Origin of the sequence: Candidatus Manganitrophus noduliformans (assembly GCF_012184425.1) — a bacterium.
Lineage (GTDB): Bacteria > Nitrospirota > Nitrospiria > SBBL01 > Manganitrophaceae > Manganitrophus > Manganitrophus noduliformans.
The window spans coordinates 627,315-740,236 of sequence record NZ_VTOW01000001.1 but is presented as its reverse complement, the minus strand read 5'-3'; the positions used below and the strand labels follow the sequence as shown (position 1 = coordinate 740,236).

Below are 112,922 nucleotides of genomic sequence, written 5' to 3'. Positions count from 1 at the left end.
GGACCAGATCGAACCGCCTCCCGAGCGTCGGGACATCATAAATCGAGAGCCGTCTGAAATCAATATCAACGCCGCAGACCTCGGCCGCGAAGCGCGCCTGCGACAGATAAGCCTCATCGCTGTCGATCCCCACGACGAGGTCGGCCCCCCGCCGCTTCATCTCGATGGCGTAAAAACCGGCGTTGCAGCCGATGTCGAGGACCGACCGTCCGGTAAGATCGGCGGGGATCGCATGGGCGAACCGGCGCCACTTGATCATCGGATAATCGCCGAGGAAATGACCGGGGGCGGTCTGGACCCCCTGCAAATTGAGATTATGAAACCACTCACCGAGATCGCGGACCCGCTGCCGGATCTGATCGGGGGTGAACCTTCCGTCGAGCGTCAAACGGGAATGACTCATTGCGCTTTCTCACCTCAACAAAGAGAAACCTTCAAGCGACCCGCCGCGAATCGGTCTCCGTCGGATCGCTCTTTTGCGGCCGCTGCCGAAGACCGGGCCGCATCCGCTCCGCGCCCCGCGCGCTGAGGAGCTTGATCGCCTCGCGGTAGCCGTGGATCGTTCCGACGTCGACATACGCTTCGCCCGCCGGGACCCCACGGACCGCCCCGCCGCGCTCGATGTAGGCGTTCACGAGGGTTCCGATATACTCGTCCCGGCGGTCCCGCGCGCACCAAAGCTCGAAGAGATCGCGCAGCACCCCGCCGGGAAGCCGGAACGCCCCCCAGATCCAGTGGGTCGACGGCTTCGGCTGCTTGACCTCGATCTTCAAAACCGCTCCCGCCCCGTCGGTCACCACCGCGTCGAAGAACTCGGGCCGCGCCACCGGGAAGAGGAGAAACGAGAGCCCCTCCGCCGGCAGCCGCGCCAGCCCCGTCTCCGGAAACCAGATGGTATCGGGAAGCCCGACGAGCACCGGCTCCTCCGGGTGGATCAGCGGCAGCGCGGAGAAGATCGCGTCGCAGAGACCGGCGGGCCGGGGCTGAACGGTGTAGCAGAGGTGCGCCGAGGAGACACGGCCGCCGTAATATTCCAGAATGTCCGACTTGCCGGGGGAGATGATCAGACAAATCTTGTCGGCCCCGGCCAGGATCATCCGCTCGATCAGATACTCGCTCACCGCGCGGGGCCGCTCGACCTCGCCGTCGAGCCGGCTCCCGACCGGTAACAGCTCTTTGGAAAAGGCGAGCGGTTGAATGCGGCTTCCGACCCCCGCCGCCGGGATAATTCCCCACATCGGTCTCCTCTCCTTCACTATAACGTCACATCTTGGACCGAGGGACGGCACGCCCCTTCCAGCGCCTGATGCAGATCGTCGGCGCGGCGCTCCCCGGTATGCGCCGACAGCGCCCGCTCGCGGGCCGATCGGGCGATCTTCGAGAGGCACTCCTCCGGCGATTCGATCGCCGCGATCGCCTCCTCGGCGCTTCGGGCGATCAGGATCTCCGTGCCCGGCTCGAAAAACTGGTCGAGCCCTTCCCAGAGGTCGCTTAAGAGCGGGACGCCGCAGGCGGCCGCTTCAAAGAGGCGTCCCGAAGGGCAATAGCCGCTCTCCACCATCGGCCGGCGGGTCACGTTGAGCGTCAACCGCGACGAGCAGTAAAAAACCGGATGATCGGGCGGGGGGATATGCCGAACATAGAAAAGATTGGGGGTCCAGGGAAAATCGTTCGGATATTGCGACCCCCCCAAAACAAATCGCCGGCGCGGGAGCCGCCGCGCCGGCGCGATAAACAGCTGCTCGAGCGCCTCCTGCCGGTCGGCGGCATAGGTGCCGAGGTACGAGAGATCGGCCCGATAAAATTCGACCGGCGGAACCGGACGGTGCGCCGATGGATCGACGCAGCCGTAAAGCGGCGCCACCTGCCGCGCCCCCAGCCGCTTCTGAAGCTCGGTGAGGGCGGCCCCTCCGGCGTAACTTAAAACCAGATCGAAATCGCCGAGCCCTTGGGAGGGGATGTAGACGACCCGCTCGCCCGCCCGGATCCGCTCCAGCGTCACCGGGGTGTCGAGATCGTAAAAGACGCGGAGCCGCGCCGGCGAGGAGAGAACCAGGTCCGACGCGGCGACCGCATCGGGACAGTAGGAGGTCACCATCGCCACATCGGCGTCGCTCAACGCCGTCTGCGCCCGCCGCCAGGCTTCTTCCCAATGGGAATAGAGAACTAGATCGATGCCGGGCGAGCCGGTAAAATCGCGATGCGCGGCGTAGTAAGGAACATCCCGTTCGAAGAAGAGAATCCGGTCCCCGCGCCGCGCCATGGCGCCGCCGAGGGCGCGCCAGAAGGTGGCGTGCCCGTTTCCCCAGGAAGAGCTGATCGTCAGACCGAAGATCACCAGCATCATTTCGTTTTCCCCGTCGATTGCATCCCGTTCCCTTTGCCCGCAAAAGCCGTCGGCCGGAGGGCGCTCCGCTGATGGACCGTCTCATACCGCTGCCGGACATAATCGATCAGGACCCCGAGCTGGTAGACGCTCGGATCGCTTCCCGGATGTCGCTCGACCACCCGCGCAATCGCGTGGGCAATGTGGAATCCCCGCGCCAGGATCAGATAGGCGATCGCGACCGTCGGCGCCCGGCCGATCCCCTGGCGGCAGTGAAGGTAGACGCGGCGTCCCTCCTGGTGCCAGGCTCGGATCTGTGCCACCGCCGCCGCCAATGCCTCGACGGTCGGAACCCCGTCCCACCCCCCATCCCCGCCGTCCTGAATCGGCACGTTGGCCCAGGCGAGGCGGCGCACCCCGTGAAGACACATCATGGCCGGCTCCCCCTCAATCAGGTGTTCCTGAAGGCTGAGGACGGCATTGATCCCCTCCCGGAACAACACCCGAAGATCGGCATCGGTCGGATAACACCCCAGCGCCAACGTCTTCTCATCATCGACCCAACAGAAGTGAAATTCCATTCTTCTTGCCTTCCATTCCTAATTCGTAATCCCTCATTCCTAATTGCCCTCAAGCCGCTTCCTCATAATAATCGAGCCCCGAATGATGCAGCACCTCTTCGCCGGCCAGAATCCGCAGCGTGTTGGTCAGCTTGAGATGTTGGACGAAGAGGTCATGCATCGGGGCGAGATCGGGCCGCGCCATCGGCGCTTTGAAATAAAACGAGAGCCACTCCTGCGTCCCTTTGAGCTTCGCCCGCCGGGCGAGATCCATGAAAAGAATCAGATCGAGGACCACCGGCGCCGCCAGGATCGAATCGCGGCAGAGGAAGTTGATCTTGATCTGCATCGGTTGCCCCATCCAGCCGAAGATGTCGATGTTGTCCCATCCCTCCTTGGCGTCGCCGCGCGGGGGATAATATTCGATCCGCACCTTGTGGTAGAGCGCGTTGTAGAGCTCGGGGTAGAGGCCGGAATCGAGGATCGAGCTGAGAACCGACGATTTCGTCACCTCCTTGGCATGGAAAGAGCCGGGATCGTCGAGGACCTCGCCGTCCCGGTTGCCGAGGATGTTCGTCGAAAACCACCCGCGCACCCCGAGCATCCGCGCCCGCAGGCCCGGCGCCAGAATCGTCTTCATCAAGGTCTGGCCGGTCTTGAAATCTTTCCCCGCGATCGGGACCATCCGCGCCCTGGCCGTCTCGGCGAGCGCCGGAATCTCAACAGACGTGTTCGGCGCCCCGTTCACATAAGGGATGCCGAGCCGGATCGCCGCATAGGCGTAGATCATCGAGGGGGAAATGTCGGGATCGTTCTCTTTCAATCCCTTCTCGAACGCTTCGATCGTCCGGTGGACTTCTTTCTGTTCCTGATAAACCTCGGTCGATCCGCACCAGACCATGACGAGACGGGAGAGGTCGTTCGCCGTCTTGAACTCCTCCATCTCTTTCATCAACGCCTCGGCGAGATCGATTTTCCGCCGCCCCTGTTTGACATGAGGGCCGCGCAAATTCCGGAGGAACTTCGGATCGAAGACGGCGGGAAGGGGCCGGACCGACCGGAGTTCTTCCCGCACCTCCTTTAACTGCTCCGCAGGGAGGACCCCCGCCTTGATCGCCGCTTCATGGCCGTCGTCGGGGAAGATATCCCATCCGCCGAAGACCAGATCGGTCAGGGGGGCGAGCGGGACGAGCTCCTTGATCCCTTTCCAGCGGGGCCGGGAGCGCTTCCCCAGCCGGACCCGCTCCATCTGCGTCAGCGAGCCGACCGGTTTCGCCAGCCCTTTGTTGATCAGGTGAACCCCCGCGATCAGCGTCGTCGAGACCGCGCCGCCGACCCCCGGAATCAAAACACCGAGTTTTCCGGAGGCGGGGGCGATGGCGCGACCCCCTCCTTTTTCTTCCCGTTTCACACGCTTCATGATGCAACCCTACCCAAAGTGGTCGGCTCCGGCTCCGGCCGGCGGCGATTTAAAATCTCGCAGGCATACCGTTCCAATTCCGCCGCCCGCTGAACGGCGGTATGCTCCGCCAGCACCCGGTCGCAGGCCCGCAATCCGATGGCGCGCCGCGTCTCTTCGGGAATCTCGCGCAGAGTGCGGAGGGTCTCTTCGGGGGAGCGGGAGAGAAGGATCTCCTCCCCCGGCTTGAAAAATGTCTCCAGCCCCGGCCAGAGATCGCTGATGATCGGGGTCGCGCAGGCGGCCGCCTCGAAGAGACGGACGCTCGGCGAATAACCGGCCCGGATCATATCGGCCCGGGTCACATTCAGCGTAAACCGCTGCGCGTTGTAGAAGGCGCGGTGCCTTGACGGCGGCAGATGCTCGATCCGGTCGACATTAGCAGGCCAGGAGAGGCTTTCGGGATATTTGGAGCCGGCGACGACGAACGATCCCTCGCCCCATCGCCGCGCCGGCTCGATCAATAGACGATCGAGCGTCTCCTGCCGGTCGAGGCTGTAGGTCCCCATGTAGCCGAGCGACCAGGTCGGCTCGGCCTCCTCCGGGTAGTAAAGATCGGGATCAACCGAGCAGTACAACGGCCGGGCCATCGGCGATCGGTACTCCCGCTCCAGACGTTTTAAAATCGGACCGCCGGTGAAGGAAAGATAGAGGTGATACCGGGGGATCAGCGCCTTGGAGAGGTAGTCGATTTCGCCGCGATCGAGCTTCGCGAGGGTCACCGGGGTGTCGATATCGTAAAACGCCGTCACCCCCCGCGCGGTGGAGGTCACCCACTCCCCGATCGCAATCCCCTGCGGAACGTACGATCCGACGATCACCAGATCGGCCTCTTCGACCTGTTCGGTGAAACGCTCTTTCAGCTCCTCCAGATTCTCATACAGTTCGAACCTCCCATGGCGCGGACGCGGGAGATCGCGGTTTTCGGCATACCAGGGAACATTTCGTTCGAAGAAAGTGAAATCATGGCCCCGCGCGCGGAGTCCCCGGACCAGACTTCGGTAAGTGGTGGCATGTCCGTTCCCCCAGGAGGAGGTAATCGACAGGCCGAAGATCACGATCGACATCCTTGATCCGCTCATGGCATCCCCCCCGTCTGGACCGTTTCTCTCCCTTCGAGCAGCGCCTCCAGCTGCGCCGCCCGATGGGCGTAGGTATGCTCCGCCAAAATTCGCCGCCGCGCCGCTTCTCCGATGGCGCGGGCGCGCTCGGGCGTCAGCGACCGAAGCTGCTCGGCGACATCGGCCCCGTCCCGCGCGACGAGAACTTCCTCTCCCGGATTGAGGAAGAGTTCAATCCCTTCCCAGGCATCGGTGATCAGACAGGCCGCCGCCCCCGCCGCCTCGAAGACCCGGGTCGCCGGAGAGAAACCGTTGCGCGCCATGCTCTCCCGGGTGATGTTCAGGACCGCCCGCGGGGTGCAGTTAAAAGCGTTGTGATCCCGCGTGTAGAGATGGCCGACGGCGTAAACGTTCGGCGGCATTCCTTTGTCCCCCCACCCGCTCCCCGCCAGGAGAAACCGGGCGGCCGGAAGGGCTTCGGCCGCTTTGAAGAAAAACGCTTCAACCCGCGCCTCCCGGTCGGGAAGGCGGTTTCCGAGAAAGGCGAGCTCCCCTTCGAACCTCGGATCGGGGGGGACCGGATGATGCGTCTGCGGATCGAGCGCATTGTAGATCGGCACACAGGCCCGCGCCCCGAGCGACCGATAGGCCCGCACCACCGGATCGCCGCCGCCGTAGGTCAAGATCAGATCATAACGGGGGATGAGCGATCGGAACGGATCGGCGGGATCTTTCCCGACCCGATCGAGGGTGGCGGCGGCATCGACGTCCCAGAAGATCACCTCCGTATCGGGCCCGCGCATTTCAAGCACGGCCGACTCCAGAAGTTCATCGAAGACCCCGACGCCGCTCGCCTTGACGATCAGATCGGCGCCGCGCGCCTGCGCCAGCGCCTTCGCCACGGCCGCCTCCTGGTTGGGATAGACGACCACCTCGGCCCACGGCGGATCGGGGATATCCCGATGCGCCTGCCGGCCGTAGGCGTCCGGCTCATAAAAAGCGATCTGGTAGCCCCGCCGGTGCAGGGCGCGGATGATGCCGCGATAGTAGGTCGCCGCCCCGTTCCAATACGCGGAGACGAGGCTCGATCCGAAAAAGGCGATCCGGGGCCGCCGGTTCATGCGGAAACCTCCTTTTCTTCTGGTAGATTCAGACCCGCAAAAATCGTAAGGAGCTGATCGACCCGGTGGGCGCAGGTATGCCGCGCCAGGATCGTCACCCGGCCGTGGGCGGCCAGCGCTTCCGCAGAGGAGCGATCGTTGAGGAGCATTTTCAAATGCCGCTTCATCTCCTCCCCTGTCCGGGCGACGAGGAAGTCGGCGCCGGGGGTAAACAGCGCCTCACTGTCGTCCCAGGGGGTCGAGATCAGCGGGATACCGCAGGCGAGCGCCTCGAAGGGGCGGATGGTCGGGATGCCGGGAAGAGCCCGAACATACGGCCGCCGCGGGATATGGACCGTCACCCGGAAGCGGGCGAAGACCTCCGGCACTTCATCGTTCGGAAGCCATCCGGCATAGCCGATCCCGGCCTCGGTGAGGGCGCGGCGGCCTTCTTCGGGGTAGCGGACCCCGTGAACACGGGCATTGAGACCGAGCGCTTTGACCGGCTCCAAAAGGAAGGTGTGCAGCTCCTCGGTCCGCTCGTTGTCCCCCCAGTTGCCGATCCAGACAAGATCCCCCTCCCGCTTCCCCTTAATCGGGCGAAAGAGGCGGGTGTCGGCCGCTTCATGCCAGGTCCAGGCGGCGGCCGCCCAACCGCGGGAAAGATAGAGATCGCGGATCACCCGCCCGTAGGCGAGGACGCCGTCGTAATGGGCGAGATCGTACCGGGCCACCTCTTCCGGCGCGGTGACGCTTCGATGATGGGTGTCGTGGAAGAGAAGCCGGTAGCCCCTGCTGCGGGCGCGATGTTGTCCGATCCGCCCGACCAGTTCGGGGGGATTCCATTCGTGGACCACGACGAGGTCGGCCCCGTCGAGCGCTTCATCGAGATCGATCGCGGCCGGATCGTAAAAAGCGCTTCGCAGCCCCGGGTAGGCCCGCTGAAAGCGGTCAATCGCCGCGGGCCCCTGCTCCGCGAGGAGGCTGCGGAGGCTCCACCCGTCGCGCGGCTCGAAGATGCGAAGTTCGTGGCCGCGCGCGATGAGCTCGCCCGCCACACCGCGCAAGAAATGGGCGTTCCCGTGGTTCCAATCCGAGATCAATGAGTGATAGAAGAGGACGATCCGCACGTAAATGCCTCCTGTTCGTTGATCATCTTTTGATACAGCATGAGATACCCCGCCGCCATCCGGTCGGACGTATAACGGTCGGCCTGAGCGCGGGCCCGGCAGGCGATCGACTCCCGCAGAAGAGGATCGTCGATCAATCGCCGGAGGACGGCCCGGAGCGCTTCCGGATCATCGGGAGGGACGAACAGCGCCGCCTCTCCCCATACCTCCCGAAGACTCGGCGGATCGCCGAGAACGAGCGCGCAGCCCGATAACGCCGCTTCGAGAGGGGCGAGACCGAACGGTTCATACCGGGCCGGGAGAACATAAATCGCCGCCCGCGAAAGCCAGCCGGCGAGCGCGGCCGCGGAGAGCCGGCCGAGCGGCCGGAGGGCGTTGAACGCAACTTCCTTCCCGTCGGGATGACGCGACTCTCCCGCGACAAAAACCGGCCACGGGAGATCGTGTGCGATCCGGTCGAGCAGGGCGACATTCTTCGCCTCGTCCCAGAGCCGCCCCGCGGTGAAGATCAAAGGCTCCTTCGGATGCGCCGTAAAGAACGAGGCCTCTCGTCCGTTGGGGATCACGCGGTCTCTCCGCAGCGGACCGTAATATTTCCGGAGCTCTGCGAGCATCGCCCCGGTCGGCGCCACGACACAATCGGCCTTCTGCAGCCCTCGCGAAACCGCTTCACGGTAGCGGTCCCAGGCGGCGGGCGCCTCCTCTCCCTTCACACTCCGCCACCAGGAGAGGACACAGGAATGCCCGGTGACCAGGACCGGCGCTTTCCAAGGGAGCGCCCCGTGCGCGTAGCCGTTGAGATGGATCAGATCGGGTTGAATTTGCCCCTCCAAATCGAGCAGCCATTCGCCCGCCCGGGCGACCTCCTCCCACGGCGACTCCATCCACTCCAGCTTGAACGCGCTCGGATAAAGGGTGAGATTCGGCATCGCTTCGGCTTCGGCCCGTTGCTCCGGTCGAATCGGCGCCCCCATTGTCGCAAGGGATACCGCCACGCCGTGCCGGCCGAGGGCGCGAGCCAGCTCCAGCGCATAGGTCCAGACCCCGCCGACGGTGTCGGCCGTCATCAAAATGCGGCGGGGCGCTTTTTCATGATGAATCGCCATAAAGATCAAAAGACGGAAGGCGGGGAGTCAAGCCGACCGCCTTTCGTGTTCTCCGGTATTCGATTCCAGCATCTGTAACGGAATGGGCCGTTGGTCCTGAATATCGCTGAATGCTTCGTACTCTCGAAGATAGTGCGCGTGCGCCCGCTCCCACGCCTGCTCGTCGGGTAGGCCCCATTTGCGGACATAGTCGGGGGAACCGGGGTAGGGAAAGAGCGGAACCGGCTTGTTTGCCCAGATCCCCTCTTTCGCCAGGCGCTCCCGCCACGCTTCGATCGCCGCCGGATCGTCCATGTGGGCTTCGAGGAGGTTCGCCTGAACGAAGGGGACCTGCCGCTTGGCATCGATCAGACGCGCGACGATTTCGTCGGTGGAGAGCCGGCTCGGCTTATCGAGCCACTTCCTCCCCTCCGGGCTGATGCTCTCGACCCCCGCTTCGATCGACACGCAGCCGGCCCGGCCCAGGAGCGCCAGCATCGGCGGGCTCCAGAGATCGATCCGGGTCTGGACGCCGAAGCGAATCCCCCGCTCCGCGATCCCTTCCAGGAGCGGCTTGCTCGGGAGGAAGATCTCATCGATGAAGTAGAGATAGGTCGCCCCCGCTTCGATGAGGCCGTCGAGCTCTTCCAAGATGACCGGCAGGGGGCGCTTGCGATAGTCGTCCCGGAAGTTCTCCTTCGCGCAGAAGGTGCAATGATAGGGGCAGCCGCGCGAGGTCTCCATCTCGGCGCCGGGGCCGTCGGGAGGGGCCTCGAACCGGTGGTGATGGTGCGGATGACGGGCGAGGCTCTCGCGCGACCAGCGGAGCGGCGGCAGGGCCGCCATGTCGCAGGCATGCGGCCCCCCCTGGACGCGGATCTGGTCTCCCGCGCGGTAGCAGACCGACGGGACCTCGCCCCACTCCCCGATCGGTTTCCGGATGAGAATCGACAAGATCTCCTCCGCTTCGCCGAGGATCACGGCGTCGACCCCGAGCTTCTTCAAGGTGATCGTCGGGGTCGTCGAGCCGTGCGGGCCGATGGCGATCAACGCTCCGCCGACCGGCCGCAGATCGGAAACTGTTTCGATCGGAACCCGCAGCTCCGGCGGCGCGCAGCGCCAGAAGAGATAGCTCGGCGCGGTGGTGATCACGGTCACATCGGGGGCGAAGGCTGCCGCGCGGGCGCGGATCTCTTCCCGCGAAAGCCCCTCCGCCAAGCCGTCGATGATGAGGACCTCCGCCCCCTCTCGCTCCAGCAAGGCCTTGGCGTAGCCGTATTCCAACGGGAGATGGACCTCGCGGCAGCCGAAGTAGATGCTTCCGTCGAAGGTCCAATGGGGATTGACCAGCGCGACCTTCATGCCGCCCCCTTTCCGGCGGCGCGTCCGCTTCGTATTTGCGACGCGCTGCGCGCGCGGGCCCCGCGAAGCGAAGGCTTTTCGGAGCGGGCCTCCCGCAGCCACGCATAGAGCGACCGGACCCCTTTTTCAACGCCGACCCGGGGCGACCAGCCGGTCGCCGATTGGAATCGGCGGGTGTCCGAGACATAGTAGCGCTGATCGGCGAGCCGCCACGGCTCGAAATGCGTCGTCAGCGGCCTCTCTCCGATGGCTTCGATCAGATGGATCAACTCCAAGAGACTGGTCGTGTTCGACGGCCCGCCGCCGATGTTGAACGCCTTCCCCGAGAGGAAGTCGATCCGCTCCTGAGCGAGGAGGAATGCGTCGATCAGATCTTCGACATAAAGAACGTCCCGAACCTGCCGGCCGTCGCCGAAGAGGGTGATCGGCCGGCTCTCCATCGCGCGGATCATGAAATGGGCGACCCATCCCTGATCTTCGGTCCCGAACTGATGCGGGCCGTAGATGCAGCTCATCCGGAAGACGGCCGCGGGGATGCCGTACGTGCGCGCGTAGTCGAGGACGTATTGATCGGCCGCCCCTTTCGAACAGCCGTAAGGGCTGTGAAATTCGAGCGGCCGGGATTCGCCGATGCCGTAGGTCCGGATCTCCGGCGCTTCCGGCTCGTAACGCTTGATCCCCTGCCGGAGGGGGAGCTCCTCCAGCTCGCCGTAGACTTTATTTGTCGATGTGAAGAGGAGGGGGGGAGGGCTCTCCAAAACGCGGATCGCTTCGAGCAGATTCAGCGTCCCGCGCGCGTTGACCTCGAAATCGTCGATCGGCTCGGCAAGGCTCGTCGTGACCGCCACCTGCGCGGCGAAATGAAAAACGGAGGCGGCCTGCCGGACGGCCCGCTGCAGCGCAAATGCGTTGCGCACGTCGGCCACCGTCACCTGCAGGCGGCTTCCGTGCCGCTCGCGCAGCCAGCGAAGATTCTGCTCCACCCCGGCCCGAGAGAGATTGTCGAAAATCAACACCGGGTGTCCCGCCTGAAGAAGGCGGTGCGCAAGGTTCGTCCCGATGAAGCCGGCCCCTCCCGTAATCAATACGGGTCGTTCCTTTTTTCCGTTGATCATCGCGTCAATCCCCGGGCAGCGAGTTCCGCGCGGGCATCCGAAACACGATCGATCGCCACCTGCCCCTTCAACCATGACGCCAACTCGACCAACCCTTCCTCCAATGTGACGCGAGGCTCGTACCCGAGGACCTTTCGGGCACGGGTGATATCGGCGAAGCAGTGCCGGATGTCCCCGGCCCGGTATTGTCCGGTGATTTCAGGCTGAATCCCCTCTTTTCCGAGCGCCGCCGCCATCCGGTCGGCCACCTCCCGAATCGTATAAGAGCGGCCGCTTCCGATGTTCAACGCCTCCCCGGCCGCCTCCGGCACTTCCAACGCCAGCCGGCAGGCGCGCGCCACATCATAGACGCTGACGAAATCGCGCCGCTGAAGGCCGTCTTCAAAGATCAGCGGCCGATTGCCGTTCAACAATCGGCTGGCGAAAATCGCCAGAACGCCGGTATAAGGATTGGAGAGGGCCTGCCGGGTCCCGAAGACATTGAAGAAGCGCAGCGCGACGGCCGGGAAACGATAGGCGCGCCCGATCATCAGACAGATCCGCTCTTGATCGTATTTGGAGAGGGCATAAACCGAAGAGAGACAAGGCGGCTTCGTCTCCGGCGTGGCGATCGGCTCGAGGATTTTACCTTCGGCATCCCGGACCTCCCATTCGGAGGCCTTGAGCTGCGGGAGACTCCGCTCCGACTCGGAGATCAGGCGGCCGTCGGCCGCCCGGTAGAGCCCCTCGCCGTACAAGCTCATGCTCGACGCCACGATCAGCCGCTCCACCGGCCGCTCGATCAACGCTTCCAGGAGGACGGCGGTGCCGAGGTTGTTCACCTCGGTGTAACGCGCGATCTCGTACATGCTTTGGCCGACGCCGACCGCCGCCGCAAAATGGTAGACCGCATCGACCCCTTCCAAGGCGCGCCGGACCGCCGCCCGATCGCGAACGTCTCCCACGATCAATTCCACATCGGGATGTAGATAATCGGGCCGCCCCGCGCGGGGGCCGTGGACCTGCTCCGAAAGATTGTCGAGGGCGCGGACGCGATAGCCGTGCGCGAGGAGTTCATCGGCCAGATGAGAGCCGATGAAACCCGCGCCGCCGCTGATGAGGATCTGCTTCTTCATGTAGGACTCCTTACCTTCTTAAAAATGGGTTCATCCAAATTGTGAGTTGCTCGAAAATAAAAGCAAGAGACATGCCCCGAACCTTCATGTCGACACCACGGCATGGGACAGAGAAAGACCGAAAAGGTTATCAACAGAAAGATGAACAGGATGTCCACAAGAAGGATGTGAGCCCCACTACACGAAGAAGCGCCGCAACGCGAAATCGATCCCTCCGTAATCAAAGATGAAGTTCAAAACGCCTCTTCCTCTACCGAGAATCGAACGGGTCTCCTCACAATTTATTTTGTCATGGCGCGAGGTCATGTATCGCCTCCCCGCTTCCACCGTCTCTGCAATCCCGCTTACATCGCCGCAATATTCGAAAAAGATTTGCAGAGAGTTCAACAAACCATTCACCTCGGAAAATTCTTTCAGCGGAAAAATAGCGCTCCTTCCGTATGGAAGAGGAGCGGCGTCGGATTTGCATTCTCCCCCGCAGCAGGGCAAGCGTGAGCGAAACGATGATCGAAGCGATCAAGTTCTGGAACGAGCCGAACAATCTTTCTCATTGGGATTTTACGATCGACCCGGAGTGGAAGGAGTATGTGCGGATGACCCGGTCGGCGGCGGAGCGGGTGCGCGCCCTCTGCCCTTCCTTGCGCCGGGTGTTGGGAGGGATCTCGCCGATCGATCCGAGTTTCATCGCCCTTCTCGGCCGTCACGGCTTGCTGGCGTCGGTCGATGTCGTGGCGGTCCACGGCTTTCCGCTCGACTGGAATCACTGGCAACTCGAAGAGTGGCCGAAGAAGATCGAAGCGATCGAGAAGGTGACCGACCTTCCGGTTTGGGTCACCGAGGTGGGGGTCTCCACCTTCGGGGCGGATGAAGTTCAACGCTTTGGATTGCAGCGGACGGCGGCGCTTTTATTAGGTCGAGTCGAGCGGCTCTTCTGGTACAGCCTTCTCGATCTCCCCCCGGCCTGGGAGGCGACGACCCGCCACAAAGAGAGCGAGGGAAGTTCATATTATCGGCATTTCTATATGGGATTGGTTCGGGACAACGGCACGCCGAAACCGGCGCTCGATTGTTTCAACCCCGAGATGGGGATCTGCCAGTGGTTTCACTTTCAGGATCACCGCCTTGAATCGGCGGTCGCCTGGCTGCGGCGGATGGGGGTGAAAAAACTCCGGACCGGGTTGAGCTGGGCCGATTGGCACCGGCCCGGCGCCATCGCATGGTTCGATCATCAAATGGCGCAACTCGCCGAATTCGAGCTGACGATCACTCTCTGCTTCACCCCCCCCTCGCGGGGGCGCCTCCCGCATCACACAAGCCCTCCCTTGGTGCCGGAGGAGTTTGCCGAATTCGCCGAGTGGGTGGTCCGGCGGTATGTCCTCGGTGAGAAAAAGGAGACCGACATGCCTCGGCGGATTCTCGAGCCGATGCGACCCGAAGGGGACGGCGTCGCGCCGGTCAGATCGGATCGTTGAGGGAGGCCAGCGGGGTGGAAGAGGCGCTTGCGAGAAGCCCCTGCGTCTGCCGCCGGACGAGAGAGGCGTAATAGCCGTCGGCCTTCATCAGGGCTTCGTGATCGCCGCTCTCGATGATCTCCCCCCCCTTGAGGACCAAGATTCGATCGGCGCCGACAACGGTAGAGAGGCGGTGGGCAATGACGAAGGTGGTCCGTCCTTTGACCAGCCGCGCCAGCGCTTCTTGAACCAGCGCCTCCGACTCCGCGTCGAGCGCCGAGGTCGCTTCATCCAAAATGAGGATCGGCGGATTCTTCAGCAGCGCGCGCGCGATCGCGATCCGCTGCCGCTCTCCCGCCGAGAACCGGCCTCCCCGCTCCCCCACCAGGGTCTCATATCCTTCCGGAAGACGCTCGATGAATTCGTGCGCATGGGCCGCCTGGGCCGCTTCGATGATCTCACGCTGTGAGGCGCCCGGTTTGCCGTAGGCGATGTTGTTTCGGACCGAATCGTTGAAGAGCAGCGCCTCCTGAAGGACCACGCCGATCTGCCGCCGGAGCGATCGCTGCTTGAGGGTCCGCAGATCGGCCCCGTCGACGAGGATCGCGCCGGCGGTCGGGTCGTAGAGCCGCTGGAGCAGCGCCATGAGGGTCGTCTTGCCGGCGCCGCTCGGGCCGACGAGGGCGATCATCTCCCCCGGCCGGACATAGAGGTCGATCCGCCGAACGATCGGTTTTTTTTCATGGTAGGCAAAGCCGACGCCGGCGAAGAGGACCTCCCCGCGGAGCGATTCGACTTCCCGCGCGTTCGGCGGATCGGCCAGCCGGTCCTGCGCGTCGAGAATCGCGTAGATTGTCTGGAGAGAGACCGAAGCGCGCCGGAGGGTTTGGTAAATCCCGGTGAGACCCTGGACCGGTCCGAAGAGGCCGCCGACGTAGCCGAGAAAGGCGACGAGTGTACCGACGGTCATCTCGCCTCGGAGAATCAAAACGCCGCCGAAGGCGATCGCCGCGATCCGGGCCAGCATGACGATCCCGTTCTTCGCCGCGCCGACGCCGGAATCAAAACCGACCCCGCGCACCACCACCTCGTTCGCTTCATGGACGCCGCTCAGGAAACGGCGCTTCTCCTCATCTTCCATCGCAAAGCTCTTCACGGTCATGATGCCGGAGAGGACTTCATTGAAGCGCGAGTAGATCTTGGCCCAGCGGTCGAGCAGCGTCCGCTCCCGCCGGGTCTGCGGCTCGGCCGCCCAGGCGCCGATCAACGCCGGGAGCGGGGTGAAGGCGAGCACGACCCACGAAAGCCGCCCGTCGAGCCGGAGCATCAGAACAAAAGAGAGGGCGAGGTAGACCAGCGCCGGCAGGACATTAAAAGCGATTTCGCTGAGCGCTTGGAGAAACCCCTGAATTCCCCGATCGAGCTTGGTCATGATCCCGCCGACGCTTTCTTCTTTGTGGAAGGTCAGGGGGAGCGAATGGAGGCGGTCGACCGTCGCTTCTAGCAGCCCGTAGTGGACCCCGAGCCGGACCCGCCAGGTGAGCCAGCTGGAGAGGGCGAGGATCGCCTCACGGCCGAGCCCCAGCGCCAGCAGCCCGCCGACGGCGAGCCCCACCGTCTGGAGGGTCCCCCCGCCGCCGAGTTCGTCAAAGAGATATTTGAGAACAAGCGGCTCCACCGCGCTCAGCGCCGCCCCCCCCAGCGTCAATCCGAGGATCACGAATACAACGCCGCGGAAAGGGCGGATAAAGACCAGCGCCCGCCGTCCTTGCGAAAGCCACTCCGGATTTGTTGTTTGATCTATCATGAAATCGATCCTCTACTCCCTTAAAATCATCCGTCTCCCGGAAGTTCAAAGGGAATAGGCTACCAGATCGACCGGCGGCTGCAATTGGGAATCGGCCTTAGTTTCGGCGGGGAAAAGGAGATAAAAAGGGACCTTTGCACCCGAAGGGCGATGCAAAGGTCACCGGATGTGAGGGGTTAGATGTCTTTGACGAGGGAGGAAATCAGGAGGCGCTTAGCCGGCCCGGCGCAGCGCGCCGGTCGGCAGGCGTGAGGCCGCGTTGCCGTTTTGTTTCGTTCGGGCCGCTCGGACGGGAAGGGCCTTCGTTGCAAGACCATATTGTTCAAAATAAGCGATTGTCTTTTTGAGCCCCTCTTCGAGCCGGATCTTCGGCTCCCAGGAAAGCGATTCTCTCGCCGAGGTAATATCGGGACGGCGCTGTGTCGGATCGTCCTGAGGGAGGGGCTTATGAACGATCTTGGAGCGGGACCCGGTGAGGGAGATGACCTTCTCGGCCAGCTCCAGCACGGTAAACTCCTCCGGATTCCCCAGATTCACCGGCCCGGTCAAACCGGGCGCCTCCATCATCCGGATGATCCCTTCGATCAGATCATCGACGTAGCAGAAGGAGCGGGTCTGGCTGCCGTCGCCGTAGACCGTGATCTCATTTCCTTGAAGCGCTTGAAGGATGAAGTTGCTCACCACCCGTCCGTCATTGGGGGCCATGGCGGGTCCGTAGGTGTTGAAGATCCGGACGATCCGGATATCGATCCGGTACTGCCGGTGGTAATCCATCATCAGGGTCTCTGCCACCCGCTTTCCCTCGTCATAACAGCTTCGAGGGCCGATCGGGTTGACGTTTCCCCAATAAGACTCCGGCTGGGGGTGGACTTCGGGGTCTCCATAAACCTCCGAGGTGGAGGCTTGGAGGATGCGGGCTTTGGTCCGTCGCGCCAATTCCAGCATATGGGTGACGCCGAGCACGTTCGCCTGAACGGTGCGGACCGGGTCGAACTGATAATGGACCGGCGAGGCGGGGCAGGCAAGATTGTAAATCCGATCGACCTCCAGATCGATCGGATGAACGATGTCGTGCCGGATCGCTTCAAACCGGGGATGATCGAGGAAAGAACGGATGTTCTCCTTTGACCCTGTGAAGTAATTGTCCAGGCAGAGGATCTGATGTCCCTGCGCAAGGAGCCGCCCGCAAAGATGCGAGCCGAGAAAACCGGCGCCGCCCGTGACCAAAATTTTCTTTCGCTCTGGATCAAAGCTTGAATGCATACGACTCTCCTCTACTCGTTCTCATCCGGTTCTTCATCACGGCAGTGCAGAAAAAGTGCAGCCCCTTTCCATCAGGATCGATCGGTTGCAACTGTATAAACACTGCCACCCTTTCATGAGCGCCTGTTTTTTTAAAATTGATATGGGTAGGACCCCCTTTTGAGTCGCCTCCGCTCAAGGCGACGATCATGCAGGCACTAAAGAAGCAAAAGAAGTGCCGATCAGAAAGAGGCCGCCACGAAAGGTATTCCCCGTCACATCGGTTGCAAGGAGATGGCGTCGAGTTCGCCGAGAAGCGCGGCCCGGTAACGCAGAGAAAGAGATTTGAACCGCCCTGCATCCGGGGCGGGACCGAGCGCCTCCGCGGCCAGGGTCGCGTACCCGAGGCGGTAGGCCAGGTAGGCCACTTTATAAAAGCGCAGCCGGTCGAGGAGACGCGGGTCGTTTGCGAGCGCCTGATACCGGCCGAGAAATCGTTCCTCGTCGCGGACACTGAAGCCGAACTCGACACAACAGCCGGCGAGGTCCCAGGCGATCTCCTGACCGCCGGGGAAAAAATGATCGTCGTGGTGATCCACGCCGTCGGTTTTCAGATATCCCGCGGAAGTTTGAAGCCACTCGTGCGGGAACATCCTTCCGTCGATCGCCGCCGGCCGCTCCTTTTCAAAGAGGGATCGAAATCGCCCGAGCCGATCCAGCGGCCCCTCCCATCCTTTTCCCAGCCCTTCGCTGAGATTGATCCGCATCATTTCGATCATCTCATCGAAGGACCGGCGGCGGGAGACCGGGAACGTCTCCCTAAGAAACGCGAGATAACGCGCCATCGTCTCGATCAACGAGGAATCGGCTTCCCCTCCGGAAACCGGAGCGCCTTCTACATACTCCGTCACGAGAAAGCCGCGCACGAGACCGACCACCGGCGGGCCCCACCCGGCGCCGGCCAATCGCTCCGCGCGTTCGCGTTTCGACCGGCCGTAACGTCCGAGGCCGGCGAACTTGAGCAGGCGCGGTTTCTCTTTTGATTCGAGCGACAGATACTTCCGCCGCTCATGTTGAGGCTGAACCGGAGGATAGCTCAATTCACTCTGATAAACGTGAGAGCGCCATCGGCCGCCGGAAAAATCAACAAACGGGCCTTGCGGCAGGGAGGAGAAATATTTCTCTCGATTCAGAAAAATCTCCTCGAAGGAGGTGGCGATCTTCCGGTGTCTCGGCCAGCACCCCCGCGCCGCCTCGGAGCGGAAGCGGGTTCCGTCCGGCTCCCAGCTTGGAAAGAGGAGAATCCGATCATCGGCAATCCCGATCTCGGAGAGCTTTTCCGCGACGGAGGTCATCGAGGAACCGCTCAGGCCGGGCCCTTCATCGATGATGAGGAAGTAAGCGCCCTTTTTCCCGGCAAGCTCTTTTTCAAGGGAGGAAGAGAGGCGGAGGAATCGGTCGAACGGATGGCCGCGCGGCCGGACCGTATAGGAGCAGATCGAAGAACCATTGGCTTCGAGGGGGGCGGCCACCACCGCGGAGAGGCTGGTGCCGATGCTCCGGATGCCGATGCAGACCGCCGGCTGCGGACCGACTTCCCGAACCAATCGAAGCGCCGACTCCAGATAGGTTTCTGGATAGAGGCCGTAATAGGCATATCCTTCCGGAACACGCAGGGCGATTTTTGGAGGAAGATTGGAGAAAAGCGGGTCTTTAAGCGCGCGGCCGAGCCGGGACGGTATGTCATCGGTCTGAAATTGCGCGCTCCGCGCGCTTCGATAGAAGAGATGTCCGATCAGAAGGCTCGCCTGCCGAAGCCGCCGTAAGAGGGGACCGTCCGAATCGAAATCGGGAGAGAGGGCGTCGGCGACGGCCGACTCGAAGACCCCCCACTCGATCAAAAGCTCCACGATCCGATCATGATCGCGGAAGCCTTCTTTTTCCAAAGAGAAGAAAAGCGCTTGAAGTTGAGCAAGTTGTTCGGAGGCATCCACCACCTCTTCTTGTCCGCCGTAGACGATCATCTCGATCCCCACGCCTCCCTTGGGGATCATTCTACAATGATCTCGGCGGACGATGGAACGGTTCCCGTTGCAAAGCCGCTTGACAGAGCGGACACCGGCCCCCCTTATCCGCTTCGGGCATCGACTTCGGCGGCCAGCCGCTGGAGCCCCTCGGAAATCTTCACCCGATACGGGGGCGCTTCTTCCAGCCGACGCAGCGGCTCCGGAAGGCGGGCCAGTTCGGCGGCGGCGCGCCGGCGCGATTCGGTGAGGGAGGGAGACGGGGCGAGACGCCGGCCTGCGCGCATCACCGGCTGCAGAAGCGCTTCCCCCTCCTGCGGATCGCTCTCCAGCGTGAGGAGATCCTCGGCGATTCGTCCGTCCGGGCCGCTCCGGCGATAAACCTGTTTCCGTCCCGGCCAGGTGGCTTTTCCCTCCGACCGCTTCCGGCGCGCCCGCCCCGCATACTCCTGAAGCTTGTAGGCGCAGTCGAGGTAGGGGACGTCGGCCGAGGTGTCGAGGCGGGAGCCGATGCCGAAGCCGTCGATCGGGGCTCCCGACCCCAGCAGATCGCGCACGACCTGTTCATCCAGACTGCCGCTCGCCCAGATCTTCACCCCCGGCAATCCCCCCTCGTCCAAGATCCGCCGCACCTTTTTCGCATGATCGGCGAGATCGCCGCTGTCGAGACGGACCCCTTTGATCTCGATCCCCTCCGATTTCAGTCGCGGCGCGATCGAGACCACCTTCGCCGCCCCCTCCTCCGTGTCGTAGGTGTCGATCAGGAGGACGACATTGTCCGGTTGCGCATGGGCGAATCGGAGGAAGGCTTCCGTCTCCTCCTCGTGGGCTTGAATGAAAGAGTGCGCCATCGTTCCATAGGAGGGGATCCCATAGTCAAATTCGGCCAAGACGTTGGACGAGCCGGCGAAGCCGGCCAGATAAGAGGCGCGCGCCGCCGTCAGACCGGCCTCCGCCCCGTGCGCCCGGCGCAGTCCGAAGTCGATCAACAACTTTCCCGGCGCGACCAGGACCGACCGGGCCGCCTTCGAAGCGATCAGGATTTGTAAGTGAAGCAGGTTGATCAGGCGGGTCTCGATCAGCTGCGCTTGCGGGAGCGGCGCGGTCACCCGGACGATCGGCTCGTTCGGAAAGAAGACCGTCCCCTCCGGCATCGCATCGACATCACCGGCGAACCGAAGCCGGGACAAATCATCGATGAACCCCCTGCTGAACCGGCCGGTCTCTGCGAGCCACGCCAATTCTTCCGGGCTGAATTGAAGCGACTCCAGGTAGGCGAGCAGCGGCTCCAGACCGGCGGCGATGAAAAAGTTGCGCTCCGGCGGTTTTTTTCGAACAAAGAATTCGAAGACCGCCGTCTCCGCCATCCCCTCCTCGAAATACCCTTGGAGCATGGTGAGCTGATAAAGATCGGTTAAGAGAACGCTCGACGACATTGGATATCACTCCTGCTTGAAGACGGTGACCGTAGGGGTTCAACATGTTGAACCCCTACAACAACAGCGAGAATGCCTCACACCTTGTATCCGACACGGCGGAGCAATTCTTTACGGGACCGCAGATCGGCATCGGTCTCGACCCCTCTCGGTCTAAATCCGTCGATCACCCCCATCACCCCCCTCCCTTGCTCGGTTTCGGCCACGATCACCTCCACCGGGTTGGCGCTGGCGCAGTAAATCGTGCAGACCTCTTGAACCGACTTGACCGCATTCAAGACATTGATCGGATAGACCCCGCGCAGCAGGATGAGGAAAACATGTCCCGCGGAAAGGGTAAAGGCATTCTTCGTCGCCAGATCGATCAGGGAGGCGTCGGTCCCGCTCGTCCGAATCAGGCAGGGGCCGGAAGCCTCGCAGAACGCGAGGCCGAACTGGATCCCCGGCACCGCCGTCGCCAACGCCTCGTGAAGGTCGTCCACCGTTTTAATGAAGTGCGCCTGTCCGAGAATCAGATTAATCTCTTCCGGTTTGTCGATCTTGATCGATTTAAATTCCATCCTCTCCTCCTCCGTTGCAGCCACCTGTTTCGGAATATCAACGATCGGCCGTCACCCGCCGGTTCCGTGGCGGATTCGCACCTCGTATGGTATATTTTGGATCGACTTCATCGTATTGATGATCAGCATTTTTTGCAAGTGTAGGGGTTCTTGATGGACTTCAAAAAAACGGCCGCTCTCCTTTTTTTTAGCCTTTTCTTTACATGCACTGCAACCGCTTATGCTTTCCCCCCCCAGTCGATTGAACTTCTGCCGGGGTACACGGCGCCCGATTCGGCGTCGGACGGAGGTCCCGCCGTCGATCTGCGCTACCTCCTCCACTTCCCCTCCCTCTATCTCGTCGCCGGAATCGGGGTTGGACAGATCAACGCCCCGGCGAATCATCGGAATCTGGCGATCGGAAGCGATCTGGAGATGACCCCGGTCGGCTTCACCCTCCGGCTCTCCCCGCCCCTCCTCGAATCGTTCGTGACCTTTTTCGAAATCGGGGCCGATCGGCTCTTCGGCCTTCACTATGAACTCGATCCCTCCGTAAATACCGGTGAGAACGATATCTGTATTGTCGAACCCGGGATCGGCCCCACCCCCTGCCGGAAAACAACGATCAAGGAGAGTTCGGTCGCTTATCGGCTCGGCGCCGGGATCGAAAAGGTCTTCCGATCGGGTTTCGGGGTCGGTCTTCATTATACTTATCGAAGAGCGGAGCCCATCGAACGAATCGTCAGCGAGACGCCGGAGCTCGGTGTAACGGCCACCCGGACGACTCGGGAGGACCTCTTTAAAGTCAGACAGTCGATCTTTTCACTCTTGATCAGTTACCGGTTTCGGTAGAGACGACCCGCCGGGGCGTCTCTCACCGGCTCGCCCGTTCGGGTGACGCGTGCATTGCCCTCCATACGACATTTTAGGACAGATCTGCTTGCCTGCGGGGAGGGAGTCATGTTATGATCGGCCTCCTATCAGAGGTTGATCGATGTCAAACCGCGTGCAACAATTCTTGATCGGATCGGGTCTCATCCTATTGGCGGTGGGGCTTGGCCGGATCTATACCCTCTTCGCCGCCCGTTCCGCAGACCCTTTCTTCGCCCCCCACCTTTTGGTGACCCTTCTCTCCCTTTGGATCGCCACGTCGATCCTCCGGGTCGGCTTGCGGAAAACGGAGATCACCCCGCGCGGCGCCTTGTCGTTGATCCGATCCGGGTCGATCCTGCTGATGATCTGGAGTTACCGTCTCTATCTGGTCCTCAAGACCGTCCGCTCTCCGCTCGATCTGAAGGCCCATTTCTACCTGGCCTTCATCTATATGGTGATGGGCGCCCTGGTCATGCTCTTCGGATTGAGGACCAGCCGCGCCCTTCGGAAGAAGGCGGCGCAGGTCCCCTCTCCCGCTCCGATCCCCCTGACCGGCGCCCTCTCGAAAGATTCCGCAGAAAAATAGCCTTTTTTCCGCCTCGCGATGATGTTAAAATCTCCTTAAAGAAGGAAATGAACATCGGGTATTGCGATGGCGGTGAAATATCGAGACTACTATGAGGTCCTGGGCGTTCCCCGGACCGCTTCCGCGGAGGAGATCAAGAAGGCCTATCGAAAGCTCGCGCGGAAGTACCATCCCGACCTCCAGACCGGTCCAGGCAAGGAAGAGGCCGAGCGGAAATTCAAAGAGCTCAATGAGGCCAACGAGGTGCTCGGCGATCCGAAGAAGCGGGAGAAATACGACCGCCTCGGACCGCAGTGGCAGGAGGGGATGGACTTTACCCCGCCGCCCGGCGCGGGCCCCCGGGAGGGGACCTTCCGGTACGAGGGGGGATTCGAGGGCTTTGAGGAGTTCGGCGGTTTTTCCGATTTCTTCGAATCGCTCTTCGGCGACACGATGGGAGGTCGCCGGAGAGGGAGTGGGTTCGGCCGCGGCGGCGTCCCCCGCCCGAGGCGCGGCAGCGACGTCGAATCGGAGATGGAGCTCACCCTGGAAGAGGTGGTCCACGGGGCGAAGCGGCGGGTCCGGCTTCAGGGACAGGCCCTCTGTCCCGTCTGCAACGGCCGCGGGACGGTCGGGCAGCAGACCTGCCCCCGCTGCGGCGGGACCGGCCGGGTGATCGAAGCGCGGGAGCTGACGGTCAACATCCCTCCGGGGGCGCGGGAGGGGGATCGGGTCCGTCTCGCCGGGCAAGGGGAGCCGGGAGAGAGCGGCGGTCCTCCGGGCGACCTCTTCATCCGCATCCGGCTTCTCCCCCATCCTCGTTTTAAAATCGTGAATGAAAACGATCTTGAGACGGAAATCGAAGTGATGCCGTGGGAAGCCGTTTTGGGAACCGAGGTTCGGATTCAGACCCTCGACGGCGAAGGAACCCTGAAGATCCCGGCGGGAAGTCGCAGGGGGAAGCGGTTCCGGCTCCGCGGGAAAGGGCTCCCCATTCGGGGGAAGGGACGGGGGGATCTCTATGTTCCGCTCGAAATCAATGTCCCCCCGCAGGTGACGTCGGAAGAGAGACGCCTGTACGAGGAACTCGCGCGTCTGGCAAAGGAGCGGCGGTCGTAATGCGAAGAATGGGATCGATCCAAAAATGGATCACCTACCGGAAGGATGATTCGGGAGAAGAGATCTGCTACGTGACCCTGGAGGGGCTGGCCCGGTTGGCCCATGTTCCGGTGACCTCGGTGCGACGGATGCAGGAAGAAGGTTTGATTGCGCCGATTCGGGGCGAGGAGCGGTTGTTTCCGCAGGAGACCCTTCGCCGCATCGCCAAGATCGAGCGGCTTCGCGCCCAGCTTCAGATCGATCTCGGCGGCATCGACATTATTCTCGGTCTGATGGAGCGGATGGAGGAGATGGAGCGGGAGATCGCCGCGTTGCGGCGGGAGGCGCGGCGGTGAAAAAGCTCTGGCGGCGCTACCGGATGAAATATTACTTCGTTTTTTCCCTCGTCCTTTTTGTCGCGCTGATCCTCGTCAATTTCTTTTTTCTTCGCCGTTTTTTTGCAGGGGCGGGATAAAAATATCCGAATCGCACATCCCCAGACCTGTAGGGGCGTATTGCAATACGCCCCTACGATACCGATTCAACGATCAAAAACGAAGAGCCCGTCCCGGATCATCCGGCTCACCGTTTCGATCTCTTTTTGAAGGGAGCGGTCTTCCTCCAGCGGCGAAACCTTTGTCCGAAGCCGTTTGAGCGCTTCTGCCACCCCTTCCCCCGGCTTCAACGGCGCATGAAAGTCGATCCCCTGCGCCGCCGCAATCAATTCGATCGCGAGGATTGCTTCCACGTTCAAGACGATCTGGTCGAGCTTCAACGCCGATCCCATCGCCATGCTGACATAATCTTCTTGATTCGCCGAGGTCGGAATGGAATCGACCGAGGCGGGATGCGCCAGCAGTTTGCACTCCGAAGCCAATGCCGCGGCGGCGACCTGCGGCATCATCAATCCGGAGTGGAGGCCCGGGCGCCGGGTGAGAAAACGGGGAAGGTCGATCAGATCGGGATCGACCAGCTGCGCGATCCGCCGCTCCGAGATCACCCCCAAATGGGTCAGGGCGATGGCAAGCAGATCGAGGACCAGGGCGATCGGGTGACCATGAAAATTCCCTCCCGCCAAGATCGATTCCGATTCCGGGAAGACAAGCGGGTTATCGGTGATGCTGTTGGTCTCGATCGTCAGCACCCCCCGGACATGATCGATCGCGTCCCGGACGGCGCCGTGGACCTGCGGCATGCAGCGAAGAGAGTAGGGATCTTGGACGCGGCTGCAAGCAATGTGGGAGGCGCGGATTTCACTTCGCGCGAGCAGCGCGCGGATCTTTCGGGCGACATTTTTTTGACCGGGGTAGGGGCGCAGGCGCTGAATCCGCTCGTCGAAGGCGGTCGGCGTTCCCATCAGCGCTTCGAGCGACATCGCCCCGGCCACATCGGCGCTCTCCGCCAGCCGCTCCGCCCCCTGCAACGAGAGAAGTCCGAGCGATAGAGCCGCCTGGGTCCCATTGACCAGCGCCAGCCCTTCTTTCGCCTCCAGAATGATCGGCGCGATGCCGGCTTGCCGCAGCGCGCGGCGGCCCGGAAGGCGCTTCCCGTTTACGAGAGCCTCTCCCTCCCCGATCAGCAGCTGGGCCAGATGGGCGAGGGGGATCAGGTCGCCGCTCGCCCCGACCGACCCCCGGCTCGGGATCACCGGATGGACCGCGCGGTTGAGCATCTCGATCAGCCGCTCGACCACCACCGGACGGACCCCCGAATGACCGGCGGCCAGGACGTTGGCCCGCAGAAGGATGATGCCGCGGGTCTGCGCCTCGGAAAGGGGGGGGCCGACGCCGCAGGCGTGGCTCCGGACGAGGTTGGCCTGAAGCTGGCGAATCTCCCCCTCCGAAATTTTCTGGTCGGCGAGTTTCCCGAAGCCGGTGGTGATCCCATAGACGACGCGATGCTCCGAGAGCATCTTCTCGACCACGCCGCGGGAGCGGCGCATCTTCGCGACCGCCTCCCGGGCCAGGCGAACCGTTCTTCGCCCCAGGACGACCTCATAAAAATCGGAAGGTTTTAAATCATGACCGGTGAGATGTAGGGGGCGCATTTCGAGCATTATATTGGAATCACCCGATGAGTGCAACGATTCAAAGAAGGGGTGATGTTACAAAAGATTGATCGATCTGATCTAACCTCTTTCCTTGAAAGATACAAATCGGTTAAAATAGCGCAAATTATGCGACGGGACACGCCTACATAGAAATGGGGGAACCCAGGCACCAGCGTCTTTTATCCTCAAGGGTACCAACTAGGAATATCTCGATTGCATTTTGTAAAGAATATGTTAGGCTGTAAGCGATTTCCCGCCCCTTGAATGAAGGTTAAAGGATTATGCCGGCTCAAAAAGAGTCCCGAGACGCCCTGAACGAAGCCCTCCATCTTTGCATCAAAAAAAGCCAATGGTCGGAGGCGATCGAGATCCTCAAGAAGCTGATGAAGCTGGAGCCGACGAACACGATGTACCTTCTTCGGGTCGGGGACTACTCCGCCAAAATCGGCGCGAAGAAAGAGGCGGTGACCGCCTACCTGAGCGCCGGAGATACCTTTTCGAAGAACGGCTTTCTGGTAAAGGCGATCGCGGCGTATAAGATGATCCTCCATTTGGAGCCGGACCATCCCGAGGCGCGGAAGCGGCTCCAAACCGTCCATTCAGAGGCGCGGGGACAAACCGATCCGATGATGATCCTGAAGACCGCCCCCGCGGCGCCGTCCGATTCGGCGGCCGTCGAAGCCTCCCCGCCCGAGTCGATTCCGTCCCAACCGAAGGAGGCGCCGCCGTTCGAGATTGAGCGGACCTCTCTGTCGGAAGAGGCCGAGCCGAGTCCGGAAGCGGCCCCGTCCCCCGTCGCGAAGAAATTCGCCGGCGATGCCATCCCGCTTTTTGCCAATTTGACCCCGGAAGAGTTCGCAAGCGTCATCGAGGGGACGACGCCGCGAAGCTACCCCCCCGGCGCCTTCATCGTTCGCGAAGGAGAGACGGGGAATTCGATCTATATTATTGTCAAGGGGCGGGCCAAAGCGGCAACCAAGGTCGGCGGTCAGGAAATCGTCCTCGGCTTCCTCAATGAGAGCGACTTTTTCGGAGAGGTCGCCTTCCTGACCGGGCGGCCGAGGACGGCCGACGTCGTGACGGTGCACGAGACCGATCTCTTGGAGCTTCCGGGGGAATCGGTCAGCGCCATTCTGGCGCAGTACCCCCACATCCGCTCCGTTCTCGAGCGTTTGTACATCAAACGGATGCAGATCACGATCGATGCGATGAAAAGCGCGAAGGGGGCGTTGTGAAAAGGGCGTTCCATTCCATCAGAACCGTCGCCCGGCGACGGCCGGGGAGGAGCGCGCGATGAGAGTGAAGGTGCTCGGTTGCTACGGGGCTGATTTCTACGAAAAGAAAAATGGGAAGGCGATCCGTTATAATCCCTCCGGTTTTCTGATCAACAAATCGGTCGCCCTCGATGCAGGGACCCTCTGCGGCGCGCTGACCCTCTCGGATCTGAGCAAAGTCCGGTATGTCTTCATCTCGCACGCCCACCTCGACCATATCCAAAGCCTCCCCTTCATGGCTGAAATTCTCTTCGGAAAAATTCAAAACCCGGTCGTGATCGTGAGCATCGCCGAGGTGATCGAGGTCCTCCGGAAACATTTCTTCAACGGCCACCTCTGGCCTGACTTTACCCGTCTGCCGACCCCGGAAAACCGGATCCTTTCCTATCAGGTGATCCCGGTCGGAAAACCGGTCGAGGTGGAGGGGCTCAAGATCACCGCCATTCAGGTCAGCCACATCGTCCCGGCGGTCGGGTTCATCGTCGAGGAGGACCGGTCGGCGATCGTTTACAGCGGCGACACATGGAAGACCGATGAGCTCTGGAAGGTCGCCGCTCAGATCGATCATCTCAAGGCGATCTTCGTCGAGTCGTCCTTTCCCGATCAACTCTCCCAGCTCGCGATGATCTCGGGGCATCTGACGCCGCAGTTGACCTTGCAAGAATTCAACAAGATTCACCGGCCCGACCTCCCCCTCTACATTTACCATATGAAGCCGCCCTACCTGGATGAGATCCGCCGGCAGGTCAAAGGGCTCCGGAGCAAAGGGGTCCATCTTTTGCGGGACGGCCAGGTGTTCAACTTCTAGCCGGCTTCCCCCCCGACATCTGCTTGACCTCTGCTTGTTTCACCTTCCCCACTATGTTAGAATTTCTCTCAAGTCGGATGAACTGTTCAGACCCGCATCGGTTTTCCTTTTGATCGCCCGAAGACCTCTTTTGACCCGGCCGAATGGACTCTGCTAATATGGTTATAAGATCAGCAACTGAGGAAAATCGCTCGGAAGAGACCGTCCCCTCCTCAATCGATCGGTTCTTGACGGTGATGACCTACAATATCCATCACGGAAGAGGACGGGACGGCCGGGTTGATCTGAAGCGGATCTGCACCGTCATTCAGGAGGGAAAACCCGATCTCGTCGCCCTCCAAGAGGTCGATCTGGGGATGACAAGGAGCGAGCGGCTCGATCAGGGACGGGAGTTGGCCGACCTGCTCGAAATGCATCACGTGGCCGGACACAACTGGTATCTAGGAGAAGGGGCGTACGGCAATGTCTTTCTCTCCCGATGGCCGGTCACCATTGTAGGGAACCTTGATTTGAGCGTTCCGGGGCGGGAGCCGAGGGGCTGTCTTTTAACCGAAGTGCATCACGGCGCCTCGCTGCTGTTGGTCGCATCCCTCCACCTGGGCCTCGGAATGGCGGAGAGAAAAAGGCAGTCCCTGACGATCTTGGATCAATTGAAGATGCTCTACACGGATGAACCGATCTTGATCATGGGGGATTTCAACACTTTCTCTTTCTCGTCGATTGCGCGCCGATTTCGCGCTTCGTATACCGATGTCTTCGAAGAAGCGGGGGTCGGACCCCGATCAACCTTTCGAAAAATCGGCATTCCCCTCCGGCTTGATTACATCTACGCCTCCGATCACCTCCTTCCGGTAAAGGCCCATGTCCTCCGGACGCAGACCGCTTCGGCCGCTTCCGATCACTTTCCGCTGATCGCGCAATTCCTCTGGAAGGATCGAGATGAACGCCGAGAAGATCATCAGACCGGGGCGGAACTGTTATCGCATCGCCCAAGCTGACCGGGTCGATCTCCTGGTCGACGCCGCCGCTTATTACAGAGCCCTTTACCACGCGATTCTTCAGGCGCAAGAGCGCCTTGTTTTCTTAGGATGGCAATTCGACAGCCGCGTCTCCCTCCTTCGCGGAGAGGAGGCCGACCGGGCCCGTGATCCGGTTCAGTTCCTTCCTCTTCTGCAAAAAATCACCGAAGAACGCCCGCAGCTCCAGGTCTATCTCTTGGCCTGGGATCACTCCATTGTCTTCGCCCCCGAACGGGAATGGTTTCAGTCGTACCGGTTTCAACAAGGGACGGGAGATCAGATCCATTTTGTCTTCGACCATTTCCATCCTGCGGGAGGAAGCCACCACCAAAAAATCGTTCTGGTAGACGGGATCGCCAGCTTCTGCGGCGGGCTCGATATCTGCGGCGATCGATGGGACACCCCGCAGCATCGCCGCCAAAATCCCCTTCGAAAAAACGAGGACGGCACCCCGTACAGCCTCTTTCATGACGTTCAGATCGCCGTTCAGGGAGAAGCGGTCTCGGCCCTGGAAGAGATCTTTCTCGACCGATGGGCGGCCGCCACCGGAGAGCGCCTCGCTCCCGTCCGGCCCGATCGCACACGCCGGCTCGATCTTCCCCATACCCTGCGCCTCTCCGGCGGGCCGGTTTCAATCTCAAGAACCGTTCCGGCCGGGACCTGCGGGCGGGAAACGCCTGTGCAAGAGATCGCCCATTTCTATGACGACGCCATCGCTTCCGCCGAACGATTGATCTTGATCGAAAACCAATACTTTACTTCGCGCCGCGTTTTCGAGGCCCTCCATAAGCGGATCTCCGATACAAGCCGCCCCGGCATCGAGGTCATTGTGATCTTGCCCCAGGCCGCACAAAACTGGAAGGAAGAGCTGGCGATCGGATTCGAGCAACGGCGCATGCTCCAGCGACTGGAGACGGCCGCAAAGGCCAATCATTGCCCGCTCGGAATCTATACCCCGATTAAAACAGGGAAGCCTCCCCTTCCGCCGACGCCGATTTACGTTCACAGCAAGGTGCTGGTGATCGACGACCGGATCCTCTCGATCGGATCGGCCAATACCAGCAACCGGAGTTTGGGACTCGACACCGAGTGCAACCTCAACATTGAAGCCGACGGGAATCAGCGGCGGCGGGAAATCGCGATGGTCTGCTATACCTTGTTGGGGGAGCATCTCGAACAGCCGGCGGAGGCAATGGAATCATTGATTCAACGAAAGCGGGGGTGGGTGGCCGCCCTGGATGCCGTCTCAGGACAGAGCGGGCGGCTCCACAAGCTCAACGGTGAATTTCCTGAAACCTGGATCGACCAGGTTCTTCCCGAGGGGATCTGCTTCGATCCGGAATCGCCGCTTAACCCCGAAGATCTTTTCGAGAAACTCTTTTTCCCCCCGATCTCATCCGTTCAGGCAGAGGAAGCCCTAGAAGAAAAAGAGCGGGGGGAGCGTCAAAAGGCGGATGCGCATCTGGAACATCCGAAGAAGAGAACTTTCCTAAAGGGGATCCCCCTGTTTCTCCTTCCCCTGATCGGCGTTCTGCTCTACTTTTTTTTGGAAAGAAAAGGGATTGATCTCCGCTCCTGGATGACCACCCTCGAAGAAGCGCGGGCCTCTCACTGGACGATCCCCCTCTTTATGGTCGGGACGGTGATCGCAAGCGTGATCTCCTTTCCGATCACTTTCTTTCTAATCCTGGGAGGGGTCTTGTTCGGGGCGTATTGGGGGACGCTGCTGAATTGGACGGCGGCCCTCGCCGGCGCCACCGTCTCCTATTTCCTCGGCCTCTACCTCGGGAGGCCGCTCTTTCGCTTCGGCCAGAAGCGGGCCCCCGCGGCGGCCGACTGGATCAAACAGAAGGGGTTCTGGGCGATCTTGGTCCTCCGGGTCATCGGGGTTTTTCCATTTACCGTCGTCAACTTTATCGCCGGCGCCAGCAAGATTCGCCTCTCCAAATATCTTCTCGCCACGGCGCTGGGGATGCTTCCGGGGACCTTTCTGATCTCCTACTTCTCCGACGCCATTCTGCAAGGGACCGTCGACTTTAAAACGAAAAGCTCCCAGCTCCTCTGGGGCCTCTCGTTCGTTCTCCTTCTCTGGCTCGGCTCCGCCATCATGAAAAAATGGTGGCTGCGCCGGCAGGAAGCCCTTTCCTAATCGATCGACGCGGAAGAAACGTTATCTGAGGTAGGTCGGCAAGATCTCTTCCGGCCCCTGAAACGAGAGGCCGAGCTCCTTCGCGGCGGCATTCTCACTGCAAACGTTGTCTTCTTGAAGCATCGTCAATTGATCGCGGGTGAGGGGGGGGCGGGGGAAGAGCCGCTCGGCCAGGGCGGCGGGACCTTTGAGCATCCAGATCGGGAGGTGGACTCTCGGACGGGAGATCCGCTTGGTCCGGAGAATCAGATCGATAAGGTCATTGAAGCTGTAAACACGCGGACCGCAGAGATCGTAGCGCTTTCCGAAAGCAATCGGGTTTTGGAGCGATTGGACGAATGCCTCGGCCACATCCTCCACCCAGACCGGTTGAAAACGATTCTCTCCGGGCCCGACGACCGGGACCGCCGGCGAGTAGGAGGCGATCTTCGCGAGGAGATTGATCGACCGGTCCTCTTGGCCGAAGATCAATGAAGGCCTGAAAATCGTCGCATCGAGCGATGCGGCGCGGACGAGTTCTTCCGCCTGCCACTTGGTTCGGTGATAACGGCTCGCCGCGTTCGGGCCGCTCCCGAGGGCGCTCATGTGGAGGAGGCGGCGCACCCCGGCCTGCTTCATCGCCTCCACCACATTTCGCGTTCCTTCGACATGCAGCTGCTCGAACGTCTCTCCGCCCGGCTCGATCAGAATGCCGACGAGATGGATGACCGCGTCGGCCCCCTTCGCCCCGCGAAGCAGACTCTCCCGCGAGCCGATCTCTCCGGGGATCCATTCGATTTTTTCATCCTGGATGAAACGTCGCCGCTCGCTTCGATAAAGCGCCCGGACCCGCTCTCCCCGAGAAAGGAGGCGGCGGACGATGCTCCGGCCGACAAACCCGGTCCCGCCGGTCACTAAAACCATACGGTTTCTCCGTGCCCGCTCCGCGAGCCGCTCCGATCGATGCTACCTCGCAAACGGGAGGAGCCTTTTCCACCTCGGGTAGGTCGAGACTCCCAGCAGATGATTCAGCGGGCTGAACCGGAAGAAAGCGGTGAGAAGCCCATCGAGCCCGATCACCCACATCGCCGTCCGCGCCCAACGGCTCTTCCCCGAAACGAGGGCGAGGACAGGAAAAAGAAGACCAATCGAGTACCGAACACCGCGATCCCAGCCACCCACGTTATACGCCTTATAACCTTTATACGCTTTCATGATGATCCTCCATGGTAAGGGCTACAACAATCCGGGTTATCTCAAAGAATTTACTCCATCATACCGTCTCTCTTTCCGTCGATACAATCCCCTTTTTGGAGGACCTTCATTCCCCTTTCGGAGAGGGGGGTCGGGGGCTCACGCGTCGTCTTTGAATTCGGGTATACTTTAAATTGACCGAGCGGGGAGGGCAAGGGGAGGGGCGCTTTGGTTGACTTCCCCCGGATGCTGGCCTATACTATCGTCCTTCATGCGGGGAGAGCCGGGTCGCTCTTGGATTGCGGGAATCGAATCAGACAAGCAGAGTGTCACGTTTTCCTTATGAATAAAGCAGACAGACCCAATCGAGAAAGCGGCGGCCGTCTCTCCGGCGCTTTGAGAATAGACGATGACATCTGAAGTTCGAGCGCCGTCCGCCGCGCTCCCCGGAGCTCCTGTCGAGCTTCGAAGGGATGTTTCCATCTGGGGCTCCTTTACCTGGGGCTACGCCGACGTCGGCGCCGATGTTTATGTGGCGCTCGGCCTGGTGATGGGCGCCGCCCATGGGGCGACGCCGCTCGCCTTCGCCGCCGCCGGTTTCGTCTACATCTTAATCGGCTTCGCCTATACCGAGCTCGCCTCCGCCTATCCGGTGGCGGGGGGAGGCCAATACTACACGACGCGGGGGCTGGGCGATATCTGGGGGTTGATCGCCGGCGCCGCGCTGCTGCTCGATTACACCATCTGCATTTCGCTCTTCGCGACCGCTTCCGCCGGGTATATCAACTTCTTCTTCCCGGCCATCCGCGAATTCGCAATCGATATCGGCCCTTTCCAAGGAATCAATCTGATCTGGGCGGCCGAATCGCTCTTCCTGATCGTCCTTCTGATGATCCTCAATATCCGGGGGATTCGAGAATCTTCTCTCTTCAATTCGCTCATCGGCGGCCTGGATATGGTCTTAGAGACGATCATTATCGTCTTCGGTTTTCTCTTTGCCTGGAAACCGGAGATGGTCGTCTTTCAATTCAAGACTGAATTCCCCTCGACGGAGCAATTCTTTTACGCCGTTTCGGTCGCCATTATCTCTTACGTCGGATTGGAATCGGTCTCGCAGGCGGCGCAGGAAACCCGCCGTCCCGCGACGATTATTCCGAGAACATCGGTCTCATTGATCTGCGTGGTCCTCCTCTTCGCGATGGCCTTCCCGATCCTGGCCCTGGGGGTCCTTCCCTGGCAGGCATTGGCCGAGCGGGAGTCCGATCCGGTCGCGGTCTTGGCCAGCGCCATTCCCTACATCGGTTTTCTGGCCGGTCATGCCGCCGCGGTCCTCGGCGCCACGATCGTCCTCATTTCGGCCAACACGGGGGTGATGGGGGCCTCCCGACTGAGCTACAGCATGAGCGAGAGCCACCTCTTGAGCCCTTGGTTCAGCGCGGTCCATCCGAAATTCCGGACCCCCGTGCGGGCGGTCGTCTTCTTCTCGGTCGTGGCGGCGGCTCAGGTGATCTTCAGCTTTCTCACCGGCCCCCACGCCATGGATACGATGGTCAATATGTACGCCTTCGGCGCGACGCTCGCCTATTTTTTGAGCTTCATCGCCCTGATCGCGCTGCGGATCAAAGACCCCTATACCCCGCGGCCCTACCGGATGCCGTTTAATATTCAGTTCAAGGGAATCTATATTCCGATCCTCGGCATCGTCGGCGCCTTTGCGACCCTGGCGATGATGGGGGTGGTCCTCTGGACGCATGCCCTCGGACGGGTCGCCGGTCCCGGTTGGGTCCTCCTCTGGCTCGCGGTTTATCTCTGGTATCGGTGGAAGAACAGGCACCCCCTTTTTTCCAACCTTCCACGCGACTGGGAGAAGGAGCAGATCGCCATTCTCACCTCTGCGGAGGAATTCGATCTCCTGGAGCAATACAAGCATGCCCTGGCGGAACGGAATAAGAAAGAGGCCAAACATGCTTCACAATAAAGAGCGCATCATGGCGACGCTTCGATCGTTGTCTCTTCGAGACAAGGTCCTGATGATTAATATGTTCCTCTATTTCGCGGTCGGCGGGGCGATCCTCTACCGCGCCTTCTTCCGTCACGCCTCCTGGCCGGCCTATCTGATCGGCTCTCTTTTCCTGCTGATCGGGAGTTATCGTTTTTATCTCATCTATAAAGCATTGTCGAAAGGGGGAGGGGGAGGGGAGGTCGCGGAGAGATGATCGATCTGATCGATCAGATCAACCCCCTGGGAGGGGTGATCGCCCTTTTCTTTGTTGTTTCGCTCATCTCGATCCTCTGGTGGATGCTTCATCCCCCCGATTACATCCCGGCGGCCGCCGCAAAAGCGCGCCACTCGGTTTTTGCCGTCAAAAAGATTCTGGTCCCGACCGTCGGTCTGCCCTATGCGGAGCGAGGGGTCGAATTGGCCTGCCGGCTCGGCTCCGAACAGGGGGCGGAGATTCTCCTGACCTACGTGGTGGAAGTCCCCCGCACGATGCCGCTGGGGATCCCCCTCCCCGACGCGGAGCAGGAGGGAAACGAAGCGTTGGAGCGGGCCTGCTCCATCGTCAAGCTCCATGGGCTTCCCTTCCAGAAGATTCTTCAACGGGCCCGTCTGGCGGGGGAGGAGATCGCCCGGATTGCACGGGATCGGGATGTCGATATGATCATCCTGGGAATCCGGTCCGAGCCGGGATTACGGGACGCCATCTTGGGGAGAACATCGGACATCATCCTTCGGCATTCTCCCTGCGAGGTGCTCATCGATAAGTTGCCGAAGGGGGCGCAAGAGTAACGGCGCGTATAACGCACAGATCACATGATGAGGCCGGGTCGTGATCGGGGCTCCCCCTTTGAACTTCCCGGGCCAAACGATTATACTGTAGACAAATTGACCCTTGGGGAAACGATGCATATTGTGATTCTTGGCTCCGGAAGGCTCGGATCGCGTCTGGCGAACGCCCTGGTTCAGAAAGGGCATAAAATCACCATTGTCGATGCGGAAGAGACAAAATTCAAAAACCTCGAAGAACATGAAAGCATTCAGCGGGTCGGCGGGAATATTTTTAATGAAGAAACGGCCGACCTGGTCTTCGCGGAACCGGTCGACGTTTTCATCGCCGTGACCGGAAGTGATAATATCAATTTGATGGTCTCTCAGGCGATGCAAAAGAAGTACAAGATTCCGAAGGTCCTCATCCGGGTCTTCGATCCGACCCTTTCTTCGGTCTATCGCGATCTCGGCCTTGAGACGGTCTGCCCCACGAATTTCGCTCTACAAGAGATGTTGAAGATGTTGGAGAAGGGGGTCTAACCGGTGTACATTATTATCGTCGGCGGGGGAAAGGTCGGATATAACCTAACGAAGCTGCTTCTGGCGGAAGAACATGAGGTCCTGCTGATCGAAAAAGACAAGACGAAAACCGCCGGCCTGGCGAGGGAGTTCGGGGAGTCGTTGATGGAGGGAAACGGCTCCCGCGTCAGCATTCTTCGAGAGGCGGGGGCCAATCGCGCCGACGTTCTCGTGGCGGTCACCGGGACCGATGAGGATAACCTCGTCATCTGCCAGGTCGCCAAAGCGGTTTTCAAATGCCCGCGCACCATCGCCCGCGTGAACGACCCGCGGAACGAATCGCTTTTTTCCACGTTGGGGATCGATGCCACCGTCAGCTCGACCCGGCTGATCGATTCGTTGATTGAAGAACAGGTGAAGGCGGAAGATATGGTGATCCCACTGGTGACCCTCCGGGCGGGGAATGTCGAGATCATCGAGGTCGATCTCTCCCGCTCCTCCGGAATGATGGGGAAGAAGATCCGAGAGATCCAACTCCCCGAGGGGGCGATCTTCATCTCAATCCTCCGGGGGGATGAAGTCGTCATTCCGAAAGGAGACACCGAGCTGATTCCCGGCGATAAAGTGGTCGCGCTCGTCAGGAAAGAGGCGGAGCAGGCGCTCCGAGAGATGCTCTGACGCCGTTCGGCTCCGCCCGCTCCTCCTCCATAACTTCTCTTTCTCTTCCGCTTTTCGAAACCCGATTCTCCTTGACAGGGGGAGGAGGGATTCGCTACCATCCCAGGACTTGATAGAGACTGATAATGAAGCTTGCGATCGCCTCAGATCATGCCGGTTTCGGGCTGAAAAATCGGATCCTCCGGTATCTGTCCGAAAAAAAAGTGGACGCCGTCGATTTCGGCGCCGACGGTCGCGACTCGGTCGACTACCCCGATTATGCCATCCAGGTGGCCGAATCGGTTTCGAAGGGGACGCTCGACCGCGGCATTCTCATCTGCGGAACCGGCATCGGCATGTCGATTACGGCCAACAAGTTTCCCGGCGTCCGCGCGGCACTCTGCCATAACGCCGTCACCGCCGAGGCGAGCCGGCGTCACAACGATGCAAACGTCCTTGTCCTGGGAGAGCGGGTTCTCGACGAGGAGACGGCGGTCCAAATCGTCCGGATCTGGCTCGAAACCGATTTCGAAGCGGGACGCCATCAACGACGACTTGATAAAATTCACGCCATCGAAAAGGCCCATCCCGATTGATCGGCCCGAGAAGGAAACGGTTCATCCACAATAGAAAATAGCGTTGAGGATTTCGAGATGAGTGATCAAAAAGATTTCAGCTTAAAAGCGATCGACCCGGAGGTGGAACAGGCGATCCGCCAGGAGGAAAAGCGCGAGGAGGAGAAGCTTATCCTCATCGCCTCCGAGAATTACGTCAGCCGCGCGGTCCTGGAAGCGCAGGGATCGATCATGACCAACAAATATGCCGAGGGCTACCCCGGACGGCGCTATTACGGCGGCTGCCAGTATGTCGATGTGGTCGAATCGCTCGCGATCGAGCGGGCCAAGCAGATCTTCGGGGCCGAACATGTCAACGTCCAGCCCCACTCCGGCTCGCAGGCCAACATGGCGGTTTACTTCTCCGTCCTCAAGCCGGGCGATACGATCCTTGGAATGAACCTGGCCCACGGGGGGCACCTCACCCACGGAAGCCCGGTCAATTTCTCCGGGATGCTCTATAAAGTGGTCTCCTATGGGGTTCGGAAAGAGACCGGCCGGATCGATTATGATGAAGTTGCGGCGACCGCCGAGCGGGAGCGTCCCAAGATGATCGTCGTCGGCGCCTCGGCCTATTCCCGCATCTTGGATTTTCCGAAATTCAAAGAGATCGCCGACCGAATCGGGGCCTACCTGATGGTCGACATGGCCCACATCGCCGGCCTGGTGGCGGCGAAGGTCCACCCCTCGCCGGTTCCCTACGCCGATTTCGTGACGACCACCACCCATAAGACCCTGCGCGGTCCGCGGGGCGGGATGATCCTCTCCCTTCAGAAGCACGCCAAAATCATCGACAAAACGATTTTCCCCGGCATCCAGGGGGGCCCGCTGATGCATGTCATCGCGGCCAAAGCGGTCGCTCTGAAAGAGGCGCTCCGCCCGGAGTTCGTCACTTATCAAAAGCAGATCGTCGCCAATGCGGCCGCCCTTGCAAACGGGCTGGTCTCGCGAGGTTATCAGATCGTCTCGGGGGGAACCGACAACCATCTGATGCTCGTCGATTTGACCAAGCAGGGAATTACCGGGAAAGAGGCGGAAGATGCGCTGGAAGCGGCGGGGATCACCGTGAACAAGAATGCCGTCCCCTTTGATGAGCGTCCTCCGGCCCAGACGAGCGGCATCCGATTGGGAACGCCGAACGTCACCAACCGCGGGATGAAAGAGAAAGAAATGGATGAAATCGCCTCCTTCATCGATACCGTCGTCCGCCATCAAAAGGATGAGCGGGTTCTGGAAGAGGTTCGACGACAAGTTCAAGCCGTCTGTAAGCGATTCCCACACTAAGGCAGGGGCCCGCCCCCGATTTGAAACATGCAATGTCCATTCTGTAGCCATCTGGAAGATAAGGTGGTCGACTCCCGCCTCAGCAAAGAGGGGGAGGTCATCCGCCGGCGCCGGGAGTGTCTCCACTGCCAGCGGCGCTTCACCACCTACGAACGGGTGGAGGAGATCTTTCCGATGGTGATCAAAAAGGACGGCCGGCGCGAGCCGTTCGATCGCCATAAAATTTTTTCAGGACTCAAGAAGGCCTGCGAGAAGCGGCCGGTCAGCGTCGATCTCCTCGAAGCAGTCGTCACCCGGATCGAAAAAAAAATCCAGGAGATGGGGGAGACCGAAATCGAAAGCCGGGTCGTCGGCGAGGAGGTCATGCGGCAGCTGCACGCGATTGACCAGGTCGCCTATGTCCGCTTTGCCTCGGTTTACCGGGAGTTCAAAGATGTCAATCAGTTTATGTCGGAGCTGAAGGCGCTTCTCGGAGAGCAGGGCCAGGAGAAACAAGGGGTCGGGGGCCAGGGATCGGGGGTCGGGGAAATAAAAAACAAAAAATAGAAAATGAAAAATCGAAATAAAAAAGGGATGGATTTTCTCCATCCCTTTTTTATTCTGTTTTTGCTTTACCGGCCCCTGGCCCCCAGCACCCGACCCCTGCCTTTTAGGCGAACAGCAACACACCGATCAGAACGGCCACGAGGTTGATCACCTTGATCATCGGGTTGATCCCCGGTCCGGCCGTGTCTTTGTAGGGATCGCCGACCGTATCGCCGGTGACCGCCGCCTGATGGGCCGGACTCTTCTTCCCGCCGTGATGGCCCTCTTCGATATATTTCTTCGCGTTGTCCCACGCCGCCCCGCCGGAGGTCATCGAGACGGCGACGAAAAGACCGGTCACAATGCTCCCGACCAAGACCCCTCCGAGCGCCTTCGGTCCGAGGATCACCCCGACGATCAACGGCGCCAAGACCGGAATCAGCGACGGCACCATCATCTTCTGAAGCGCGGCGATCGTCACGATATCGACGCACCGGCCGTAATCGGGCTTGCCGGTCCCCTCCATGATCCCCTTGATCTCCTTGAACTGCCGCCGCACCTCTTCGACGATCGAACCGGCCGCCTCTCCGACCGCCTTCATCAAATAGGCGGCGAAGAGGAAAGGAAGCATCCCGCCGATGAAGAGGCCGACCAGGACCAGCGGGTCGGAGAGATCAAAAACCATTACCGCCCCCGCCTTGGAAACCGAGCGGGTATATTCCGAAAAAAGGACGATCGCGGCGAGCCCCGCCGATCCGATCGCGTACCCTTTCGTCACCGCCTTGGTGGTGTTGCCGACGGCGTCGAGCGGATCGGTGACGTCGCGAACCTCTTTCCCCATGTTCGCCATCTCGGCGATCCCCCCGGCGTTGTCGGTGATCGGGCCGAAGGAGTCGATCGCCACGACGATCCCCGCCATCGTCAACATCGCCTCCGCCGCGATCGCCACGCCGAAGAGGCCGGCCAGCGAATGGCTGGCGAGAATCGCTCCGGCGATCACGAGCACCGGGAGCGCGGTCGCTTGAAGAGAGACCGCCAGTCCCGCGATGATGTTGGTTCCGTGGCCGGTCACGGAGGCCCGCGCGATCTCTTGGACCGGGCTGAACTTCTTCGCGGTGTAGTAGTCGGTGATCACCACCAGGGCGAGGGTCACCCCCAATCCGATCAATGCCGTGAGGTAGTAGTTGATCACCGGGATGCCGCCGACCCCATCCATGAGCCAAGCGGTCACCGGGTAGAAGGCGACCGCAGAGAGGATGCCGGTCGCGGCGAACCCTTTGTAAAGGGCCGGCATGATTCCGCCCCCCGGCCCCAGCTTCACAAACCAGCTTCCGACGATCGTCATTAAAATGGCCACTCCGCCGAGGATCAGCGGGAAAAGAATCGCATTCTTCGCATCGGGATAGAGGAGATGGGCCAGCGCCATCGTCGCCACCGTCGTCACGGCATAGGTCTCGAAGAGATCGGCCGCCATCCCGGCGCAGTCGCCGACATTGTCGCCGACGTTATCGGCGATCACCGCCGGGTTGCGCGGATCGTCTTCCGGAATCCCCGCCTCCACTTTTCCGACGAGATCGGCCCCGACGTCGGCCGCTTTCGTGTAGATTCCCCCGCCGACCCGGGCGAAGAGGGAGATCAAGCTCCCCCCCAGCCCCAACGAAAGAAGGGCCGGAATGGTTTTCTCTTCCCCGGCGATCGCGGAGGCGACGGCATAGAATCCGGTCACGGCCAGAAGCCCTAAACTAATCAGGAGAAGGCCGGTGACCGCCCCGCCGCGAAAGGCGACCTGCAGCGCGGCATTCATCCCCTGATGGGCCGCCTGGGCCGTCCGCGCGTTGGCGCGCACCGCGACCATCATCCCGACATAACCGGAGATTCCGGAAGCGACCCCCCCGACCAGAAAACCGGTGGCGGTCAGCAGGCCGAAATGCTCCGACCAAATTCCGGAGACCCAGAGAAGAACAAAAAGGACCGCCGCGACAATGGAGATCGTTTTAAATTGCCGGATCATATACGCCTGAGCCCCTTCGTGGATCGCGGCCTGAATCTTTCTCATCTCAGGGGTTCCCGCATCGAGTCTCATCACCCAGAAGGAAAGGTAGAGGGCGTAGGCAATCCCCACGCCGGCGCAGATAAGCGAGAAGAGTATGACGAACGATGTGTTCTCCATTGGTTCTCCTATCTATAATAATGAGATTCCGGACATCAAAACCCCACATTTTACGGAGAGATCTCATTGTTTGTCAAGGCATATTCTCCTTTACCTTGTCAGTCAAAACGAATTCGGATAGAATGAGGCCGTTCCGGGATCGAGATCCAATCGGGGATTGAGATCGATCTTGTTCAACCCCTTGGGAGAGAAGCGTGACGAATGTGGCGATCATCGGCGGAGGACGCGGCGGGACCTCTCTGATTGAAATCTTCTACAACGATCCGCTGGTTCGAATCGTCGGGGTGGCCGATATTGACAAAAACGCCCCCGGGATTCGCCTCGCCCGGAAGTTGAAAATCCCTGTCACGCTCGATTATCAAAAACTCCTCAAGTCAAAAAAGGTCGACCTGGTCATCGATGTCACCGGAGATAAAGCCGTCGAGGAGATCCTTCTCACCTCGCGCCGGCCGGGGGTGGCGGTCATCGGCGGGCCCTCGGCGATGTTCATGTGGCAGCTGATCGAGGAGCGGATCAAAAGCAAAGAAGAGATCGAACGGCACCTGCTGGAGTACCAATCGCTTTATCGGCTTTATGTCAAAGAGGTGGAGCTCGCCATCGCCGAAGAGCGGACGCGGATCGCGTGCGATATCCACGACGGTCTCGTTCAGACCCTCGTCGGTCTGAACTACCGCCTCGATTATTGCGCCGACCAGCTCAATAAAAACCCCGCCCTAACCCTTCAATCGATCCAGGAGACAAAGGTCCTTCTCAAAGAGGCGATCTCCGAAGCAAGGGAGGTCATCTTCAATCTCCGTCCGATTTACCTCGACCGCGCCGGGCTTCTCCCCTCGGTGAAAAAATATCTCAAAACGTATGAACGGCAATACCAGATCGAGACCCACCTGGAAAACGCCGGAAATGAAGGGGCGGTCCCCTTGCAGGCGAAGATTTTTATTTTCCGGATCGTTCAAGAGGCGCTGGCCAACGTTCAACGGCACGCGCGGGCAAAGCAGGTCTGGATCAAGCTCGACATTCGGCCGAAGCGGTTGACCGCCGCCATTATCGATGACGGGGTTGGGTTCGATTTCAGCCCCAACGAAGTCGATCGGACCGACTCAAACTCCTTCGGCCTCAAGTCGATTATGGAGCGGGCGCGCCTCTTGGGGGGAAAAGCGGAGATCGTCAGCCGCAAGGGCCAAGGGACGCAGGTCCGGATCGAGGTTCCCCTTTCGAAGGAGAAAAGGGGATGACCAAGATCCGGATTTTAATTGCCGATGATCACCGGGTGGTTCGGGAAGGGCTCGCCGCGATCCTCAAGAGTCGAAGCGATATGGATGTGGTGGGCGAAGCGATCAACGGCTTCGAGGTGATCGAGAAAACCAAAGCGCTGAAACCCGATGTGATCTTGATGGATATCTCCATGCCGCAGATGAACGGCGTGGAAGCGACCCGGGCCGTCCGGAAAATCTCTCCCGAGATCGGAATCATCGTCCTAACGATGCACGATGACGATGCAACGATCTTCGAGCTGGTTCGGACCGGGGTTCACGGCTATCTTCTGAAGGATGCCGACTCTTCCGAGATCGTCAAGGCGATCCAATCGATCTACAAGGGGGAGTCGATCATTCACCCTTCGATCGCCCGGAAGATTCTGGGCGAATTTTCACAACTCGGACCCGAGCAGATCAAGAAAGCCGACCGCCAAATGTACAATCTAAGCGGGAGAGAAGTAGACGTCTTGCGGCGGGTCGCCAAAGGGAAAACCAACAAAGAAATCGCCAGCGAGCTGCAACTCAGCGAGAAGACCATCAAAAACCACGTCCGGAACATCTTTCACAAGATGGGCGTTTACGACCGGACCGAGGCGGCGATGAAAGGGGTTCAGGAAGGAATTATTGATTTAGAGCAGCGAAAGTAGGGGCAGGGTCTCTGCCCCTACTTTCGCATCGGGCTTAATAGGTCTTATACGACTTATAAGACCTATGATTTTCTGACTTCAATCTTTTCTGCCAGAAGCCGCTCCCCGTCCATTTTGAACGTCACCACCGCCTTATCGTCGACCTTCACCCCTTCCAGCAGTTTGGATGACGCAACAAATTGGATCGGTTTTCCCGTTTCGGCATCAACGATGGTAAAGGCCCCCTCCGGGGCGCCGATCGCCTTCACGACCCCCATGTGTTTATCGGGCCCCATCGAAGAGCAGGCCCAACTTGATCCGGCCGCCCCCACCGAAATCGCAACGCTCAATGCCAGCGCTCCCAACATCCAACCTTTTTGACGCATCTCTCACCTCCTTTGTTTTTTAAATCGTATCCTTTTCAAATCGTCGAGTCAACGGTTTTTCGGGCCCGAAATGCCCTTAACAAAAAATGGCTGAGGAAGACCTTTCTCTTTTCATGAAAAAGAATTCACATCCCAGAAAGAAAATGCGTCTCCTTCGCAAAGAATTAATCCCTTACCAGGTAATGCACGCTACCATCGCAACCATAATGATACCGGCGGATGGTGCGCTCTTTGCATCTCTCCATAGTTGGTTATGGAAATTTACCTTACATTTTTCCTGATACGTCAGTCCAACTTTCTGTAGGGAGGAAACATTTGTCACCCAAGCCGATGCCGGCCGTGGTGCTGGGTGAGATAGGCCTGGTACGTTGTCTCGGGGAATGGGGGGTTCCTTGCGTGGTGGTCGCCTGCAACAAAGACCACCTGGCCTTTGCATCACGCTATTGCATCGAATCGGTGGTGGCGCCGAGTTTCGACCCGGACTGCCGCGAGACCCTGGACCTCCTTCTGATGATCGGGAGAAGACTGGGAAAGTCGGTTCTCTTCTGCAACGGAGAGCCTGATTTTCTCTTCGTCTCCAAGAACCGCGACCTCCTCTCGCGCTATTTTCTGATCGATCTCCCCCCGGAAAAGCAGGCCGATCTCTTGGTAGATAAGGGGCTCTTTTACAAGATGGGGGCCGAATACGGCTTTCCGATTCCGAGGACCTGGCAGCCAAACGATCCGGGCGATCTCGAAAAGATGATTTCCGAGATCCCCTTTCCTTGCATCCTCAAACCGATGCAGCAGGTCTTCTGGAAGAGCGCCGCGTTCCAGAAGCAATACGGCGTGGGGATCAAAGCGATTCAGGCAAAAGATGCGGAGGCCCTCCGTACCCTTTACCGTGATATCTGGTCGCATCATCCGGGGGTGTTGATCCAGGAATATATTCCCGGCGGAGACGATCAGCTCTATTTTTTCGATACCTACTTCAATGCCCGCTCGGAGCCGCTCGGCTACTTTATCGCCCGCCGGATCCGGACCTATCCGATTCATTGCGGAATCAGCACCCTCGCCGTCACAGTGCACGATCCGGCCATCGCGAAGGCCGCGCTGCGGGTCCTCCAGTCGATCGAATACCGCGGGGCCGCTCACCTCGACTTCAAACGGGACAGCCGCGACGGCTCCCCCCGGCTCCTTGAAATCAACCCCCGGTTCGGTCTGGCGATCGACCTTGGCGCGCGGGCCGGGGTCAATCTTCCGATGCGGGCCTATCTGGCGCAGCTTGGACGATCGCTTCATTTCAAAGAGGATTACCATGCCGGAATCAAATGGATCGATACCAAGAGCGATCTGAAAGCCCTGCAATGCTACCGGGAAACCGAAGAGTGGACCCTCTCCCGATGGGCGCAGTCGTTTAACGGCCCCAAGATGTTCCGGATCTGGAGCGCGCGCGATCCCGGCCCGGCGCTGACCGCCACCCGGCGGTTTCTAAATCGGCAGGTCCGAAGATGGATCGGAGGCCCCCCCACAAAAACATCCTGATCGTCGATGAGACGAATCTTTCAAAAGAGGAGATAACCGAGGCGCTCCAGACCGGCGAGAATCTCCCGATTATGGTCCGGACCGCGCGTCTCGAGCGAGAGCTCCACGCGGGTCTCCGACAGGGGAAGGTTCAGTGAAAGGCGATCGTGAACGATGTGGACGATGTTGGCGCCGAGATGGCCGACCGCATCGGTCAGCCCGGCCAAGGCCCCCGGGCGGTCGGGGATCACGACGGAGAGCCGCAGCAGCCGGCCGGTGCGGACTAAGCCGCGCTCGATGATCCGCTCCAGAAGGGTGACATCGATGTTCCCGCCGCTGATGATCAGGCAGACCGGGCCGCGGATACTGCGGCCGTGGTTCAAGAGAGCTGCCAGGGGAACCGCTCCGGCCCCCTCGGCGATGATCCGCTTGTGCTCCATGAGAAGGAGGACCGCCTCGGCGATTTCTTCTTCGCGGACCGAAATGATCTGATCGAGATGACGCTCCAGGAGCGGCCGGGTCCGGCGCCCCGGATGTTTCACCGCAATGCCGTCGGCGAGGGTCGGCCGGGCCGGCGCCGTCACCCCGATCACCCGGATCTTCGGATCGATCCCCTTCACCGCCGCCCCCACCCCGCCGGCAAGTCCCCCGCCGCCGATCGGGACAAGGATTGTCGCGACTTCCGGATGTTCTTCCAGGATCTCCAGCCCCAGGGTCCCCTGTCCCGCGATGATGGCGTCATCGTCGAACGCATGGATCAAAACCTTCCCTTCCGCTTCCGCGATCCGCCGCGCCTCCTTCATCGCCTCATCAAAACTCTTTCCGTGGATCACAACCCGCGCGCCATAGGAACGGGTCGCCTCCTGTTTGGCGAGGGAAGCCCCTTCCGGCATGATAATCGTGGACGCGACATGCAGTGTCCGCGCGGCGAGGGCGACCCCCTGGGCATGATTTCCGGCCGAGGCGGCGATCACCCCCCGTCGCCTTTCCGCCGCCGTCAGGCGAGAGAGGCGATTGGCCGCCCCCCGAATTTTAAACGATCCGGTCTTCTGAAGATTTTCCAGCTTCAGGCAAACGGGAAGCCCGGCCCGGAGAGTGAGCGAGCGGGATGTCACCAGCGGCGTTCGATCGATGGAGGAGGCGATCGCCTCCCGGGCCGACCGGATCTCTTTTAGTCCGACGGACATCCCACTCCTTTCGCGCAGTATCAAGGCTGAAAAACTGACGCCCAATGTATCACAGATATTTAATTCATAAAAGATGGGGTTCAACCCTGTTGAACCCCTACAGGAGCGGATGGTCTGACCCGGCGCCTCCCTGAATCGACCGAGCCTCTGGAATGATTGCAGATTGGCTTCTTCCATGATATAATCCGTTCCTCTTTTCCGATTCAATAAAGGGACCTTCCTTAACTAACAATATATGCGAGAGTGGCGGAATGGCAGACGCGCCAGACTTAGGATCTGGTGGGTCACCCCGTGGGGGTTCAAGTCCCCCCTCTCGCACCAACTCTCTCGATCCACAATGCACGATCGATAGATGAAACGCTCCACCGATCTTCCGTGTCGGAGGCCGCCTATCCATAAGGCGCGTGCGGGGATGGGGCAACACCACGGCGATCCCAAGAAACAGGATCATAAAGCAGCCCGGATGAGAATCAGTTGAACGCGTAAGTCGAAGCGACGTCAGGGTAAACAATTGACAATCACACTGAGCAGAGATAAAATGGAAACGTTTTTCGGAAGGAGCGTATGAAAGTCCAGGTTGAAGAGATCACACCTGTTAAGAAATCCCTTAAGATCGAAATCCCGCAAGAAGTCGTCTCCGGCGAATTCGAAATCGCTTACTCCGATTTGAAGAAAAAGGCGAAGCTCCCCGGCTTCCGTCCGGGGAAGGCGCCGCTCTCCCTTCTAGAAAAGAAGTTCGGCCCTTCCGTCGAAGAAGATATCGTCCGGAAGTTGGTCCCGGAGTATTACCAAAGGGCGATTAAAGAGGCCGGTCTCTCTCCCGTCGAGTTTCCGTCGATCGAGAAGATCGAGCTAAAGAAAGGAGCGCCGCTTCTTTTTACGGCCACGGTCGAGATCAAACCGACGATTCAGCTTGCGAACTATTCGGGAATTCCGGTCCCGCGCAAAGAGATCAAGGTGACCGATGAAGAGGTCGAACAGACGCTGAAACGGCTTCAGGATGATCAAGGGCGATTGGAGGCTTCTCCCGAGGACCATGCCGTCCAATCAAACGATTATGCTATAATCGATTTCGAAGGGTCGATCGACGGGAAACCGGTTGATCAGGGCAAGGCAGAGGGGTACACCTTACAGATCGGTTCAAATACTTTTCCTTCCGAATTTGAATCTTCCCTCCTCGGCAAGAAGAAGGGAGATCGGATCGAAGCCGATGTTCCCTACCCGGCGGACTATCCGAACAAGGAAATTGCGGGAAAGAGCGTCCGCTTCAAAGTCCACGTGAAGGAGATTAAGAACAAGGTCCTTCCTCCATTGGACGACGAGCTTGCAAAGGATATCGGTCTCTCCTCTCTCGAAGAATTAAGAGGGAAAATCAAAAATACGCTGCTGGAACAACGGACCGCTCAACAGGAGCATGACCAGAAGAACCTGCTCATGAAGAAGCTGGTCGAAATGCATTCGTTCGACGTTCCCGAGTCGATGGTGGACCGAGAACTGCACACGATGATCGACCGGCTTCAGGAGCGCGTGCAGCAACCGCTCGATCATGAATCGCTTCACAAAGAATACGAGTCGACCGCCAAAGAACGGGTGAAGGGGACACTCCTCTTGAACGAAATTGCCGACGCGGAAAAAATGGAAGTGACCGAGCAAGAAATCGATGAGGAGATCAACCGCCTCGCGCAACGCGCCAAGGTGTCGCCGCAAGAAGCAAAGCGCGCCATCCACCAGCAACAAGGATCGTTGGAAGGGTTGAAAGCAAGGATCAGAGAGGAAAAGGCCCTCAACCGGGTTTATTCTCTCGCCCAATTCGAAGACAAAGGGGAAACTGAATAGCGGCCGTCAGACCGCCGTCCCTTTCGTCAAACAAGACGCAAACCCAATAGAGACCCTCCGGTCACACTACTCTTGGCCGAAGACAAAGGAGAAATGGCGTAATGCTGGTACCCATGGTCATCGAACAGACGAACCGCGGCGAGCGTGCCTACGATATCTACTCCCGCCTTCTCAAAGACAGGATCATCTTCTTAGGGACGGGAGTGGACGACAACATCTCGAACCTGATCATTGCGCAGTTGCTCTTCCTGGAGGCGGAGGACCCGGAGAAAGATATCAATCTTTACGTCAACTCTCCGGGGGGCCTGGTCACGGCGGGTCTTGCGATTTATGATACAATACAATATATCAAATCATCCGTCTCGACCATTTGCATCGGACAAGCGGCAAGCATGGGCGCCCTCCTTCTCACCGCCGGAACAAAGGGAAAACGGTATGCCCTTCCCAACGCGCGGATCATGATTCATCAGCCGATGGGCGGCTTTCAGGGACAGGCGACCGACATCGATATCCATGCCCGAGAGATCTTAAAAATGCGGGAACGCCTGAATGAAATCATGGCCAAACACACAGGACAGCCGATCGAAAAGATTCGCACCGACACGGAGCGGGATTATTTCATGTCGGGCGAGGAAGCGAAAACGTACGGCCTCATCGATGAGGTGATTGAACGCGCGCCGATACGGAAGTAACCATCACCACCACGCATCATCTTTAATCTTAACTCCATTAGATATGGGGAGGAACGCATGGCAAAACAGGAAAAAACCGATTCGCTTCTTCGCTGCTCTTTTTGTGGAAAGAGCCGGGATGAGGTCAAGAAGCTGATCGCAGGACCGACGGTCTACATTTGCGACGAGTGTGTTGACCTTTGCAACGACATTATTGCCGAAGAGTGGGAAGAAGAGAAGGAAGAGACTTCATCGACCCTCCCCAAACCTGTTGAGATCAAGAAAATTCTCGACCAATTCGTGATCGGCCAGGAACGCGCCAAGAAAATCCTCTCCGTGGCGGTCCACAACCACTACAAGCGGGTCGCCACCAACGCGCAGAGCGACGAGATCGAGCTGCAAAAGGGGAATATTCTGATGATCGGTCCCACCGGGACCGGAAAGACCCTCCTGGCACAGACGTTGGCCCGCATTCTGGACGTTCCCTTCACGATCGCCGATGCCACGACATTGACCGAGGCCGGCTATGTCGGCGAAGATGTCGAGAATATCATCCTCAAATTATTGCAGGCCGCCGATTATGATGTCGAGAAGGCCGAAAAGGGAATCGTCTACATCGACGAGATCGATAAGATTTCCCGCAAAAGCGAGTCTCCTTCCATCACCCGCGACGTTTCGGGCGAAGGGGTCCAGCAGGCCCTTCTGAAATTGATCGAGGGAACGGTTGCGAACGTTCCGCCGCAAGGGGGAAGAAAACATCCGCATCAGGAATTCATCCAGGTCGATACGACCAACATCCTCTTCATCTGCGGGGGAGCGTTTGTCGGCCTCGAACAACTCATCGAGCAGCGGATCCACAAAAAGTCGATGGGGTTCGGCGCCGATGTGAAGGGAAAGGCCGACCGCCGGCTCGGCGAGCTCCTGATGATGTCCCAGTCGGAAGACCTGATCAAATTCGGATTGATTCCCGAATTCGTCGGGCGGCTTCCGGTCACCGCCACCCTGGAAGATTTGGAAGAGACCGCGTTGATGCGTATCCTCACCGAGCCGAAGAGCGCGCTCATCAAACAGTATGAGAAGCTCTTCTCTCTGGAGAAGGTCAAATTGAAATTTACCGACAGCGCCCTGGCCGCCGTCGCGAAGAAATCGTTCGCGCAGAAGACCGGCGCCCGCGGACTTCGATCGATCCTGGAAGAGGTGATGCTCGAATTGATGTACGAGCTCCCCTCGCTCAAGAACGTGAAGGAGTGCGTCATTACCGAAGAGGTGATCAACGGAACCGGACAGCCGGTCCTCCTCTACGAGCGCGAGAAGGGAATCAAATCGGCGTAATCGATCGACAGAGACCATTCGTTTCTAAGGTAGGGGCACAGCATGCTGTGCCCCTACTGCATTTTTTACCCCTCATTTTTTTCCTTTTATTTTCCATCGGATGCACTTCCTCCCCCCCGGCCGATCCCCCCTTCGTCGTCGCCATCGAGGCGGCCCCGACGCAATTCGATCCGCGCCTTGCGACCGACGCTTATTCCGAGCGGATCGGCCAGCTCCTCTTCAGCCGTCTCCTTCGATCCGACGCCGCCGGCAGGAAGGTCCCCGATCTCGCGGAGCGCTGGGAGGTGGAGGGAGAAACCATTTACACTTTTCATCTGAGGAAGAATGTCCGGTTTCACGACGGCCGCCCGCTCACTTCCGAAGATGTCCGCTACACCTTCGAGAGCATCCTCGATCCGGCGCTGGCATCGCCCCATCGAAAAAGCTTTGAGATGGTCTCCCGAATCGAGACCCCCGATGCAGCGACGGTCCGTTTCATCTTAAAGAAACCCCATGCCCCTTTTCTCACCGAGATGACCAAAGGAATCGTCCCGAAACATCTGGCGGAAAAAGGGGGCCTCGGCACGCTCGCCTCTCACCCGATCGGATCGGGACCCTTTCGATTCGTCCGGTATGATCCGGATGAGGCCGTCGAGCTGGCCGCCTTCTCCGATTATTTCGACGGGGCGCCGGCGATCCCACGGCTTCTCTTTCGAATCATCCCGGAAGATTCGGTCCGCCTGCTCGAATTGGAGAAGGGAAACATCGATCTTCTTCAAAACGCCTTTCCTCCCGACGCCCTGCCTCGCCTTCAGCAGAACCCGCGGCTGAAGATCATTCAGGCCCCGAGCACCACTTACAGCTACCTCGGATTTAATCTCAACGATCCGATCCTACAAAAAAAACCGGTTCGGGAGGCGATCGCCCTGGCGATCGACCGCGATGCGATCACCGAGCACCTCTTCAAGGGGCTCGCCCGCCCCGCCGCCGGCCTCCTCTCCCCCTCCCACTGGGCTTATGCCGATTCGGTCAAAGTGTATCGATACGATCCGGAGGAGGCGAAGGAACGGCTCGACGAGGCCGGCTTTCCCGATCCTCCCGGACCGGCGCCGCGCTTTCATCTGGTCCATAAGACCTCGCAAAACGACCTGGCCCGAAGGGTGGTCGAAGTGATCCAACGCCAGCTCTCGGAAATCGGCATCGCCGTGACAATTCGAAACTACGAGTGGGGAACCTTCTACGGCGATATCAAATCGGGGAACTTCCAGATCTTCACCCTCTCCTGGGTCGGTGTGGACGATCCCGACATTTACCACAACCTCTTTCACTCGGAGAGCGTCCCGCCGAACGGGGCAAATCGCGTCCAGTATCGAAATCCCCGGATCGACCGACTGCTCGAGGCGGGAAGAATCACGCTCGACCCCGAAAAACGAAAGGCCGTTTATAATGAAATACAGCAAATCATCGCCGAAGAGCTCCCCTATGTCAGCCTCTGGCACACGATGAACGTGGCGGTGATGAAAAAAGAGGTGGAAGGATTTTATCTTTATCCGGACGGCGATTTTTATGGACTGAAGGAGGCGCGACGAAGATAGAATGAGACCGATCATCGGCATCACCAGCGATTACAACGACGGCGACCGGCCCGAATTCGGCGGCAAAATTCCGACCTGTTTTCTGCGCGACCGGTATGTGCACGCCATCGAGGCCACCGGCGGCATCCCCATGATCCTCCCGCCGCTCGCGTCTCCTTCCAATTCGGCGCGGTCGATCTTGGAGCGGATCGACGGCCTTCTCCTGACCGGAAGCGGACCCGACATCGACCCGGAGATCTACGGCGAGTTCCGGCGATTCCCTTTCAAGACGGTCCACCCGAAGCGGTTCTTACTGGAGCGGGAGCTCGTTCGACAAGCGAAGAAAAAAGGGATGCCGATTTTGGGCATCTGCGGCGGGATGCAGTTGATGAACGTGGCGGCGGGCGGGAGCCTCTATCAAGATATTAAGGGGCAAATCCCGAAAGCGATGCAGCACCAGCGCGGCGGGAAGCCGGCCCACCTGATCGAGGTGAAACAAGGGACCCTTCTTTCCAAGATCCTGAAGGGAGACCGGCTCCGCGTCAACAGCGCCCATCACCAGGGGGTCAAGCAGGTCGCGCCGGGATATGTTGTGAATGCGGAAGCCGACGATGGCGTGATCGAAGGGATCGAGGCGGTCGGCTATCCGTTCGTCCTCGGCGTGCAGTGGCATCCGGAGTTTTTAAATCCGGACGATCAGAGCACGACCCTCTTTAAAGCTTTCCTCAAGATGGCCGCCCGGCACGGCAAAAACAGCATCCGGTGATAACGCCCCTCTCTTCTTAGTCGTCATTCATTCCCCTGCATGAACCGAGCGATCCGCCTGTTTTAAGACAGGAACGAAGCGGAGGTAAGTAACGCTTCGATTTGTTGACTCCTCACACGCCCCCTTGATATCCTACGGTGGCTCCATTAAGTCAATCCAATAATCAGATTTCGTCGATTCAGGAAGAGGCCGATGAATTAAACCGATATCACAGAGGAGGAGCAAAATGAACCGGAGAAGACAAGCGTTGCTCGCTTTATTGGCGATTCTCTCAATGATCATCCTAACCGTCCCGGCGGGAGCGGCGGGACCGTGTGGCGGACTTCCCACCGCCGCGCAGTTGAAGGGCTTCTTGCAAAACGCCGCCGCGGGGGCCGGGATCAGCCCCGAATTGGGCCCCGGCGAAGGGGTCGGGGGGCTCTTCAACGGGGCGCGGATGTGGGGCGCGGTGGTCAATCGGGACGGAGAAATCTGCGCTTACACCACCTCCACGGCAGACCCCGCGCAGACATGGCCGGGCAGCCAGCAGATTTCAAAAGCAAAAGCGTTTACCGCCAATGCCTTCAGCAACGACATTCTCCCCCTCTCCACCGCAAACCTCTACCTTCTGACGCAGCCGGGCCATTCTCTTTATGGTCTCAATCAATCGAATCCGTTTGATCCCCAATTCCTGGCGCCCCCCGGAGGACAAGGAGGAGGACGGGGGAAAGTCGCGGGTGGGATTATCAGCTTCGGAGGAGGGGTCCCGCTTTACAGCGCGGAGGGCCGGATTATCGGCGGGCTCGGCGTGAGCGGCGATACCGCCTGCGCCGACCATGAAATTGCAAAGCGCGTCCGGGATCTGGCGCAGCTGAATCCAACGGGCGGCCCTTTGGTCGATGATATCAAATACATCGGCGCCGATCCTCCTCATCTCCTCTCTCACTCCCTCTGCATCAACACGGTGCGAAACGGTGATTTCGTAGGAGAGGAAGCGCCGTAGGGGAATCGGCGTTCACAACTAGTCTATTTCTTCGAAGGATCGGTCATTAATCCCGGCTGGCAGCGCCGGCAGAAATTGGTCGCGCGCTGCCAGGTTCCAACGGTGGCGATCTTCTGCTCGCATTTCGGACAGGGCTTCCCCCCTTTGCCATGGACCAGGAGAAAATCGCGGATCTTCAGATCGGTCCGAGCGCCCATCCGCTCCGCGACGATCTGCTTGGCCCGATTCAACACGGTCGGAATGGCGTCGTAGACCTTTTTCAGCTCTTCCTCCGAAAGATCGGTCTTCTTCCGAAACGGATAGATCCCCGCTTCAAAAAGGATTTCATCGACGTAGGCATTCCCGATGCCCGAGATCACTTTGGCATTCGTCAGCAATCCCTTCATTTCTCCCCGCCGCCCTTTTAACTGCTCCAGAAATCGCTCGAAGGTAAAATCAGCAGCCAGCGGGTCGGGGCCCTGCTCGAGAAATCCGGGAATAGACGAATAATCCCGCCCCGGCACCAGATAGAGCCGCCCCATCTGCTTCTCATCGGCATAACGAAGCACCTTGCCGGTCGAGAGGACAAACTCAAAGACCATTTCCCGCGGCGGTTTCTCCTCGGGGGCGACATAATAAAATCGGCCGACCAGCATCGGGTGGATGACGAGGCTCGCTTCTTTCAGACTGAAGAGAACATGTTTTCCGCGGCGGTCGATCGCCTCGATCTTCTCCCCCGGCAAGACCGACTCCGGCGTGACGGCGGGGGCGGAGCGAAGCATCCAGGGACGCTCGATGGAAAACGAGGTGATCGTCGCCTCGATGATCTGAGTGCGAAGATACGATACGATGGCGTCCAGATCGGGGATTTCGGGCATGTCCGCGTCCTCCTAAACCGCATCATAACGGATCGGCCTATTCTTAACAAGACTATCCTGAATGGATCGGAGTCCGCCTCGCGAGGCGCCCCCCTTCAAAAGGAGCCGCCGCTCATGTTATCCTTCTTGCAAGGGGGAAAACATCTTCATGAAAGGATGAGAACAATGCCTGAGAAGAAAACCGTTCAAGAAGCCCGCAAGGCGAAACGACAAGGAAAGAAACCGAGCACCCAGGCAGGCCCGTTTGTCAAAGAAGAAATCGAACATGTCCGAAAGGGAAAACATGGCGCGCGATCGACCAAGCAGGCGATCGCCATCGGCCTCTCGAAGGCGCGGCGCGCCGGAGTGAATGTTCCGAAGAAGGGAAAGGCCGCGAAGAAATCAACAAGCAGTCAAAGCAGCCGGAAGCGGAAGCCCTCCGCAAAACGCTCTCAAGCGACAACACGGGCGCTGAAACGCGAAGGACGGCAGGCCGCTTCTCATCGGGCGCTCTCTCGTCAGGGGAGGCAAGCGGCGCGGAGAAGGAAGACCGCTTAGACAACGATTTGTCATCCTGATGCGAAGCCGGAGCGCTGAGATCCTTCGCTTCGCTCAGGATGACAAAAAATAAGTGCAGTTTTCTCTAGCGTGTCAGCGGCTTGTACTTGATCCGATGGGGCTGGTCGGCCTCCGCGCCGAGGCGTTTGTGGCGGTCGGCCTCATACTCCTGGTAATTCCCCTCGAACCAGACCACTTTGCTGTCTCCCTCGAATGCGAGAATGTGCGTCGCGATCCGATCGAGAAACCAGCGGTCGTGGCTGATCACCAGGACGCAGCCGGCAAAATCAAGGAGCGCTTCTTCCACAGCGCGGAGCGTCTCCACGTCGAGATCGTTGCTCGGCTCGTCGAGCATCAAGACGTTCCCGCCGCTTTTGAGCAGCTTCGCAAGATGGACCCGATTGCGCTCCCCGCCCGAAAGCTCTTTAATCAGCTTCTGTTGATCGGTGTTCTTGAAATTAAATCCGCCGACGTACGCGCGGGAGGGAAGTTCCCGTTTTCCGACTTGGATCACGTCATTCCCGCCGGAGATCTCTTCCCAGACGTTTTTGTTATCATCCAGGGTATCGCGCGACTGATTGACATAGGCAATCTTAACGGTCTCGCCGACCCGAAGGGTGCCGCCGTCCGGTTTGTCCAATCCGGCGATCATGTTGAAGAGGGTCGTCTTCCCCGCGCCGTTCGGCCCGATGATCCCGACGATCCCGCCGCGCGGGAGGTTGAAGCTCAAGCCGTCGATCAAAAGCCGATCGCCGAACCCCTTCTTCAGATCGACCGCTTCGACGACGAGATCTCCGAGGCGCGGGCCGGGCGGAATCATAATATCTTTCGTCTCGTTTCGTGCCTGCGTTTCAACCGACGCCAATTCTTCATAGGCTTTGAGGCGCGCCTTGCTCTTGGCGTGACGCCCCTTCGGCGCGGTCCGAACCCATTCCAACTCATGCTTCAACGCCCGCTGGCGGGCGCTCTCCTGTTTTTCCTCCACCGCGAGCCGCTGCGATTTCTGATCGAGCCAAGAGGAGTAATTCCCCTCCCAGGGAATGCCGCGGCCCCGGTCGAGCTCCAGAATCCAACCGGCGGCGTTGTCGAGAAAATACCGATCGTGCGTCACCGCCACCACCGTCCCCGGAAACTTCGTAAGAAATTGCTCCAGCCAGGCCACCGATTCGGCATCGAGGTGGTTTGTCGGCTCATCGAGGAGAAGCATATCGGGCGCGGACAACAGAAGACGGCAGAGGGCCACCCGCCGCTTCTCACCGCCGGAGAGTTTGGTGACATCGGCCTCCCACGGCGGAAGACGCAGGGCGTCGGCGGCGACCTCCAGCTGCCGATCGAGCTCCCAGGCATTGACGGCGTCGATCCGCTCTTGAAGCTTTCCTTGTTTGTCGATCAGCGCCGTCATCTCATCGTCCGACATCGGCTCGGCAAACTTCGCGCTGACCGCGTTGAACTCATCGAGCAGCGCCTTCGTTTCGGCGACCCCCTCTTCCACATTGCCGCGGACGTTCTTGGTCGGATCGAGCTTCGGCTCCTGCGGAAGGAACCCGATTTTCACCCCCTTCGCCGGCTTCGCCTCCCCCAAAAAATCGGGATCGACCCCCGCCATGATCCGGAGCAGGCTCGATTTACCGGAGCCGTTGAGCCCCAACACCCCGATCTTCGCCCCGGGATAAAACGAGAGCGAAATATCTTCGAGGATCTTCCGTTTCGGCGGAACGATCTTTGTGACTTTATGCATTGTGTAGATGTATTGGTATGATGGCATTAAACCTTCCTTTCTCCTTAAAGAGTGCTCCCTCAATTCAGGCGCTTCAGAATCGCCTCCCAAATCTCAATGACGCCTAGCCTTTCAGCCAGCAACCAAGCCTGTTATCAAAATAAGGTATGTGGAGTCGCTCTAAGCTCTCTACAAGGGTCTGGAGAAGAAGATTAAATGGTTCCATGCGACATTCTTCTCACAACTTCGCGCCGAACTTGCTCTTCGCTCCACTCTGGATGACGCGCACTTAAAATGGAGGTAAGCATCCGGCGTGCGCTACGCCACATACCAAACCCAATGGCAATCCGCTCCCACGGCTCCTTCCGGCGCAGGACCTCTACCATCGCATCATCCATCACTTCAATCTGTCCTGGATCGAGTCTCACTTCAATGCCCTCCCGCCTTCTCCGCCCCAATGCCGGTGTTCGCCCTCACGATCAGCTCCGCAAACTTCGCCTCCGCCTGCGGCTCCCGACTCATCAACGTTCCAACCACCGCGCCGAGAAAACCAAGCGGGATGCTCAGAATGCCGGGATTGTCCAGCGGGAAGATCGGATCGGTTTTCATCACGCTGGGGGAGATCAGGATCAGACCGATGGAAGCGACCAGACCCGTCGCAAGCCCCATCACCGCGCCCGACGTGTTGAACCGCTTCCAGAAGAGCGACAGGACGATCACCGGCAGGTTCGCGGAAGCGGCCACTGCAAAAGCAAGCCCGACCAAGAAGGCGACGTTGGCGGTCGGGCCGAGCACAATCGCAATCGCAATCGAGACCGCCCCAACCACAAAGGTGGTGATCCGCGCGACACGGACCTCTTCGCCGGGGCGACGCTCCTTCCCGTGGTGCAGGACGTTGGTATAAAAATCGTGGGCGAACGAGGTCGACGCGCTGATCGTCAGACCGGCGACGACGGCCAGGATCGTCGCAAAGGCGATCGCCGAGATAAAGGCGAAGAAGATCTCGCCGCCGAGCACCTGTGCCAGAATCGGCGCGCTCATGTTGGTGCCGCCGTTGACCGCAATTTGATCCCGCCCGACGATCGTCGCCGCGCCGAACCCGAGAAAGGTCGTCAAGATGTAAAAAGCGCCGATGATCACCATCGCCCAGACGACGCTGACCCGGGCCGTCTTGGCGTCAGGGACGGTATAAAAACGGACCAGGATGTGCGGCAGCCCGGCGGTGCCGAAAAGAAGCGCCATCCCGAGCGAGATCAGGTCGAGCGCCCCATAGGGCGGCTTGAATTTCAGCCCCGGCTGGAGAAAGTCTTGCGTCACCGCCACCCCGTTTTTGTCATGATAAGTGACGCGAGAGATCGCCTCGAAGAAATTCCCGAAGCTGAAATCGAAATGGGCGAGGACGAAAAAGCTCAAGAGAAGGGTCCCCCCCATCAGCAGCACCGCCTTGATGATCTGCACCCAGGTTGTCGCCAGCATCCCGCCGAAAACGACATAAATAATCATCAACACCCCGACCCCGATGACGGCGGTCTGATAGCTGAGCCCGGAGTCTTTCAACAAGAGGCTCACCAGCGCCCCCGCGCCGACCATCTGCGCGATCATATAAAAAGTGCTGACGGTCAGGGTGGAGAGCGACGCCATCGCCCGGACCGGGCGCGGGCTGAGGCGATAGGCGAGGACGTCGGCCATCGTATATTTCCCCGCGTTCCGGAGCGGCTCCGCCACAATCAACAGGACGGTGAGGTAGGCAACCAGAAATCCGACCGAATACATGAAGCCGTCGTATCCCTGAAACGCAATCATCCCGGCGATTCCGAGGAAGGAAGCGGCGCTCATGTAATCGCCGGCGACGGCGAGCCCGTTCTGCCAGCCGGTGATCTGCCGATTCGCCGTAAAGAACGCCGACGCCCCGCTCGACCGCTTGGCCGCCCAATAAGTAATCGCCAGCGTAACTGCGATGAAGATCAAAAAGAGAAGAAGCGCCGTCGACATGGTCTACCTCCGCCGCTTCTTCAATTTGGCCAGGACCATCCCGATCATCCCGTCGAACCGCCCCGCCGCCCGCATGTAAAGCGCGGCGACGATCCAGGCCATGAAAAACTGGGAGAGGGCGAAAAGGTAGGCGAGGTTGACCGAGCCGATCACTTTGGTCTTCATCAATTCCGGCGCATAGCCGACCAGGATCGGGAGGGCAAAGTAGTAAACAACGAAGAAAATCGTGGTGGGAAGAATAAACTTCCGCTTGGCGGCCAGCAGCGCTTTGAACTCCGCCATCGCGGCCACCTTTTCCCAATCGACGACATCGACATCCTCATCCGCCGTCCGTTCGTGCGGCGGTTTGGTTTTTCCCCGTCCCATCGGCGCCACATCGGTCGCGGCGCCGACGTTCGGCGTCAAATCTCTTGAAGCCGATTTCTTCTTTTTTCCTGCCACGGCAGCGCTCCTTGGACCCTCCGGAATGAGCGATTCCATTCCAACTTTAAGCAGAATACCGGCCCGCCCCGCCCTCGTCAAGGGAATTGTTTTTCAAGCGGTTACCTCTCACCACCGACTCGGCGCAGGGGAATATGGAGGCCCATCAAGAGGCTTCCAATCACTCCCCAACTTGGGTATGCTGGAGGTAGAGATCAGCCCGCGTCTCAAGCTGGGCCGATCGCACAGATCAACGGGAGGAGGGACATGCAGACAATACGACGGGATCGAATTTTACTCTCTTTTTTCTTCGTTGCTTCCTTCTTCATCTTCGGCGATGCCGACTCGACCCTTCATGCGCAGGGGCCGGAGCGGGTCGAGGTGATCATCCGAAACTTTGCCTATGAGGTTCAGGGGGGGACGCTTCCCCCTGGCGTGCCGGCCACAATCGTCCTTCGGAACCTGGATCGGGTCGAACATGGCTTTGTCTCCCCCTTCTTTCAGGAGGTCGACGTTCAGGTGGAGAGCGGCGGAGCAACCACCTTCGGCCGGGGAATCAAGGGGGTCCATCTCACCCCGGAGAAGGAAATCGCGATCCGCTTCATCCCGCCGCGGGCGGGGAAGTTTACTTTTAACTGCGATATCCATCCGAATATGAAGGGAGAGGTCCTTCTTCTCTCGGTCGGTGCCGCGTGAGGAAACATCGGGCAGACCGCTACGGTTCTCCGCCCGTATCGCCGACCTCCCCGAATTCCCGCTCGCCGAAGATCGCCGAGTTGTGCCGGTACCATTTAAATTCGAGAAGATTGTGCGAAGGATCTTCCAGAAAAACGGTGGCATGCTCCAGCCGGGTTCCTTCGAACCGCCGGCGGGGCGATTGATAAAACCGAAGCCCCTTCTCTTTCGCCCGGTCGACCAGCGCCTGCCAGGCGCTTTCCTCCTTGAAGATCAGGCCGAAATGCCGCGGGTAGATCCCCTTTTGCCCCTCGGCCGCCGGCGCAAGATGGCCGACCAGTTGATGCCCCGCCAACTCCAGCGTGATCGCCCTGGACGACTCCCGCCCCAGGGCACAGCCGAGGCCGTCGACATAAAACCGCTTCGCCTCCTCCAGATCGGAAACCGGAAAGGCGAGATGAAAGATCACCCCCTCCATCGATCAGCCCCCTTGCTCAACCCCGCTCGATAGCAGCAGGATAACGATTCGGAGGGACCGGCGTCAAGCGCGTTTGCGAAGCCGATTGTTCCTTCTCTCAGCCCCAAAAACCCTAATAAAAATAAGGTGATCTAAATCACATTTGCTTGATCCTTTCGATTTCCCTTGTTATCATCGAGCACCCATTCCCTTCGGGAGCATCGATGCGGTACTTCATCACCGGCGCAACCGGCTTTGTCGGCGGCGCGATCGCGCGCCAACTGGCGGCGGCGGGACACCAGGTCACAGCACTCGTCCGCCATACTGACCGAGCGCACCACCTCGCCCGCCTCGGCATCGCGCTCCATCCCGGGGATATCACCGACAAAGAGAGCATGCGCGCCCCGATGACCGGCGCCGACGGGATCTTTCACGTGGCCGGGTGGTACAAGATCGGCTCCAAAACACCCGCCTTGGGAAAGAAAATCAACGTCGATGGGACGCGAAATGTCCTCGAGTTGATGAGAGAGCTTCGTATTCCGAGAGGGGTCTACACCAGCACCCTGCTCGTCTTCTCGGACACGCGGGGAAAGCTCGTGGATGAGGCGACCCATTACGAGGGGCCGTGGCTTTCGGAATACGAGCGAACCAAGTGGATGGCCCACACCCAAATCGCCGAGCCGATGATGAAAGAAGGCCTGCCGCTGATCATCGTGCTGCCCGGCCTGGTTTACGGACCGGGCGACACCAGCTCGGTCCGGAATCTCCTCATCCAATATTTGAAAGGACGGCTCCCGATCTCGCCCCAGAAAACGGCCTACGCTTGGGGACATGTTGAAGATATCGCCGAAGGCCATCTCCTCGCCATGGAGAAGGGACGGCCGGGGGAGCGCTATATCCTCGCCGGTCCGACACATACCTTGCAGGAGGCTCTGGCAATCGCCGAGCAAATTACCGGCATCAACGCCCCGCGGCTTCACCCCTCGCCGGCGCTCCTGCGGAGGCTCGCTCAAATCGTACGCTGGATCGAACCGATTCTTCCTCTTCCCGAATTTTATCGGTCCGAGAGCATTCGCGCCATCGCCGGGGTGACCTATATCGGGAGCGGCAAAAAGGCCCAACGGGAGCTTGGCTTTACGGCGCGGCCGCTGGAGGAGGGGCTGTGTGAAACGCTCCTTCATGAAATGAAGCTCTTGGGAATCCGATCCAAGAGGATTTGACGAAGACGCCTTAATTCGTCCGGAAATCGCACCTAGGATGCAAAGCGTATCGTCTCCCACATTGCTCCGAGGGACATTTGCGGTTATAATGGCCTCTCCCGGATTCTCGGAACTTTTTTGAATGAGGAAAGGTATGACACGTTTTAACGGACGGACACCCTGGTCGCGACCTTACGGGACGGCGGACATCTCGATCGATTTGGGAACGGCGAACACCCTCGTTTATATTCGGGGGCGCGGGATTGTTCTCAATGAGCCGTCGGTGGTGGCGGTCCGAGAAGTCGCCGGCGGAAAACAAGAGGTCGTCGCCGTCGGACTGGAGGCGAAAGCGCTCGTCGGAAAAACGCCTCATTCGATCACCACCATCCGCCCGATCAAAGAGGGGGTGATCGCCGATTACGATCTCGCCAAGGAGATGTTGGAGCACTTCATCCGCCGGTCCCGGCGGCCGTGGCAACTCGCGAAGCCCTCGATTGTCGTCACCCTTCCTCACGGCGTGACCGAAATCGAGAAGCGGGCCGTCGAAGAGGCCGGTTATTCGATCGGCGCAAAAAGGATCCTTCTGATCAAAGAGCCGATCGCGGCGGCGATCGGCGCCGGTCTTCCGGTGCTGGAACCGATCGGGAACATGCTCGTCGACATCGGCGGCGGGACGACGGAGGTGGCGGTCCTCTCCCTCGCCGGCATCGTCTACTGCCACTCGGTTCGGGTCGGGGGGGACGCGATGGATGAGAAGATCATCGAGATGGTGAAGCGGAAGCATCGCCTCTATATCGGCGAGCAGACCGCGGAGAAGGTGAAAATCGCCCTCGGGAGCGCCTGCTCCGACGGCACCGTCTACCGGGCGCGCATCAAGGGGCGCGATTCGGTCTCCGGCCTTCCGAAAATCGTGGAGGTCACCTCGGAAGAGATCGCGGAGGCGATCGCCGTCCCCCTGCGCGCCGTCGTCAATGCGATCAAAACGGCCCTCGCAAACACCCCCCCCGCGCTGGCGGGCGACATCGTCGAGCGGGGGATCATCATGACCGGCGGCGGTGCCCTCATCCGAAACATGGATATTCGCCTTCAGCGCGAAACGGGGCTCCCGATCCTCATCGACAAGGACGCCCTGCTGAGCGTCGCCCTCGGGGGCGGCAAAGCGATCGAGGACCCGGAGCTGCTCGAAGCGATCTCCAACAGCTGAACGGCTACTTCAAGCTCCTCTCGTAGAGAACCGCCTGCCAGGCCTCTTCCTCGCTGATCAGGCCGGTGTCGACGGCGGCGATCATTCCGGTGCCGGGAATTCCATTCTTCACCGCCCAGAACATCTCCCCGATGGACTTACACTGTTTGAATTGCGGATTGGTAAAGTTCCGGGGGGAGGGGTTCAGGGAGGCCGCCAGCATTCCATCTCCTTTCCCCGCCGGCCCGTGACAGCCCGCGCAGGCCCCCTTTCCATTGTAGATCTCTTTTCCTTTTTGAATCGTCTCCGGTGTTTCTGGAACCGGAGGCTTCATCCCCTTTAACTGCGCCAGCTCGCCCGCCGGCGCCCGCGGGGCGCAGGGATCTTTCTCCGCGGCGAGGGCGGACCAGGGCGTTGCAGCCAGGACGGCAATGAAGATGAATATTGCGGTGAGATGTCGCATCGGGTTTTCCTCCTTACAACAAGTGGTTAAGCAGCGTGGCGCTACGGCAATCTCGATCCCGCTTCCGTTCGATCAGTGTTTGACCGACGGGGCGGCGAGGGAGGATCTGAAGGATGTATCTGGTTTACGCGTGGGAACATTTCACTTGAATGATGTTAAGAATATTCTAGCGGATTGGGTCGAAGGGGATCAAGAGAAGCGGGCAGCCCTACTTCGACCGCCCTGTTAAAGGGGCTTGCCGGCGGATCTACTTTCTGGTATTCTTTTTATCGTAAAGTAAGGAGGTAAGGAATGCTGGCCAAGAAAACATCGAAAAACCAAATCACCCTTCCGAAGGAAGCGGTTCAGAAATTTCCCGGAATTGACTACTTTGAGGTTTCCGTTGAGGGAAATAAGATTGAGCTCAGGCCGGTGAAGGTCGGCTCCGCCGGGGCCTCTCTTGAGAAAATAAGAAAGAAGATCGAAGATCTCGGATTAACCGAGAAAGATGTAAAGGATGCCGTTCAGTGGGCCCGAAAAAAAGGCTAACAAAGCGGCTTCGGGTCGTCCTCGACACGAACATATTGATCTCCGCCCTTCTTTTCACCGGAAGAGCATCATCCCTTGTCCCGCTTTGGCGGGAAGAGCGGATCGTTCCACTTGTTTCCAAAGAGATCATTCAAGAATACCTTCGGGTCTTATCTTATCCAAAATTTTCCCTTACCGAACCGGAGATTCACACTCTGTTTCATGAAGAGATCCTCCTTTTTTCCGAAGTTGTCAAAATAATAGCGCCCTTTCCACCCACTTCCCGCGATCCTGCCGATGATCATTTTCTGTCCTGCGCCGTTTCCGGCAAGGCTGACGCCCTCGTGACCGGGGATCATGACCTCCTGATCATCAAAAGAATCGGCCGCTGCCCCATTCTGTCCCTCGACACCTTTCTAAAAAAATTTTCTTCCTAAAGATGTCACCGCTCCGTCACCCGCCGCGCAGCAACGCCACCAGATCGCTCACCGTTTTGGCGCGGATTTCCAGCTCCGGGAGCATCCGCTTTGCGTCTTTCACCGCGGCGCCCCACGTCTCCGGATGGCCGGCCTCCTGGCGAATCCGCGAGACCTCTTTTTCGATCTGCTCTATGTTTTGTTTCACGACGTGGTTCTTTGCGAGGGGAACCGCCAAATGATCTCGGAGCTGATCGAGCTGCTGGTTGAGAAGATCTTCCGGCAATTCGACCGGACCCTCCGGGTTGATCACCATCCGGAGCGCCTGCGCGAGATAAGCATAATACATTCCGATCTGCATCGCCGCTTTCAGCCCCATCTCCTGTCGATCTTCGGTCATCACCGCTCCTTTTTATTTTCCGGTTTGGAACGTCTCGTTCAACACCCGCGCCAGCCGCACGCCGGCCTTGGCGAGAAGTTCGTCCATCACCGGACGACTCTTTTCAAGATAGTTCTTGGAAAGTCTTCGATTCTTCGGGAGGCGATACGCCACGTCGACCGCGGCGCGATGGGCCTCCAGCGCCCAATCGACCACCGTTCCTTTTCGAAGATCCGGGATCGACCGCTTCTTCAGCCACAGTTGAAGATGCGCGACGTAGGCCGCCTCGCTCAAGCCGGTCTGATCGATCAGGCCCGAATCCCAAACCGTGTGGAGGTTCCACGGCCTCTCACTGAAAGGATAAATTTTCTCTCCGAAAAAGATGACCTGCACATCGTTCCCGCCGCGGTCTCCCCGGTCGGCCGTGTGGAGCGGCTGGTGGAGATCGGCGACGAAGTGGACGAGAAATTTTAACGCTTCGGCCCGCTCTTCCGCAGGACGATCCCGATCGGAAAGAATCCGCCGGAACCGCTCGATCACGGCAATCACACAGTCGCCTCCGGCGCAGTCCCGCTTCGGATCATAGCCCGATGCTTTGAATGGGATATCGACGAAGTGCCAGGGGGCGGTCTCGGGACGGTCCCCCCGAACCCGGTCGGCCCAGTCTGCGACCGATGCAAGGGAGGCCTCTCCGATCAACACCCGGGTCTCTTTGCGCGCCTGCTCGCCCAGTAAGCGCTCCGCCACATCGGCGACGATCCGATGCCCCGTCTCGCCCCAGGCATAAAGAGCGTGGGGGAAAAGGAGAAAAAGAAAGGAGAGGAAAAAGAGAATCAGTCGGCTTCGATCCCCCCGCGGGCCGGCCTGCGGTTTACATCTGTTCGACAACGTAGCCCTTCTTCCGAAGAAGATCGACGATGCTCCCCTTGCCGACCAGGTGCCCGGCCCCGACGACGACAAAATAACGATGCTTTGTTTCGAGGAACGCTTCGATATCGGACGTCATTTGGGCGTTCCGCTCGTAGATCAGCTTATCGTAAACCGGCGTTAATTCCGGCTCGTCGGTCATGCTCTGGAAGATCAGCGCCTCAATCGCGCCCCCATCCCCGACCTGCCACCCTTTCATGATCGAATCCATCTGCTCGGCAAGCAGGTCCATATCGGAGAGGGTGTAACGGAGAAAGAGCTCCTGGAGGCGATCGGAGAAGCTGTCGAAGAGGCCGACCTGATATTCCACCGTCTCGAACGCCGTGATCTGCTTCTTCCCCTTGGCCCGGGTGAGAAAATGGTCATCGATCCCATATTTTTTGTCGAACCCCAGACGCTGCAGCTCGACCGATTGAAGCATGACCGCCAGGACCCACGGCTTGAACCGCTTGAACGGCTCCATCGGCATGCCGGCCTCTTGAAACTTCTTCTCCACCAGCGCGTAGGTCTCCGTTGAAATCTTCCGGTCGAGCGTTTCCGGCGGAGGATAACTTCCGTATTGGACGAAGAGCGATTGAAGCCGGTCCATGTCGAATTCGTCGGGATCGATTTCGACCACCAGCGTGTCGGATTGGTCGAAAGCCGCTTCGATGGATGGATGGAGCGGATAGATCTCCGGCTTGGCGACATGGATGGAGCCGAGAAGGTAAACCGCGGCGGTCTCCGACCGGACCGACCAGAGAAAGCTCTTCTGAGCGGAGGGGGCCTCTTTCGGAACAGAGGCGCAGGAGAATTGAAGAAAGAAAACCATTAGAAGGAAGGGCCGGAAAAGATGCATTCTCTCTCCTTTTTATAAAGAACAATGGATTATAAGTTTTCATGGGGAGAAAGAAAAGGAAAAAGACAAAAACGGAACGAGACGGTAACAAAGAAGAACTGGAAGCCGACGTCGGCTAGAGCGGGACCTTCCGCAGCCGCAGCGCGTTGCCGATGACGGAGACCGAGCTCAAGCTCATCGCCGCGGCGGCGATCATCGGGCTGAGGAGGATGCCGAAGAAAGGATAGAGGACCCCGGCGGCGATCGGAACCCCCAGGACATTATAAATGAAGGCGAAGACCAGATTCTGCCGGATGTTCCGCATCGTCGCGCGGCTGAGCCTGAAGGCGCGGACCACCCCGCGAAGGTCTCCCTTCACCAGGGTCACAGCGGCGCTCTCGATCGCCACATCGGTCCCCGTTCCCATCGCGATCCCGACGTCGGCTTGCGCCAATGCAGGAGCATCGTTGATCCCGTCGCCGGCCATCGCCACGCGATGCCCCTCTGCTTGAAGACGTTTGATCCTCTCCCGTTTCTGATCGGGGAGAACCTCGGCGATCACTTCGTCGATCCCAAGCTTCCGGGCAACCGCTTCGGCCGTCGTCCGGCTGTCTCCGGTGAGCATCACCGTTCGAATTCCCTCCCCCTTCAACGCGGCGATCGCCTCGGGGGTGGATTCTTTGATCGGATCGGCCAGGCCCAGCAGCCCCGCCGGTTTGTCGTCGACCGCCACAAAAATCACCGTCTGGCCGTCGCGGCGGAGAATTTCGGCCTGCTCGGCCAGATGATCGAGCGGCAGCTTCAGCTCCTCGAAGAGGGCCCGGTTGCCGAGCGCCACCTTCCGGCCGTCGACGGTCGCCGCCACCCCTTTTCCGGTGATCGACCGGAAGTCCTTTGCTTCCGTCAGACGGAGCCCTCTTTCCGTCGCCCCCGCCACAATCGCGCCGGCGAGCGGGTGCTCGCTCCCCCGCTCCAGACTCGCGGCAAGCCGGAGAAGGTCGGCCTCGTCCCATCCCGCTTCCGGGAGAATCGTCATCAAACGGGGACGCCCTTCAGTGAGGGTCCCGGTTTTGTCGCAGACGAGGGTATCCACCTTCTCCAAAACCTCGAGCGCTTCGGCATTCTTGAAGAGGACCCCGGCGGTCGCGCCGCGCCCGGTGGCGACCATGATCGACATCGGCGTCGCCAACCCCAACGCGCAGGGGCAGGCGATGATCAAAACGGCGACGGCATTGACGATCGCGTAGGCCAATCGCGGCTCGGGCCCGATCGCCCACCAGACGACAAACGTGACGGCGGCCACCCCTACCACGATCGGAACGAAATAGGCCGAGACGACATCGGCGAGCCGCTGTATCGGGGCGCGGCTCCGCTGCGCTTCGCTCACCATCCGGACGATCTGGGCGAGCAGCGTGTCGGCGCCGACCCGCTCGGCCCGCATGATGAAGCCGCCGGTCGCGTTGACCGTTCCCGCCGTCACACGGCTCCCCGGCCCTTTTTCGACCGGGATTGGCTCGCCGGTGATCATCGACTCATCGACGGAGCTGCTTCCTTCCACAATCACCCCGTCGACCGGAATCCGCTCCCCCGGCCGGACCCGGAGGAGATCCCCCGGTTGCACCCGCTCCAGCGGAACATCTTCCTCCGTCTGACCCCGAAGCCGCCGTGCGGTCTTCGGGGTCAAGCCGAGGAGCGCGCGGATGGCGCTGCTCGTTTGGCTTCGGGCGCGCAGCTCCAATACCTGACCGAGCTGAACCAGAACGATAATCGCCGCGGAAACCTCGAAATAAACCGGAACCTGGCCATGGTGTCCACGGAGCGTTTCCGGAAAGAGCTCCGGGAAAAGGATCGCCGCGACACTGTAGAGGTAGGCGATCCCGGTTCCGATGGCGATGAGGGTGAACATATTGAGCGAGCGGTTGACGATCGAGCTCCAGCCCCGCTGAAAGAAGGGCCATCCCCCCCAGAGAACAACCGGCGTCGCAAGGAGAAATTGAATCCAGGCAAGGATCCGAGGCGACGCGATTCCCCCGAGCGGATTTCCCGGAATCATCTCCGACATCGACAGCAGCACCAGCGGGAGGGTTAGAACAGCGCTGATCCGGAAGCGGCGGGTCATATCGACCAGTTCGGGGTTGACCTCCTCTTCGACCGTGACCGTCCTCGGCTCCAGCGCCATCCCACACTTCGGGCAAGCGCCCGGACCGAGCTGCCGGACCTCCGGGTCCATCGGACAGATATATTCGGTCCCCGGCGGGGGGGGAGGAGAGGGCACGGCCGCCGGCGCCCCCTCCAAAAACTGAGCGGGTGACTCCCGGAACCGGTCGAGACAGAACTGAGAGCAGAAATAATAGGTCTTCCCCTGATAGTCAAACGTTCCCACCGACTCTTCCGGCGTGATCTCCATCAGGCAGATCGGATCGGTAAAGGTTTTTTTCGCCTTTTCACCCTGCGTTTCGGCAGACATGCTTCTCCCTGAACAAATGACCCATCATATGCATCCTAAAAAGATATTCTATTACAGGTTCGGCGTGAATACCACCCTGTTACGGCAGCACCTTCGAGGCGGCCGCCTGTCGAATGTCCCCTTTGACTGAACCCCCGGCGGAGAGGGCGAATGTCGCCCCTTCCTGCAGCGTCATCTCCGTCCGGACAATGCGGGCTCGATCGACGATGTGAACGGCGCCGAGATAAAGGTGATTGCTCGGAATGAAAACGGAGGCGAGGTCACGCCTCGATCCATCTTCTTGCAGCAGGCTGAACTCGCTGGTCAGGAACCCGGCGTTGAAACCTTCTCCATTGAGCTGTTTGATCAGAACGAACTCTTTAAAACCGGAAGGATTGGAGGGGTTGAAGCTGTCGACGATCTGCTTGATGCCGCGGTAGAGCCCTTTCACGATCGGAAGGCGATCCAAGAACCGATCCATCCACCCGATGAACAACGCGCCGCCCACACTGGGAACGATCAAGCCGGCGATCAAAATGATCGCCGCCGTCGCAAGGACCCCGAGCCCCCAGACCTCGACCCCGATAACACGGCGGAGCCAAGGCTGGGCCACGCTGTCGACCGCATGGAAGAGCCAGATCAGCAGGGTCACGGTGAGGTAAAGGGGCAACAGGGCGAGCAGCCCCGTCAACATGGTATTCCGAAGTTGCTTCATCATTATCTTCTCCATAAATCGGAATGCGGCGTTATTCTTTCATCTTTATATTTTAACTCCCCATCCGAAATCCGCACCCCGCATTTCCTTTATACTCCCCATCCCCCGCTCAGATGGATATTTCCCCCGGTCACATAGCGGGCTTCGTCGGAGAGGAGGAAACGGGCGACCGACACCGCGTCGGAGAGCTCCCCGACGTAGCCGGCCGGAATATTTTTGATCATCCCGGCCATCTCCGACTCCGGGGCGCTCCCCGATCGGATGAAGCCGGGGGAGATCGCGTTGACGGTGATCCCATGCGGCGCCAAAAGCTTCGCAAGAGATCGGGTCAGTATCAAAACGCCGACCTTGGCGATGTAGTGCCCCGTGATCTGCGGCTGACCGATCATCTGGTCGGCGTTCGCCATGCTGAAGCTGACGATCCGTCCCCACCGGCGTTCCCTCATCCCGGGGGCGACCAGCCGGCTGAGATAAAAGAGAGGATGAAGATTGTGATCGAACATGGCATGCCATCCCTCGATCGTCTCCTCCAGGAGATTCACCCGATGGTAGGGGCCCGCCGCGTTGATGAGGGCATCGATCCGCCCCCACTCCCCTTCGACCTGTTTTACAAAGGCCTCGGCCGCTTTCGGATCGGAGACATCGGCCCGGACCGAAAGGGCCCGCGCCCCCTTCTTCCGGATCGCCTCCGCCGTCTCGCTCCCCTCCTTCTCGCTCGTCCGATAACAGAGCGCCACCGACCATCCCCGCTCGGCGAGATCGAGCCCGACGGCGCGACCGATCCCCTTCGCCCCCCCCGCGATTACCGCAACCCGCTCCGACATGATCGCTCCCTCCCGTCCGACAACCGTTCTCTGTATCGTCTCATTTCCGATTTCAGTCAACACCGGACGATTGACTTACGCTCGGTTTCATATTATAAATTCCCGGCTTAGAAAACAACTCTATCGAACCACTTTTTATTACGGAGGCTCTCATCTGTGGACTGGCTCGCTGATCCTCAGGCGTGGATTGCTTTAACGACCCTTACGGCGCTGGAGATCGTCCTCGGGATCGACAACATCATCTTTATCTCCATCCTCGCCGGAAAGCTCCCCGAGAGCGAGCAGCCCAAAGCCCGCACCATCGGCTTGATGCTGGCGATGATCACCCGGGTCGGGCTTCTCTTCTCTCTTTCCTGGATCATGCGCCTGACCGCTCCGATCGTGACGATCTTTTCCAACGAGATTTCGGGACGCGATGTCATCCTGCTGGCCGGCGGCCTCTTCCTTCTCGCCAAGAGCACGCACGAAATTCATGAGAAGCTGGAGGGGGAGGAGGGGCGCGCTTCGTCCAAAGCGGCCGCCTCATTCGCCAGCGTGATTGTTCAAATTCTTTTGCTCGACATCGTCTTCTCGCTCGACTCGGTGATCACGGCGGTCGGGATGGTCGATCGGATCTCGATTATGATCGTCGCGGTGATGATCGCCGTCGTCTTCATGATCTGCTTCGCGGGCGCGATCAGCGATTTCGTCCACCGCCATCCGACCGTGAAGATGCTCGCCTTAAGCTTTCTTCTCTTGATCGGGGTGACGCTGGTCGCCGAAGGGCTCGATCAACACTTCCCCAAAGGGTACATTTATTTCGCCATGGCTTTCTCCGTTTTTGTCGAGATGCTGAACTTAAAGATGCGGGGACGCGCCGCGGCGCCGGTCAAGCTTCGGGAGCCTTATATTGAGGGAGAAGGCAACAGGGTCGTGCCGGGACCGGATTGAGGGGATAAACCTAGACCGCCCGAGCGCGCCGCGCCCGAACCAACTCGATGACCCCGGGTAAAATCGAGACCACGATGATGCCGAGAATCACCAGGGTGAAGTTCTTCTTCACCACCGGAATGTTTCCGAAGAAGTACCCCGCATATAAAAACGAGCTGATCCAAACCAGCCCGCCGACGACGTTGTATACGGCGAAGTGCCAGTAGCGCATCCGGCCGATCCCCGCGACGAAGGGGGCGAAGGTCCGGATGATCGGGACGAATCGGGCGAAAATAATCGTCTTGCCGCCGTATTTCTCATAAAACCGGTGCGTTCGATCGATATATTCCTTTTTGATGAATCGGCTGTCTTCTCTCTGAAGGAGCTTGGAACCGATCTTGTAGCCGATCCAGTAGTTCACCGCATCCCCGACAATCGCCGCAATACTCAGAAGGATGAAGAGCCACCCGACATTCAGCGAACTCCCGGCGGCGAGGGCACCGACCCCGAAGAGGAGGGAGTCGCCCGGAAGAAAAGGGGTCACCACCAAACCGGTCTCGCAAAAAATAATTAAAAAGAGAATGAGATAGGTCCAGAGGCCGTAGTTCTCGAAGACCCAGGTAAGATGTTGATCAAGGTGGAGGAAGAGATCGATGAAAGTCTGAATCAGTTCCACGACAATCCATGGGGGGGGGTCAATATTGCGGGCCCAGGTTTCCGTTCCAAAGCAGCATGATCCGATTGGATGGAAACTGAAGACATCCTAAAAGCGGACAGGCAAAGAATAAGTCTTATCTCTTCACCCCGCGGACCGGCATCGTTTCGCTTCTCTTCTCGATCTCCTCGACCAAGGATCGATGCGCCTCGCAGCCGACGACCTGCTTGATCTTCTTCGGCTGCGGCGCCTGATGGGGAAGAAGGAACCGCTCTTTCAGGCTGAGGATGCGACTCAGCGACTGGTTGAGGCGCTCCTGGGTAATCGTCCCCTTCTCCACGGCGTGAATCAATGCCTCGAGGACCGCTTTCTGCTGATCGAGCGAATGACAGACCAAAATCAAATCCGATCCCGCCTGGACCGCCCTCACCGCCGCTTCGGGGACGGTGAAACCGTCGGTGATCCCCTTCATCTCCAGATCGTCGGTCACCACGAGCCCCTCGAACTGAATCGTTTTGCGGAGCAGTTGAGAGATGATCTTTTTAGAAAGGGAAGCGGGGTATTTTTCGTCTAGCTTCGTGTAGAGGACGTGGGCCGTCATGACGGCATGGAGACGGTTTTCGACCGCATGAATAAACGGCTTCAGCTCCAAATCGGCCATCCGGTGGAGAGAATGGTCGACGCGCGGCAGGGTCTTGTGCGAGTCGGCGGCGGTATCCCCGTGGCCGGGGAAGTGTTTGCCGCAGGCGATCACCCGCTGATCGTGCAGGGCGGCGATCGTCGCAAGCCCATGTTTCGAGACAAGGGTCGGGCTGGCCCCGAAGGCGCGGTCTCCGATGATCGGGTTCTTCGGATTGGTATCGACATCAAGCACCGGAGCGAAATTCATATTGATGCCGACCGCCGCCAGCTCCTTCGCCATCGCTTCCGCGCAACTGTAAGTGAGATCGACCGAGTCGCAGTGGCCGAGCGTCCGCGCCGGCGGAAACTGGGTGAAGGGGGGGGCGAGGCGCGAAACCCGGCCTCCTTCTTGATCGACGGAGATGAAGAGGGGCGCATCGGGCGCCGCCTTCTGTAACGATTCGGTCAGCTTGGCGCATTGGGCCGGATCTTTGATGTTCCGGGAGAAGAGAATGACGCCGCCGATGTGGTGTTTTCGAATCAATTCCTCCACCCCTGCGGAAGGGGCGGTTCCATCAAACCCCACCATCAGGAGTTGGCCGATCTTATGGGTCACTTTCATATGAGTCCTCCCCCGCTGGTAAAATGGTGTAAGGGGCGTGATTGATCCCGCCCGCCCCGAGGCACAATTAAATTGCGCCCCTACTTCTTTTCTGCTGCTTGGCGAGGTTCGCCAGATACTGGACCAACAGGCGAAGGCCGGTTCCGGTCGATCCTTTGGGAATATAGGGGCGCGGCTTCTCGCCGTTCCACGAGGTTCCGGCGATATCGAGATGAACCCACGGCGTCTCCCCGACGAACTGCTTCAGGAAGAGGGCGGCGGTGATGCTTCCGCCGGGACGGCCGCCGGTATTTTTCAGGTCGGCGATCTCGCTCTTGATCTGATCGTGATACTCCTCCCAGAGCGGCATCTCCCAGACCCGCTCTCCGGTCTCGTCGCTTGCTTTCTGAATTTGGGCGGTCAGCTTCGGATCATTTCCGAAGAGGGCCATCGCATGATGGCCGAGGGCAATGACGCAGGCGCCGGTCAGGGTGGCCAGATCGATCATCGCCGCCGGCTCGTAGCGCTTAGCATAAGCGAGCGCATCGGCGAGACAGAGACGCCCTTCGGCATCGGTATTGATCACCTCCACCGTCTTTCCGGAGAGGGTCGTGAGGACGTCGCCCGGATGCATGGCGGTCCCGCTCGGCATGTTGTCGGTGGCCGGGAGAACGCCGATGATGTTGAGGGGAAGCTTCAGCTGGGCGGCGACCCGCATCGTCCCAAGGACGGTGGCGCCGCCGCTCATATCGTATTTCATCTGCTCCATGTTCTCCGCCGGCTTCAGCGAAATGCCGCCGGAATCGAATGTGACCGACTTGCCGATGAGGGCGACCGGGCGTCCTTTTTTCTTGGCGCCGTCGTACTCCAAAACGATGAACTTCGGCGGCTCGACCGTCCCGCGGGCGACGCCGAGGAGGGCCCCCATCCCGAGCCGTTCCATGTCGGCGCGCTCGAGCACCTCCAAGCGAAGGTGGTAATCGGAGGCGATCTTCTTCGCCTCCTCCGCCAGGCGGCTCGGCGTGACGACATTCGAAGGGGTGTTGCAGAGATCCCGGACGTAATTGGCCGCCTCGGCAATCAACTTCCCCCGGAGGGCCCCCATCTGGACCTCGACGACCTTTTTGTCGTCCGGCTCGATCAGGGCGCATTCCCGGACCTCCTTCGGCGGGATCTGCCGGTCGGTTTTGTAAACCTGGAACTGATACAGCCCCAATACCACCCCCTCCACCATCGCCTGCGCCAGATCCTGGACCGACGTTCTGGGAAGTCCCTTGCCGTGAATCTGGGTCGCGAACTGGCGGAAGCCCATCTCGCGAATCTGCGTGGCCGCCCGTCCCATCGCTTGACGGATCCGATCAAGGGTCGCCTCGGCCCGCTTGCCGAGCCCCAACAGAAGAAGCCGCGGCGACGCGATCTTTCGATCGGTTCGGACCAGGAGCGTCTGAAGAAATTTCCCGCCGAACTCCTCTGTGGAGAGGACCTCTCGGATCTTTCCGCCGATGGCTTTATCAATCGACATCACCTCGGGCAGGAGCCCCTCTCCTTCATAATGACCGAGGACAAGGATCTCCGTGGTTTGCTTCGTGAGGGGTCCCCTTTGAACCTTAAATTCCATTCACGCTCCCTATTTTAGACCCCCCGCATCGCCGGGTCCCAGATGTATTTGTGCAATTGCAATTGAAATCGAACCGGGAGTTTCTCTTCCAGGATCCACTCGGCCAGCTGCCGCGAATCCATTTGATTGAAGACGGGGGAAAAAAGAACGGGGTGATCGAACAAACGGGGATGTTGCGACAAGACCTCCTTGGCCCAATCATAATCGGCCCGATCGGCAATGACGAATTTGACTTCATCCCCTTTTTTTAACCGGCCCAGGTTCTCCCAATGGACGGCATGGCTCATCTTGCTGCCGGGGCATTTGATATCCATGACGATCACGGCGCGAGGATCGACCCGATCGATCGGAATGCTTCCGCTGGTCTCGATTAAGACAACGTACCCTTCATCGAGCAGCCGGGTCACGAGGGGATAGACCTCTTCCTGAAGCAGCGGCTCTCCTCCGGTGACTTCGACCAGGCGGCACGCGTGACCGCGGACTTCTTGGAGAACCGATTCAACGGACCGATCCGCTCCTTCATAGAAAGCATAAGTCGTGTCGCACCAGCCGCACCGAAGATTGCAAAAGGCGGTTCGCACGAACACACAGGGGAGTCCGGCATAGGTCGATTCTCCCTGAATGCTCTTGAAGATTTCATTTACTTTCATAAATTATTGAGGGTGCTTTCGTCGAGGGAATAAAGGGTAGGAAGGTCTGCTCTCCGGCGCTCGACCTGGCGCCGATCTTTGATCCGCCGTTGATCGTGACGGCGGTCCAAACCGGCGATGGGAAAAACCTGCGTCCGACGATCGGGGCCGTAGCCGCGCGTCATCTGCCGCCGCTCTTGATTTCGTCGCTCCACGCCTGCCTCCAAACCGTTGAGATTTTAACAGGTCGTCTCACGGAGGTCAAGTTGGAAGATGGCGCCCGGAGGATGGTTTGTCGAGCGCACAAAGTCGGCGATAAGGGATCGGCCTGCCGAGTGGATTAGAGAGTCCCGTGTTCTCTTCGAATGATGATTCTCTGAGAGGGATGCGACCGGGCTTTCCCTTTTGACGTGAAGAGAAAGAGAGGTTTTATGGATTCATCGTGGAGGAGAGACGTTGCGCCTTCAGCCGTTTTTTCCTCGCCTCTTTCTGCTTTCTCTTTCTTTTGACGGAGGGTTTTTCGTAGAAGCTTCTGCGCTTGAGTTCTTTTAAAAGACCCTCTTTGGCCAATTGCCGTTTCAGGGCTTTTAATGCTTTCTCGATCTGGTTCTCGTAGACTTTGATCAAACAGTTCTCCTTTCCGACCGGATGGAATCCCGACGGATCAATCCAAAACAGTGTTAAATTAAAAAACCCCCAGAACGTGAGGAGCTCTCTGGGGGCAGAGCCGATGGTGAAGAGTGAACGCAATTATTACCCAGTTTTCGATGATTGTCAAGAAAAATGATGCCAAAACCAGGCCGATCGATTGAACCTACGCCGGGAAATAAGGGATGATGACTGCATCATCGCGGGGTTTACTTCCAATGCTACATGGAATATTGTACTCCTCCTAAGCTTCCTCCGCTTTCGGAAATCGAATAAAAAATGTCGTTCCTTCGCCCTTTCTCGATTCGATCCAGATCGTGCCGTGAGCAAGATCGACGATCTTTTTTACGATCGACAGCCCGACCCCGGTTCCTTCCACCTCCACATCCTTCAGCCGTTGGAAAACGCCGAAAATCCTGTCATGGTACTCTGGGTCAATTCCGATCCCATTGTCCTTCACATAAAGCTCCACCCACTCGCCGCTCTCCCTCCCGCCGATCTCAATTCGCGGACAGGGCTGATCTCCCATAAATTTTGCCGCATTGGTGATTAGATTTTGAAACAACTCCGTAATTTGTGCGCGATCGAATAGGAGACGTGGAAATGTCGGTTGGATAATGATCTCGATCCCCTTCTTCGCAAAGCGCTCTTGATGGATATCGAGAATTCTCTCAACGACCGATCGAACCTCGACCGGCTCCGACCCTTTCTGCGCGCCCACGCGGGAGAGCGTCAGCAGATCCATAATCATCTGTTCCATGTAATTGGCGTTCTCGATCACCCGCTGCAGGTAGTGTTTCCCCTTCTCATCGAGTTGCCCGGCATAGTCCTCCATGAGAATCGAGGCCATTCCTTGCATGGAGACCACCGGCGACTTCAGGTCATGGGAGATGGTATAAATGACCGATTCCAACTCTTGCGTCCGCAGCTTGACCTCTTTTTCCAAATGCGTATGCGCCCGGTCCAACCCTTCACTCATCTGATTGAAGCTGCGCGCCAGGACACCCAATTCATCGTTGGAGAAGGCCTGCACCATCGCCCCATATTCCCCCCGGCCGATCTTCTCCGTCCCTTCGACCAAAATCCGAACCCGCCGGAGAACTTTCTTCATCGACACCAGGGAAATTCCGAAGGCGATCAAGCCGGTCACCGCCAAGATCCAGGCCAACTGCAAGGTGATCCGTTTCTCGGTCTCCATCATCTCCGCCATCGACAGCCCCAATCTCAACGTCCCCAGGCGGGTCGTCTCCTTCAGCTCTTTCCCGCCGAACAGAAGAAACTCTTCCTCCGTGGAGGCCGTTTGAACCGACCAGACCGGAAATGAGACATCGACCACCGTTTGGCCGGCCGTCTGAAGTTCGCGGTATCCCGGCTGTTCCGATCGAAGGGCTTCCTGCGTCGCACGATCTTGATAGACCTTCCCCTTCTCGACCACATTGGTGTGGGCCAAGACACGGCCCCGTTCATCGAGCGCGACGGCATAAAGCGCCTCGGTTCGTTCCATCGCCTCTTGCAAAAAGGCTAGAAGCAGATCTTCATCCTCTTCTTCGAAGGCCGACGCGATCTCGCCCGGCAGGCCGGTGGTCTTTAAAATCCCCCGCTTGGCCACCTCTCCCACGAGAATGGAATGCACCCCTCTCTTCGAAAAAAAGATACTGGCGCCCCCGGAAAGGAGCGCAATGGAGATGATAAAGATCAGAAACTTCGTTCGAAGCGTCATGGAAGCACTCTGTCGGCCTTCTGAAGGGCTTCTTTCGGAATATCCAGCCCTGCTTTTTCAGCCGCCTTTACATTGATCGTTACTTCTGCCTTTCCGGGGTAAATCGTTTCGAGCGTCCACTCCCCCGAGAGCACCTCTTGAGCCGCAAGGCCGGCTGCGCGGCCCACCTCGCGAAAGCTGCTCGATACCGATGCGGTGGCCCCCTGCTGAACGAATCCCGCCGTGGGGGCGTAAAAGGGAATCCGGTTGGACCAGGAATACTCTTTCAAAATGGAAAGATTCTGAGCGCTGACGAGGACGGGGTCCGGAAGAAGCCAAATGGCATCGGCCTTCCGAAAAAGATTCCGAAGGCGATCGGGAAGATCAACCGGGCTGTTCAACCGTTCCGACAAAATGTCGATCCCGATCGACTCCGATGCCTTTCGGATCTCCTGGAGGTACGCTTCAACCGATTCTGAAGACCAGAGAACCGCCAGCCGCTTAAGGTTCGGCTGCATTTCCTTGAGTCTCGCGAGGACGGTCGCGGCCCGCGGGAGGATATTCACTTCGACGGAGAGCCCTTTCCGATCCCGCAATCCCAGCTTCGTCCCGGGCGCCATGCCGTAGATCAGGACGACTCTGTCGGGATAATCCCATTGCGCCGCCTTCCCCCCGAAGGCGACGACAACGCGGGTCTCCAGAGAGATCCGCGGAGGGCCTTCCATGATGGAAATGGAAGGGACGGGACGGCCGAACGCTTCTTGAAATCCCTCAAACGCCTCGCGATAGGGGCCCCATTCGGCGCTGAGGATCGCCACGACCTCTTGAGAAGACGCCGCTCCGGGAACGGCGAGGAAAAAACCGATCAGGCAGGTGATTCGAACCCATTTTCCGGAAGTTTGCCTCATTCATCGACTCATGACTCAATAGATGACCGAGACGACGCCGTAGTACGTCTTCGGGATTTCGAGGAAGTCGGGGAACTCGCGATGATTCGGACTCGCAAGATTTTTCCCCTGAAGGTCGATCCATCGTCATCGATTGTTTCATAGGTATAGTTGACATAGACCCACCGCGCCGGGGCGAAGCGGTAGGTCCACTTCAGCTCAGCCCCTTTCGCCGTTGCCTTTCTGCTGTTGTCGAATGAGAAGGTGGTGGGGGTTGGGAAAGGGAAGAAAGCGCCTTGCTGCTTCACGAAACTTGCAGTGAGATCGTCGGACTGCATGTAAAAGAGGCTCCCTTCGGCCTGGAGACGCCGGTCGAAATAGACGCCGTGATAGCCGATCTCATTGGAGTGAAGTTTCGACGGCTTCAAATCGGGGTTCCCTTCCATGATCACGGTGAAGTCCGACTGCCGGTCGACCCGGACTTCCCACAAAGAAGGGACCGTCGGTGCCGCTGAATACGACGCACGTAAAGCATGGTCGGTTCCCAGTGCATAGAGGGTTGCAATCTGATAGGCCGGCTCCGTTCCTCGAAACAATCGCTCGGTTCCCGTCGACCGACCGGCCATCGAGGACGTCCATTCCGACGCGAAATCGCAGGAGGTCCCAGAGGTTCGTCGCCCCCGAGGTCCGGACTTCTTCGCCGGTGATCACCTCCACCGCCACCGGGGCTTCCCGCACCGGCTGCAAGCGCCGGGAAGCCGTTATACCGTCTGCGCTTCGTGCGCAAAGAACTCCAACTCCGAACGCCCCTCTTTGGCCGCCGAGACCGAGGCCGCCGCGCTGAAGAGCAAAAACGGCCCGATGATTTTACTGCAACCGTTTCTCCATCGTTTCTTTTTACCGAAAAACATCAGGCCGGATTTCTTTTATCCAAGATTTCGAGGAAAGTTTTCACCACTCCCGGATCAAATTGGGTGCCGGCGTTCTTCCGGAGCTCTTGGACCGCCTCCTCATGCGACATCTTCGGTCGGTAGGGGCGAACCGAAATCATCGCATGATACGCCTCGACCACGCCCAGGACGCGGGCGAGAAAAGGAATCTCCTCTCCTGTTAACCCGTTCGGATAACCTTTGCCGTCGTAGCGTTCGTGATGGTAGAGAATGGCCGGAAGAACAGAATCCAGATTGTGTGATTCTTTGATCAGCATCTGCGCCAGGCCGGGATGGGCTTGAATGATTTTCCGCTCCTCGGTCGAGAGGGGGCCCGGTTTATTCAGAATGCTGTCGGGGATGCTGACAATGCCGATGTTGTGAAGGAGGCTCGCGAGCTGCAAGCTTTGCTTTTCCTGCTCGCCGAGGTTCAACGCATCGGCAAGAAGAAGGGCATATTCGATCACCCCCTCGGAATGACCCCGCGTGTAGGGGCTCTTCGCATCGATCACGGCGGCCAGATCGCGGATGGTTTTTATCTCCGGATTGCGCAGAAGCTCGGTCAACTTGTTCTGATCCTTCTCGATCGCCGCCTTGAGCGTATCGCAGTAGCGGCAGACCCGATTGCGGCCGTCTTTTTTCGCGAAGTAGAGGGCCTGATCGGCGGAGAGGATCAATTCCTCCCGACGCCTTCCGTCTTCCGGGAAAGATGCAACCCCGATGCTGATCGAGAGGTGGACCCGATGGCCTGTCGGCGTGACGAAGGGGCCGTCGTCGATCGCTTTTCGGATTCTCTCGGCGACTTTCGCGGCATGAATGCCGATCGTCTCGGGGAGAATGACTGAAAACTCCTCTCCTCCATACCGGGCCGGAAAGTCGACGTTACGGATGCACTTTTGGATTACCTTCACGATTTCTTTCAGGATCGCATCCCCGACCGGATGGCCATGGGTGTCGTTAAAAACTTTAAAATGATCAATGTCGAGCATCAGCAGCGAAAACGCTTTCCCATATCGGCTCGCCCGCTCGGTCTCCTCACCCAATCGCTTCTGAAACTCCCGATGGTTGTAGAGGCCGGTGAGGCTGTCGGTGGCCGCCCTTTTTTCCACCTCCTCCAGAAAGCGGGCATTGTCCAGGGCCACGGCGGCATTGACGCAGAGGGTCGATAGGAAATCTCGGTCCTCGGAAGAAAAGCTCCCCTGCTTCTGATTGATCAGGTTCAACACCCCTAAATTTCGGGCCTCGCGGACGAGCGGAATCGAGAAAATTTGGCGAAGCGGAGTTTGGAGCGCCGGGGTGGCTCCTTTTAAAGGATGCTTTTGAGGGTCTTCGATCAGGATCGGTCGTTTTTCCTGGCACGCCAACCCGAAGAGACCGAGCTTCGAAAGGGGCCCCTGTGGAATCCCACCCTCGAACGACACGCCGGCAAAGGCGGTCTGGAGAATCTCCCCTTGTTCCGCATCGATGAGAAAGAGGAGCGCTCCTTCCGCATCCATCAGCTCTTTTGCCCCTTCGACCAAGGTATCGCTTAAAACCGTCGTTTTTCGCTCGGTCGCCAAAGAGAGGGAAAGTTCATACAGACGGTGAACCCGTTGCGCGTTCTTCTCCAGACGGCGTTTCAGCCTGTTTTGGTCGATGACTTTGCGGGCCGCGGGGGGGAGGGTCTGGTGATAGTTTTGGCTCTTAATGATGTAGTCGCACGCTCCCCGCTTCATCGCCTCTACCGCAATCTTCTCATCCCCTTGTCCGGTCACCATGATCACCGGAGCGGTATAGCCCTTCGTCTGAATTTCGCTCAAGACTTCGATTCCGTTCATCATCGGAAGACTGTAGTCGAGAATGACCGCATCGAAACGCCCTTTCCCCAGCGCCTCCAGGCAGGCCGGACCGGTTTCGACGGGGGTAATGCGGATGTCGGGCTCCTTTTTCTGAAACGCGCGCAGGGTCAACTCCCTTTGATCGACATTGTCTTCCACAAGTAAAATCTTGACCGGCTCATTCTCCATGCCGTTCTCCATCCAAAGACGACCCCGCCAATATTCCGTTCTTTACGACGCGTCCGATTTCGGCGGCCGATTGACCAGCAGCCAATAGAGCTTCAGCGATTTGACCTTCTCCGAAAATTCAGTAAATTTCACCGGCTTGGTGATGAAGCTGTTGGCGCCGAAGTTGTAACATTTGAGCGCTTCTTCATCTCGATCCGATGTCGTCAACATGATGACCGGAATGACACGGAGATCTTCGGTCTCTTTTATTTTTTTTAGGACCTCAAGGCCGTTAACCTTGGGAAGATTGATGTCGAGGAGGATCAGCCCGGGCCGGGGGGCGTTCGCATAAGGCTCTTTTTTAAAGAGATAATCCAGCGCCTCTTGGCCGTCTTTGACCCAAGCCACTCTGTTCGCCACGCTTCCGCTCATCAGTGAACGGCGGGTCAATTCGGCATGGTCGGGATTGTCTTCCACCAATAGAATTTCGATCGGCTCCATTTCCCATTCTCCTAACATCGACCGACGGGCAGCGTGAAGTAAAAAACGGCCCCTTCTCCTTTGTTTGACTCGATCCATATATTGCCGCCTGCCAGATCCAGGATCTTCCGGACAAGCGCAAGACCCATCCCCGTCCCATCCGTCTCAATCTCTTTAAGACGTTCGAAGACGCCGAAAATGATCTGGTGATGCTGCGGATCGATTCCGATGCCGTTGTCCCGGACGTAGAAGGTAATGCCTGCATCGGCCGCAACGGCGCCGATCTCGATCACCGGATCGGGCTGATCGCCCATAAATCGGACGGCGTTGCCGATCAGATTCGAGAAGAGCTGCTCCAACTGCGTCCGAGCGAAAAAAATCTCCGGCAACGGCGAGTGAATTTCCACACGGATCTTTCTTTGCGTGATCTCCTTCGAAAACTTCCCCAAGACATCCCGGACGACGGCATCGGCTTGAAGCCGCTCCGGGTTTGCCTCTTTTCTTCCGACTCTGGAGTAGGCAAGCAGATCGGCCAAAAGGCGCTCGATCATCCCCGCGTTCGCCATCAGCCGGCTCAGGTAGTGCTTTCCCTGCTCGCCCAGCTTTTCGCCGTAATCTTCGGAGACGACCGATGCCATCCCGTAAAGGGAAACGACCGGGGCCTTCAAATCGTGCGAGACCCGATAAACGAAGGTATCGAGCTCCGCCCTGTTTCGATCGAGCTTTTGACGCAACGCCTCGCACTCCGTCTGCAGAGGAGCACATTTCGGACAGGCCTGGCCGTTCGGGATAGGGGTCATCCTCACCTTCTCGTTTGCAGGAAAATAAAATAGCGATTACGCGAGGCAACGCGGGCCGTGATCGACCTACGGAGGATTATATTCTTTCTCGGACACCTCTCCTCCGGGAATGCTCTACCTCATTGGGATATATCAAGGAAGACATCCAAGAGAAAATGTAACATAGATTGTCTTCTTGTCAACGAACGGCAAAACGGATGCAAGATAGAAAGGAAGGTCGAAGCGTTTACAGTGGACTCTTAAAGGATTCGGTGCGGATTATTCCTTTGGGTGGAACCCGGGTGCGTGCAGTCGTAAAAGAGGAAAAGGATGGTGCGCCCAGAGAGATTTGAACTCCCGACCCCTTGATTCGTAGTCAAGTGCTCTATCCAGCTGAGCTATGGGCGCGATGGAACGATCTTAAGCGGAAACCACATCCTTGAGGGTGACGGCGAAGCGGGGATGCTGGAAGGGGTGCATCGTTGGAAAGAGAGAGAAGAGCCATCCCTTGAACAGCTCTTTGCCGTTCTCCGAAATGATGACGCGGACGGCGGGATTCTTCAGCTCGTTGCTCACCGAGGTAAACACCGTCCCCTGAATAATCAAATCGGGAAGAAACTCGCCGACCTTCACCTTCACCGTCGAATCGGGAAGGGTATACTCCTCCCCCAAATTGATGGTGTGCTCGGTGATCTGATGGGTCTGTTTGTCTTCGACCATCAATTTCACCGCCTTCCACTTCCCCTTCACCGAATCGGGGATGAAAATCTCGGCATTGCTCAGATCAGGGACATCGGAAGGTCGATTCGTGGAAGGATGGTCGCCTCTTTGAACCTGCTGCGCCTGCGGAGCCGGCGGCGGTCCGGAAACCTCCTCCATGTAATTCGCTTCCTTCTTATTGCATGCAGCAAAGAGAAGGAAGAGGATGAGAAGCAGGGCGGTCTCTTTCTGTTTCATAATACTCCTTCATTCATCAACATCCCCAAATGCGCCTGGGGAATTTGGCGGAGAGGCAGGGATTTGAACCCTGGATAGAGGTTTAAGCCCCTATGACGGTTTAGCAAACCGTTGCCTTCAGCCGCTCGGCCACCTCTCCATTTATATGTGGGGCCCGTGCGGCAAAGGAAGAGAGAAGGTCCTCCGATGCCCCACGCCCGCGCTCGCACCGGCAAAGCCGGCTGCTCGCTTTATTTCTATAACTGTCCTCGAGCTTTATTATCTCCCTGCTTGCGCTCGCGCTGTGAAGAACCCGTCGCTCAGTTGACCTGCGTATTCTAATCGCGCGCGAGGCGCATTTCAAGTTTTAAGATTGGCGGAGGGGGTAGGATTCGAACCCACGACCCTTTCGGGTAACGGTTTTCAAGACCGCCGCCTTAGGCCACTCGGCCACCCCTCCACTATATGATGTGGGGCCCGCGCTAAGTGCTGCCTGTTGATTCCAGATCTTCACACCAGATGCGCGATGCCCCACACCCTACAATCGAGTCTTCTGATCTCAGATCTTCTCACCCGGTGAACCTTGGCCCACATCCGTTGCCTCGTCAGGCCGCTTTTCCCTTCTCGATCTTTGACACTCCGTCCATGTAGGGGCGCAGCGCTTCTGGGATCACGACCGAGCCGTCTTCCTGCTGATAATTTTCGAGGATCGCGACCAACGTCCGCCCGACGGCCAGACCCGAGCCATTGAGCGTATGAACGTACTGGACCTTGCCGGCCGCGGTTCGATAGCGGATTTCCGCGCGGCGCGCCTGGAACGCCTCGAAATTGCTGCAAGACGAGATCTCCCGAAACATCTGCTGCGAGGGGAGCCAGACTTCAATATCATACGTCTTGGCCGCCGCGAATCCCATGTCGCCGGTGGAAAGCGCCATCACCCGGTAGGGAAGCGCCAGCCGCTGCAAAACCGTTTCGGCATCTTTTAAAAGCCGTTCCAGATGATCGTACGACGCTTCGGGCTTGGCAAACTTGACCAGTTCCACCTTATTAAACTGATGCTGCCGGATCAAGCCGCGCGTGTCCTTGCCGTAGGAGCCGGCCTCCCTACGAAAGCAGGGGGTGTACGCGACATGCGAAATCGGAAGCTGCGCCTCGGCCAAAATCTCGCCGCGGTAAATATTGGTTACCGGGACTTCCGCGGTCGGGATGAGAAAGTAATCTTCATCCTTCAACCGGAAGAGATCTTCCTCAAACTTCGGGAGCTGTCCCGTCCCGGTCATGCTTTCCCGATTGGCGATAAACGGGGGAAGGACCTCCTGATAGCCATGTTCCCGGGTGTGAAGATCGAGCATAAAATTGATCAGGGCCCGCTCCAGCCTCGCCCCGGCCCCCTTGTAGAGGGTAAAGCGCGCCCCGGCGATTTTGGCTCCCCGCTCGAAGTCGAGGATGCCGAGCGCCTCGCCGATCTCCCAATGCGGCTTCGGCTTGAATGAAAACGGCGGCGGCGCACCCCACCGGCGGATCTCCTGATTATCCCGTTCATCTTTGCCGACGGGAACCGACGAATGGGGAAGATTCGGGAGCCGCAGCAAAAAGGGGCCGATCTCTTCCTCGGTCTTTTTCAGCTCCCCTTCGAGCTGCTCGATCTGCTGAGCCACCTCTTTCATCTCTTGCAGGATCGGGTCGATCGGCTTTTTTTCCCGCTTGGAGCGGGCGATCTCCTCGCTGGCCTGGTTCTTTTTCGCCTTGAGGCCTTCGATCTGCGCCTTCAGCGCCCGCTGCCGCTGATCCGATTCCGCCCAGGCGTCAAAGGAAATGTCGAGCTGGCGATCGGCCAGCCGCTTTTTCACCTCCGCAAGATTCTCTCTGAGCAGCTTGACGTCGAGCATTGGATCGATTTCAACCCTAAAAATATTTGCTCAATCTAACATGTTGATGGGAGAGAGTCAATCGGAAGAACGAGGGAACACCCCCCGCTTTTGCCTAGAAAATCGTAAAAAAAGATGGAGGTGGACCTCTCTTTCTGTTAGAATTAAAATTCATTTTTCACGGAGGGATTATTTACTTGGGAAGCGATCAAATAAAAGCCCTGCTGCGCGAGCGAATCTTGGTCCTGGACGGGGCGATGGGGACGATGATCCAGGCCAGAAATTTGACCGCCGCCGATTTCGGAGGGCCGGAGCTGGAAGGATGCAATGAGAACTTGAATCTCACCCGCCCCGACGTCATCCAATCGATTCATGAGGCCTATTATGCCGCGGGAGCCGATATCGTCGAGACCAACACCTTCGGCGGCACCGGAATCGTTCTGGCGGAGTATGGCCTTCAGGACAAGGTCTTGGAGATCAACCGCGCGGGGGCGCAGGTCGCGAAGGCTGCCGCAAAGAAATATTCCACCCCTGCCAAGCCCCGGCTCGTCGCCGCCTCGATGGGGCCGACGACCAAAGCGATCACCGTCACCGGCGGGGTCACTTTCGATCAATTGGTCGAGGCCTTTGCCCTTCAGACCAAAGGATTAATCGAAGGCGGGGTCGATCTTCTCTTGTTGGAAACGGCCCAGGACACCATCAATCTGAAAGCCGCCGCGATCGGCATCCTCCAGGCCCAGAAAGAGATGGGGATCGAGATCCCGATCATGATCTCGGCCACCATCGAGCGGACCGGAACGATGCTCGCGGGTCAGGGGGTGGAGGCGCTTTATGCCTCGCTGGAGCATCTCCCGATTCTCTCGATCGGCCTGAACTGCGCCACCGGTCCGGAGTTTATGACAGACCACATTCGCTCGCTCGCCAACATGGCGACCTGCCTCGTCTCGGTCTACCCCAACGCGGGCCTTCCGAATGAAGAAGGAAAGTACGAAGAAACCCCCGAATCGCTCGCCGCCAAGCTTTCCCGGTTCGTCGAGGAGGGGTGGATCAATCTGATCGGCGGCTGCTGCGGGACCACCCCGGCGCATATCACGGCGATCTCAAAAATGGTCGAAGGGAGAAAACCGCGCACCCCGAAGGGCGCGCTGAAACCGGCCGTGTCCGGGATCGACTTTCTTCTGATCGAGGAAGAGAACCGTCCGGTGATCGTCGGCGAGCGGACCAACGTGATCGGAAGCCGGAAATTCAAAGAGCTGATCGTCGACGGGAAAATCGAAGAGGGGGCCGAGATCGGCCGGGCGCAGGTCCGAAACGGCGCACAGGTGATCGACGTCTGCATGGCCAATCCGGACCGGAATGAATTGGCCGACCTGGAGGCCTTTCTCCAGATCCTGAATAAGAAGGTGAAAGCGCCGATCATGATCGACTCGACCGATCATCGGGTGATCGAAGCGGCGCTCAAGCTCTGTCAGGGAAAGTGCATCGTCAACTCGATCAATCTGGAAGACGGCGAGGAACGCTTCGAGCTGGTCGTCCCGCTCTTGAAGAAATACGGCGGCGCCGTGGTCGTCGGTTGCATCGATGAAGACCCCGTCCAGGGGATGGGGGTCACGCGCCAGCGGAAGATCGAGATCGCAAAACGCTCCTACGACTTGCTCGTGAACAAATACGGCCTGGCCCCGCGGGATCTGATCTTCGACGCCCTCGTCTTTCCGGTCGGAACCGGCGACGCCAACTACATCGGCTCTGCCCCGGAGACGATTGAAGGAATCCGGCTGATCAAGGAGACCTTCCCGGAATCCAAAACGATCCTGGGGGTCAGCAACGTCTCCTTCGGTCTTCCGACCGCCGGTCGCGAAATCCTCAACTCCGTTTTTCTCTATCATACCGTCAAAGCGGGGCTCGACTATGCCATCGTCAACGCCGAGAAGCTGGAGCGTTATCCCTCCATCCCGGAGGAGGAGCGCCGTCTCGCCGAAGATTTAATCTTCTGGCGGGGAGCGGACCCGGTCGCCGCCTTCGCCGCCCACTTCAAGGACAAGAAGGGGATCGCCAAGAAAACCCGCGCCGATCTTCCCCTCGATGGGCGGCTCGCCCGCTACATCGTCGAAGGCTCCAAAGAGGGTCTTATTGAAGATTTGGAGCTGAAGCGGAAGGAAGCGACGCCGCTTGAAATTATCAATGGCCCCCTGATGACCGGCATGGATGAGGTCGGACGGCTCTTCAATAATAACGAGCTGATCGTGGCGGAGGTGCTGCAGTCGGCCGAAGCGATGAAGGCGGCGGTAAGGCACCTGGAGCAGTTCATGGAAAAGAGCGATACCGCTGCGCGCGGGACGATCCTCCTTGCGACGGTGAAAGGGGATGTCCACGACATCGGGAAGAATCTGGTCGAGATCATCCTGAGCAACAACGGCTACAAGGTGGTCAATCTCGGGATCAAGGTCCCGCCGGAGACGCTGATCGAGGCGATCCGGAAGGAGCGGCCCGATATGGTCGGCCTCTCCGGCTTGCTGGTGAAATCGGCCCAGCAGATGGTGATCACCGCCCAGGACTTCAAGACCGCCGGCGTCACCATACCGATCCTGGTCGGCGGAGCGGCCCTCACCAAGCGCTTCACCGACACGAAGATCGCCGCGGAATATCCGGGACCGGTCTTCTACGCCAAGGATGCGATGAACGGGCTTGATCTCGCGAACCAATGGATCGATGAGACCCAGCGCCCCGGGCTTCTGAAGAAGACCGAGACGGAGCGGAGCGCGATGGTGAAGATCGCCGAGGGGATGGAGAAGAAGCCGCAGCCGGCGTCGGAGGTCCGCGCCCGATCGAACGTCCGGCGCGATCTCCCCCTGCCGAAGGCCCCTGATTTTGATTTTCACGCAATCGAAGAGGGGCCGCTCCGGGAGATCTTCGCGTACATCAACCCGTCGATGCTCTACGGAAAGCACTTGGGGTTGAAAGGAAATCTCGAACGGCTCCTGGCCGACCGCGACGAGCGGGCGGAGAAGCTTCATGCCTCCGTGGTGGCGATGCAGGAGGAGATTCTCGCAAAGCGAACCCTCACCGCCCAGGGGGTCTACCGCTATCTTCCCTGCCGGGCGCGGGGAGAGGATCTGCTGATCTACGATCCGGCCGATCCGGCCCGCCTGCTCGAAACCTTTACCTTCCCCCGGCAGCCGGCGGGGGAGCGGCTTTGTCTTTCCGACTACTGCCGCGATGTGGACTCGAATGAGATCGACTCGGTCGCCCTTTTCGTCGTGACGATGGGGAAAGGGGTCCGCGCCCTCTCCACGCAGCTGAAGGAGGCGGGGGAATATCTTCGCTCGCATCTGCTTCAAGCGATCGCGATCGAGGGGGCCGAAGGCTTCGCCGAGTGGGTGCACCAAAAAATTCGAAACGACTGGGGAATTCCCGACCCGCCGGAGATGACGATTCAAGACGTCCTGAAGAACCGCTATCGCGGCATCCGGGTCAGCTTCGGCTACCCCGCATGTCCGAATCTCGCCGACCAGCGAAAGCTCTTCCGGCTGCTCGACGCCACCGCCAAAATCGGCGTGGAGCTGACCGACGGCGACATGATGGACCCGGAGGCGTCGGTCTCCGCCCTCGTCTTCCACCACCCCGAGGCAAAATACTTCCGGACCGACACATAATCCAGAGCATAGCGCTCCTGATGAGAGCCTAAAGGCAACCGGGAAGTACGTAGCGCCGGTCCCGGATAAAATTTAAGTAGGATGGGGCATGGGGCATGGCGCACCTGGTGAAAAGATCTAAAACCAATGGGGTTCCTCCGGCGCCGGCCCCACATAAGATATAGAGGACAAATGAGCGAATTTAAAAACGTCACGGTAAAAAAAGCGGCGAACGTCTTCTTTGACGGAAAGGTCACCAGCCGGACAGTCCTTTTTCCGGACGGCAGCCGCAAGACCCTCGGCATCATGCAGCCGGGGGAGTTCGAATTTAAAATCGGCGATCAAGAAATCATGGAGATTCTCTCCGGCGATCTGGAAGTGTTTCTGGAGGGAGAGAACGGCTGGAAGCGGATCAAAGGGGGAGCGCAGTTTACCGTCCCCGCCCGAACCACATTTAAGCTGAAGGTCCACAGTCTGACCGATTATTGCTGCAGCTTCGTCAAGGCGTAATCTTCTCGAAATGATCGCATGCCATGGATGAAGATTTCCTTAAAAAACTGGGAGACCGAAAAGGCCGCCTCAAGCGCCGTCTGGTCGAGTTGAATGAAACGATCGAAATCGATCTCGCCTTCGCGGTCGACCGATACGACGATGCCCGGGGTCACTCCTTCTTCACCCTGGAGGAACGGCTCCAAGACTATCAAATCCTCTTCCAAAAAATCTTAGACCAGGTGGACGAGGCGACGACCCTCGCCGACCTCGACCGGACCGCAGGACGCGTCTCCTACGTAGAAGATCGCCTCGACGAGTTGGAAAGCCAGCTCTATAACCGGCCCCGAAGGAAACGCCGGCGGCCGTTCAACCTCGCCGATTTTTTCAGCCAGTTCAGCCAAAATGGCTCGGAAACCGCTTCCCATGGAGAGATTTCCTCTCTGACACAGGCCTACCAAATCCTGGGGGTGGAGGAGGGAACCGGCATGACTGAAGTGACCGCCGCATTTCGCCGCTACGCAAAGGAGTATCACCCCGATGCCCGCGGAGGGGATCGAAGCACGGAAGCCGAGCTTCGAAAAGTGGTCGAGGCTTACCAAATGATCAAGCAGCACTTCGCCGATTAAGGCGCGCATCGACGAAACAGCGTCTTCAGGCGGATCCTCCCCTTCCCGTCTTTCCCCTCAGCCATTTCCCACATCTCCCCGAACACTGACCAAAATGTACTTGATTTTACCGCTCAGGATGGTACCATAGAGCATTTCGCTCCCTTCCCACGAGGGGATTCCGAGACCATCAGGTTGAAAATCTCTGACATAAGGAGTACACACGCTCTTGAAGGCAGCCCCTCTTCAGAAGAGGACACCAGGAGCATCCATTCACCCTCTGCAGAAATTCATCCATTCTCTTTTCCTAGCCCCTTCGGCTTTCGTTGTCCTCTCAGTGACCCTGACCCTCACCGGGATCGCCTGGCACTTTACTCAACAAAACATTGAGAATAAAGCACATACTCGTTTTGACAGACGCGTCGCAAGGGCATCCAGGGCGATTGAAGGACGCATTCAGACGTATACAGATATCCTCCTGTCCGTGCGCGGTCTCTTTGCGGTGAACCAAAACATCACCCGGGCCGACTGGAGAAGATATATCGAATCGCTCCAGTTACAAAAACGTTATCCCGGCATTTACGATCTGATCTTTGTCAGATACGTGCCTAAATCGGAACGGGCTGCATTCGAAAGACAGGTGCGCAACGATACGAGCATCGGTCCAAAAGGTTATCCCGATTTTTCAATCCATCCCGAAGGAGATCGCCCCGAGTACTTCCCGATTGAATTTACAGAGCCGTTCTCACCCATTCCGGTACAGTTCGGCTTCGATATCGGAAGCGAGCCGGTCCGACGGCAAGCCCTCGAACAAGCGCGCGATACCGGTCATCCCGTCTCGACCGGACGGATTATCCTGGTCGGGACCGAGGAGGTCGGATTTTCCATTCGGGTCCCGGTCTACCGCAATGGGCTGCCTCAGACCACGGTGGAGGAGAAACGCCGCGCCCTGATCGGATTCGTCGCCTCCGCGTTCAACATGAAGGATCTCATGCAGGAGGTCCTCGGCGGCAATTCCAGGCTCGACTTTCAGTTTGAGATTTTCGACGGTGGAATGGAGAAGACAACCAATCCCCTTCCCCTCCTAACGAAAGAGAGCCTGCTTTACGACAGCAATGACATCCTGGGCGCCAACACCGGCAACAATCCCCCCAGATACACACAAATCGCCTCTTTGGATATCGCAGGTCGCCATTGGCACATCTACTTTTCCACCCATGCCTCCTTCCTATCGGAAATAGAAGAAACCCTTCCTTTCCTCATTCTTTTCGGCGGGGCGACGTTCTCCCTGTTGCTCTCTTACATTACCTGGTCGACGACGACCGCGCGCCGGCGCGCCATCGACCTCGCGGAGAGCATGACCGTCGATCTTCGGGAGAGCGAGGAAAGATTCCGTGCCATTTTCGACCGGGCCCCTTCCGGAATCGGCGTGGTCGATCTGGAAGGACGTTTTATTCAGGTGAATCAGAGTTATGCCGCCTTCCTCGGCTATACGCGGGAAGAGCTGACGGGACGGACCTTCCAAGAGATGACCCATCCGGACGACCTGGCGGCGAGCATGAGGGTGAGAGAGGAGCTGGCGGCCGGAAAGACTGATAAACATCGGTTTGAAAAACGCTATATCCGCAAAGATGGCCGGATCGTTTGGGGCGATATCACGGTCTCTCAAATCAACGACCCCTCGGGAAAGCCGAAGTATTTTGTCGCGGTCGTGGACGACATCACCGAGCGGAAACAGATGGAAGAAGCGCTGCGCGAGACCAACCACACCCTTCAAGCCCTCATCCAGGCCTCCCCCCTGGCCATCATCACCCTCGATCTGAATGGAAAAGTAACAACATGGAATCCCGCCGCCCGACAGATTTTCGGATGGAGTCCGGAAGAGGCCATCGGCCGCTTCAACCCCATCGTCCCCAAAGAGAAAGAGAATGAGTTTAAAGGATTGGTGCAGGCGCTTCTGCAAGGGAAAGTTTTTTCCAACCTCGAAGTCAGCCGCCAAAGAAAGAACGGCTCCCAGGTCGATGTCAGCTTATCCACCGCACCGTTGCGGGACGGGCAAGGTCATATCCGAGGGATCGTCGGCATTCTGGCCGACATGACGGTGCAGAAGCGGGCGGAGGAAGCGCTGCGGAATAGTGAAAGCCGCTTCCGGCGGGTCATTGATTCCAACATGATCGGCATTGTTTTCTCGGACGTCAACGGAAATATCACGGAGGCCAATGACGCTTTTCTTCAAATGGTCGGATATACCCGCGAGGAGCTTCGCTCGGGGGAAATCAGCTGGAAAGAGATGACCCCCTCCGAATATCGCCTTCTGGACGTCAAAGGCCTCGATGAGATGGCCGCCACCGGGGTCTGCGCTCCGTTTGAGAAAGAATTTATCCGCAAAGACGGAAGCAGGATCCCTGTGATGATCGGCGCCGCCTTCCTCGAAGCCTCCCGGGAGAAGACGGTCGGTTTTGTCGTCGATATTACCGACCGCAAACGGGCCGACGAACGGCTGCGGGAAAGCGAAGAAAAATATCGGCTTTTGTTCGAGAACAATCCGTACCCGATGTGGGTGTTCGATCTGGAGACGCTCGCTTTTCTGGCGGTCAACGAAGCGACTGTGTCCCGCTACGGCTATCATCGGGAGGAGTTTCTCTCGATGACGATCACAGATCTCTGCCCCGCCGAAGATATTCCGACCCTCCTTAAGAATCTTCCGCAGATCAGCACCCGTGTCGGCCCGGGGGGGATCTGGCGAAATAGAAAAAAAGACGGGACGGTAATCGACGTGGAGATCACATCGGATCTGATCTCCTTCTCCGGAAGGAAGGCCAAACTTGTCCTGGCCAACGATGTGACCGAGCGCCTCCGCGCGGAAGAAGCGCTCCGGCAAAGCGAGGAACAGTACCGGCTCCTGTTTGATCGAAATCCCCACCCGATGTGGGTCGTCGACCCTTCAACGCATACTTTCTTGGCGGTCAACGAAGCGGCGATCCGTCATTATGGTTATTCGAGAGAAGCGTTCCTTCGGATGACGATTTGCGACATCCGCCCGCCGGAAGAAATTCCTCTCCTACTGGGCTATCTCCAAGAGGCTGCGCATCGGGAAACATCTTCGGACCCGGTTATGGGCGGGGTCTGGACGCACAGAAAAAAAGATGGAAGCCTCATTGAGGCCGAGATCACTTGGAATCTGATCCTCTTCCGGGGAAAGGAGGCCCGGCTCGTTTTGGCGGAGGATGTCACAGAATCGAGAAAAACCGAACGGGAGCTGCAAGATTCAGAGCGCCGGTTCCGACAGCTGGCGGAGAACATCCATGAGATCTTCTGGATCGTGGAGCGCGATCCTTTCCGACTGCTCTACATCAGTCCCGCCTACGAGCAGATCTGGGGACGCGCCTGTCAGAGCCTGTATGATCAGCCGAAATCGTTTCTGGATGCGGTTTATCCCGAAGACCGGGTCCGTGTTCTCGACGCCATGGAGCAACAAGGCCGGGGAGAGCCGACCGACACCGAATATCGTATCATTCGGACCGACGGCTCCGTTCGCTGGATTCGGGATCGGGGCTTTCCGATCAAAGACGGATCGGGAAAGGTCTACCGCGTGGCCGGGGTGGCCGAAGATATTACCGAGCGCCGCCAAGCCGAACAGGCCTTGCGTGAAACGAATGAGACACTTCGCGCTTTGATTCATGCCTCTCCCTTGGCGATCTTCGCCCTCGACTCGGAAGGAAAGGTGAAGATGTGGAACCCCGCGGCGGAGCGGCTCTTCGGCTGGAGAGAGTATGAAATTTTCAATCAGCGATTCCCGATCCTTCCCGTGGATCAAGAGGAAGAGCTGGATCTTCTTCAAAAACTGGTCTGCGAAGGGAAAGGGTTTACCGGATTGGAGACGTGCCATTCCCGAAAGGACGGATCGTCGGTCGACATCAGCATCTCCGTCGCCCCCCTCCCCGGCTCGGAGCCGACGATGACCGGAATTGTCGCCGTCGTGGCCGATATTTCGGATCGCAAAAAAACGGAGGAGGCGCTCCGGAAGAGCGAAGAGCGTTTTCATCTCGCCACACGCGCCACCAACGACGCCGTCTGGGATTGGGATCTGATCACGAACACGCTTTGGTGGAATGAGAACCTTCAAACCCTCTTCGGCTACAAACCGGAGGAGATCGAGCCGGGGATCGAGTCTTGGACAAACCGGCTTCATCCGGAAGATAAAGAGCGGGTCCTCTCGGGGATTCACAGTGCAATCGCCGGCGGCGATCAGCTCTGGTCGGGGGAGTATCGTTTCCGGCGAGGCGATGGAAGTTATGCGACCCTCCTCGACCGCGGCTATATCGTTCGGGACGCGGCGGGGACGCCGGTCCGGATGATCGGGGCGATGATGGACATCACCGAGAGAAATCATGCGGAGGAAGCGCTCCGAATCAAGACGGACCAGCTGGCGGCGGTCACCGACGCGATGACCGCCTATCTCGACAGCCGAGACTGGAACGAGACCAGCTCGCTTCTTCTGCGCTCGGCCCTCCGCCAAACGGAAAGCGAATACGGCTTTATCGGCGTGGTCGTGGAAGGGCCGGCCTTCCGGATTCTCGCCATCGAAGGAATTGACGTCGGACCGATCCAGATCCGTCCATTCTATAAAGACGCCCTCCGGATGGACGGAAAGCAGGAATATCTTGAACTCTACCGCTTCGACAATCTCTTCGGAAAAGTCATCGAAAGCGGGAAGGTCGTCATTTCCAACGATGCCGCCGCCGATCCCCGCTCCGGAGGGATCCCTCCCGGACACCCCGCCATGCGCAACTTCCTCGGCGTTCCGATCGTCCGTGCAAACGAGGTGGTCGGAATGATCGGCATTGCGAATCGCCCCGGCGGATACAGCGGGACGGAGCAAGCGGGTTTAGAAATTCTCTCCCACGCCACGGGGGTCCTATACGATAGCTATCGCCGGAGAGAAAGGGAGATCGCCCTGGAAAATCAGCAAAGGAACGTCGAGAAGGAGCTGCGGCGATCCCAGGAGCAGCTCCGAAGCCTCTCCAGCCGGCTTCACTCCATGGTGGAGGAAGAGCGGACCCGCATCTCGCGCGAAATTCACGACGAACTGGGACAGCTATTGACAATTCTAAAAATGGAACTATCATGGCTGAAAAAACGGCTGCCGAAAAAAGAAGCGCTGCTGCGGGACAGAACGAAATCGATGGCAAAGCTGGTCGACACGACCGTTCAGACCCTCCGGAAGATCTCGACGGAATTGAGACCCGGCGTATTGGACGACCTCGGGCTGACCGCCGCCATTGAATGGCAGGTTTCGGAATTTCAAAACCGAACGGGGATGCGCTGCCGGTTCACCGTTCGGCCGGAGGAGATTCTGCTTGACCCCGACCGGTCCACCGCGGTTTTTCGGATTTTCCAGGAGACGCTCACCAATATCGTCCGGCATGCCAATGCCGATGAGGTCGCCATTCTCCTGGAAAAAACCGAGGAAGTCTTGACCTTGGAGGTCAGAGACAACGGAAGAGGGATCACGCAAAACCAAATTACGAATTCGAAGTCGCTCGGACTCTTGGGAATCCGTGAGCGGGCGCTCCTCTGGGGAGGAACCGTACAGATCGGCGGCGTCCCCGGAAAAGGGACCACCATCACCGTGCGGATTCCGCTTCAGCAACCGACCGACGTTGGAAAGGAAGTATGATCAAGATTCTCATTGCAGACGATCACGCAATCGTCCGGAGAGGATTGAAACAGATCCTCACGGAAACCTCCGATATGGTGGTCGCGGGGGAAGCGCACAACGGTCAGGAACTGCTCGAAAAGATGAGGAGCGATCAGTGGGACGTGATCGTTCTGGATATTTCGATGCCGGGCCGCGGAGGCCTCGACATCTTGAAGCAGTTGAAGAGCGAGCGGCCGAAGCTCCCGGTTCTCATGCTGACCATTCACCCGGAAGATCAATACGCCGTCCGCGTGCTCCGGGCGGGGGCGTCCGGCTATTTGACGAAGGAGAGCGCCCCGGATCACCTCGTCGAGGCGATCCGGAAAGTCGCCCGAGGGGGGAAATATATCAGCCCGCATCTGGCGGAGCGGCTTGCCTTCAACCTGGAGTCTATTTCCGAGCGGCCGCTTCACGAAGCGCTTTCCGACCGTGAATTTCAAGTGCTCCGGCTCATCGCCTCCGGGAAAACGGTCAAAGAAATCGGCGAAGAGCTCTCACTCAGCGTAAAAACCATCAGCACTTATCGAACCCGCATTCTCGAGAAGATGAAGATGAAAAACAATGCGGAGATGACCCACTACGCCATCCAACAAAAGCTGGTTGAATAGCGCTGACCTCCCTAGCCCCCTCAACACCTGTAGACATTGTAGGACAAACACCTACGAACATACCAGTCGGCGTCCCACAAAATAAACAGACCGAATCCGATACTCATTTCAAGCCTTCCCTTCTATATTTCTGACTAGCTATATCAATGGGGGATGTTATCCGAAGGGTCGGACGCCGACCATTGTCAATAAACAACCAGGAGGGACGAGAAATGCCGGAAGCAAGGGCGTTGACCAAGCGAGAACAAGAAGTGATCCGTTTGGTCGCAGAAGGATTCAAGAATCGAGAGGTCGCGGAAAAACTCGGGATCCGAGTCAAGACCGTAGAGACCCACCGGGCCAATATCATGAATAAACTTGCCCTCCGAAACGTGGCCCAGTTGATCCGGTATGCCATTCAAAAAGGATTGGTTAAAATCGATCAAGAGGCTTTTGAGGAATCGATCCGTTGATGAAGCGAATTCTCGTCGTCGATGACGAACAACTCCTCCTTGACCTTGTATCACATCTTCTTTCCAAAATCGGTTATCAGGTCGATCAGGCGATCGATTGCCGCGAGGCTGCCGGGAAATTGAAGGAAAAAGGATATGATGCCATCTTCCTCGATATGAAGATGCCATTTATGGATGGGAAGGGATTCTATGAGAAGGTTCAGGCCCACTTTCCCGATATGGCAAAGCGGATCATTTTCTTAACGGGCGATATCGCAAACCAGTCGACGACCGAATTCATTCAGGAGACCGGCAATCTCCATCTTCACAAACCGTTTACGATAAAGGAATTCAAAGCCGTCCTCGACCAGCTTTTTCAGTCGGTTTAACTTCTAAACCGCTTTTAGAACGGTCTGTCGATACCAGAGAAGCGCCAAGAGCGTCTTGCTGTCGATGATCTTTCCTGAAAGTCCCTGCTGATAGATTTCGGCAAATGGAAGGAGCACCACTTCGATGAACTCGCCGGGGTCGGTATGCGCATGGGGATTGGGGCGAAGATCGCGGCCGAGAAAAACTTCAATCTTGCCGGTCGAAAAACCGACCGAATGGTAATAGCCGAAGAGGAAATCAAGCCGCTCCGGCCGCATCCCCACCTCTTCTTCGCACTCCCGCCGCGCCGTTTCGGACGAACTCTCCCCCGGCTCTAAGATCCCGGCGGGAATCTCCAGCGTGACCTGACCGATCGCCGGCCGATATTGTCGGACCAGGTAAACCTTCCCTTCCGAATCGATCGGAAGAATACCGACCGCGTCCGGCGGGGAGACAATCTCCCGAAGCGCCTCCGTCCCATCGGGAAGCCGGACGATTTGCTCCTCGGTCCGAATATACTTTCCCTGATAAACCACCGTTTTCCGAATTAACTTTTCTTCCAGATCCAAGAACACCCCACAGGGTCAATACGGAGAATGAAGTAGAGACGTCCCGGCGGGACGTCTCTACCGGTTCCGCATCCTGAAATCGAATTGCTACTCCTTCGATTGCCTCGCGGCCGGCGCATAAAGTTTATCGGCGTACTCTTTGACCATCCGTCTGGCGCAGAAGAAAGGGGCCACGGTGCGAATCGCCTCTTTGACCGTCTGAATCCAACCGCGCGGAACACCATCCGCGTCCCGCCGGTAGTAGAGGGGGATCACCTCGTTCTCCAAGATCGAGTAGAGCTCCTCCGCGTCGGACGTATCTTGCATTTCGGGAGAAAGATTCTGAAGGGAGGGTCCCGGTTTCACTCCAAAGGTCCATCCATTCGAGCCGTTGTACCCTTCCGGCCACCACCCATCGAAGATACTCAGCTGGGGGACGCCGTTGAGGGAAGCCTTCATCCCGCTCGTGCCGCTCGCCTCCAGGGGCGCCCGGGGAGTATTCATCCAGATATCGACCCCCTGTATAAAAAAGTGGGCGACGTGCATGTCGTAATTCTCGACGAAAGCGATATGCCCGGCCAGCCCCGAATCTTTGGCGAGAGTGTAGATCTGCTGGATGTAGCGCTTGCCGACCTCATCGGCCGGATGGGCCTTGCCGGCAAAGACGATTTGAACCGGCCGCCATCGGTTTCCCAAGATCTTCTTGAGCCGCTCCAGATTCTGAAAAAGGAGCGTCGCCCGCTTATACGCGGTGAAGCGTCTGGCAAAGCCGATCGTCAGCGCCTCCGGATCAAGGAGGGTGCCGGCCGCCAGAAGCTGAATCGGATCGGCGCGATCTTCCGTCCAAGAGGTCCGCGCCCGCTCCCGGATGAATCCGAGCAACTTTCGCTTCAGCTGTTGCCGCGTCTCCCAGAGAAGGTCGTCCGGAACATCCATCACCCGCTGCCAGAGGGTCGGCTCGTCATGATGGTGGACCCAATCGGGGGAGAGATACTTTTTATAGAGCTCGTTCATCTCCGGCGCGACCCAGGTCGGCGTATGGATTCCATTGGTGATCGAAATGATCGGGACCTTCTCGACGTCGGTATTCGGCCAAAGATGCTGCCACATCTTTCGCGAGACCTCTCCATGGAGCTGGCTGACGGCGTTGCGCCCCTCTGTGAGATGAAAGGCGAGAACGGTCATGTTGAACGCCTCCCCCCACGGCTCCGGATGGCGTCCCAACTCCCAAAAGCGGGCCTGGTCCAGCCCCAACATCGGCCAATAATTTGAAAAGTATTTTTCGATCAGCGCGGCGGGAAAGGCGTCATGTCCGGCGGGGACCGGCGTATGGGTGGTGAAGATGCTGCTCTTCCGGACCGACTCGGCCGCTTCCTCGAAGCGCTTTCCGGCGGCGACCCCCTCGCGGATTCGCTCCAGCATCTGGAACGAAGTATGTCCCTCGTTGCAGTGCCAGACGGTCGGATGGATGCCGAGGGCGCGCAAGAGGCGAACCCCCCCGATGCCGAGGACGATTTCCTGGCGGATCCGCAGCTCCTGGTCCCCACCGTAAAGACGGGCGGAAAGCTCCCGATCCCATGGGGCATTCTCCGGAACATCGGTATCCATCAAATAAAGCCGGACACGGCCGACCCGAACCTCCCAGACTTTGATATAGATACTTCGCGGACCGACAGGAACTTCAACGAGCGCCTGACCGGAGGGGAACTGGGCCGGCCGAATCGCCACCGCGTTGAGGTCGAGCGGTCGGTAGATCGGCTCCTGCCATCCGTCCGCCTGGATCTTCTGATGAAAATAACCTTGGGGATATAGAAAGCCGACGCCGATGAGAGGGATCCCGAGATCCCCCGCTTCCTTACAGTGGTCTCCGGCCAAGAGGCCCAACCCGCCGGAGTAGATCGGCAGCGAGTTATGCAGTCCAAACTCCGCCGAAAAGTAGGCGATCGAAGCGGAAGAAAGATCGGGGAATCTCTCTCCAAACCAGGTCGGGCGAGAACCGAGATCGGTGTCCAACGCCTTAATCACCGCGTCATAACGGCGAAGGAAGGTCGGGTCTTCGGCCACCTCTTTGAATCGCTCCTTCGCCAACCCTTGCAACACCTTCACCGGGTTGTGATTGGTCTGCTTCCAGAGGGGACGATCGAGGGCCTCAAAAAGGGACCGCGCCTCCGGATGCCAACTCCACCAAAGATTGTAAGCAAGCTCTTCCAGGCGATTGATCCGTTGCGGGATTTCTAACAGTTGTTTCATTGAACGGCATTCCTTTCTTTCATTCTGTATGAGCGTATCTAATGAGGGCTCCCGGCGCCCGATAGAACCGGACAGACGCGTCTGAGCATCTCCTCACCGGGGCGAAACAGACGGGGTGAAGTCACCGTGTGCCAGCTTAACAAAATCGGCTCCAAAGATCAACGAAAGACATGGAAACACGGGAGTGTGTGGGGTATGGCGTAAGGGGTAAATTCAAAATATTTTAGGCATTTTCGCCTCACGCCTCCGGTGTTTTCGATCTTCAAGATTGGTTTTTTCAAAGAAATCGGTTATCATGTCGCCATGCCCGAACGTCCCGCCGAGGTCCGTCCCATCTTCGTCGTCTCCGACGCCACGGGAGAAACTGCGGAAAAAATCTGCCAGGCCGCCCTTTCCCAGTTTTCTCAAGATAAAACCATCCTGGCCCGCCGCCACTACATCCGCTCGGAAACCCAGATACAAGAGGTGCTTCAGGAAGCAAAGTCGCGCCAGGGGCTGATCATCTTTACCTTCGTCTCCGAGTCGCTTCGGCTCAAAATGCGCGAAGAGGCCCTCCAGTCGGGGCTGCTCGCCGTCGATCTCCTTGGGCCGCTTTTGACCGCAATGAGCCATTTTCTCAATAGCCGGCCCCGCTCCGAACCGGGACGGCTTCACCGGATCGATACCGACTACTTCAGCCGCGTGGAGGCGGTGCAGTTTACGGTGAAGCACGACGACGGCCAGAGCATCCAGGGGATCGTTCAGGCCGATATTGTCCTGGTCGGCCCTTCCCGAACGGCGAAAACGCCCCTCTCTATCTATCTTGCGCAGTTCGGCTACAAGGTGGCAAATATTCCCATTATCTTGAATATTCCCCTCCCGAAAGAGCTGCAGCGGGTCGATCCGGCCAAGGTCGTCGCCCTGATCATCGAACCCCAGCGCCTCATGGAAATCCGTGAGGCGCGACTGATGAAGCTGAACCGGCGGGTCGCCGGTTATGCCGACATGGAGCCGATCATTCAGGAGCTCAGCTACTGCCGCGAGCTCTATCGCCAGAATCCGCGGTGGGGAATCATCGATGTGACCGGGCGCGCCGTCGAAGAGGTCGCCACCGACATTATGGGCTGGATCCGTCGATCCGATCCCCTTCGATAAAAACCCCCCTTAAAACCGCCCCATCCCCGCACGATTCATCCTGTGCTAGAATGAGTATCGAGAAAAGGGAGCGTAGCGATGGATTCTATTTGGATGAAAGAAGCGAACGAAGCCGATTTTGAAGAGAAGGTCATCGCCGCTTCGAAGACAACGCCGGTGCTGGTCGATTTCTGGGCGGAGTGGTGCGGCCCCTGCCGGATGCTCGCCCCGATCCTGGAGCGGGTGGTGAACGCCTATCAGGGGAAAGTTCAACTCGTCAAGGTGAACACCGATGAAAATCCGAGCCTCGCGGGCCGGTATCGGATTCAGGGGATCCCGGCGGTGAAAGCCTTTGTGGACGGCCACATGGCCGATGAATTCGTCGGCGTTCTTCCGGAAAGGCAGATTCGGGAGTTTGTCGATAACCTCGTCCCCTCCGAGGCCGATCTCATCGCGCAGAAAGCGCGCCCTCTAGAAGAGAAACAGCCGCGCGAAGCGCTCGGTCTCTACGAAGAGGCGCTCAAGCACGAGCCGCAACATGCCGCGTCCCTGCTCGGAAAGCTCCGGCTCCTCCTGGCGCTGGGCCGGGTTGAAGAAGCCCGCCTCTTCTTCAATCATCTTCCGGCCGCCCTTCAATTTCATGAAGAGACCCGTCGGCTGCAGATTCGACTCGACCTCGCCCTTTCCCAAAAGAGCGGCCCGTCGCTGGCCGAGTTACAGGCCCGCGCGGCGCGCGAGCCGGAGAATCTGCAACATGCATTCGATCTGGCCCACCGGCTTGCCGCCGACGGAGAATATGAGAAAGCGCTGGAAACCTACCTTGCAATCGTCCGGAAAGACCGCCGCTTCAAAGATGACGGCGCCCGCAAGGCGATGCTCCAACTCTTCGAGGTGATCGGCCCCCGCTCCCCCTTGGCCGAAAAATATCGGGAGAAGCTGGCGCAGATTCTTTTTTAACTTTCTCCTTCCCGCCGGTTCACCATCCAGACGCTGACCAAAATCAATCCCATCCCCGCCAATTGTTTGATCGAGATCGTTTCCGAAAGGAGAACCACGCCCAATACCAATGCCGTCACCGGGATCAGGTTGCTGAAGATCGACGCCCGGGTCGGGCCGACCGCCTGAAGACCGATGTTCCAGGCAAAGAAGGCAATGACGGAAGCAAAGAGGATCAGATAGGTCAGCGCCCCCCAGGCCGACGGTGGGACCGATTGCAGCGGCGCCGTTTCCCAGATCGCCAGGGGAACGATCAGCATCGTGCCGATCGAAAAGGTCGCCATGGTGAGGGCGAGGGAAGAGTGCTCCTTTAGAATGGATCGCGCCAAGAGGGTGTAGGAGACCCAGGAGAGAACACCGAGGCAAACAAAGAGATCTCCCCGCCAGGAAGCGACCGCTTGCGCCTGAGGAGGTCGCGCCACGACCAGGACTATCCCGATGAAGGAGAGGAGGCATCCGGCCGTCCGTCGCCGGGTCAGCGGCTCTCGGAAAAAAAGCGCCGAGAGAAGGGCGGTCAAAACCGGCGTCGAGCCCATGATGATACCCGCCTCCGAAGCGGGAATCGTTCGAAGGCCGTAGTAGTTCGCGAGTTGATTTCCGATCATCGACAGGAAGGCGAGAGAGAAGAGGAGCGGAAGCTCCCCCCGTTTGAACGGCCGCCGGTCGTTCGACCCCCACCAGAACGGCAGGAGGCAGAGGGTCGCCCCGACCCCGCGCAGGAGGGCGAGACGAAGCGGCGGAAAGTGGGTCACCCCCCATTTTTGAGCGATCACCGAGCCGCCCCAGAGAAAGGCGGCGAGCATCAGCAGGAGCGAAGCGGCGCGCTGCGAGACCGGCTTCATCTCGTCGGAATCCGCCCCTCATCCAGATCGATCATGTCGAGGACGCTGATCGAGGCCAGATCGACCTTGCCCGCCAGTTCCGGATAAATCTTCTTACGATATTCCGCCATCTCCGGCGTGGGGCGGTAGGTCGCAATCTCTTCGGCCCAGGCCTCCTTTTCCGAAGGGTTGTGGGAAATGGCGTGTCGTTCGACCCAGGCGAGAACCGCGTCGTCATTCTTTGCCGTTAGAATCGCCTCTCTTAATTTCTCCGCATCAAGTCCGGTGAAGGCGAGAAATCGGCTGTCGAGGGTCGATCCCGTCGGCTTGAGAAGATTGCCGACATACTCCGGCGGAAGAGTCCCCTGCGCGTGCAGCCGGACCTTGTCGATCAGCCGGGGGAGGAGGAGATAGCCGCCGAGCCGCTCGCGGGGGGATCGGAGCGCAGACGTCACGGCTTCGTCTCCTTTCGAACAAAGATCATCGAGCTGTATCCTTCCTCTTCCGTCGTCACAAAGCCGAGTTTTTCATAGAACGGGCGCTTGTCCCTGGTCAGCAGATAAAAGACCGGAACCTTCTTTAAAGAAGGATGGGTCAGAATTTTATAGATCAGCGCGCGCCCGACCCCCTGTTTCTGCACATCGGGGTGGACGATGACGTCATAGACCGCCGCGCGAAAAATGAAATCGGTCAACACCCGCCCAAAGGCGACCAGGCGCGGCCCCTCCCAGAGGGAAAAGACCAGACTCGACTGTGAGAGAACCTGTTGCGTCTCCTCCAGCGTCCGATCTTTGGACCAATCGGCATAACGGTAGAGCGCCAAGACCGCTTTCGGATCGATCTCTCGGCTGTCGCTGAATCGGAGCGGCGTTTTCATTTCGGCGTGATCTCTTTCCATCGGCAAGATTAAGACGGCTTGCGCGCAACGACAATCCGGATCGCCATCGGCAGGGCGATTTCTTCTCCCCTTCGATACGGCTCCACCGCTTCTTTGATCTGACGCTCCGCCTCTCCCCGATCTTTCGACGAGAGCTTGGCAAAAAGCGGCTGGAGCGGGGCGGCCATATCGATGAGGTTGGTCCAATAGGTCTCCGGCGAATCGTAAAACGATTCTGCTTGAATCTCTTCGTCCGTCAATTTACGAAGTCCCGCCTTCTCGGCCATCCCCGAGAGATCCCCCGGTTTCGCCAACCGGAAAATCCCCGGCTGATCGGGCGGAGGTTGCGGGATCTCGATAAACCGCTTGAGAACATCGACCGGAATTTTGACGAAGGGGTTTTGGTCCGGCCCCGACCAGACCGCCGCCGCGAAATAACCCCCCGGCTTCATCACCCGCGCGATTTCGCCGACCGCCTTCGCAACGTCGGGAAGGAACATCAGGCAGAATCGACTGATGACCGCGTCGAAGGAATGGTCCGCTTCCGATAGGTGCGTCACATCGGCGACGCGGAAGTCGAGCTGAAAGAGTCCCAAGCCGTATGCTTTCCGCTTGGCCCGGTCGAGCATCTCCTCGGAGAGATCGAGGCCGAGCACCTCTCCTTCGTTCCCGGCCGCATCGGCGGCGACAATCGCCGGATAGCCGGTCCCGGAGCCGAGATCCAACACCCGCTGCCCCGGCCGAATCCGGGCATCGCCGACAAGCCGGTAATTGAGAAAGGAGAGGTTTCGGTGAAGCAGCGCATCCCACTTCTCCCACGCCGGGGCAACCCGGCTCCAATCTTGCCGTTGCTGCTCAATGATCTCTTCGGGACTCATCTGCGCCATCGAAATTCCTTTCCATTGAAAATTCATTCTCTGTAGAGACGTCCCGGCGGGACGTCTCTACACGAAAAAATTAAATCGTTGGGGCAATCTACCACAGCAACGGCGTTCAAATCAATGAACAGAGCGACCGATCCGGGTTTGCCATTGAATTGATCGGTCGTTTCCATTATCCTAACTTCCGGAGGTTCAATATGCAATTGAAAGACAAGGTCGTCCTGATCACCGGGGGAGGCCGCGGCATCGGGCGGGCGGCGGCGGAGCGATTCGCCGCCGAAGGGTGCAAGATCGCGATCTGCGCCCGGAGCGAGGGGGAGCTCTTCGGAACGGCGAAGGTGATCGAAGAGGCCGGCGGCTTGGTCCGGCCCTTCCGGCTCGATATTTCGGTTCGCAGGGATGTCCAGCGGATGGTGGCCCAGACCGTTTCCGATTGGGGGGCGATCGATTTCCTGATCAACAACGCCTCGGTCCTCGGCCCCTCCGAGCCGATCGCCACCTATCCCCCCGAGGCCTGGGAAGAGGTGATTCGGGTCAATGTCAACGGAACCTTCTATGTCACGCAGGCGGTCGTCCGGACGATGATTCCGCGCCGGGCCGGAACGATCCTCTCGGTCACCTCCAGCGTCGGAAGAATCGGGCGGGCCACCTGGGGGGCTTACTCCGTTTCGAAGTTCGCGCTCGAAGGGATGATGCAGACGCTCGCCGAGGAGGTCGCTCCATTCAATCTCCGCGTCGTGACGCTGAATCCCGGCGGCACACGGACGAGGATGCGCGCCGCCGCCTACCCCAAAGAAGATCCGAGCCGGCTCCAAGATCCGGCCCGGGTCGCAAAAGCGCTCCTCTTCCTTGCCATGGCGGCCGATGCCGACCCGCATCTCCATGGGAAGTCGCTCGACATGTCCGATCTCCCCGACGAGGCAAAATGACCCCGCCCCAAGCGCCCCCCCGGATCGATCTTCCGCTGGCGCGGGAGATCTGCCGCCGGCACCGGATCGGCCGGCCGGTCTGGGTCTCGGAGCCGATGGGGGGCGCGGTCAATGAGAGTTCTCTTTTTTTGATGGAGAACGGCCGGCGATGGGTCTGCCGGATCAATGTCCACGATCGGGAGCTCGATAAAATTAACCGAGAGGCGAAAAACTACCGCTGGCTTCACCAGGTCGCCCCCGATCTCCCGCTCGCCCTCGATTACCTCTCCGACTGTTCTAGAGAATTGCTGCCGTTCGACTACGCGCTGATCCCTTTTCTGGAAGGGCGCGGCGTGGGTGAAGCGATCGAGTCGCTTCCGAAACCGAAACGGAATGCCCTCTTGGAAGAGATCGGCCGGCTGCTGCGGCGATTCCATCGAATTCGGGTCCCCTTCTTCGGCAATCGGCTCGATGACCCGCGCGTCTTTCCGAAAGAAGCCTCCTGGCGCGACTATTTTCGGGAGCGGTTCGACCAAGCGCTCTCACGCTGCGAGAAAGATCTCGGCGGCGCTCCGACCTGGAAAGAAGCCCTGACACTCCGTTTTACCGAGGAGCTGCAAGCGCTTCCCGAGCGTATTGAGCCGGTCTTCCTCCATGGGGACTTCCATTATGATAATCTTCTCTTTATGGAAAGCGATTCGGGCGTGCCGCGGATCTCAGGGGTGTTCGATCTTGAATGGGCTTGGTGGGGGGATGCCACCGCCGATCTACTTCATCTGGAAGAAGCTTTTTTCTTCTATCCTCAAGATCGCGCCCCGTTTCTGTCGGGCTATGAGAAAGCGGACTGGCCGGCCGAGTCGTTGAAGGTCTATCGGACCCTCCACTCGCTCCAGGTTCTCGCCGTCGGTTATGAAATGGCACCGGAGCCGAATTGGGATCTCATCGCCCGACATGACGAGAGACTTCGCCTGTTGGCGGAGGGGAAAAATCCGATGGAACCGTTTTGATCCAAGGAGGTTTGTCGATGAAAGCGGTCCGTTTCCACCAATTCGGAGAGATCGATACCCTGGTTTATGAAGAGGTCCCCACACCCAAGGCGGGACCGGGGGAGGCGGTCGTGCAGGTCAAGGCCTGCGCCTTGAATTATCTCGATCTCTGGATCCGCCAAGGCGTTCCGGCGTATAAGATCCAGCTTCCGCATATCCCCGGCTCCGATGTCGCCGGGATTGTGGCGGAGGTCGGCCCCGGGGTGGAGGGAATCTCCGTCGGGCAGCGGGTGGTCATCGCGCCGGGCCTCTCCTGCTTTCGCTGCGCTTACTGCCTCTCGGGACGGGACAATCTTTGCGATCAATACCGGATCTTCGGGGCGGGAACCGACGGCGGCTACGCCGAGTTTGCGAAAGCGCCCGCGGCGAATCTCATCCCCATTCCGGATGGGATTTCTTTTGAAGAGGCCGCCGCCTTTCCGATCACCTTTGTCACCGCCTGGCACATGTTGATCACCCGCGCCGCCCTGAAGCCGGGACAGGATCTCTTGGTTCTCGCGGGGGGAAGCGGGGTCGGGAGCGCCGCCGTTCAGATCGGCAAGCTCGCCGGGGCGCGGGTGATTGCGACGGCCAGCACCCGGAAGAAGCTCGACCAGGCCCGCCAGCTGGGGGCCGATCTCTTGATCAACTATGCGGAGCGCGACTTCTCGCGGGAGGTGTTCAAGATGACACAGGGGCGAGGGGTCGATGTCGTCTTCGAGCATGTCGGCCCCGCCACCTTCGGCAAAAGCATCGTCTCCCTTGCGAAGAACGGGACCCTCGTCACCTGCGGCGCGACGACCGGGCCGACGACCGAGCTCGATCTCCGCCACGTCTTCTGGAAAGACCTCTCGATTTTAGGGGCGCGAACCGGAACCCGGGCCGAGATGGAGACGGTCGCCCGTCTCGTCGGCGAGTGGAAACTGAAACCGATTGTCGATTCGGTTTATCCCCTCTCCAAGGCAAGAGAAGCGCAGGAGAAGATGCAGTCGCGGGATCTTTTCGGGAAGGTGGTCCTGACGCCGTAAATTGCGGTACAAATTGTAGGGGCGTATTGCAATACGCCCCTACGAAAAACAATCATTCGATTATCTCGCGAAATTCAGCAGCGGATTGTAGAGGGAGAAGAGGCCGTTCGGGTTGGGATACCAGACCCAGGCCGACATCATCCAGAGATCGGGGTGCCAGAAGACAAGCGCCGACTGGGTCAGCGGGTGTTCCTGGGGACATTGCTCCGCCTTCTCCAGATTCAGGTTGGTCCCGTCCCGGTAGTGACATTTCATCGGGTGCTTCATGAATTCGGCCCCCTTGAAAGGAAGAACACTCCCGGGACTCTTATCGATGGGGGCGATGAAGATCACGCCGGTCAACTCATAACGCCCATCCCGTTCATCATAGATCAAAATCGGCGGCTGGCGGAGATTGAATCCGGAGAAGAGCTTCGGATTCGCAAATTGATACCCCATGTTCGGAATATATCCGGTAAACCGGAAATAGCCGTCGGCCTGCGCTTTCTCGATGTCCCGGTATTTTTCCGTCGCCAAGCGGATCTCATAAACCTGCCGGGCCGCCTCCTGACTGACCCCCGGCATGGAGGAGCGGCCCCGAAACGAAGAACACCCCCCGAGCAGAAAGGCGAGCAGTAAGAGGATTCCCCCTCCGCGAATCCCAATCGGGGTGAAAAACCGTTTACTCATGCACGATCCTTTATGTGGCGGCGTCAGGGAAGGTCGATCAAGATTTGATCTTCCTCTCTTTTGACCGGAAAGGTCCTCAATTTCAGCTTTGGGCTGAGCGGGGAGGTTCCATCCTTGATGTTGAAACGCCAGTGATGCCAGGGACAGATCACCTGCTCCCCGTCAATCCTCCCCTCCGCGAGCGGCCCCCCCTGATGGATGCAGAGGTTCGAGGTGGCGTAAAACTCATCGCCCAATCGAAAAAGGGCGATCTCGAGGTTGTTGATCTCTACCAGTATAGCCGATCCCGGCGGAATTTCACTGGCCTTTGCAACCGGTACGAATGACATCTCTTCTCCATAAATGAAAAGTGGCGTGAGGCGTTCCTTATATAACAAAAAAAGGAAAGAGCGTCAAATGATCCCCGGACGGCTTTCGGCGTCAACACGTCGCCTCGTAAGGCTTTTTTTTGACAAGCCCCGGGGCCTCCGATATAATGGCGCCGATGAGTATTCTGACCATTGCTCTTATCGTCATCGCTTTATTTTCGATCGCTTACCGATTGTACGGCCGCTTCCTCAGACAGGAATTTAAGCTCGACAACCGACAGCCGACCCCCGCCAGTATCGTCAATGACGGGGTCGATTACGTTCCAACGCGCCTCCCCATCCTTCTCGCCCAACATTTCTCTTCGATCGCCGCCGCCGGTCCGATCGTCGGACCGATTCTGGCCGGCCTCTGGTTCGGCTGGCTCCCGGCGCTCCTCTGGATTATCTTCGGCAATATCTTCATCGGCGCGATGCACGATTTCGCCAATCTCACCGCCTCCCTGCGCCATAAGGCCCGCTCCATCGCAGAGGTCGTCAAAGAAAATATGAGCCAGCGGGCCTATCTTCTCTTCCTCCTCTTCATCTGGCTCTCTTTAGTCTATGTCATCGTCGCCTTCACCGATCTGACCGCCTCGACATTTGTCTCCGCCGAGTATGGGGCCGGCGTCGCCAGCTCGTCTTTTTTATATCTTCTCCTTTCGATCTTCTTGGGGCTGGCCCTCACCCGGTGGCAATGGCCGTTGGGCCGGGCGACCGCGGTGGCCCTGCCGCTGCTCCTCCTGATCATCTGGGGAGGCCAGGCGATTCCCCTCTCTCTTCCGGCGTCGATTTTCTCAAACCCGACGAAGGGGTGGGATGTCATTATCCTCGTCTACTGCTTCTTCGCTTCGATCCTTCCCCTCTGGGTCCTTCTCCAGCCGCGAGGGTATCTCGGCGGCTACTTCCTCTATGCCGCCTTGGGGGTCGGCATGATCGGACTTTTCTTCGGGGGCTACACCGCGGAATATCCGGCCTTCATCGGCTTCCATAATGCCAAAGGGGCGCCGCTCTTCCCGATCCTTTTCATTACGGTCGCGTGCGGCGCCTGCTCCGGCTTTCACGGTTTGGTCTGCAGCGGGACGACATCAAAGCAGCTGGCGAAAGAAGAGGATGCCGGACCGGTGGGGTATGGCGGGATGCTGTTGGAGGGACTGGTCGCCGTGATCGCATTGGCGACCGTGATGATGTTTCCGGCGGGCGACGCGGCGTTAAAGAAGGGACCGACGGAGATTTACGCGGGGGGACTGGCCCGATTTGCCAATCTTCTTGGGATTCCGATGGAGGTCGCGATGAGCTTCGGCCTGCTCGCCTTCGCGACCTTCGTTTATGACACGTTGGATGTGGCGACGCGGCTGGGACGGTATATCCTGCAGGAATTGACCGGATGGGAAGGGTCGGCCGGACGGATCGGCGCGACGCTGGCGACCCTCGCCCTTCCCCTTTTCTTTTTGATGACGACGCAGGAAGCGGCCTATTTAAAGTTCTGGCCGATCTTCGGGGCAAGCAACCAGCTCTTGGCCGCCCTCAGCCTCTTGGGGATTTCGGTCTGGCTGATCAAGAGCGGGAAAAACCCCCTTTATGCCCTCCTCCCGATGCTTTTTGTCCTCACGATGACCCTTTGGTCTCTCGGGTTATTCGTCGCCCCTTGGCTCCAGGGGTGGACGGCGGGGCCATTCCAGATCGAGGCCATCCCGATCGTGGCGCTGATCTTGATTGCGATCACCCTCCTTCTCCTCATCGAAGCCTATCAAACGGTCGCCCGGCACAAATCGGCGGGGAAGCCGGTCCCCTCTTCGGCCCGGTAGCGGCCGGCCGATCCTCTCCCATCCCCCGCCCACTTACGAATGCGTGAGCACCTTCAAGTGAAACAGACGTTTCGGCGGCGGGGGGATTCCTTGCTCTTTCCGAAAGGTCTCGATCGTTCCCCAGAGACGCCGGATTTGCGTCGTGAGATACCGGTTCGATGAGATCCGCTGCATCTCGGTGGTGGTCGGATGATGCCCCATTTCCAGGACCACTTTATGATATCGTTCAATACAAATCGCCTTCTTTTCTTTAAACCAGATCTCCTCCAGCTCGGGTTCGGTAATCCCATGCACCTTCAGAAGCCGATGAAGGCGGCAGAGCGACATCTGGTTCACCTGCGCGACCCCCTTGAGGGTCAGAACCCGGCGGTAATCTTCGAGGATCTTCTCCCGCGAGACTCCCACCTCCCACGAAGGCTTATACTCGAAGAGCCCGCACTCCGATCCTTTGACGAGAAGCTGCCGCACCCGCTCGCGGCTGAGGCCGATCTCGTCCGCCACCCGCTGAAGCGTCCCATGTTCCCGGTAGAGATGGTAGACCTCCAGGAGCCGTTCGACCCTCGATCGCTTTGGACTCCCCGGCAACGCGCTCCCTCTCCCATCGAGGACCCGGCCGATTTTCCTCTGAATGAATCGTGAAATCGGGGCCCCTGCCAGGATTTTTCGGAGGGTGGAGGGGGTGACCCCCAGTCTCGATGAGGCATTGAGAAGGTCGATATGATTGGTGATCATCTTTCTCAATTGAGAGAAAAGCCGAACATTTGAATGGACCGGGACCGTTGCCAAGGTAGACGACATCTTCTTCCCTCCTCATTTAGACCGGATCTGTGGATAACGAAAGTTTGGTCATCCAGACTTCATATTCGAAATCGACATAGAGCCACTCCGGATTCTTCTTTACATCCCGCAACTCCGCCAGCATCTTTCTGAACTCGGGAGCATCCGATTCATGAAACTCGAAATAGGTGAGAAAATCATAGGGCGTCGACGGATCGACATACCGGGTATGATAGAGCCTTCGAAAAATTCGGTCTGCATACCGCCGCCCGATCCCATGATGTCCCTCATGCCGATCGGTTTTCTTAAAAAGAATCTGCCGCTCATCCTGGCTCATCGCCCACCAATCCGCCGATTTCCCGATGGGGATCAAGACGGCCGTGGTTTCTACAGACGCAGCCAGCTCGGGGCGAGAGATCGTTTTGAGCTCCGTCTGCTCGTTTCGGCTGGTATAGTGCAGGTGTTGAACGACGCCGCGGAGGGGAAAACCCTCCGAAGGCTCTCGATAACCGCCGGAGAACTGAATCGGCGATTCGCTTTCAACCCGGGCCATGCCGGTTCCGCGCCGCAGAACGGCCGGGGCCTCTCCCCGAACCGAGTGCACCTCGCGAATCAGATATCGATCGAGCCGGTTTGTTTCGCCGGGGGTGAAGCCGATCGGGACCTCCACCATCGGCATGAAGTGGACCCAGGATGTAGAAACGGCCGTCATCTGCATTGCTTCTCCTCGCTTCAGAGTCAATGATTAAAGCCGTCTCTGATTACAAGAAAATCACAACGACGTTAATCCCTTGTTAAAACAGCTTCCGGAACGGTTCTTCCGACCTCAAAAGAGGACATTGACCATGGCAAAAGCAAAGGTCGGATCTTCACCTTCCGCGATCCGGCCGAGCAGTTCCATCCCTTCATCCGCGAGGAACTTGGAAACGCCGACCAGGACGGAGGTGACCTTGTTCACCTGGGCGAAGAAGGTGAGATCGATCTCCGTTCCCAAGGCGTCCTCGCCTGCAAAATCCTCTTCCAAGGAGAATTGGTGAAGATCGATCGCAAGACCTCCTTTGTCCAGAAGGCTCAGGTGGAGCCGGACAAAGGCGTCTTTTAATCCGCGGCCCTGTGTGTCGGCCGGAATGGCGAGGAAGTAATCCATGTAGCCGTAGTAGATGTGATTGGTCGCATACAGCGTGTCAAAGACCCCATAATCGTCGTCGGTCAGACTGTCGTCTCCGGAGAGGACTTCATAACCGGCCATCACCATCGGCTTGAAGGGAAGATCGAATCGGTATCCGAGCCGGAGGGCATACAGAAAGGCGTCGATCTCCTGTGTCTCGGTCCGGTCCCCCCACTGCTTGTAATATTCCGCCCGCCAGATCGGTCCGGTGAGTGGGGAGACGAACGCCAGCGGCGGAAGATTCGGTGTCTGCTCGATCTTGATTCCGGCGGTGAACCGGCTCGAGTCGGGAAGCCCGGCCAGCTTCCGATCGTTGATTAAGGTCAGCTCGGTCTGGCTCATCGGAATCAAGGCGGTATTGAAGTGAGCCCCCAGCAGATCGGTGTCGAGGTCCCGATCTCCCGCCGGTAAAGGGCCGGCCTCCGTCTCGCCGGTCAACCGGAAAGTAAAAAGGGAGAGGGTTCCGGCGGTCGGGATCGCGTAGCTTAAAAGACCTCCGTCAAATGAGCGGCCCCGCTGGCTCCAGTCGAAGTTCCCAATCAACCGATGCCCGCCGACGATATATTCGAAGCGGCCGAGCCGGAGGTTGAGCGGCATCCCCCCGATCTGTTTAAAGTCGAGATAACCCTGATGCAAGGTGAGGTTCCCGGTGGCGGTATTGGTGGTCGTGTTCACCGATGAGAGAGAAACATCGGTGCCGGCCCCCGTCTCCCCATTCCCGAAAACGCCGACCTTTTGCGGCTGGAGGAAGAAAGAGACCCCATCCGTCAGGGCGACATCGACATTGAGCCGGAAGCGGTAGTTGGTGAAAAAATCGAGCTCTTCCCTTGGCGGCGCGGGAAATGATTGGTACCGGATGCGTCCCTGGCCGCCGATAGTGATCTGTTTGGCAGCGGTTTTGATTGGAGGCAGTTCCATCACCTCTTCGGCATGAACCGGAATCGAGAACAGCAAATAAACAGACAGAAAAAAAACAGCGCGCCTCCAAGTTGATTTCATATGTTCCATTCCCCCCTGTGTTTGTTGTTGTTGACCTTTTGAAACAGTTCCGGATGTTGCTTACATTCCACCTCTCGACAGACCACTCCGTTGAGTCGATCGACCCTTTTTTTGAATTAATTGTGAGCGAAACGGGTTACGACAGGGTCACCCCTACCTACCACATCTTGTAAGGAAGGAACTTCCCGTTCATCGTCAGCTTGACGCGATCTCCCTTCGGATCGGGCACCTTTTCGACATGCATGGTAAAGTCGATGGCGCTCATGATCCCGTCGCCGAACTTTTCATGGATCAGCTCCTTCAGCGTCGGTCCGTAGACCTGAACGATTTCGTAAAGGCGGTAGATGAGGGGATCGGTCGGCACCACCGTCTCCGATCCCTTGTAAGGAAACGCCTGCAGCGCGGCGGAAACTTCGGGGCCGAGGTTCAGGAACTTGCAGAGCTTGTCCGCAACCTCCTTCGGCATGCTGTTCTGGCCCAAACAGGCCGACGTGGTCCAGACGGGTGACATGCCGACCTCCGCGGCGATTTGCTCCCAGGTTAGTTTTTTGTCGCTTTTTGCCAAGACGACCGCCTCGGCGGCTTCGACTTTCGTCATCATTTTCTCCTTTTGTATGTGGTCCTATATCCTCTTAATGCTGA

The 112,922-nt window shown here is 58.8% G+C and carries 110 protein-coding genes and 4 tRNA genes (2 of these 114 cut by a window edge); 48 read left to right on the top strand and 66 right to left on the bottom strand.

Annotated elements, in window-relative coordinates; translation table 11 throughout:
- The 12 genes in view from MNODULE_RS03570 to MNODULE_RS03515 are tightly spaced (at most 49 nt apart) and all read right to left on the bottom strand, a layout consistent with a single transcriptional unit that may run on beyond the window.
- On the bottom strand, positions 1 to 403 hold the 5' portion of the coding sequence (locus tag MNODULE_RS03570; RefSeq protein ID WP_168058100.1) for a TIGR04290 family methyltransferase. The gene continues 353 nt to the left of window position 1, outside the view; the window shows 403 of its 756 coding nt (coding positions 1–403); it begins with the start codon at positions 401 to 403; its stop codon lies beyond the left edge, outside the window.
- Between the two features lie 31 nt (positions 404 to 434).
- Complete coding sequence (locus MNODULE_RS03565) at positions 435 to 1,238, bottom strand: sugar phosphate nucleotidyltransferase (protein ID WP_168058099.1); 804 nt, start codon at positions 1,236 to 1,238, stop codon at positions 435 to 437.
- A gap of 17 nt (positions 1,239 to 1,255) precedes the next feature.
- The gene (locus MNODULE_RS03560; RefSeq protein ID WP_168058098.1) at positions 1,256 to 2,347 is read right to left on the bottom strand and encodes a CgeB family protein; all 1,092 of its coding nucleotides are present in this window, start codon (positions 2,345 to 2,347) and stop codon (positions 1,256 to 1,258) included.
- Positions 2,344 to 2,907: a protein-tyrosine phosphatase family protein gene (locus tag MNODULE_RS03555; protein WP_168058097.1), complete on the bottom strand. Its 564-nt coding sequence runs from the start codon at positions 2,905 to 2,907 to the stop codon at positions 2,344 to 2,346. Before MNODULE_RS03555 ends, MNODULE_RS03560 begins: the two co-directional genes overlap by 4 nt.
- Before the next feature lie 49 nt (positions 2,908 to 2,956).
- Positions 2,957 to 4,306, bottom strand: a complete 1,350-nt coding sequence (locus MNODULE_RS03550) for an inositol-3-phosphate synthase (RefSeq protein WP_168058096.1) — start codon at positions 4,304 to 4,306, stop codon at positions 2,957 to 2,959.
- A complete protein-coding gene (locus MNODULE_RS03545) occupies positions 4,303 to 5,427 on the bottom strand; it encodes a CgeB family protein (protein WP_202882105.1) in 1,125 nt (374 codons plus the stop codon). Before MNODULE_RS03545 ends, MNODULE_RS03550 begins: the two co-directional genes overlap by 4 nt.
- Positions 5,424 to 6,527 (bottom strand): CgeB family protein, encoded by a 1,104-nt coding sequence (locus MNODULE_RS03540; RefSeq protein WP_168058095.1) that lies wholly within the window; start codon positions 6,525 to 6,527, stop codon positions 5,424 to 5,426. Before MNODULE_RS03540 ends, MNODULE_RS03545 begins: the two co-directional genes overlap by 4 nt.
- Positions 6,524 to 7,636, bottom strand: a complete 1,113-nt coding sequence (locus tag MNODULE_RS25215) for a CgeB family protein (RefSeq protein WP_168058094.1) — start codon at positions 7,634 to 7,636, stop codon at positions 6,524 to 6,526. Before MNODULE_RS25215 ends, MNODULE_RS03540 begins: the two co-directional genes overlap by 4 nt.
- Positions 7,606 to 8,742, bottom strand: coding sequence for a glycosyltransferase family 4 protein (locus MNODULE_RS03530; RefSeq protein WP_202882104.1), 1,137 nt, complete (start codon positions 8,740 to 8,742; stop codon positions 7,606 to 7,608). Before MNODULE_RS03530 ends, MNODULE_RS25215 begins: the two co-directional genes overlap by 31 nt.
- A 27-nt stretch (positions 8,743 to 8,769) precedes the next feature.
- Complete coding sequence (locus MNODULE_RS03525; protein ID WP_168058093.1) at positions 8,770 to 10,083, bottom strand: TIGR04295 family B12-binding domain-containing radical SAM protein; 1,314 nt, start codon at positions 10,081 to 10,083, stop codon at positions 8,770 to 8,772.
- On the bottom strand, positions 10,080 to 11,198 hold the full coding sequence (locus MNODULE_RS03520) for an NAD-dependent epimerase/dehydratase family protein (RefSeq protein ID WP_168058092.1): 1,119 nt from the start codon (positions 11,196 to 11,198) through the stop codon (positions 10,080 to 10,082). The genes MNODULE_RS03525 and MNODULE_RS03520 overlap by 4 nt, the downstream gene beginning before the upstream one ends.
- Complete coding sequence (locus tag MNODULE_RS03515; RefSeq protein ID WP_168058091.1) at positions 11,195 to 12,313, bottom strand: NAD-dependent epimerase/dehydratase family protein; 1,119 nt, start codon at positions 12,311 to 12,313, stop codon at positions 11,195 to 11,197. Before MNODULE_RS03515 ends, MNODULE_RS03520 begins: the two co-directional genes overlap by 4 nt.
- 503 nt (positions 12,314 to 12,816) lie before the next feature.
- Between MNODULE_RS03515 and MNODULE_RS03510 the strand changes: the two genes are divergently transcribed.
- The gene (locus MNODULE_RS03510) at positions 12,817 to 13,785 is read left to right on the top strand and encodes a glycosyl hydrolase (protein WP_168059191.1); all 969 of its coding nucleotides are present in this window, start codon (positions 12,817 to 12,819) and stop codon (positions 13,783 to 13,785) included.
- Here MNODULE_RS03510 and MNODULE_RS03505 read toward each other — a convergent pair.
- The 5 genes from MNODULE_RS03505 to MNODULE_RS03485 form a co-directional block, all read right to left on the bottom strand.
- Complete coding sequence (locus MNODULE_RS03505) at positions 13,769 to 15,571, bottom strand: ABC transporter ATP-binding protein (protein ID WP_168058090.1); 1,803 nt, start codon at positions 15,569 to 15,571, stop codon at positions 13,769 to 13,771. The genes MNODULE_RS03510 and MNODULE_RS03505 overlap by 17 nt on opposite strands.
- A gap of 213 nt (positions 15,572 to 15,784) precedes the next feature.
- The gene (locus MNODULE_RS03500) at positions 15,785 to 16,834 is read right to left on the bottom strand and encodes a UDP-glucuronic acid decarboxylase family protein (RefSeq protein ID WP_168058089.1); all 1,050 of its coding nucleotides are present in this window, start codon (positions 16,832 to 16,834) and stop codon (positions 15,785 to 15,787) included.
- Between the two features lie 254 nt (positions 16,835 to 17,088).
- The gene (locus tag MNODULE_RS03495; RefSeq protein ID WP_168058088.1) at positions 17,089 to 18,867 is read right to left on the bottom strand and encodes a hypothetical protein; all 1,779 of its coding nucleotides are present in this window, start codon (positions 18,865 to 18,867) and stop codon (positions 17,089 to 17,091) included.
- Between the two features lie 74 nt (positions 18,868 to 18,941).
- Complete coding sequence (locus tag MNODULE_RS03490; protein WP_168058087.1) at positions 18,942 to 20,273, bottom strand: nicotinate phosphoribosyltransferase; 1,332 nt, start codon at positions 20,271 to 20,273, stop codon at positions 18,942 to 18,944.
- 77 nt (positions 20,274 to 20,350) lie between these two features.
- Positions 20,351 to 20,833, bottom strand: coding sequence for an adenosine-specific kinase (locus MNODULE_RS03485; protein ID WP_168058086.1), 483 nt, complete (start codon positions 20,831 to 20,833; stop codon positions 20,351 to 20,353).
- 153 nt (positions 20,834 to 20,986) lie between these two features.
- On the opposite strand from MNODULE_RS03485, the gene MNODULE_RS03480 reads away from it, so the two are divergent.
- The 5 genes from MNODULE_RS03480 (at position 20,987) to MNODULE_RS24990 (ending at position 23,823) form a co-directional block, all read left to right on the top strand.
- Positions 20,987 to 21,664: a hypothetical protein gene (locus MNODULE_RS03480; protein WP_168058085.1), complete on the top strand. Its 678-nt coding sequence runs from the start codon at positions 20,987 to 20,989 to the stop codon at positions 21,662 to 21,664.
- Positions 21,665 to 21,806: 142 nt separating this feature from the next.
- Positions 21,807 to 22,271 (top strand): hypothetical protein, encoded by a 465-nt coding sequence (locus MNODULE_RS03475; protein ID WP_168058084.1) that lies wholly within the window; start codon positions 21,807 to 21,809, stop codon positions 22,269 to 22,271.
- A 66-nt stretch (positions 22,272 to 22,337) separates the two neighbouring features.
- Positions 22,338 to 23,369 carry a DnaJ C-terminal domain-containing protein gene (locus tag MNODULE_RS03470; protein WP_168058083.1) on the top strand — a complete coding sequence of 344 codons (1,032 nt, stop codon included), beginning with the start codon at positions 22,338 to 22,340 and terminating at the stop codon, positions 23,367 to 23,369.
- The gene (locus MNODULE_RS03465; protein WP_168058082.1) at positions 23,369 to 23,704 is read left to right on the top strand and encodes a chaperone modulator CbpM; all 336 of its coding nucleotides are present in this window, start codon (positions 23,369 to 23,371) and stop codon (positions 23,702 to 23,704) included. Before MNODULE_RS03470 ends, MNODULE_RS03465 begins: the two co-directional genes overlap by 1 nt.
- Positions 23,701 to 23,823 (top strand): hypothetical protein, encoded by a 123-nt coding sequence (locus tag MNODULE_RS24990; protein WP_272953219.1) that lies wholly within the window; start codon positions 23,701 to 23,703, stop codon positions 23,821 to 23,823. Before MNODULE_RS03465 ends, MNODULE_RS24990 begins: the two co-directional genes overlap by 4 nt.
- A 66-nt stretch (positions 23,824 to 23,889) precedes the next feature.
- On the opposite strand, the gene hutH is transcribed toward MNODULE_RS24990, so the two are convergent.
- Positions 23,890 to 25,395, bottom strand: a complete 1,506-nt coding sequence (hutH, locus tag MNODULE_RS03460) for a histidine ammonia-lyase (protein ID WP_168058081.1) — start codon at positions 25,393 to 25,395, stop codon at positions 23,890 to 23,892.
- A 284-nt stretch (positions 25,396 to 25,679) separates the two neighbouring features.
- Here hutH and MNODULE_RS03455 point away from each other — a divergent pair, with 284 nt between their 5' ends.
- From MNODULE_RS03455 to MNODULE_RS03440, 4 genes are all read left to right on the top strand, one after another.
- Positions 25,680 to 26,633, top strand: a complete 954-nt coding sequence (locus MNODULE_RS03455) for a cyclic nucleotide-binding domain-containing protein (protein WP_168058080.1) — start codon at positions 25,680 to 25,682, stop codon at positions 26,631 to 26,633.
- A gap of 58 nt (positions 26,634 to 26,691) precedes the next feature.
- Positions 26,692 to 27,480 carry a 3',5'-cyclic-nucleotide phosphodiesterase gene (locus tag MNODULE_RS03450; RefSeq protein WP_168058079.1) on the top strand — a complete coding sequence of 263 codons (789 nt, stop codon included), beginning with the start codon at positions 26,692 to 26,694 and terminating at the stop codon, positions 27,478 to 27,480.
- Between the two features lie 158 nt (positions 27,481 to 27,638).
- The gene (locus MNODULE_RS03445) at positions 27,639 to 28,478 is read left to right on the top strand and encodes an endonuclease/exonuclease/phosphatase family protein (protein ID WP_168058078.1); all 840 of its coding nucleotides are present in this window, start codon (positions 27,639 to 27,641) and stop codon (positions 28,476 to 28,478) included.
- Positions 28,420 to 30,648 (top strand): VTT domain-containing protein, encoded by a 2,229-nt coding sequence (locus MNODULE_RS03440; protein ID WP_168058077.1) that lies wholly within the window; start codon positions 28,420 to 28,422, stop codon positions 30,646 to 30,648. The genes MNODULE_RS03445 and MNODULE_RS03440 overlap by 59 nt, the downstream gene beginning before the upstream one ends.
- A gap of 21 nt (positions 30,649 to 30,669) precedes the next feature.
- Here the strand turns inward: MNODULE_RS03440 and MNODULE_RS03435 are convergent, their stop codons facing one another.
- A complete protein-coding gene (locus tag MNODULE_RS03435; protein WP_168058076.1) occupies positions 30,670 to 31,551 on the bottom strand; it encodes a complex I NDUFA9 subunit family protein in 882 nt (293 codons plus the stop codon).
- 42 nt (positions 31,552 to 31,593) lie between these two features.
- Entirely contained in the window at positions 31,594 to 31,842 is a 249-nt protein-coding gene (locus MNODULE_RS03430; protein WP_168058075.1) for a YgaP family membrane protein, read from the bottom strand.
- A gap of 388 nt (positions 31,843 to 32,230) precedes the next feature.
- Between MNODULE_RS03430 and MNODULE_RS03425 the strand changes: the two genes are divergently transcribed.
- The 8 genes from MNODULE_RS03425 (at position 32,231) to nrdR (ending at position 38,211) form a co-directional block, all read left to right on the top strand.
- Entirely contained in the window at positions 32,231 to 33,799 is a 1,569-nt protein-coding gene (locus MNODULE_RS03425) for an APC family permease (protein ID WP_168058074.1), read from the top strand.
- On the top strand, positions 33,786 to 34,037 hold the full coding sequence (locus tag MNODULE_RS03420) for a hypothetical protein (protein WP_168058073.1): 252 nt from the start codon (positions 33,786 to 33,788) through the stop codon (positions 34,035 to 34,037). The genes MNODULE_RS03425 and MNODULE_RS03420 overlap by 14 nt, the downstream gene beginning before the upstream one ends.
- Positions 34,034 to 34,612 (top strand): universal stress protein, encoded by a 579-nt coding sequence (locus tag MNODULE_RS03415; protein WP_168058072.1) that lies wholly within the window; start codon positions 34,034 to 34,036, stop codon positions 34,610 to 34,612. Before MNODULE_RS03420 ends, MNODULE_RS03415 begins: the two co-directional genes overlap by 4 nt.
- 114 nt (positions 34,613 to 34,726) lie before the next feature.
- Positions 34,727 to 35,131 (top strand): potassium channel family protein, encoded by a 405-nt coding sequence (locus MNODULE_RS03410; RefSeq protein WP_168058071.1) that lies wholly within the window; start codon positions 34,727 to 34,729, stop codon positions 35,129 to 35,131.
- A 3-nt stretch (positions 35,132 to 35,134) separates the two neighbouring features.
- A complete protein-coding gene (locus tag MNODULE_RS25210; protein WP_168058070.1) occupies positions 35,135 to 35,788 on the top strand; it encodes an NAD-binding protein in 654 nt (217 codons plus the stop codon).
- 125 nt (positions 35,789 to 35,913) lie between these two features.
- Positions 35,914 to 36,363: a ribose 5-phosphate isomerase B gene (gene rpiB / locus MNODULE_RS03400; RefSeq protein WP_168058069.1), complete on the top strand. Its 450-nt coding sequence runs from the start codon at positions 35,914 to 35,916 to the stop codon at positions 36,361 to 36,363.
- Positions 36,364 to 36,420: 57 nt separating this feature from the next.
- A complete protein-coding gene (locus tag MNODULE_RS03395) occupies positions 36,421 to 37,665 on the top strand; it encodes a serine hydroxymethyltransferase (RefSeq protein ID WP_168058068.1) in 1,245 nt (414 codons plus the stop codon).
- Positions 37,666 to 37,692: 27 nt separating this feature from the next.
- Positions 37,693 to 38,211: a transcriptional regulator NrdR gene (gene nrdR, locus MNODULE_RS03390; RefSeq protein WP_168058067.1), complete on the top strand. Its 519-nt coding sequence runs from the start codon at positions 37,693 to 37,695 to the stop codon at positions 38,209 to 38,211.
- A 103-nt stretch (positions 38,212 to 38,314) separates the two neighbouring features.
- On the opposite strand, the gene MNODULE_RS03385 is transcribed toward nrdR, so the two are convergent.
- Entirely contained in the window at positions 38,315 to 40,360 is a 2,046-nt protein-coding gene (locus MNODULE_RS03385) for a sodium-translocating pyrophosphatase (protein ID WP_168058066.1), read from the bottom strand.
- A gap of 194 nt (positions 40,361 to 40,554) precedes the next feature.
- On the opposite strand from MNODULE_RS03385, the gene MNODULE_RS03380 reads away from it, so the two are divergent.
- Both MNODULE_RS03380 and MNODULE_RS03375 read left to right on the top strand, forming a co-directional pair.
- A complete protein-coding gene (locus MNODULE_RS03380; RefSeq protein WP_168058065.1) occupies positions 40,555 to 41,592 on the top strand; it encodes a histidine kinase in 1,038 nt (345 codons plus the stop codon).
- Complete coding sequence (locus MNODULE_RS03375) at positions 41,589 to 42,260, top strand: response regulator transcription factor (RefSeq protein WP_168058064.1); 672 nt, start codon at positions 41,589 to 41,591, stop codon at positions 42,258 to 42,260. The genes MNODULE_RS03380 and MNODULE_RS03375 overlap by 4 nt, the downstream gene beginning before the upstream one ends.
- Positions 42,261 to 42,322: 62 nt before the next feature.
- Here the strand turns inward: MNODULE_RS03375 and MNODULE_RS03370 are convergent, their stop codons facing one another.
- Positions 42,323 to 42,625: a hypothetical protein gene (locus tag MNODULE_RS03370; protein ID WP_168058063.1), complete on the bottom strand. Its 303-nt coding sequence runs from the start codon at positions 42,623 to 42,625 to the stop codon at positions 42,323 to 42,325.
- Between the two features lie 315 nt (positions 42,626 to 42,940).
- Here MNODULE_RS03370 and MNODULE_RS03365 point away from each other — a divergent pair, with 315 nt between their 5' ends.
- On the top strand, positions 42,941 to 44,149 hold the full coding sequence (locus tag MNODULE_RS03365; protein WP_168058062.1) for a carboxylate--amine ligase: 1,209 nt from the start codon (positions 42,941 to 42,943) through the stop codon (positions 44,147 to 44,149).
- Between the two features lie 20 nt (positions 44,150 to 44,169).
- Here MNODULE_RS03365 and MNODULE_RS03360 read toward each other — a convergent pair whose 3' ends face one another.
- Positions 44,170 to 45,315 (bottom strand): pyridoxal-phosphate dependent enzyme, encoded by a 1,146-nt coding sequence (locus MNODULE_RS03360; RefSeq protein WP_168058061.1) that lies wholly within the window; start codon positions 45,313 to 45,315, stop codon positions 44,170 to 44,172.
- A gap of 237 nt (positions 45,316 to 45,552) precedes the next feature.
- Here MNODULE_RS03360 and MNODULE_RS03355 point away from each other — a divergent pair.
- From MNODULE_RS03355 to MNODULE_RS03325, 7 genes are all read left to right on the top strand, one after another.
- Positions 45,553 to 45,636, top strand: a tRNA-Leu gene (locus MNODULE_RS03355).
- Between the two features lie 243 nt (positions 45,637 to 45,879).
- Positions 45,880 to 47,151, top strand: a complete 1,272-nt coding sequence (tig, locus tag MNODULE_RS03350; protein ID WP_168058060.1) for a trigger factor — start codon at positions 45,880 to 45,882, stop codon at positions 47,149 to 47,151.
- Positions 47,152 to 47,252: 101 nt separating this feature from the next.
- Positions 47,253 to 47,843 (top strand): ATP-dependent Clp endopeptidase proteolytic subunit ClpP, encoded by a 591-nt coding sequence (gene clpP, locus MNODULE_RS03345; protein ID WP_168058059.1) that lies wholly within the window; start codon positions 47,253 to 47,255, stop codon positions 47,841 to 47,843.
- 57 nt (positions 47,844 to 47,900) lie between these two features.
- Positions 47,901 to 49,154, top strand: a complete 1,254-nt coding sequence (gene clpX / locus MNODULE_RS03340) for an ATP-dependent Clp protease ATP-binding subunit ClpX (protein WP_168058058.1) — start codon at positions 47,901 to 47,903, stop codon at positions 49,152 to 49,154.
- Between the two features lie 47 nt (positions 49,155 to 49,201).
- Positions 49,202 to 50,728, top strand: a complete 1,527-nt coding sequence (locus MNODULE_RS03335) for an ABC transporter substrate-binding protein (protein WP_168058057.1) — start codon at positions 49,202 to 49,204, stop codon at positions 50,726 to 50,728.
- A 1-nt stretch (position 50,729) separates the two neighbouring features.
- Positions 50,730 to 51,473 (top strand): gamma-glutamyl-gamma-aminobutyrate hydrolase family protein, encoded by a 744-nt coding sequence (locus MNODULE_RS03330; RefSeq protein WP_168058056.1) that lies wholly within the window; start codon positions 50,730 to 50,732, stop codon positions 51,471 to 51,473.
- A 226-nt stretch (positions 51,474 to 51,699) separates the two neighbouring features.
- Entirely contained in the window at positions 51,700 to 52,455 is a 756-nt protein-coding gene (locus MNODULE_RS03325) for a GlcG/HbpS family heme-binding protein (RefSeq protein ID WP_202882102.1), read from the top strand.
- A 23-nt stretch (positions 52,456 to 52,478) separates the two neighbouring features.
- Here the strand turns inward: MNODULE_RS03325 and MNODULE_RS03320 are convergent, their stop codons facing one another.
- Positions 52,479 to 53,312 carry an Fpg/Nei family DNA glycosylase gene (locus MNODULE_RS03320; protein WP_168058055.1) on the bottom strand — a complete coding sequence of 278 codons (834 nt, stop codon included), beginning with the start codon at positions 53,310 to 53,312 and terminating at the stop codon, positions 52,479 to 52,481.
- Positions 53,313 to 53,477: 165 nt separating this feature from the next.
- Here MNODULE_RS03320 and MNODULE_RS03315 point away from each other — a divergent pair, with 165 nt between their 5' ends.
- Complete coding sequence (locus tag MNODULE_RS03315; RefSeq protein WP_168058054.1) at positions 53,478 to 53,849, top strand: DUF6496 domain-containing protein; 372 nt, start codon at positions 53,478 to 53,480, stop codon at positions 53,847 to 53,849.
- 85 nt (positions 53,850 to 53,934) lie between these two features.
- Here the strand turns inward: MNODULE_RS03315 and ettA are convergent, their stop codons facing one another.
- From ettA to MNODULE_RS25205, 3 genes are all read right to left on the bottom strand, one after another.
- Positions 53,935 to 55,614, bottom strand: a complete 1,680-nt coding sequence (gene ettA, locus MNODULE_RS03310; RefSeq protein WP_168058053.1) for an energy-dependent translational throttle protein EttA — start codon at positions 55,612 to 55,614, stop codon at positions 53,935 to 53,937.
- A gap of 381 nt (positions 55,615 to 55,995) precedes the next feature.
- Positions 55,996 to 57,558, bottom strand: coding sequence for a solute symporter family protein (locus MNODULE_RS03300; RefSeq protein ID WP_168058052.1), 1,563 nt, complete (start codon positions 57,556 to 57,558; stop codon positions 55,996 to 55,998).
- A gap of 3 nt (positions 57,559 to 57,561) precedes the next feature.
- Positions 57,562 to 57,999, bottom strand: a complete 438-nt coding sequence (locus MNODULE_RS25205) for a DUF485 domain-containing protein (RefSeq protein ID WP_202882100.1) — start codon at positions 57,997 to 57,999, stop codon at positions 57,562 to 57,564.
- Positions 58,000 to 58,245: 246 nt separating this feature from the next.
- On the opposite strand from MNODULE_RS25205, the gene MNODULE_RS03290 reads away from it, so the two are divergent.
- Positions 58,246 to 58,674: a cupredoxin domain-containing protein gene (locus MNODULE_RS03290; protein ID WP_168058051.1), complete on the top strand. Its 429-nt coding sequence runs from the start codon at positions 58,246 to 58,248 to the stop codon at positions 58,672 to 58,674.
- A gap of 19 nt (positions 58,675 to 58,693) precedes the next feature.
- Here MNODULE_RS03290 and MNODULE_RS03285 read toward each other — a convergent pair whose 3' ends face one another.
- Positions 58,694 to 59,131 (bottom strand): VOC family protein, encoded by a 438-nt coding sequence (locus MNODULE_RS03285; protein WP_168058050.1) that lies wholly within the window; start codon positions 59,129 to 59,131, stop codon positions 58,694 to 58,696.
- A 203-nt stretch (positions 59,132 to 59,334) separates the two neighbouring features.
- Between MNODULE_RS03285 and MNODULE_RS03280 the strand changes: the two genes are divergently transcribed.
- Positions 59,335 to 60,330 (top strand): NAD-dependent epimerase/dehydratase family protein, encoded by a 996-nt coding sequence (locus MNODULE_RS03280; protein WP_168058049.1) that lies wholly within the window; start codon positions 59,335 to 59,337, stop codon positions 60,328 to 60,330.
- Positions 60,331 to 60,463: 133 nt separating this feature from the next.
- A complete protein-coding gene (gene mreB, locus MNODULE_RS03275; RefSeq protein WP_168058048.1) occupies positions 60,464 to 61,513 on the top strand; it encodes a rod shape-determining protein in 1,050 nt (349 codons plus the stop codon).
- A 4-nt stretch (positions 61,514 to 61,517) separates the two neighbouring features.
- On the opposite strand, the gene MNODULE_RS03270 is transcribed toward mreB, so the two are convergent.
- Positions 61,518 to 61,955 (bottom strand): c-type cytochrome, encoded by a 438-nt coding sequence (locus MNODULE_RS03270; protein WP_168058047.1) that lies wholly within the window; start codon positions 61,953 to 61,955, stop codon positions 61,518 to 61,520.
- A gap of 291 nt (positions 61,956 to 62,246) precedes the next feature.
- Between MNODULE_RS03270 and MNODULE_RS03265 the strand changes: the two genes are divergently transcribed.
- The gene (locus MNODULE_RS03265; RefSeq protein ID WP_168058046.1) at positions 62,247 to 62,483 is read left to right on the top strand and encodes an AbrB/MazE/SpoVT family DNA-binding domain-containing protein; all 237 of its coding nucleotides are present in this window, start codon (positions 62,247 to 62,249) and stop codon (positions 62,481 to 62,483) included.
- On the top strand, positions 62,462 to 62,899 hold the full coding sequence (locus MNODULE_RS03260; RefSeq protein WP_168058045.1) for a putative toxin-antitoxin system toxin component, PIN family: 438 nt from the start codon (positions 62,462 to 62,464) through the stop codon (positions 62,897 to 62,899). Before MNODULE_RS03265 ends, MNODULE_RS03260 begins: the two co-directional genes overlap by 22 nt.
- A gap of 16 nt (positions 62,900 to 62,915) precedes the next feature.
- Here MNODULE_RS03260 and MNODULE_RS03255 read toward each other — a convergent pair whose 3' ends face one another.
- The 6 genes from MNODULE_RS03255 to MNODULE_RS03230 form a co-directional block, all read right to left on the bottom strand.
- Positions 62,916 to 63,278, bottom strand: coding sequence for a hypothetical protein (locus MNODULE_RS03255; protein ID WP_168058044.1), 363 nt, complete (start codon positions 63,276 to 63,278; stop codon positions 62,916 to 62,918).
- 12 nt (positions 63,279 to 63,290) lie between these two features.
- Positions 63,291 to 64,145, bottom strand: coding sequence for a S1/P1 nuclease (locus tag MNODULE_RS03250; RefSeq protein WP_168058043.1), 855 nt, complete (start codon positions 64,143 to 64,145; stop codon positions 63,291 to 63,293).
- The gene (locus tag MNODULE_RS03245) at positions 64,129 to 65,022 is read right to left on the bottom strand and encodes a TraB/GumN family protein (protein WP_168058042.1); all 894 of its coding nucleotides are present in this window, start codon (positions 65,020 to 65,022) and stop codon (positions 64,129 to 64,131) included. The genes MNODULE_RS03250 and MNODULE_RS03245 overlap by 17 nt, the downstream gene beginning before the upstream one ends.
- A gap of 115 nt (positions 65,023 to 65,137) precedes the next feature.
- Positions 65,138 to 67,468 (bottom strand): heavy metal translocating P-type ATPase, encoded by a 2,331-nt coding sequence (locus MNODULE_RS03240; protein WP_168058041.1) that lies wholly within the window; start codon positions 67,466 to 67,468, stop codon positions 65,138 to 65,140.
- 79 nt (positions 67,469 to 67,547) lie between these two features.
- Positions 67,548 to 68,165, bottom strand: a complete 618-nt coding sequence (locus MNODULE_RS03235; RefSeq protein ID WP_168058040.1) for a DUF502 domain-containing protein — start codon at positions 68,163 to 68,165, stop codon at positions 67,548 to 67,550.
- An 86-nt stretch (positions 68,166 to 68,251) separates the two neighbouring features.
- Positions 68,252 to 68,986 (bottom strand): SDR family NAD(P)-dependent oxidoreductase, encoded by a 735-nt coding sequence (locus tag MNODULE_RS03230; RefSeq protein WP_168058039.1) that lies wholly within the window; start codon positions 68,984 to 68,986, stop codon positions 68,252 to 68,254.
- 156 nt (positions 68,987 to 69,142) lie between these two features.
- Between MNODULE_RS03230 and MNODULE_RS03225 the strand changes: the two genes are divergently transcribed.
- Complete coding sequence (locus tag MNODULE_RS03225) at positions 69,143 to 69,916, top strand: TerC family protein (RefSeq protein ID WP_168058038.1); 774 nt, start codon at positions 69,143 to 69,145, stop codon at positions 69,914 to 69,916.
- 10 nt (positions 69,917 to 69,926) lie between these two features.
- On the opposite strand, the gene MNODULE_RS03220 is transcribed toward MNODULE_RS03225, so the two are convergent.
- From MNODULE_RS03220 to serS, 18 genes are all read right to left on the bottom strand, one after another.
- Positions 69,927 to 70,571, bottom strand: a complete 645-nt coding sequence (locus tag MNODULE_RS03220; protein ID WP_168058037.1) for a DedA family protein — start codon at positions 70,569 to 70,571, stop codon at positions 69,927 to 69,929.
- 115 nt (positions 70,572 to 70,686) lie between these two features.
- A complete protein-coding gene (gene nagZ, locus MNODULE_RS03215; protein ID WP_168058036.1) occupies positions 70,687 to 71,793 on the bottom strand; it encodes a beta-N-acetylhexosaminidase in 1,107 nt (368 codons plus the stop codon).
- 67 nt (positions 71,794 to 71,860) lie between these two features.
- A complete protein-coding gene (locus MNODULE_RS03210) occupies positions 71,861 to 73,390 on the bottom strand; it encodes a leucyl aminopeptidase (protein ID WP_168058035.1) in 1,530 nt (509 codons plus the stop codon).
- A 14-nt stretch (positions 73,391 to 73,404) separates the two neighbouring features.
- Positions 73,405 to 74,040 (bottom strand): radical SAM protein, encoded by a 636-nt coding sequence (locus MNODULE_RS03205; RefSeq protein WP_168058034.1) that lies wholly within the window; start codon positions 74,038 to 74,040, stop codon positions 73,405 to 73,407.
- Entirely contained in the window at positions 74,037 to 74,234 is a 198-nt protein-coding gene (locus tag MNODULE_RS03200; protein ID WP_168058033.1) for a hypothetical protein, read from the bottom strand. Before MNODULE_RS03200 ends, MNODULE_RS03205 begins: the two co-directional genes overlap by 4 nt.
- 214 nt (positions 74,235 to 74,448) lie before the next feature.
- Positions 74,449 to 74,646, bottom strand: a complete 198-nt coding sequence (gene rpsU, locus MNODULE_RS03195; protein ID WP_168058032.1) for a 30S ribosomal protein S21 — start codon at positions 74,644 to 74,646, stop codon at positions 74,449 to 74,451.
- 265 nt (positions 74,647 to 74,911) lie between these two features.
- Positions 74,912 to 76,387 (bottom strand): sensor histidine kinase, encoded by a 1,476-nt coding sequence (locus MNODULE_RS03190; RefSeq protein ID WP_168058031.1) that lies wholly within the window; start codon positions 76,385 to 76,387, stop codon positions 74,912 to 74,914.
- Positions 76,384 to 77,274 (bottom strand): ABC transporter substrate-binding protein, encoded by an 891-nt coding sequence (locus tag MNODULE_RS03185; RefSeq protein ID WP_168058030.1) that lies wholly within the window; start codon positions 77,272 to 77,274, stop codon positions 76,384 to 76,386. The genes MNODULE_RS03190 and MNODULE_RS03185 overlap by 4 nt, the downstream gene beginning before the upstream one ends.
- A gap of 8 nt (positions 77,275 to 77,282) precedes the next feature.
- Positions 77,283 to 77,879 carry a TonB-dependent receptor domain-containing protein gene (locus MNODULE_RS03180; protein WP_168058029.1) on the bottom strand — a complete coding sequence of 199 codons (597 nt, stop codon included), beginning with the start codon at positions 77,877 to 77,879 and terminating at the stop codon, positions 77,283 to 77,285.
- 135 nt (positions 77,880 to 78,014) lie between these two features.
- Positions 78,015 to 78,164 (bottom strand): hypothetical protein, encoded by a 150-nt coding sequence (locus MNODULE_RS03175; protein WP_168058028.1) that lies wholly within the window; start codon positions 78,162 to 78,164, stop codon positions 78,015 to 78,017.
- Positions 78,164 to 80,188 (bottom strand): diguanylate cyclase, encoded by a 2,025-nt coding sequence (locus tag MNODULE_RS03170; RefSeq protein ID WP_168058027.1) that lies wholly within the window; start codon positions 80,186 to 80,188, stop codon positions 78,164 to 78,166. The genes MNODULE_RS03175 and MNODULE_RS03170 overlap by 1 nt, the downstream gene beginning before the upstream one ends.
- A 42-nt stretch (positions 80,189 to 80,230) precedes the next feature.
- The gene (locus MNODULE_RS03165) at positions 80,231 to 80,668 is read right to left on the bottom strand and encodes a response regulator (protein ID WP_238339195.1); all 438 of its coding nucleotides are present in this window, start codon (positions 80,666 to 80,668) and stop codon (positions 80,231 to 80,233) included.
- An 11-nt stretch (positions 80,669 to 80,679) separates the two neighbouring features.
- Complete coding sequence (locus tag MNODULE_RS03160; RefSeq protein WP_168058025.1) at positions 80,680 to 81,447, bottom strand: sensor histidine kinase; 768 nt, start codon at positions 81,445 to 81,447, stop codon at positions 80,680 to 80,682.
- A 310-nt stretch (positions 81,448 to 81,757) separates the two neighbouring features.
- Positions 81,758 to 81,834, bottom strand: a tRNA-Arg gene (locus MNODULE_RS03155).
- A 12-nt stretch (positions 81,835 to 81,846) separates the two neighbouring features.
- Positions 81,847 to 82,383 (bottom strand): DUF2155 domain-containing protein, encoded by a 537-nt coding sequence (locus tag MNODULE_RS03150; RefSeq protein ID WP_168058024.1) that lies wholly within the window; start codon positions 82,381 to 82,383, stop codon positions 81,847 to 81,849.
- Between the two features lie 45 nt (positions 82,384 to 82,428).
- Positions 82,429 to 82,522, bottom strand: a tRNA-Ser gene (locus MNODULE_RS03145).
- A 214-nt stretch (positions 82,523 to 82,736) separates the two neighbouring features.
- Positions 82,737 to 82,822: transfer RNA gene (locus tag MNODULE_RS03140), tRNA-Ser, on the bottom strand.
- Positions 82,823 to 82,967: 145 nt separating this feature from the next.
- Positions 82,968 to 84,251, bottom strand: a complete 1,284-nt coding sequence (gene serS / locus MNODULE_RS03135) for a serine--tRNA ligase (protein WP_168058023.1) — start codon at positions 84,249 to 84,251, stop codon at positions 82,968 to 82,970.
- 176 nt (positions 84,252 to 84,427) lie between these two features.
- Here serS and metH point away from each other — a divergent pair, with 176 nt between their 5' ends.
- The 7 genes from metH (at position 84,428) to MNODULE_RS03100 (ending at position 96,088) form a co-directional block, all read left to right on the top strand.
- Entirely contained in the window at positions 84,428 to 87,883 is a 3,456-nt protein-coding gene (gene metH / locus MNODULE_RS03130; protein WP_202882099.1) for a methionine synthase, read from the top strand.
- A gap of 171 nt (positions 87,884 to 88,054) precedes the next feature.
- Entirely contained in the window at positions 88,055 to 88,372 is a 318-nt protein-coding gene (gene ppnP, locus MNODULE_RS03125; protein ID WP_168058022.1) for a pyrimidine/purine nucleoside phosphorylase, read from the top strand.
- A 23-nt stretch (positions 88,373 to 88,395) separates the two neighbouring features.
- Positions 88,396 to 88,980: a DnaJ domain-containing protein gene (locus tag MNODULE_RS03120; RefSeq protein WP_168058021.1), complete on the top strand. Its 585-nt coding sequence runs from the start codon at positions 88,396 to 88,398 to the stop codon at positions 88,978 to 88,980.
- A 463-nt stretch (positions 88,981 to 89,443) separates the two neighbouring features.
- Entirely contained in the window at positions 89,444 to 94,639 is a 5,196-nt protein-coding gene (locus MNODULE_RS03115; RefSeq protein ID WP_168058020.1) for a PAS domain S-box protein, read from the top strand.
- On the top strand, positions 94,636 to 95,268 hold the full coding sequence (locus tag MNODULE_RS03110; protein WP_168058019.1) for a response regulator: 633 nt from the start codon (positions 94,636 to 94,638) through the stop codon (positions 95,266 to 95,268). Before MNODULE_RS03115 ends, MNODULE_RS03110 begins: the two co-directional genes overlap by 4 nt.
- 212 nt (positions 95,269 to 95,480) lie before the next feature.
- Positions 95,481 to 95,720 carry a response regulator transcription factor gene (locus tag MNODULE_RS03105; protein WP_168058018.1) on the top strand — a complete coding sequence of 80 codons (240 nt, stop codon included), beginning with the start codon at positions 95,481 to 95,483 and terminating at the stop codon, positions 95,718 to 95,720.
- Positions 95,720 to 96,088 (top strand): response regulator, encoded by a 369-nt coding sequence (locus MNODULE_RS03100; RefSeq protein ID WP_168058017.1) that lies wholly within the window; start codon positions 95,720 to 95,722, stop codon positions 96,086 to 96,088. Before MNODULE_RS03105 ends, MNODULE_RS03100 begins: the two co-directional genes overlap by 1 nt.
- A 3-nt stretch (positions 96,089 to 96,091) precedes the next feature.
- On the opposite strand, the gene MNODULE_RS03095 is transcribed toward MNODULE_RS03100, so the two are convergent.
- Positions 96,092 to 96,637, bottom strand: coding sequence for an NUDIX hydrolase (locus MNODULE_RS03095; RefSeq protein WP_168058016.1), 546 nt, complete (start codon positions 96,635 to 96,637; stop codon positions 96,092 to 96,094).
- Between the two features lie 87 nt (positions 96,638 to 96,724).
- Positions 96,725 to 98,866 carry an alpha-glucan family phosphorylase gene (gene glgP, locus MNODULE_RS03090; RefSeq protein WP_168058015.1) on the bottom strand — a complete coding sequence of 714 codons (2,142 nt, stop codon included), beginning with the start codon at positions 98,864 to 98,866 and terminating at the stop codon, positions 96,725 to 96,727.
- Between the two features lie 303 nt (positions 98,867 to 99,169).
- Here glgP and MNODULE_RS03085 point away from each other — a divergent pair, with 303 nt between their 5' ends.
- Together MNODULE_RS03085 and trxA are read left to right on the top strand one after the other, a co-directional pair.
- Positions 99,170 to 100,000: a pyruvate, water dikinase regulatory protein gene (locus MNODULE_RS03085; RefSeq protein ID WP_168058014.1), complete on the top strand. Its 831-nt coding sequence runs from the start codon at positions 99,170 to 99,172 to the stop codon at positions 99,998 to 100,000.
- 78 nt (positions 100,001 to 100,078) lie between these two features.
- Positions 100,079 to 100,936: a thioredoxin gene (trxA, locus tag MNODULE_RS03080; RefSeq protein WP_168058013.1), complete on the top strand. Its 858-nt coding sequence runs from the start codon at positions 100,079 to 100,081 to the stop codon at positions 100,934 to 100,936.
- Here trxA and MNODULE_RS03075 read toward each other — a convergent pair.
- From MNODULE_RS03075 to MNODULE_RS03060, 4 genes are read right to left on the bottom strand one after another with little or no spacing between them, the layout of a single operon-like run.
- Positions 100,933 to 101,817: a DMT family transporter gene (locus MNODULE_RS03075; protein ID WP_168058012.1), complete on the bottom strand. Its 885-nt coding sequence runs from the start codon at positions 101,815 to 101,817 to the stop codon at positions 100,933 to 100,935. The genes trxA and MNODULE_RS03075 overlap by 4 nt on opposite strands.
- Positions 101,814 to 102,251, bottom strand: coding sequence for a DUF5069 domain-containing protein (locus tag MNODULE_RS03070; protein ID WP_168058011.1), 438 nt, complete (start codon positions 102,249 to 102,251; stop codon positions 101,814 to 101,816). Before MNODULE_RS03070 ends, MNODULE_RS03075 begins: the two co-directional genes overlap by 4 nt.
- Positions 102,248 to 102,673: a GNAT family N-acetyltransferase gene (locus MNODULE_RS03065; protein ID WP_168058010.1), complete on the bottom strand. Its 426-nt coding sequence runs from the start codon at positions 102,671 to 102,673 to the stop codon at positions 102,248 to 102,250. Before MNODULE_RS03065 ends, MNODULE_RS03070 begins: the two co-directional genes overlap by 4 nt.
- Before the next feature lie 29 nt (positions 102,674 to 102,702).
- On the bottom strand, positions 102,703 to 103,560 hold the full coding sequence (locus MNODULE_RS03060) for a class I SAM-dependent methyltransferase (RefSeq protein WP_168058009.1): 858 nt from the start codon (positions 103,558 to 103,560) through the stop codon (positions 102,703 to 102,705).
- Positions 103,561 to 103,751: 191 nt separating this feature from the next.
- On the opposite strand from MNODULE_RS03060, the gene MNODULE_RS03055 reads away from it, so the two are divergent.
- The 3 genes from MNODULE_RS03055 to MNODULE_RS03045 are packed head-to-tail and all read left to right on the top strand — an operon-like array spanning position 103,752 to position 106,515.
- Complete coding sequence (locus tag MNODULE_RS03055) at positions 103,752 to 104,483, top strand: SDR family NAD(P)-dependent oxidoreductase (RefSeq protein WP_168058008.1); 732 nt, start codon at positions 103,752 to 103,754, stop codon at positions 104,481 to 104,483.
- Positions 104,480 to 105,469: a phosphotransferase family protein gene (locus tag MNODULE_RS03050; RefSeq protein ID WP_168058007.1), complete on the top strand. Its 990-nt coding sequence runs from the start codon at positions 104,480 to 104,482 to the stop codon at positions 105,467 to 105,469. Before MNODULE_RS03055 ends, MNODULE_RS03050 begins: the two co-directional genes overlap by 4 nt.
- Before the next feature lie 17 nt (positions 105,470 to 105,486).
- Positions 105,487 to 106,515, top strand: coding sequence for a zinc-binding dehydrogenase (locus MNODULE_RS03045; protein ID WP_168058006.1), 1,029 nt, complete (start codon positions 105,487 to 105,489; stop codon positions 106,513 to 106,515).
- A gap of 60 nt (positions 106,516 to 106,575) precedes the next feature.
- Here MNODULE_RS03045 and MNODULE_RS03040 read toward each other — a convergent pair whose 3' ends face one another.
- Together MNODULE_RS03040 and MNODULE_RS03035 are read right to left on the bottom strand one after the other, a co-directional pair.
- Positions 106,576 to 107,184, bottom strand: coding sequence for a hypothetical protein (locus MNODULE_RS03040; RefSeq protein WP_168058005.1), 609 nt, complete (start codon positions 107,182 to 107,184; stop codon positions 106,576 to 106,578).
- 23 nt (positions 107,185 to 107,207) lie between these two features.
- Complete coding sequence (locus tag MNODULE_RS03035; protein ID WP_168058004.1) at positions 107,208 to 107,513, bottom strand: Rieske (2Fe-2S) protein; 306 nt, start codon at positions 107,511 to 107,513, stop codon at positions 107,208 to 107,210.
- 146 nt (positions 107,514 to 107,659) lie between these two features.
- Here MNODULE_RS03035 and MNODULE_RS03030 point away from each other — a divergent pair, with 146 nt between their 5' ends.
- A complete protein-coding gene (locus MNODULE_RS03030) occupies positions 107,660 to 109,336 on the top strand; it encodes a carbon starvation CstA family protein (RefSeq protein ID WP_238339190.1) in 1,677 nt (558 codons plus the stop codon).
- A gap of 33 nt (positions 109,337 to 109,369) precedes the next feature.
- Here the strand turns inward: MNODULE_RS03030 and MNODULE_RS03025 are convergent, their stop codons facing one another.
- The 5 genes from MNODULE_RS03025 to MNODULE_RS03005 all read right to left on the bottom strand — a co-directional run.
- Complete coding sequence (locus MNODULE_RS03025; protein WP_168058002.1) at positions 109,370 to 110,134, bottom strand: sigma factor-like helix-turn-helix DNA-binding protein; 765 nt, start codon at positions 110,132 to 110,134, stop codon at positions 109,370 to 109,372.
- 16 nt (positions 110,135 to 110,150) lie between these two features.
- Positions 110,151 to 110,831, bottom strand: a complete 681-nt coding sequence (locus tag MNODULE_RS03020) for a hypothetical protein (protein WP_168058001.1) — start codon at positions 110,829 to 110,831, stop codon at positions 110,151 to 110,153.
- Between the two features lie 108 nt (positions 110,832 to 110,939).
- A complete protein-coding gene (locus MNODULE_RS03015) occupies positions 110,940 to 112,199 on the bottom strand; it encodes an alginate export family protein (protein ID WP_168058000.1) in 1,260 nt (419 codons plus the stop codon).
- A 238-nt stretch (positions 112,200 to 112,437) separates the two neighbouring features.
- The gene (gene cynS, locus MNODULE_RS03010) at positions 112,438 to 112,878 is read right to left on the bottom strand and encodes a cyanase (protein WP_168059186.1); all 441 of its coding nucleotides are present in this window, start codon (positions 112,876 to 112,878) and stop codon (positions 112,438 to 112,440) included.
- 24 nt (positions 112,879 to 112,902) lie between these two features.
- Positions 112,903 to 112,922: the final stretch of a CmpA/NrtA family ABC transporter substrate-binding protein gene (locus MNODULE_RS03005; RefSeq protein ID WP_168057999.1), read on the bottom strand. Its footprint extends 1,300 nt past the window's final position; only the last 20 of its 1,320 coding nucleotides appear in the window; its start codon lies off the right edge, out of view; its stop codon occupies positions 112,903 to 112,905.

Bases quoted from the DNA above. Each gene is read 5' to 3' on its own strand.
- MNODULE_RS03565 (WP_168058099.1), bottom strand. From the start codon at position 1,238: ATGTGGGGAATTATCCCGGCGGCGGGGGTCGGAAGCCGCATTCAACCG.
- MNODULE_RS03560 (WP_168058098.1), bottom strand. From the start codon at position 2,347: ATGATGCTGGTGATCTTCGGTCTGACGATCAGCTCTTCCTGGGGAAAC.
- MNODULE_RS03555 (WP_168058097.1), bottom strand. From the start codon at position 2,907: ATGGAATTTCACTTCTGTTGGGTCGATGATGAGAAGACGTTGGCGCTG.
- MNODULE_RS03550 (WP_168058096.1), bottom strand. From the start codon at position 4,306: ATGAAGCGTGTGAAACGGGAAGAAAAAGGAGGGGGTCGCGCCATCGCC.
- MNODULE_RS03545 (WP_202882105.1), bottom strand. From the start codon at position 5,427: ATGAGCGGATCAAGGATGTCGATCGTGATCTTCGGCCTGTCGATTACC.
- MNODULE_RS03540 (WP_168058095.1), bottom strand. From the start codon at position 6,527: ATGAACCGGCGGCCCCGGATCGCCTTTTTCGGATCGAGCCTCGTCTCC.
- MNODULE_RS03530 (WP_202882104.1), bottom strand. From the start codon at position 8,742: ATGGCGATTCATCATGAAAAAGCGCCCCGCCGCATTTTGATGACGGCC.
- MNODULE_RS03525 (WP_168058093.1), bottom strand. From the start codon at position 10,083: ATGAAGGTCGCGCTGGTCAATCCCCATTGGACCTTCGACGGAAGCATC.
- MNODULE_RS03520 (WP_168058092.1), bottom strand. From the start codon at position 11,198: ATGATCAACGGAAAAAAGGAACGACCCGTATTGATTACGGGAGGGGCC.
- MNODULE_RS03515 (WP_168058091.1), bottom strand. From the start codon at position 12,313: ATGAAGAAGCAGATCCTCATCAGCGGCGGCGCGGGTTTCATCGGCTCT.
- MNODULE_RS03510 (WP_168059191.1), top strand. From the start codon at position 12,817: ATGATCGAAGCGATCAAGTTCTGGAACGAGCCGAACAATCTTTCTCAT.
- MNODULE_RS03505 (WP_168058090.1), bottom strand. From the start codon at position 15,571: ATGATAGATCAAACAACAAATCCGGAGTGGCTTTCGCAAGGACGGCGG.
- MNODULE_RS03500 (WP_168058089.1), bottom strand. From the start codon at position 16,834: ATGCATTCAAGCTTTGATCCAGAGCGAAAGAAAATTTTGGTCACGGGC.
- MNODULE_RS03495 (WP_168058088.1), bottom strand. From the start codon at position 18,867: ATGATCCCCAAGGGAGGCGTGGGGATCGAGATGATCGTCTACGGCGGA.
- MNODULE_RS03490 (WP_168058087.1), bottom strand. From the start codon at position 20,273: ATGTCGTCGAGCGTTCTCTTAACCGATCTTTATCAGCTCACCATGCTC.
- MNODULE_RS03485 (WP_168058086.1), bottom strand. From the start codon at position 20,833: ATGGAATTTAAATCGATCAAGATCGACAAACCGGAAGAGATTAATCTG.
- MNODULE_RS03480 (WP_168058085.1), top strand. From the start codon at position 20,987: ATGGACTTCAAAAAAACGGCCGCTCTCCTTTTTTTTAGCCTTTTCTTT.
- MNODULE_RS03475 (WP_168058084.1), top strand. From the start codon at position 21,807: ATGTCAAACCGCGTGCAACAATTCTTGATCGGATCGGGTCTCATCCTA.
- MNODULE_RS03470 (WP_168058083.1), top strand. From the start codon at position 22,338: ATGGCGGTGAAATATCGAGACTACTATGAGGTCCTGGGCGTTCCCCGG.
- MNODULE_RS03465 (WP_168058082.1), top strand. From the start codon at position 23,369: ATGCGAAGAATGGGATCGATCCAAAAATGGATCACCTACCGGAAGGAT.
- hutH (WP_168058081.1), bottom strand. From the start codon at position 25,395: ATGCGCCCCCTACATCTCACCGGTCATGATTTAAAACCTTCCGATTTT.
- MNODULE_RS03455 (WP_168058080.1), top strand. From the start codon at position 25,680: ATGCCGGCTCAAAAAGAGTCCCGAGACGCCCTGAACGAAGCCCTCCAT.
- MNODULE_RS03450 (WP_168058079.1), top strand. From the start codon at position 26,692: ATGAGAGTGAAGGTGCTCGGTTGCTACGGGGCTGATTTCTACGAAAAG.
- MNODULE_RS03445 (WP_168058078.1), top strand. From the start codon at position 27,639: ATGGTTATAAGATCAGCAACTGAGGAAAATCGCTCGGAAGAGACCGTC.
- MNODULE_RS03440 (WP_168058077.1), top strand. From the start codon at position 28,420: ATGAACGCCGAGAAGATCATCAGACCGGGGCGGAACTGTTATCGCATC.
- MNODULE_RS03435 (WP_168058076.1), bottom strand. From the start codon at position 31,551: ATGGTTTTAGTGACCGGCGGGACCGGGTTTGTCGGCCGGAGCATCGTC.
- MNODULE_RS03430 (WP_168058075.1), bottom strand. From the start codon at position 31,842: ATGAAAGCGTATAAAGGTTATAAGGCGTATAACGTGGGTGGCTGGGAT.
- MNODULE_RS03425 (WP_168058074.1), top strand. From the start codon at position 32,231: ATGACATCTGAAGTTCGAGCGCCGTCCGCCGCGCTCCCCGGAGCTCCT.
- MNODULE_RS03420 (WP_168058073.1), top strand. From the start codon at position 33,786: ATGCTTCACAATAAAGAGCGCATCATGGCGACGCTTCGATCGTTGTCT.
- MNODULE_RS03415 (WP_168058072.1), top strand. From the start codon at position 34,034: ATGATCGATCTGATCGATCAGATCAACCCCCTGGGAGGGGTGATCGCC.
- MNODULE_RS03410 (WP_168058071.1), top strand. From the start codon at position 34,727: ATGCATATTGTGATTCTTGGCTCCGGAAGGCTCGGATCGCGTCTGGCG.
- rpiB (WP_168058069.1), top strand. From the start codon at position 35,914: ATGAAGCTTGCGATCGCCTCAGATCATGCCGGTTTCGGGCTGAAAAAT.
- MNODULE_RS03395 (WP_168058068.1), top strand. From the start codon at position 36,421: ATGAGTGATCAAAAAGATTTCAGCTTAAAAGCGATCGACCCGGAGGTG.
- nrdR (WP_168058067.1), top strand. From the start codon at position 37,693: ATGCAATGTCCATTCTGTAGCCATCTGGAAGATAAGGTGGTCGACTCC.
- MNODULE_RS03385 (WP_168058066.1), bottom strand. From the start codon at position 40,360: ATGGAGAACACATCGTTCGTCATACTCTTCTCGCTTATCTGCGCCGGC.
- MNODULE_RS03375 (WP_168058064.1), top strand. From the start codon at position 41,589: ATGACCAAGATCCGGATTTTAATTGCCGATGATCACCGGGTGGTTCGG.
- MNODULE_RS03370 (WP_168058063.1), bottom strand. From the start codon at position 42,625: ATGCGTCAAAAAGGTTGGATGTTGGGAGCGCTGGCATTGAGCGTTGCG.
- MNODULE_RS03360 (WP_168058061.1), bottom strand. From the start codon at position 45,315: ATGTCCGTCGGACTAAAAGAGATCCGGTCGGCCCGGGAGGCGATCGCC.
- tig (WP_168058060.1), top strand. From the start codon at position 45,880: ATGAAAGTCCAGGTTGAAGAGATCACACCTGTTAAGAAATCCCTTAAG.
- clpP (WP_168058059.1), top strand. From the start codon at position 47,253: ATGCTGGTACCCATGGTCATCGAACAGACGAACCGCGGCGAGCGTGCC.
- clpX (WP_168058058.1), top strand. From the start codon at position 47,901: ATGGCAAAACAGGAAAAAACCGATTCGCTTCTTCGCTGCTCTTTTTGT.
- MNODULE_RS03330 (WP_168058056.1), top strand. From the start codon at position 50,730: ATGAGACCGATCATCGGCATCACCAGCGATTACAACGACGGCGACCGG.
- MNODULE_RS03325 (WP_202882102.1), top strand. From the start codon at position 51,700: ATGAACCGGAGAAGACAAGCGTTGCTCGCTTTATTGGCGATTCTCTCA.
- MNODULE_RS03320 (WP_168058055.1), bottom strand. From the start codon at position 53,312: ATGCCCGAAATCCCCGATCTGGACGCCATCGTATCGTATCTTCGCACT.
- MNODULE_RS03315 (WP_168058054.1), top strand. From the start codon at position 53,478: ATGCCTGAGAAGAAAACCGTTCAAGAAGCCCGCAAGGCGAAACGACAA.
- ettA (WP_168058053.1), bottom strand. From the start codon at position 55,614: ATGCCATCATACCAATACATCTACACAATGCATAAAGTCACAAAGATC.
- MNODULE_RS03300 (WP_168058052.1), bottom strand. From the start codon at position 57,558: ATGTCGACGGCGCTTCTTCTCTTTTTGATCTTCATCGCAGTTACGCTG.
- MNODULE_RS03290 (WP_168058051.1), top strand. From the start codon at position 58,246: ATGCAGACAATACGACGGGATCGAATTTTACTCTCTTTTTTCTTCGTT.
- MNODULE_RS03285 (WP_168058050.1), bottom strand. From the start codon at position 59,131: ATGGAGGGGGTGATCTTTCATCTCGCCTTTCCGGTTTCCGATCTGGAG.
- MNODULE_RS03280 (WP_168058049.1), top strand. From the start codon at position 59,335: ATGCGGTACTTCATCACCGGCGCAACCGGCTTTGTCGGCGGCGCGATC.
- mreB (WP_168058048.1), top strand. From the start codon at position 60,464: ATGACACGTTTTAACGGACGGACACCCTGGTCGCGACCTTACGGGACG.
- MNODULE_RS03270 (WP_168058047.1), bottom strand. From the start codon at position 61,955: ATGCGACATCTCACCGCAATATTCATCTTCATTGCCGTCCTGGCTGCA.
- MNODULE_RS03265 (WP_168058046.1), top strand. From the start codon at position 62,247: ATGCTGGCCAAGAAAACATCGAAAAACCAAATCACCCTTCCGAAGGAA.
- MNODULE_RS03255 (WP_168058044.1), bottom strand. From the start codon at position 63,278: ATGACCGAAGATCGACAGGAGATGGGGCTGAAAGCGGCGATGCAGATC.
- MNODULE_RS03245 (WP_168058042.1), bottom strand. From the start codon at position 65,022: ATGCATCTTTTCCGGCCCTTCCTTCTAATGGTTTTCTTTCTTCAATTC.
- MNODULE_RS03240 (WP_168058041.1), bottom strand. From the start codon at position 67,468: ATGTCTGCCGAAACGCAGGGTGAAAAGGCGAAAAAAACCTTTACCGAT.
- MNODULE_RS03235 (WP_168058040.1), bottom strand. From the start codon at position 68,165: ATGATGAAGCAACTTCGGAATACCATGTTGACGGGGCTGCTCGCCCTG.
- MNODULE_RS03230 (WP_168058039.1), bottom strand. From the start codon at position 68,986: ATGTCGGAGCGGGTTGCGGTAATCGCGGGGGGGGCGAAGGGGATCGGT.
- nagZ (WP_168058036.1), bottom strand. From the start codon at position 71,793: ATGAAAGTGACCCATAAGATCGGCCAACTCCTGATGGTGGGGTTTGAT.
- MNODULE_RS03210 (WP_168058035.1), bottom strand. From the start codon at position 73,390: ATGGAATTTAAGGTTCAAAGGGGACCCCTCACGAAGCAAACCACGGAG.
- MNODULE_RS03205 (WP_168058034.1), bottom strand. From the start codon at position 74,040: ATGAAAGTAAATGAAATCTTCAAGAGCATTCAGGGAGAATCGACCTAT.
- MNODULE_RS03190 (WP_168058031.1), bottom strand. From the start codon at position 76,387: ATGACGCTTCGAACGAAGTTTCTGATCTTTATCATCTCCATTGCGCTC.
- MNODULE_RS03185 (WP_168058030.1), bottom strand. From the start codon at position 77,274: ATGAGGCAAACTTCCGGAAAATGGGTTCGAATCACCTGCCTGATCGGT.
- MNODULE_RS03180 (WP_168058029.1), bottom strand. From the start codon at position 77,879: ATGGCCGGTCGGTCGACGGGAACCGAGCGATTGTTTCGAGGAACGGAG.
- MNODULE_RS03175 (WP_168058028.1), bottom strand. From the start codon at position 78,164: ATGTTTTTCGGTAAAAAGAAACGATGGAGAAACGGTTGCAGTAAAATC.
- MNODULE_RS03170 (WP_168058027.1), bottom strand. From the start codon at position 80,188: ATGGAGAATGAGCCGGTCAAGATTTTACTTGTGGAAGACAATGTCGAT.
- MNODULE_RS03165 (WP_238339195.1), bottom strand. From the start codon at position 80,668: ATGGAGCCGATCGAAATTCTATTGGTGGAAGACAATCCCGACCATGCC.
- MNODULE_RS03160 (WP_168058025.1), bottom strand. From the start codon at position 81,447: ATGACCCCTATCCCGAACGGCCAGGCCTGTCCGAAATGTGCTCCTCTG.
- MNODULE_RS03150 (WP_168058024.1), bottom strand. From the start codon at position 82,383: ATGAAACAGAAAGAGACCGCCCTGCTTCTCATCCTCTTCCTTCTCTTT.
- serS (WP_168058023.1), bottom strand. From the start codon at position 84,251: ATGCTCGACGTCAAGCTGCTCAGAGAGAATCTTGCGGAGGTGAAAAAG.
- ppnP (WP_168058022.1), top strand. From the start codon at position 88,055: ATGAGCGAATTTAAAAACGTCACGGTAAAAAAAGCGGCGAACGTCTTC.
- MNODULE_RS03120 (WP_168058021.1), top strand. From the start codon at position 88,396: ATGGATGAAGATTTCCTTAAAAAACTGGGAGACCGAAAAGGCCGCCTC.
- MNODULE_RS03110 (WP_168058019.1), top strand. From the start codon at position 94,636: ATGATCAAGATTCTCATTGCAGACGATCACGCAATCGTCCGGAGAGGA.
- MNODULE_RS03105 (WP_168058018.1), top strand. From the start codon at position 95,481: ATGCCGGAAGCAAGGGCGTTGACCAAGCGAGAACAAGAAGTGATCCGT.
- MNODULE_RS03100 (WP_168058017.1), top strand. From the start codon at position 95,720: ATGAAGCGAATTCTCGTCGTCGATGACGAACAACTCCTCCTTGACCTT.
- glgP (WP_168058015.1), bottom strand. From the start codon at position 98,866: ATGAAACAACTGTTAGAAATCCCGCAACGGATCAATCGCCTGGAAGAG.
- MNODULE_RS03085 (WP_168058014.1), top strand. From the start codon at position 99,170: ATGCCCGAACGTCCCGCCGAGGTCCGTCCCATCTTCGTCGTCTCCGAC.
- trxA (WP_168058013.1), top strand. From the start codon at position 100,079: ATGGATTCTATTTGGATGAAAGAAGCGAACGAAGCCGATTTTGAAGAG.
- MNODULE_RS03075 (WP_168058012.1), bottom strand. From the start codon at position 101,817: ATGAAGCCGGTCTCGCAGCGCGCCGCTTCGCTCCTGCTGATGCTCGCC.
- MNODULE_RS03065 (WP_168058010.1), bottom strand. From the start codon at position 102,673: ATGAAAACGCCGCTCCGATTCAGCGACAGCCGAGAGATCGATCCGAAA.
- MNODULE_RS03060 (WP_168058009.1), bottom strand. From the start codon at position 103,560: ATGGCGCAGATGAGTCCCGAAGAGATCATTGAGCAGCAACGGCAAGAT.
- MNODULE_RS03055 (WP_168058008.1), top strand. From the start codon at position 103,752: ATGCAATTGAAAGACAAGGTCGTCCTGATCACCGGGGGAGGCCGCGGC.
- MNODULE_RS03050 (WP_168058007.1), top strand. From the start codon at position 104,480: ATGACCCCGCCCCAAGCGCCCCCCCGGATCGATCTTCCGCTGGCGCGG.
- MNODULE_RS03045 (WP_168058006.1), top strand. From the start codon at position 105,487: ATGAAAGCGGTCCGTTTCCACCAATTCGGAGAGATCGATACCCTGGTT.
- MNODULE_RS03040 (WP_168058005.1), bottom strand. From the start codon at position 107,184: ATGAGTAAACGGTTTTTCACCCCGATTGGGATTCGCGGAGGGGGAATC.
- MNODULE_RS03035 (WP_168058004.1), bottom strand. From the start codon at position 107,513: ATGTCATTCGTACCGGTTGCAAAGGCCAGTGAAATTCCGCCGGGATCG.
- MNODULE_RS03030 (WP_238339190.1), top strand. From the start codon at position 107,660: ATGGCGCCGATGAGTATTCTGACCATTGCTCTTATCGTCATCGCTTTA.
- MNODULE_RS03025 (WP_168058002.1), bottom strand. From the start codon at position 110,134: ATGTCGTCTACCTTGGCAACGGTCCCGGTCCATTCAAATGTTCGGCTT.
- MNODULE_RS03020 (WP_168058001.1), bottom strand. From the start codon at position 110,831: ATGCAGATGACGGCCGTTTCTACATCCTGGGTCCACTTCATGCCGATG.
- MNODULE_RS03015 (WP_168058000.1), bottom strand. From the start codon at position 112,199: ATGGAACTGCCTCCAATCAAAACCGCTGCCAAACAGATCACTATCGGC.
- cynS (WP_168059186.1), bottom strand. From the start codon at position 112,878: ATGACGAAAGTCGAAGCCGCCGAGGCGGTCGTCTTGGCAAAAAGCGAC.